At 38.6% G+C, this 115,343-nt stretch carries 109 protein-coding genes, 2 pseudogenes and 1 riboswitch (1 of these 112 running past the window's edge); of the genes and pseudogenes, 16 read left to right on the top strand and 95 right to left on the bottom strand.

Annotated features, from left to right (window positions below; genetic code table 11):
* The 7 genes and pseudogenes from pelF to ACTQ5J_RS07500 all read right to left on the bottom strand — a co-directional run.
* On the bottom strand, positions 1–1,263 hold the 5' portion of the coding sequence (pelF, locus tag ACTQ5J_RS07530) for a GT4 family glycosyltransferase PelF (protein WP_441752007.1). Its footprint begins 174 nt before the window's first position; only the first 1,263 of its 1,437 coding nucleotides appear in the window; its start codon is at positions 1,261–1,263; the stop codon falls past the left edge of the window.
* Complete coding sequence (locus tag ACTQ5J_RS07525; protein ID WP_441752005.1) at positions 1,260–3,059, bottom strand: DUF2194 domain-containing protein; 1,800 nt, start codon at positions 3,057–3,059, stop codon at positions 1,260–1,262. The genes pelF and ACTQ5J_RS07525 overlap by 4 nt, the downstream gene beginning before the upstream one ends.
* Positions 3,049–3,864: a hypothetical protein gene (locus ACTQ5J_RS07520; protein ID WP_441752003.1), complete on the bottom strand. Its 816-nt coding sequence runs from the start codon at positions 3,862–3,864 to the stop codon at positions 3,049–3,051. Before ACTQ5J_RS07520 ends, ACTQ5J_RS07525 begins: the two co-directional genes overlap by 11 nt.
* A 92-nt stretch (positions 3,865–3,956) precedes the next feature.
* Complete coding sequence (locus tag ACTQ5J_RS07515; protein ID WP_441752001.1) at positions 3,957–6,053, bottom strand: NAD-dependent epimerase/dehydratase family protein; 2,097 nt, start codon at positions 6,051–6,053, stop codon at positions 3,957–3,959.
* A 21-nt stretch (positions 6,054–6,074) separates the two neighbouring features.
* Complete coding sequence (locus ACTQ5J_RS07510; RefSeq protein ID WP_441752000.1) at positions 6,075–8,204, bottom strand: EAL domain-containing protein; 2,130 nt, start codon at positions 8,202–8,204, stop codon at positions 6,075–6,077.
* A gap of 1,159 nt (positions 8,205–9,363) precedes the next feature.
* A pseudogene (locus ACTQ5J_RS07505) lies at positions 9,364–9,689 on the bottom strand (type II toxin-antitoxin system PemK/MazF family toxin).
* Positions 9,683–9,916, bottom strand: coding sequence for an AbrB/MazE/SpoVT family DNA-binding domain-containing protein (locus ACTQ5J_RS07500; protein WP_441752284.1), 234 nt, complete (start codon positions 9,914–9,916; stop codon positions 9,683–9,685). The pseudogene ACTQ5J_RS07505 and the gene ACTQ5J_RS07500 overlap by 7 nt, the downstream one beginning before the upstream one ends.
* Before the next feature lie 356 nt (positions 9,917–10,272).
* Between ACTQ5J_RS07500 and ACTQ5J_RS07495 the strand changes: the two genes are divergently transcribed.
* Positions 10,273–11,055, top strand: coding sequence for an RtcB family protein (locus ACTQ5J_RS07495; protein ID WP_441751998.1), 783 nt, complete (start codon positions 10,273–10,275; stop codon positions 11,053–11,055).
* A 1,637-nt stretch (positions 11,056–12,692) separates the two neighbouring features.
* On the opposite strand, the gene ACTQ5J_RS07490 is transcribed toward ACTQ5J_RS07495, so the two are convergent.
* The 6 genes and pseudogenes from ACTQ5J_RS07490 to ACTQ5J_RS07465 form a co-directional block, all read right to left on the bottom strand.
* Positions 12,693–13,379: an ABC transporter permease subunit gene (locus ACTQ5J_RS07490; protein ID WP_441752282.1), complete on the bottom strand. Its 687-nt coding sequence runs from the start codon at positions 13,377–13,379 to the stop codon at positions 12,693–12,695.
* Positions 13,380–13,387: 8 nt separating this feature from the next.
* Positions 13,388–13,753 carry a hypothetical protein gene (locus ACTQ5J_RS07485; protein ID WP_441751996.1) on the bottom strand — a complete coding sequence of 122 codons (366 nt, stop codon included), beginning with the start codon at positions 13,751–13,753 and terminating at the stop codon, positions 13,388–13,390.
* A gap of 133 nt (positions 13,754–13,886) precedes the next feature.
* Positions 13,887–14,636, bottom strand: coding sequence for a 2-dehydro-3-deoxy-phosphogluconate aldolase (dagF, locus tag ACTQ5J_RS07480; protein ID WP_441751994.1), 750 nt, complete (start codon positions 14,634–14,636; stop codon positions 13,887–13,889).
* Positions 14,637–14,651: 15 nt separating this feature from the next.
* The gene (locus ACTQ5J_RS07475) at positions 14,652–15,767 is read right to left on the bottom strand and encodes a DgaE family pyridoxal phosphate-dependent ammonia lyase (protein WP_441751992.1); all 1,116 of its coding nucleotides are present in this window, start codon (positions 15,765–15,767) and stop codon (positions 14,652–14,654) included.
* Positions 15,751–16,877, bottom strand: a pseudogene (locus ACTQ5J_RS07470) (amidohydrolase/deacetylase family metallohydrolase). Before ACTQ5J_RS07470 ends, ACTQ5J_RS07475 begins: the two are co-directional and overlap by 17 nt.
* A gap of 390 nt (positions 16,878–17,267) precedes the next feature.
* Positions 17,268–17,564 (bottom strand): hypothetical protein, encoded by a 297-nt coding sequence (locus ACTQ5J_RS07465; RefSeq protein WP_441751990.1) that lies wholly within the window; start codon positions 17,562–17,564, stop codon positions 17,268–17,270.
* Positions 17,565–17,806: 242 nt separating this feature from the next.
* Between ACTQ5J_RS07465 and ACTQ5J_RS07460 the strand changes: the two genes are divergently transcribed.
* Both ACTQ5J_RS07460 and ACTQ5J_RS07455 read left to right on the top strand, forming a co-directional pair.
* Positions 17,807–18,439 carry a hypothetical protein gene (locus ACTQ5J_RS07460; RefSeq protein WP_441751987.1) on the top strand — a complete coding sequence of 211 codons (633 nt, stop codon included), beginning with the start codon at positions 17,807–17,809 and terminating at the stop codon, positions 18,437–18,439.
* Between the two features lie 97 nt (positions 18,440–18,536).
* Positions 18,537–19,715, top strand: coding sequence for an acetyl-CoA C-acetyltransferase (locus ACTQ5J_RS07455; protein ID WP_441751985.1), 1,179 nt, complete (start codon positions 18,537–18,539; stop codon positions 19,713–19,715).
* A gap of 354 nt (positions 19,716–20,069) precedes the next feature.
* Here the strand turns inward: ACTQ5J_RS07455 and ACTQ5J_RS07450 are convergent, their stop codons facing one another.
* The 35 genes from ACTQ5J_RS07450 to ACTQ5J_RS07280 form a co-directional block, all read right to left on the bottom strand.
* Positions 20,070–20,396 (bottom strand): type II toxin-antitoxin system PemK/MazF family toxin, encoded by a 327-nt coding sequence (locus ACTQ5J_RS07450; RefSeq protein ID WP_441751984.1) that lies wholly within the window; start codon positions 20,394–20,396, stop codon positions 20,070–20,072.
* Positions 20,390–20,632 carry an AbrB/MazE/SpoVT family DNA-binding domain-containing protein gene (locus ACTQ5J_RS07445; RefSeq protein WP_441751983.1) on the bottom strand — a complete coding sequence of 81 codons (243 nt, stop codon included), beginning with the start codon at positions 20,630–20,632 and terminating at the stop codon, positions 20,390–20,392. The genes ACTQ5J_RS07450 and ACTQ5J_RS07445 overlap by 7 nt, the downstream gene beginning before the upstream one ends.
* A gap of 56 nt (positions 20,633–20,688) precedes the next feature.
* Positions 20,689–20,979, bottom strand: coding sequence for a hypothetical protein (locus ACTQ5J_RS07440; protein ID WP_441751981.1), 291 nt, complete (start codon positions 20,977–20,979; stop codon positions 20,689–20,691).
* 227 nt (positions 20,980–21,206) lie between these two features.
* Entirely contained in the window at positions 21,207–21,977 is a 771-nt protein-coding gene (locus ACTQ5J_RS07435; protein ID WP_441751980.1) for a MurR/RpiR family transcriptional regulator, read from the bottom strand.
* A 17-nt stretch (positions 21,978–21,994) separates the two neighbouring features.
* Positions 21,995–23,320, bottom strand: coding sequence for a glycoside hydrolase family 30 protein (locus tag ACTQ5J_RS07430; RefSeq protein ID WP_441751978.1), 1,326 nt, complete (start codon positions 23,318–23,320; stop codon positions 21,995–21,997).
* Complete coding sequence (locus ACTQ5J_RS07425; protein WP_441751976.1) at positions 23,317–23,928, bottom strand: hypothetical protein; 612 nt, start codon at positions 23,926–23,928, stop codon at positions 23,317–23,319. The genes ACTQ5J_RS07430 and ACTQ5J_RS07425 overlap by 4 nt, the downstream gene beginning before the upstream one ends.
* Before the next feature lie 25 nt (positions 23,929–23,953).
* Positions 23,954–25,582 carry a sugar ABC transporter substrate-binding protein gene (locus tag ACTQ5J_RS07420; protein WP_441751974.1) on the bottom strand — a complete coding sequence of 543 codons (1,629 nt, stop codon included), beginning with the start codon at positions 25,580–25,582 and terminating at the stop codon, positions 23,954–23,956.
* Positions 25,583–25,605: 23 nt separating this feature from the next.
* On the bottom strand, positions 25,606–26,475 hold the full coding sequence (locus tag ACTQ5J_RS07415; protein WP_441752280.1) for a carbohydrate ABC transporter permease: 870 nt from the start codon (positions 26,473–26,475) through the stop codon (positions 25,606–25,608).
* 30 nt (positions 26,476–26,505) lie between these two features.
* Positions 26,506–27,369: an ABC transporter permease gene (locus ACTQ5J_RS07410; RefSeq protein ID WP_441752278.1), complete on the bottom strand. Its 864-nt coding sequence runs from the start codon at positions 27,367–27,369 to the stop codon at positions 26,506–26,508.
* A 115-nt stretch (positions 27,370–27,484) separates the two neighbouring features.
* Positions 27,485–28,420, bottom strand: coding sequence for an ROK family protein (locus ACTQ5J_RS07405; protein ID WP_441751972.1), 936 nt, complete (start codon positions 28,418–28,420; stop codon positions 27,485–27,487).
* Positions 28,421–28,638: 218 nt separating this feature from the next.
* Positions 28,639–30,078 carry a 6-phospho-beta-glucosidase gene (locus ACTQ5J_RS07400; protein ID WP_441751971.1) on the bottom strand — a complete coding sequence of 480 codons (1,440 nt, stop codon included), beginning with the start codon at positions 30,076–30,078 and terminating at the stop codon, positions 28,639–28,641.
* A 341-nt stretch (positions 30,079–30,419) separates the two neighbouring features.
* Positions 30,420–30,941, bottom strand: coding sequence for a YjbQ family protein (locus ACTQ5J_RS07395; protein ID WP_441751969.1), 522 nt, complete (start codon positions 30,939–30,941; stop codon positions 30,420–30,422).
* A 17-nt stretch (positions 30,942–30,958) separates the two neighbouring features.
* On the bottom strand, positions 30,959–31,654 hold the full coding sequence (locus ACTQ5J_RS07390) for a triose-phosphate isomerase (protein WP_441751967.1): 696 nt from the start codon (positions 31,652–31,654) through the stop codon (positions 30,959–30,961).
* 2 nt (positions 31,655–31,656) lie between these two features.
* Positions 31,657–32,520: a class II fructose-bisphosphate aldolase gene (locus tag ACTQ5J_RS07385; protein ID WP_441751966.1), complete on the bottom strand. Its 864-nt coding sequence runs from the start codon at positions 32,518–32,520 to the stop codon at positions 31,657–31,659.
* Positions 32,521–32,778: 258 nt separating this feature from the next.
* Positions 32,779–33,063: a PTS sugar transporter subunit IIB gene (locus tag ACTQ5J_RS07380; protein WP_441751964.1), complete on the bottom strand. Its 285-nt coding sequence runs from the start codon at positions 33,061–33,063 to the stop codon at positions 32,779–32,781.
* Between the two features lie 123 nt (positions 33,064–33,186).
* Positions 33,187–34,521, bottom strand: coding sequence for a PTS galactitol transporter subunit IIC (locus ACTQ5J_RS07375; protein WP_441751962.1), 1,335 nt, complete (start codon positions 34,519–34,521; stop codon positions 33,187–33,189).
* Between the two features lie 18 nt (positions 34,522–34,539).
* Positions 34,540–35,007 carry a PTS sugar transporter subunit IIA gene (locus tag ACTQ5J_RS07370; RefSeq protein WP_441751960.1) on the bottom strand — a complete coding sequence of 156 codons (468 nt, stop codon included), beginning with the start codon at positions 35,005–35,007 and terminating at the stop codon, positions 34,540–34,542.
* Positions 35,008–35,137: 130 nt separating this feature from the next.
* Positions 35,138–35,983: a PRD domain-containing protein gene (locus ACTQ5J_RS07365; RefSeq protein WP_441751959.1), complete on the bottom strand. Its 846-nt coding sequence runs from the start codon at positions 35,981–35,983 to the stop codon at positions 35,138–35,140.
* A 302-nt stretch (positions 35,984–36,285) separates the two neighbouring features.
* The gene (locus tag ACTQ5J_RS07360) at positions 36,286–36,966 is read right to left on the bottom strand and encodes a fructose-6-phosphate aldolase (RefSeq protein ID WP_441751957.1); all 681 of its coding nucleotides are present in this window, start codon (positions 36,964–36,966) and stop codon (positions 36,286–36,288) included.
* A gap of 17 nt (positions 36,967–36,983) precedes the next feature.
* The gene (locus tag ACTQ5J_RS07355) at positions 36,984–37,619 is read right to left on the bottom strand and encodes an HAD family hydrolase (protein WP_441751955.1); all 636 of its coding nucleotides are present in this window, start codon (positions 37,617–37,619) and stop codon (positions 36,984–36,986) included.
* Positions 37,620–38,270 (bottom strand): HAD family hydrolase, encoded by a 651-nt coding sequence (locus tag ACTQ5J_RS07350; protein WP_441751953.1) that lies wholly within the window; start codon positions 38,268–38,270, stop codon positions 37,620–37,622.
* Positions 38,271–38,424: 154 nt separating this feature from the next.
* Entirely contained in the window at positions 38,425–38,781 is a 357-nt protein-coding gene (locus ACTQ5J_RS07345) for a PTS glucitol/sorbitol transporter subunit IIA (RefSeq protein WP_441751951.1), read from the bottom strand.
* Between the two features lie 22 nt (positions 38,782–38,803).
* Complete coding sequence (srlE, locus tag ACTQ5J_RS07340; protein WP_441751949.1) at positions 38,804–39,796, bottom strand: PTS glucitol/sorbitol transporter subunit IIB; 993 nt, start codon at positions 39,794–39,796, stop codon at positions 38,804–38,806.
* 11 nt (positions 39,797–39,807) lie between these two features.
* Positions 39,808–40,362, bottom strand: coding sequence for a PTS glucitol/sorbitol transporter subunit IIC (gene srlA, locus ACTQ5J_RS07335; RefSeq protein ID WP_441751947.1), 555 nt, complete (start codon positions 40,360–40,362; stop codon positions 39,808–39,810).
* A gap of 2 nt (positions 40,363–40,364) precedes the next feature.
* Complete coding sequence (locus tag ACTQ5J_RS07330) at positions 40,365–40,847, bottom strand: transcriptional regulator GutM (protein ID WP_441751945.1); 483 nt, start codon at positions 40,845–40,847, stop codon at positions 40,365–40,367.
* Positions 40,844–42,382 (bottom strand): BglG family transcription antiterminator, encoded by a 1,539-nt coding sequence (locus tag ACTQ5J_RS07325; RefSeq protein ID WP_441752276.1) that lies wholly within the window; start codon positions 42,380–42,382, stop codon positions 40,844–40,846. The genes ACTQ5J_RS07330 and ACTQ5J_RS07325 overlap by 4 nt, the downstream gene beginning before the upstream one ends.
* A complete protein-coding gene (locus tag ACTQ5J_RS07320) occupies positions 42,360–42,710 on the bottom strand; it encodes a hypothetical protein (protein ID WP_441751943.1) in 351 nt (116 codons plus the stop codon). Before ACTQ5J_RS07320 ends, ACTQ5J_RS07325 begins: the two co-directional genes overlap by 23 nt.
* Before the next feature lie 14 nt (positions 42,711–42,724).
* Entirely contained in the window at positions 42,725–43,525 is an 801-nt protein-coding gene (locus ACTQ5J_RS07315) for an SDR family oxidoreductase (protein ID WP_441751941.1), read from the bottom strand.
* 486 nt (positions 43,526–44,011) lie between these two features.
* Positions 44,012–44,650 (bottom strand): 3-keto-L-gulonate-6-phosphate decarboxylase UlaD, encoded by a 639-nt coding sequence (locus ACTQ5J_RS07310; RefSeq protein ID WP_441751939.1) that lies wholly within the window; start codon positions 44,648–44,650, stop codon positions 44,012–44,014.
* A gap of 22 nt (positions 44,651–44,672) precedes the next feature.
* The gene (locus ACTQ5J_RS07305; RefSeq protein ID WP_441751937.1) at positions 44,673–45,581 is read right to left on the bottom strand and encodes an NADP(+)-dependent, decarboxylating phosphogluconate dehydrogenase; all 909 of its coding nucleotides are present in this window, start codon (positions 45,579–45,581) and stop codon (positions 44,673–44,675) included.
* 27 nt (positions 45,582–45,608) lie between these two features.
* Positions 45,609–46,004 (bottom strand): PTS sugar transporter subunit IIA, encoded by a 396-nt coding sequence (locus ACTQ5J_RS07300; protein WP_441751935.1) that lies wholly within the window; start codon positions 46,002–46,004, stop codon positions 45,609–45,611.
* Complete coding sequence (locus tag ACTQ5J_RS07295) at positions 46,001–46,999, bottom strand: D-isomer specific 2-hydroxyacid dehydrogenase family protein (RefSeq protein WP_441751933.1); 999 nt, start codon at positions 46,997–46,999, stop codon at positions 46,001–46,003. Before ACTQ5J_RS07295 ends, ACTQ5J_RS07300 begins: the two co-directional genes overlap by 4 nt.
* Positions 46,999–47,484 (bottom strand): PTS system mannose/fructose/N-acetylgalactosamine-transporter subunit IIB, encoded by a 486-nt coding sequence (locus ACTQ5J_RS07290; RefSeq protein ID WP_441751931.1) that lies wholly within the window; start codon positions 47,482–47,484, stop codon positions 46,999–47,001. Before ACTQ5J_RS07290 ends, ACTQ5J_RS07295 begins: the two co-directional genes overlap by 1 nt.
* Positions 47,485–47,520: 36 nt before the next feature.
* Positions 47,521–48,375 carry a PTS system mannose/fructose/sorbose family transporter subunit IID gene (locus tag ACTQ5J_RS07285; protein WP_441751929.1) on the bottom strand — a complete coding sequence of 285 codons (855 nt, stop codon included), beginning with the start codon at positions 48,373–48,375 and terminating at the stop codon, positions 47,521–47,523.
* A gap of 27 nt (positions 48,376–48,402) precedes the next feature.
* Complete coding sequence (locus tag ACTQ5J_RS07280) at positions 48,403–49,164, bottom strand: PTS mannose/fructose/sorbose/N-acetylgalactosamine transporter subunit IIC (RefSeq protein ID WP_441751927.1); 762 nt, start codon at positions 49,162–49,164, stop codon at positions 48,403–48,405.
* A gap of 357 nt (positions 49,165–49,521) precedes the next feature.
* Between ACTQ5J_RS07280 and ACTQ5J_RS07275 the strand changes: the two genes are divergently transcribed.
* Both ACTQ5J_RS07275 and araD read left to right on the top strand, forming a co-directional pair.
* A complete protein-coding gene (locus tag ACTQ5J_RS07275; RefSeq protein ID WP_441751925.1) occupies positions 49,522–50,379 on the top strand; it encodes an L-ribulose-5-phosphate 3-epimerase in 858 nt (285 codons plus the stop codon).
* The gene (araD, locus tag ACTQ5J_RS07270; RefSeq protein ID WP_441751923.1) at positions 50,369–51,082 is read left to right on the top strand and encodes an L-ribulose-5-phosphate 4-epimerase AraD; all 714 of its coding nucleotides are present in this window, start codon (positions 50,369–50,371) and stop codon (positions 51,080–51,082) included. Before ACTQ5J_RS07275 ends, araD begins: the two co-directional genes overlap by 11 nt.
* 134 nt (positions 51,083–51,216) lie before the next feature.
* Here araD and ACTQ5J_RS07265 read toward each other — a convergent pair whose 3' ends face one another.
* Positions 51,217–51,912 (bottom strand): HAD family hydrolase, encoded by a 696-nt coding sequence (locus tag ACTQ5J_RS07265; protein WP_441751921.1) that lies wholly within the window; start codon positions 51,910–51,912, stop codon positions 51,217–51,219.
* Between the two features lie 151 nt (positions 51,913–52,063).
* On the opposite strand from ACTQ5J_RS07265, the gene ACTQ5J_RS07260 reads away from it, so the two are divergent.
* Positions 52,064–52,945: a MurR/RpiR family transcriptional regulator gene (locus tag ACTQ5J_RS07260; RefSeq protein ID WP_441751919.1), complete on the top strand. Its 882-nt coding sequence runs from the start codon at positions 52,064–52,066 to the stop codon at positions 52,943–52,945.
* Between the two features lie 161 nt (positions 52,946–53,106).
* Here ACTQ5J_RS07260 and ACTQ5J_RS07255 read toward each other — a convergent pair whose 3' ends face one another.
* Positions 53,107–53,808: an SDR family oxidoreductase gene (locus ACTQ5J_RS07255; RefSeq protein ID WP_441751917.1), complete on the bottom strand. Its 702-nt coding sequence runs from the start codon at positions 53,806–53,808 to the stop codon at positions 53,107–53,109.
* A 253-nt stretch (positions 53,809–54,061) separates the two neighbouring features.
* Here ACTQ5J_RS07255 and ACTQ5J_RS07250 point away from each other — a divergent pair, with 253 nt between their 5' ends.
* On the top strand, positions 54,062–55,153 hold the full coding sequence (locus ACTQ5J_RS07250; RefSeq protein WP_441751914.1) for an RtcB family protein: 1,092 nt from the start codon (positions 54,062–54,064) through the stop codon (positions 55,151–55,153).
* Positions 55,154–55,340: 187 nt separating this feature from the next.
* Here ACTQ5J_RS07250 and ACTQ5J_RS07245 read toward each other — a convergent pair whose 3' ends face one another.
* From ACTQ5J_RS07245 to ACTQ5J_RS07175, 15 genes are all read right to left on the bottom strand, one after another.
* Positions 55,341–56,360 carry an ABC transporter permease subunit gene (locus ACTQ5J_RS07245; protein WP_441751913.1) on the bottom strand — a complete coding sequence of 340 codons (1,020 nt, stop codon included), beginning with the start codon at positions 56,358–56,360 and terminating at the stop codon, positions 55,341–55,343.
* Position 56,361: 1 nt separating this feature from the next.
* Complete coding sequence (locus ACTQ5J_RS07240) at positions 56,362–57,432, bottom strand: ABC transporter permease (protein WP_441751911.1); 1,071 nt, start codon at positions 57,430–57,432, stop codon at positions 56,362–56,364.
* The gene (locus ACTQ5J_RS07235) at positions 57,419–58,951 is read right to left on the bottom strand and encodes a sugar ABC transporter ATP-binding protein (RefSeq protein WP_441751909.1); all 1,533 of its coding nucleotides are present in this window, start codon (positions 58,949–58,951) and stop codon (positions 57,419–57,421) included. The genes ACTQ5J_RS07240 and ACTQ5J_RS07235 overlap by 14 nt, the downstream gene beginning before the upstream one ends.
* A gap of 113 nt (positions 58,952–59,064) precedes the next feature.
* Positions 59,065–60,042: an ABC transporter substrate-binding protein gene (locus ACTQ5J_RS07230; RefSeq protein WP_441751907.1), complete on the bottom strand. Its 978-nt coding sequence runs from the start codon at positions 60,040–60,042 to the stop codon at positions 59,065–59,067.
* Positions 60,043–60,183: 141 nt separating this feature from the next.
* Positions 60,184–61,632: a sensor histidine kinase gene (locus ACTQ5J_RS07225; RefSeq protein ID WP_441751905.1), complete on the bottom strand. Its 1,449-nt coding sequence runs from the start codon at positions 61,630–61,632 to the stop codon at positions 60,184–60,186.
* Positions 61,633–63,357: a response regulator transcription factor gene (locus ACTQ5J_RS07220; RefSeq protein ID WP_441751903.1), complete on the bottom strand. Its 1,725-nt coding sequence runs from the start codon at positions 63,355–63,357 to the stop codon at positions 61,633–61,635.
* A gap of 737 nt (positions 63,358–64,094) precedes the next feature.
* On the bottom strand, positions 64,095–65,441 hold the full coding sequence (mgtE, locus tag ACTQ5J_RS07215) for a magnesium transporter (RefSeq protein ID WP_441751901.1): 1,347 nt from the start codon (positions 65,439–65,441) through the stop codon (positions 64,095–64,097).
* Positions 65,442–65,618: 177 nt separating this feature from the next.
* A riboswitch (M-box (ykoK) riboswitch) is annotated at positions 65,619–65,781 on the bottom strand.
* Positions 65,782–66,475: 694 nt separating this feature from the next.
* Positions 66,476–66,793: an ABC transporter permease subunit gene (locus ACTQ5J_RS07210; protein WP_441751899.1), complete on the bottom strand. Its 318-nt coding sequence runs from the start codon at positions 66,791–66,793 to the stop codon at positions 66,476–66,478.
* 257 nt (positions 66,794–67,050) lie between these two features.
* Complete coding sequence (locus ACTQ5J_RS07205) at positions 67,051–69,357, bottom strand: FAD-dependent oxidoreductase (protein ID WP_441751897.1); 2,307 nt, start codon at positions 69,355–69,357, stop codon at positions 67,051–67,053.
* A gap of 884 nt (positions 69,358–70,241) precedes the next feature.
* The gene (locus tag ACTQ5J_RS07200; RefSeq protein WP_441751896.1) at positions 70,242–71,066 is read right to left on the bottom strand and encodes a carbohydrate ABC transporter permease; all 825 of its coding nucleotides are present in this window, start codon (positions 71,064–71,066) and stop codon (positions 70,242–70,244) included.
* Between the two features lie 11 nt (positions 71,067–71,077).
* Positions 71,078–71,977: a carbohydrate ABC transporter permease gene (locus ACTQ5J_RS07195; protein WP_441751894.1), complete on the bottom strand. Its 900-nt coding sequence runs from the start codon at positions 71,975–71,977 to the stop codon at positions 71,078–71,080.
* Positions 71,978–72,051: 74 nt separating this feature from the next.
* A complete protein-coding gene (locus ACTQ5J_RS07190; protein WP_441751892.1) occupies positions 72,052–73,398 on the bottom strand; it encodes an extracellular solute-binding protein in 1,347 nt (448 codons plus the stop codon).
* Positions 73,399–74,143: 745 nt separating this feature from the next.
* On the bottom strand, positions 74,144–75,019 hold the full coding sequence (locus ACTQ5J_RS07185; protein WP_441751890.1) for a CHAP domain-containing protein: 876 nt from the start codon (positions 75,017–75,019) through the stop codon (positions 74,144–74,146).
* A 130-nt stretch (positions 75,020–75,149) separates the two neighbouring features.
* Positions 75,150–75,359 (bottom strand): phage holin, encoded by a 210-nt coding sequence (locus tag ACTQ5J_RS07180; RefSeq protein ID WP_441751888.1) that lies wholly within the window; start codon positions 75,357–75,359, stop codon positions 75,150–75,152.
* Positions 75,349–75,633 (bottom strand): hypothetical protein, encoded by a 285-nt coding sequence (locus ACTQ5J_RS07175; protein ID WP_441751886.1) that lies wholly within the window; start codon positions 75,631–75,633, stop codon positions 75,349–75,351. Before ACTQ5J_RS07175 ends, ACTQ5J_RS07180 begins: the two co-directional genes overlap by 11 nt.
* A gap of 288 nt (positions 75,634–75,921) precedes the next feature.
* On the opposite strand from ACTQ5J_RS07175, the gene ACTQ5J_RS07170 reads away from it, so the two are divergent.
* A complete protein-coding gene (locus ACTQ5J_RS07170) occupies positions 75,922–76,569 on the top strand; it encodes a DUF937 domain-containing protein (protein ID WP_441751885.1) in 648 nt (215 codons plus the stop codon).
* Positions 76,570–76,726: 157 nt separating this feature from the next.
* Here the strand turns inward: ACTQ5J_RS07170 and ACTQ5J_RS07165 are convergent, their stop codons facing one another.
* Positions 76,727–77,251 carry a sigma-70 family RNA polymerase sigma factor gene (locus tag ACTQ5J_RS07165; RefSeq protein WP_441751883.1) on the bottom strand — a complete coding sequence of 175 codons (525 nt, stop codon included), beginning with the start codon at positions 77,249–77,251 and terminating at the stop codon, positions 76,727–76,729.
* Between the two features lie 312 nt (positions 77,252–77,563).
* A complete protein-coding gene (locus ACTQ5J_RS07160; RefSeq protein ID WP_441752274.1) occupies positions 77,564–77,797 on the bottom strand; it encodes a helix-turn-helix domain-containing protein in 234 nt (77 codons plus the stop codon).
* A 365-nt stretch (positions 77,798–78,162) separates the two neighbouring features.
* On the opposite strand from ACTQ5J_RS07160, the gene ACTQ5J_RS07155 reads away from it, so the two are divergent.
* Together ACTQ5J_RS07155 and ACTQ5J_RS07150 are read left to right on the top strand one after the other, a co-directional pair.
* A complete protein-coding gene (locus ACTQ5J_RS07155; protein WP_441751881.1) occupies positions 78,163–78,426 on the top strand; it encodes a hypothetical protein in 264 nt (87 codons plus the stop codon).
* Positions 78,427–79,367: 941 nt separating this feature from the next.
* Positions 79,368–80,747, top strand: a complete 1,380-nt coding sequence (locus ACTQ5J_RS07150; RefSeq protein ID WP_441751879.1) for an MFS transporter — start codon at positions 79,368–79,370, stop codon at positions 80,745–80,747.
* Between the two features lie 191 nt (positions 80,748–80,938).
* Here the strand turns inward: ACTQ5J_RS07150 and ACTQ5J_RS07145 are convergent, their stop codons facing one another.
* From ACTQ5J_RS07145 to ACTQ5J_RS07130, 4 genes are all read right to left on the bottom strand, one after another.
* Positions 80,939–81,382, bottom strand: coding sequence for a threonine/serine exporter family protein (locus ACTQ5J_RS07145; RefSeq protein WP_441751878.1), 444 nt, complete (start codon positions 81,380–81,382; stop codon positions 80,939–80,941).
* 13 nt (positions 81,383–81,395) lie between these two features.
* Complete coding sequence (locus ACTQ5J_RS07140) at positions 81,396–82,142, bottom strand: threonine/serine exporter family protein (RefSeq protein WP_441751876.1); 747 nt, start codon at positions 82,140–82,142, stop codon at positions 81,396–81,398.
* A gap of 169 nt (positions 82,143–82,311) precedes the next feature.
* The gene (locus ACTQ5J_RS07135; protein ID WP_441751875.1) at positions 82,312–83,664 is read right to left on the bottom strand and encodes an O-antigen ligase family protein; all 1,353 of its coding nucleotides are present in this window, start codon (positions 83,662–83,664) and stop codon (positions 82,312–82,314) included.
* Positions 83,665–83,757: 93 nt separating this feature from the next.
* Entirely contained in the window at positions 83,758–84,525 is a 768-nt protein-coding gene (locus ACTQ5J_RS07130) for a tyrosine-protein phosphatase (protein WP_441751873.1), read from the bottom strand.
* 705 nt (positions 84,526–85,230) lie between these two features.
* On the opposite strand from ACTQ5J_RS07130, the gene ACTQ5J_RS07125 reads away from it, so the two are divergent.
* The 6 genes from ACTQ5J_RS07125 (at position 85,231) to ACTQ5J_RS07100 (ending at position 89,067) form a co-directional block, all read left to right on the top strand.
* Positions 85,231–85,971 (top strand): YveK family protein, encoded by a 741-nt coding sequence (locus ACTQ5J_RS07125; protein ID WP_441751872.1) that lies wholly within the window; start codon positions 85,231–85,233, stop codon positions 85,969–85,971.
* 3 nt (positions 85,972–85,974) lie between these two features.
* Positions 85,975–86,685, top strand: coding sequence for a CpsD/CapB family tyrosine-protein kinase (locus ACTQ5J_RS07120; protein ID WP_441751870.1), 711 nt, complete (start codon positions 85,975–85,977; stop codon positions 86,683–86,685).
* A gap of 173 nt (positions 86,686–86,858) precedes the next feature.
* Positions 86,859–87,041, top strand: coding sequence for a hypothetical protein (locus tag ACTQ5J_RS07115; RefSeq protein WP_441751868.1), 183 nt, complete (start codon positions 86,859–86,861; stop codon positions 87,039–87,041).
* Positions 87,025–87,246: a DUF6076 domain-containing protein gene (locus ACTQ5J_RS07110; RefSeq protein ID WP_441751867.1), complete on the top strand. Its 222-nt coding sequence runs from the start codon at positions 87,025–87,027 to the stop codon at positions 87,244–87,246. The genes ACTQ5J_RS07115 and ACTQ5J_RS07110 overlap by 17 nt, the downstream gene beginning before the upstream one ends.
* Before the next feature lie 262 nt (positions 87,247–87,508).
* Positions 87,509–88,009 (top strand): hypothetical protein, encoded by a 501-nt coding sequence (locus tag ACTQ5J_RS07105; protein ID WP_441751865.1) that lies wholly within the window; start codon positions 87,509–87,511, stop codon positions 88,007–88,009.
* Positions 87,979–89,067, top strand: coding sequence for an IS3 family transposase (locus ACTQ5J_RS07100; RefSeq protein WP_441751863.1), 1,089 nt, complete (start codon positions 87,979–87,981; stop codon positions 89,065–89,067). Before ACTQ5J_RS07105 ends, ACTQ5J_RS07100 begins: the two co-directional genes overlap by 31 nt.
* On the opposite strand, the gene ACTQ5J_RS07095 is transcribed toward ACTQ5J_RS07100, so the two are convergent.
* The 24 genes from ACTQ5J_RS07095 to ACTQ5J_RS06980 form a co-directional block, all read right to left on the bottom strand.
* Positions 88,979–89,179: a hypothetical protein gene (locus ACTQ5J_RS07095; RefSeq protein ID WP_441752297.1), complete on the bottom strand. Its 201-nt coding sequence runs from the start codon at positions 89,177–89,179 to the stop codon at positions 88,979–88,981. The two genes, ACTQ5J_RS07100 and ACTQ5J_RS07095, sit on opposite strands and share 89 nt — an antisense overlap.
* A gap of 423 nt (positions 89,180–89,602) precedes the next feature.
* Positions 89,603–90,595, bottom strand: a complete 993-nt coding sequence (gene galE / locus ACTQ5J_RS07090) for a UDP-glucose 4-epimerase GalE (RefSeq protein WP_441751861.1) — start codon at positions 90,593–90,595, stop codon at positions 89,603–89,605.
* A 156-nt stretch (positions 90,596–90,751) separates the two neighbouring features.
* Positions 90,752–91,492 (bottom strand): ATP-binding protein, encoded by a 741-nt coding sequence (locus ACTQ5J_RS07085; protein WP_153864017.1) that lies wholly within the window; start codon positions 91,490–91,492, stop codon positions 90,752–90,754.
* The gene (istA, locus tag ACTQ5J_RS07080) at positions 91,485–93,047 is read right to left on the bottom strand and encodes an IS21 family transposase (protein ID WP_441751859.1); all 1,563 of its coding nucleotides are present in this window, start codon (positions 93,045–93,047) and stop codon (positions 91,485–91,487) included. Before istA ends, ACTQ5J_RS07085 begins: the two co-directional genes overlap by 8 nt.
* Before the next feature lie 454 nt (positions 93,048–93,501).
* Entirely contained in the window at positions 93,502–94,605 is a 1,104-nt protein-coding gene (locus tag ACTQ5J_RS07075; protein WP_441751858.1) for an IS30 family transposase, read from the bottom strand.
* Positions 94,606–94,675: 70 nt separating this feature from the next.
* Positions 94,676–96,199 (bottom strand): murein biosynthesis integral membrane protein MurJ, encoded by a 1,524-nt coding sequence (gene murJ / locus ACTQ5J_RS07070; protein ID WP_441751856.1) that lies wholly within the window; start codon positions 96,197–96,199, stop codon positions 94,676–94,678.
* A gap of 239 nt (positions 96,200–96,438) precedes the next feature.
* The gene (gene wecB / locus ACTQ5J_RS07065) at positions 96,439–97,536 is read right to left on the bottom strand and encodes a non-hydrolyzing UDP-N-acetylglucosamine 2-epimerase (RefSeq protein WP_441751854.1); all 1,098 of its coding nucleotides are present in this window, start codon (positions 97,534–97,536) and stop codon (positions 96,439–96,441) included.
* A gap of 17 nt (positions 97,537–97,553) precedes the next feature.
* Entirely contained in the window at positions 97,554–98,774 is a 1,221-nt protein-coding gene (locus tag ACTQ5J_RS07060; RefSeq protein ID WP_441751852.1) for a nucleotide sugar dehydrogenase, read from the bottom strand.
* Between the two features lie 364 nt (positions 98,775–99,138).
* Positions 99,139–99,831: a hypothetical protein gene (locus ACTQ5J_RS07055; RefSeq protein ID WP_441751850.1), complete on the bottom strand. Its 693-nt coding sequence runs from the start codon at positions 99,829–99,831 to the stop codon at positions 99,139–99,141.
* Positions 99,832–99,977: 146 nt separating this feature from the next.
* The gene (locus ACTQ5J_RS07050; RefSeq protein WP_441751848.1) at positions 99,978–101,177 is read right to left on the bottom strand and encodes an O-antigen polymerase; all 1,200 of its coding nucleotides are present in this window, start codon (positions 101,175–101,177) and stop codon (positions 99,978–99,980) included.
* Positions 101,178–101,358: 181 nt separating this feature from the next.
* Positions 101,359–102,579: a glycosyltransferase gene (locus tag ACTQ5J_RS07045; RefSeq protein ID WP_441751846.1), complete on the bottom strand. Its 1,221-nt coding sequence runs from the start codon at positions 102,577–102,579 to the stop codon at positions 101,359–101,361.
* 3 nt (positions 102,580–102,582) lie between these two features.
* Entirely contained in the window at positions 102,583–103,707 is a 1,125-nt protein-coding gene (gene wecB / locus ACTQ5J_RS07040; protein ID WP_441751844.1) for a non-hydrolyzing UDP-N-acetylglucosamine 2-epimerase, read from the bottom strand.
* Between the two features lie 30 nt (positions 103,708–103,737).
* Complete coding sequence (locus ACTQ5J_RS07035; RefSeq protein WP_441751842.1) at positions 103,738–104,664, bottom strand: hypothetical protein; 927 nt, start codon at positions 104,662–104,664, stop codon at positions 103,738–103,740.
* A 3-nt stretch (positions 104,665–104,667) separates the two neighbouring features.
* Complete coding sequence (locus tag ACTQ5J_RS07030; protein ID WP_441751840.1) at positions 104,668–105,777, bottom strand: capsular polysaccharide biosynthesis protein CapF; 1,110 nt, start codon at positions 105,775–105,777, stop codon at positions 104,668–104,670.
* The gene (locus ACTQ5J_RS07025; protein WP_441751839.1) at positions 105,777–106,796 is read right to left on the bottom strand and encodes a polysaccharide biosynthesis protein; all 1,020 of its coding nucleotides are present in this window, start codon (positions 106,794–106,796) and stop codon (positions 105,777–105,779) included. Before ACTQ5J_RS07025 ends, ACTQ5J_RS07030 begins: the two co-directional genes overlap by 1 nt.
* The gene (locus tag ACTQ5J_RS07020; protein WP_441751837.1) at positions 106,796–106,972 is read right to left on the bottom strand and encodes a hypothetical protein; all 177 of its coding nucleotides are present in this window, start codon (positions 106,970–106,972) and stop codon (positions 106,796–106,798) included. Before ACTQ5J_RS07020 ends, ACTQ5J_RS07025 begins: the two co-directional genes overlap by 1 nt.
* A gap of 279 nt (positions 106,973–107,251) precedes the next feature.
* Positions 107,252–108,397 (bottom strand): glycosyltransferase family 4 protein, encoded by a 1,146-nt coding sequence (locus ACTQ5J_RS07015; protein ID WP_441751835.1) that lies wholly within the window; start codon positions 108,395–108,397, stop codon positions 107,252–107,254.
* Positions 108,398–108,416: 19 nt separating this feature from the next.
* Positions 108,417–109,619: a glycosyltransferase family 4 protein gene (locus tag ACTQ5J_RS07010; protein WP_441751833.1), complete on the bottom strand. Its 1,203-nt coding sequence runs from the start codon at positions 109,617–109,619 to the stop codon at positions 108,417–108,419.
* Complete coding sequence (wecB, locus tag ACTQ5J_RS07005) at positions 109,600–110,748, bottom strand: non-hydrolyzing UDP-N-acetylglucosamine 2-epimerase (RefSeq protein WP_441751831.1); 1,149 nt, start codon at positions 110,746–110,748, stop codon at positions 109,600–109,602. The genes ACTQ5J_RS07010 and wecB (ACTQ5J_RS07005) overlap by 20 nt, the downstream gene beginning before the upstream one ends.
* 3 nt (positions 110,749–110,751) lie before the next feature.
* Entirely contained in the window at positions 110,752–111,861 is a 1,110-nt protein-coding gene (locus tag ACTQ5J_RS07000; RefSeq protein ID WP_441751829.1) for a capsular polysaccharide biosynthesis protein CapF, read from the bottom strand.
* Positions 111,861–112,880, bottom strand: coding sequence for a polysaccharide biosynthesis protein (locus ACTQ5J_RS06995; RefSeq protein ID WP_441751827.1), 1,020 nt, complete (start codon positions 112,878–112,880; stop codon positions 111,861–111,863). Before ACTQ5J_RS06995 ends, ACTQ5J_RS07000 begins: the two co-directional genes overlap by 1 nt.
* Entirely contained in the window at positions 112,880–114,118 is a 1,239-nt protein-coding gene (locus tag ACTQ5J_RS06990) for a glycosyltransferase family 4 protein (RefSeq protein ID WP_441751826.1), read from the bottom strand. Before ACTQ5J_RS06990 ends, ACTQ5J_RS06995 begins: the two co-directional genes overlap by 1 nt.
* Positions 114,119–114,137: 19 nt before the next feature.
* Positions 114,138–114,986 carry an NAD-dependent epimerase/dehydratase family protein gene (locus ACTQ5J_RS06985; protein ID WP_441751824.1) on the bottom strand — a complete coding sequence of 283 codons (849 nt, stop codon included), beginning with the start codon at positions 114,984–114,986 and terminating at the stop codon, positions 114,138–114,140.
* Positions 114,983–115,343: sugar transferase (locus tag ACTQ5J_RS06980; protein WP_441751822.1), on the bottom strand; the 361-nt coding region annotated here is incomplete at its 5' end. The genes ACTQ5J_RS06985 and ACTQ5J_RS06980, both read right to left, overlap by 4 nt.

Below are 115,343 nucleotides of genomic sequence, written 5' to 3'. Positions count from 1 at the left end.
GTAATCCATAATCGGTGCTAAGAGGCCACAGATACCAAGTGTATCCACAGTACTGCCTTCCAGCATCTCCCGGACACTCCCTACATTCGTGGAGACGCACGGTTTGCCGGCAGCCATCGCCTCCATCAAGGCCAGCGGTTGCGCCTCGCTCAAGGAAGAGAGGACCAGCACATCCATTTTACCGATGTAGTCGCGAACCTGCACTCTGCCGGTAAAAATCACATCTTTAGTCCCCAATTCCTCCAGTAGATCCAGACACTCTTGATAATATTCAGGCGCTTCGTCATTGGGACCCATCAGATAAAAGCAGGCCTGAGGCATATTCTGCTTGACCAAATCGAACGCATACAACATTGTCTTGATATCTTTGATCGGGCTTACCCGGATAACCGCGCCCACATTCAAAACTTGCGCATTTTCTTTTTGCGGTAAATCCAAAAAATTGGCGACATTGATGCCGTTCGCAATGTAATCGCATTTGATTGGATCCGCCCCCAATTCTATCTGAAGCGCATTGTTCATATCGAACAACGCCAGAATACGATCGGATTTCATATAAGCTGCTTTCGAAAGATTCTTAAAATAACGGATCCAAAGCTGCTTAAAATCCGCAGGCACCCAATCTGCTTTGATGATTTCCTCCTCCCGTTCGCGGGTATAGATACCGTGTTCAGTAAGCAACATTTTGCCGCCCCACTTGCGTTTGCCCAGCGCTGCGGCAATCCCCGCATAACCAGTCGACACCGCATGGTAAATATCAGCTTGTTCAGGCGGATGGTTCAAAATGTGAAAAAGGGTCAGATACATCGAACGCATCGTCCATAAAAATTCCGAATACACTGCCATTTGATGATGCTCATAATAGATGTCCTGCATAATCGCATAAAAATCTTTGCTCATCAAGAACTGGGCAACAGGCCATTGCTGCCGTAAAAAAAAGTCAAAAATCGAATCCCAATGTTCAACCTCACCCATGACCAACTTCGTAAAAGCTTCTGCTTGCCAAGGCTCCAATTTGCCTCCAGCCGCAGCTTGCATATGAGCAGGTTGTTCTTGATAGGCGTCATTCAAGAACACTTCCTGGACGAAGCTGATATTTTCAGGCAGGTCGTATTTAAAATCCCCTTTCATGGATTCATCCGTTGCAATTGCATAGACAAAAAACTCATGCTCAGGAAAGAGCTTGACCAATTGTTGCACCCAGGATGAAACGCCCCCTACAGCATAGGGATAACTACCTTCGCATAATAAACAAATTTTCATGAATACTCCTCCCACTGAATGTATCCTTTCGGAGATTTTGGATAGATAATATGCATATTACCGATACTTTTGATTTCCGCATCCTCAGAGACGGGTGTCTTCTCAGTACGAAGCAAGAAAGTCACTCCTTCAATAAACAAATCGATTTCATAAGCTAAACCTTGCGCATCTTGTGCATAGTGGACTGTCATATCTTGATACTGTTCAATCCTTTCAGCTGCCTGTGTAGGCGTTGTCTTCTCCAATCCGTATGCTTGCTCTAGTTCATAAGCGCGCTGCACATCGGTTGAGAAACTCTGAAAATCGATCGTATCAGTCAAGAGACTGTAGGAATGAAATCCAAATGAGCTGATGCCCAAAGAATGGATCGCATTCGCTGTTCCCCATTGCGCCGCGCCGGTTTCCGTAGTAATGGTATAGAGGTACTGATTCCCTTGGTTGAGGGTGGTGAAGTCCCCCAATAACTGATCCGGGTACGCGATCATGTAGCGATTGAGTACCGTTTCAACATCTGGAAACAACGTAGCGATGCGGCTCAAAGTCTCAGATCCGATGCGTCCTTGAGGCGGTATGTAGGAAGTTACGGTGTAACCTTGCTGCACATCCTCTAGATAATGCTCGGCAACCTGAATCGATTCTTGCATCCGCTGCTCATTTTTCCAGGGAATAAAATAACCGATTTCCTCCAGTTCCCCTGCTAAGCCGAGCGGATGGTTGGAATAGCCGCCGATCAGAATTTCCCCGCCACTCGCAAGAACTTGCGCAGTATACAAACGAAACTGGGATCTTTGCAACGTTTCGGGAAGTTGTTCATTAAACATTTCACTGTAATCAACGGTATAGCTCATGCTGACTTTATCGCCGTACATTTCGGAAATATCCTTGAATAATCGAAAATAACGGTTCAAGGTAAAGTCGTCCTGGTCCACACCGGTCTGCGCTAGAATAGCGCTGTTCCTGATTTCGGCAGGCACAACAAGATCTTCCAGCACGGTCGTCGATACGTTGTAGAACGGCTGAACCATCGCCTGGTCGTTTGGCTCAAACAGCCCTTGGTACAAGGCATAAGCCAATACCCCCCTACTTTCGGAAGAGGCCAAAATTTCTGAACTACTGACCAAAAAATTTCCCTCGCCGTAAGGCAACGACCACATCAAAGGCAGCCCCTCAGATGCCAGTAATAGTTCGCTGTCTTTCGCTAAGCGAACCTTTATGGACATGTCGACAGTACGCGGAATCTCATATACGGCATTCGCTTCCCCCAAAACGCCTCCTGTATCCTGTATCCGATCGATGGAGAAGTTCTCATACTGACTCTCCAGAACCCCGATTTTTCGAAGATTGCTAGAGTAACTGTTCCGATCAAAAGGCAAATAAGGAAAGTAAGCAAACTTACCGGAACGGACATATTCCATAACCGCACTCATGTACGCCCCATCATCGAAATTTGTAAGGAACACGAGCAGCATGTCATACTGTTGTAGCTCCGACACTTTGCTCGCCTCAATATATTCATACTGATAATCCAGATGGGTCAGATACTGTGCCGTCCCTTCGATTAAATAGCCCTTGTTAGGGTCTTTCCCGTCCGCTAGGATACCGATTAGCGGTGTGTCCGTTTCGACGGTCAGGGCTTCAAGCGGTTCGCCTGCTGAAACGGGCTCTTCACGCGCGATTTGGTCATCCCGCGTGTTATTCAACACGCCCATCCGCGAAAACTGGAATACAAGCACAATTGCTGTAAATAGCATCACAATCCCAAGCGTTTTGGCGAATTTTATCTCATTATCTTTCATGCCTCACCTCGTTCTGCAAAAAAAACTGCAAAATATCATAATGATAATCCGTCAGCACCAGGTCCGCTTTTCTCAATTCGGCCAAATACCTTCGGAAATCCTCGGTTCGCCGAAAAGCATAGCTCGCTTTAAGTGCTGCCACGTAGGCATCTTGGCTGCTTGTCTCTTGAACAAACCGTTCCACTAGTGCCATCGTTTTCTCCTTATATCCCAAGTGCGTCAGATAGGCCAACAACGTCGGAAACCATTCCTGCTTGTGGAGTGGATCCTCCTCTTCCCATTCATCTATAAACGCACAAAACAGTTCTTCATATTTACGGATTCGATTTTCATTAAGTGCACCACTTTCGATATAGGCTTTTATTGAAACAAGATACCGTGCGGCATTTTCATCAGAGGGATTGTTGAGAAAATCATTTTGGGTTGCCGAAAGTTTTCCTTCTAAGCGATCCTTCATCCCAACAATCGCCGCAGATGCATAATGGGACACTTCTGTATCCGAATCTCCAAGTGCAATCTGAAGCTCTTTTACGTATTGTGCGGAATCATAAGAAAACAAATCCATCACAACACTGCGCTTTTCATAGACACTGTTGATTGCCAATACGTCTTGAATCGAAATGATTTCCCGATCTTTAGCAATATCGGCGATGTACAATTTCTGGCGCTTCGCCTTCGCTTCACCACTGAAGCTATCCAATCCGACGGTCTTATGCGTATCAAAAATAGGAAACTTCAGAAATAACAGCCCTGAAAAAGGCAGGAGGAACAGAATCAGCCACTCGTAAGCGGCGCCTTTGGTCACTCCTCTTTTTAGGATGAAACTGAGAATGACTATCACGAGCAACAGAACATAATACACCAACAAGGCACATATCAGTATTTGCTCCGCCGTCCTCATAAGATACTACTCTCAATTCCCAAAGCTTCGATCCTGTCCCGCACGATAGAAACATTGTCATGATTCGCACCATATAATATGATCCCAATGTTCCCATTCTCGAGCCTACCGATTTCATCGATATTCCGCAAGTTACGACGGATCAATGTAACTTTCGCTTGGTCTTCATCACTCGCGGGAATCTCCAATACCGTGAAATTGAAGCTGGACTCCTGAGAGGCTTTCAGCGCGGTATCATAGGAAGATTGGAAAAAATTCCTTTTTAGGATGCCGGTATTTTCTTCGTAGATGATTTCCGAGATGACTTCTTGGCGATTGGCTGCTTTCTGACAAAAACTATTGATTATTTTCCCACTGATCTGGATCAGATTCAAATAATAGCGTGTGAATTTTTCAAGAGGGTAGTCCTCGATGACAGTTATGGCGACCACTTCTTCGTTGACCAACACAGGAACGATGATGCTCGGCATCTCAGTGTCCAAATATCGGTTCATATAGACTTCCCTCCTATCGATCACACGTTTAAAGCCTTCCCTGTTCACATAACGGAAAGTCGAAGGGACCTTCGTACTTGGTTTCCCTATAAAAGCAAACCTGCGTACGAATCCGGATTGTTTTTGGACAATATAGACACTGATGTTTTTTTCACCCGTCAATTGTCGCACGACTTTCGGAATATTCAGCAACACTTCGATCACGGACTTCATCTCGATCGCGTCATAAACGGTATGCAACTTGGAAATTCCATTTTCATACCCGACCAGTTTTTGTTCCTGATACTGTTTGGACACCGCCAGCTCCCCGTTGATTTCATACAAACGATTATTCTCATCGGCGAGATAGTCGATTTCTGTTTTTAAATGCACTAGCCTGCTGGTTTTTCTTTCAATGACATACCCGACAGTAAGCGCAATTGCCAGATACAAGAGATTTTCAATCAGAAATGGGTAATGCAGAATAAGCACGCTCGGACCATAACCCACTTGACCCATTTCATAAATATGATAGCCGATCGTCAACAGGCTGGCATAGATGCCATGGGAGACCCCTCCGAAAGCCGCAGCAGCTATGATAAAAATGAAAAGCGGCTCAATTCCTATATCCAACAAGCTAGCTTGCTGACCAAAGGCAACCAACGCGAACAAAATCGTATGCGCAACAAAGTTCTGAAAGTTTTTATTCTTGGCAAAAACCAGCCTGTCTTCGCTTGCGTTTTCAGTTTCCTGGAGAACCGTTTGCTTCGCCAATACTTCCAGCATATCCTGTGTATCATGATGCCGGACCCAGCCAATCTCACGCAGCGCTTTTCGGCAAGCTGGCGCGACGCCGAGCACCTTCTTCTCCGACAGCCTCCCGACCTGTGCCTCCATTTTTTCAGCGAGCCGATTATACAACTCTGCTCCCGTCATGGCTTCTGAGCCACAGATATCATAGATGCCGCGCACGTTTTCGTTTATCGCTTTCAATACGGCATCAGCCAAATCTCCTTGAGAAACAGGAACCAGTTTCTTCGCTGCAACTTCTTCGGTAAGACCCTCGCTCTGGTTGACGGCACGTAGAATATTGCTTAATTCCTCGGTCACGTTATCCGCGGACCACGTTTCCCCGACCCTGAATATGACATTCAACAACTGTTCTTCATTCCGGAAACTCATCAATAGATTTTCACAGGCAAGCATCGTTTTTCCTGCCATCGAGACCGGGTTGTATGCAGTAGCCTCATTTTCATCGGAACCCTGCTCATTCCCATATATCTCCAACGAAGAGAGGTACAAAAATTTATGGATGCCATAGGCTGCCGACCCTTGCGCCAACACGGTCATCCGGGCGATTTCTTTTCGGGCTGCTTCTTCCGTACGAATTGCGTCCGAGTGGAAATAAAGGATCATATCCGGGGCTTCATACTTCAGCACGTCAGCGATTTTTTCTTGGGATTTCGCCAGATAGACGCCATCCTTGCTCACCTTAAAACTTTCGTTATCATCAGGCTGTTCCTCTTCGTTTATAGAAACGACCCGATGCCCCGCGCGCCTGAATTTCATGGCGAACAGTTTCCCTAGACTTGTATCTGCTCTAAAAATAATTATTTTCATCTATTACACCCGCCATTCCATCTATACGTTTACTTCACTAGCCGGTTGCCCAAAAACATAACCTTGCATCAAATGGATGCCAAGTTCATGCAGTGCTTGCTTCTCTGCTTCGTTTTCAACCCCTTCGGCTATGCACCCTAGACCAAATTGCTCGCAATATTGGTGGATAGCACTTACGAATAACTTTTGCTTCTGATCTTTATCGATAGCCACGATGAACTTCCTCGGAATCTTCACGCAATTGAAATTGAAATCATACAACAGCTCGATATTGGATGATTCCGTTCCGTAATCATCTGCCACTAGCACAGCATGATGTTTCTTGGCAAAGTTCTCGCGTTCTTCTACATACTTAATGCTGCGTTCAACCAATTCCAAGTACAGGCAAAAACCTTTCGCATAGAGAAAATCAGCCACCCAGGCGATATTTTCATCAAACAACGTATCCGAGGAGATATTTATGGAATAATAATAAGCAGGAATCGTACGTTTTTCCAAAGCATCCCGCAACCGCTTAAAAATAATCCGGTCCGTTTCTCTCGTCAGCGAGAATTCTTGGATATCCTCAAAGAACGTTCCCGTATTTTTGTAGGCATCATGGTCCACACGGGTCAACACCTCAAAAAAAATTGGCTTATCTGTATACGTATCCATGATAGGTTGATAAACGGCATATATTTTTTCATGCTGGATAATGGTGGACAAGAATCGCACTCTGCGTTGTTTCTTGATGTACTCTTTGTATTCGTAATCTTTGAATGAATAGTAATGCAACAGGTTCTCTTTTTTTAGGACTGAACGGCAATACAATAGCTGCTTGAGTATTTCCTGGGCGTCATCGTAAGTTTGGATTTCATACGTATACGTATCGCGGAATCCCATCCGGTTGAAGCTACTGATCATCGTACCATCCATCTCGATCCGTGCGTTAAGCAACTGCACAATTTCGGTTTTCAGACGCTTCCCTGACTGTTCACGATCATATGGCAAGACTAAGATGTACTCACCGAAAAGAATCGAGAATACTTCCAAATCAGCAAATCGGACACGTACCGCATCTAGAATCGCCTGGTGGAATTTTGCTTCCAATTCGATATCGTATACCGAATATCCTGCCGTCCGAAGATCGGTCTCTAAAAAGATTAATAAAAAGTCTTGCTTTGCTTGTGCATGCTGCTCCTTAACCTTTTCCAGAAACTGCTCGGCAAACACCGTGCTTTTCGGAAGATTGGTCAACGTGTCTTTCTGGGTATGCACATACAGAATATCTTCTTTCGAAATGCGACCGGTGTCATCACGAATAAAACCGAAAAAGTCCTGTTTGAAAATGGCATGCTGTTCAAATCGGATGTGTCTGACGTCTCCGACACCAGGAATCAAAAAGAATCCGGTGCGAACACCTACTTGCTGGGGACGCTTGTCGTTCACGATAACTTCCTCGAGAAATAATTGCCAGTCTTTCCACGTGTACGCTCGTTCTTCTAAACCCAGAAAGCGCGCCATTCTTTTTGAGAAATAGACTCGATCCATTTTCCCGTTGTAATAGAAAGTATTCATTTCATTGAACATCTGAAAAAACAGATCCAGATACTCCCGGACATAGATCAAGCGAGTTCCCTTTCGGCTCATGAATAGAGCAAGCCCGCTGATGATCAAGATCACCGTACCTACGATAGCGACCGACCATAAAGCTCGTCCATCATAAGCAAGCTGATGTTGCGTCAACACCGCTTCAGAGAATAGAATCGGTAAGAGGGTACAAAATCCGACATATATTTTAAGCAAGCGTTGTTTCATTAAAACATCGGTAACGAGATGGACTACCGAAAACAAAACAGCCGTCAGCATAAAACCGCCACTTATCCAAGTGCCGAACAGATAGGCAAGATGCGCTGGATACAGATTCTTCCTATCCAAGGGAATCATGATCAGCAACAAGGGGGCTGCACTCATGATGACGTACCCATCATGCTCCAATCGGAATGTCGTACTCAACAAAACTAAAAAGGCAAGACAAGTTGTCCCTACCCACTTCGCGGTCTCGGAATACGCGAACAAATTATCCAATAAGATCAACAGTGCCGTAACAAACAACGTGAACCCTATACTGGTCACTACAAAAAAAAGACTTTCCAGAACAATATTTTCCATACCGCACTACTCCATTATCAGAATCAAATCCAATCATTATTTGTTGTTCTTAACTTAATGTTTCTTATTACTATTATAACAAAAAAAAAACTACACAATGATATTTCTATTCAAGATAGGCAACGCCTTTTTCAGAAAATGAATAAGCAACTAAGCAACCTTGAGGATAGGGTGGCTTAATCCTGAATTATTCATAGGTTTTCAGAAAACACCTTGAAATGTTGTTCTATCAACGTATTCTTTATGTCACTTTCACACCCAAAAGTTTTGAAAAAAGAACACCTATCTATTATGGTTAATGTACTACCAACAACCATAGTAAGGGGTTCTCTCAATGGCAAATTTACACGAAAAAACTCTAAAATTCAATCGGAAATGACGGATACAAATAGACAGCTTGCACCTTCGCCTCTTCAAAGTGGCTGGCAAGCTAGTCCGTAGCGGACAAAAGTTATTTTGGAAGACGTGTTCTTCTCGTGTCTAACAAAACCCGTTCCATCACTTATTGGACAAAATCCAGCAACTCTGTTGACAGGGCTGAAAGCCAACTGAAGTTTTAACCTTTTTCTGATTCCAAGTGGTTCGTGCGCCCAAAACCAGAAAGAATTTCTTCCCGTTTCTTAATCGCAAACCTATATTGAACCAATGGTGCGATTAGCAGTCGAAAGACAATGATAAAAAAAACAGTTTTCCGAAATTAATGAACAAAATCTAGAAGTATAAATAATTCAGGTTAGTGGCGAATTGTGGTGTTTTCGAAGATTTCATTCATGCTTCTACGGTATTAAACTATTTTGATTTTATCATACCTTCTATTCCCAAATCAATTTTAAAAAAAGCTTATACAAATATTCGCATAAGCGTTCCGTTCAGCCACTAAAATGCGTCAGGTCAGCGATTCGAATGCAAACAAAAGTATTAGGGCCAACTTACCTGGTAAAGGTTGAAGGATTGTAGAGTGTTCCGAGGTTGGTGGGTCTGATGGCGATTGGAGCTATGATGTGGATTCTTGAATTGAGTGACCTTCTCTAGGATAAACAGTCGTTTCCATCAAATTTAGGCTGATTTTGTATATTTTTGCTAGAGTTGCATTTATTAAAACTGTGTCCTAAGTAGCCTAGAGCATAAAAAAACCCCCTGCATCTCTACAGGGGGGGATTTAATTCTTTTCAAGGACTAACTTAACTTTATCCAGCAATTCAATCAAGAAATCATCACTAACAGACTCTGCATAGGTGTAGCATCTTGTGTTACAGTCAATCGCTACTACTTGGTTTAATAATACTTTTCTTCTTGTTTCAGTTTCTTCCAGCTCAACATAAAATGGATATTCTCTAGCGGTGTTACTGATAGGGCGAATACAGTGATATTAGAAGTTGTGTTAACTAATTCATGACTTAAACACATATAAGTTTTGCAACCTAGCTGTTCATGACCTGGCTTAAGATTTAGGTTAACTTTGATTATTTCACCCTGTTTTACCATAATTCATTCCCTACTGGCTCCAATTCCACTAATTCAGATTTAAATGAACCGCCTTGGTAATCTTTGAATAAATCTTGTGTTGACTGGTGTTTGGTGACTTTTTGAAGAATCAACTTATTACCCACTATCTCGAGTTCAATTAAGGTATTGTTCTCAAAACCTACTTGACGTAACGATTCTTTGGGGAATCTGATCACACTACTATTCCCCCATTTTTTATCTGTAATTCAGTCATAGCAAACAACTCTTTTTGAAATAGCTGACAAATCGAGAGCAGCCATAAACACCACCAGCATATCCACACTATTCCAAACCATTCACACCATAGTAGCCAATTATGCGATCCATTCGAAAGCCTTCAAATGCATTCGTCACATCAGACTCGCGCCTACGCGTTCGCTGTATGATAACAACACTAGCCCACAATTCGATTCTTAATCACAACTTGATCGACATTCAAATTCGTTCGCGTCATCACATTCGCCATTAGAATATCTGCGGCATCCACTTAGCCCAACTATCAACTCGTACGCCATTAACCAAACAAGAACTTAAGCGTCTAGACGAAGTCATCAAGCGTCATGTGCCACATGGAGCGGGTGTAAATCGCAAGCCAGTAAAAACGGACATTGACCTAGATGAGTTAACTTTTAAACCGAAGAATGTGAATCGCATTCGACAATCTGTCGGATCACTCGGCGGGGGGAATCACTTTATCGAAGTAAGTCAAATGAAAGAGGGATACGGCCTGATGGTCCATTCGGGGTCAAGAGGCTTAGGTTTCCAAGTCGCTAACCATCATCAACGGATTGCTGAACAAACAACCGGCCATCTAGTTCAACAAAAGGATCTCGCTTACTTAGAAGGTGACCAGCTCGATGATTACTTGAACGACATGCGCATCGCTCAACGTTATGCGAAAATTAATCGCTCGACCATGTTGGAGCAGATTGCACGCCATATGGGCTGGCAACTCGAATCCGTCGTCGATTCAGTTCATAACTATATTGGCGATGATGGCGTGCTTCGTAAAGGGGCGACCGATGCACGCGACGGCCAGCTAGTGATCATCCCAATCAATATGCGAGATGGCGCCATTCTCGGCCGCGGCCTAGGTAATTCAGATTGGAACAATAGCGCCCCACACGGTGCCGGTCGTTTAATGTCTCGTACCGCAGCCAAACATGCCATCCCACTCAAAGACTTTAAACAACAAATGGAAGGTATCTACAGCACATCCGTTAATCAGAAAACGATCGACGAAGCGCCTGATGCTTACAAACCGCTCTCACATATTATGGAGAATATTCATGAAACCATCGACGTGATCGAGATGTTGACACCCATTTATAATTTTAAAGCTTAAAGGATACTGATAAATATCATCAATCGACCTCCATGCTTAAAACACCCCCGACAAAGCCTATTATATCGGCGCTTGTGTCGGGGGTGTTATTGTAAACATATTTTAGATTCAAATCCAGTTAAAGTTAAATCTGATAATTCGGCTCCACTGATGTAGACAGTAGATTATTCCGCCAACAACCAATCAGCAATATAAACGATTGGAATCCCATCTATTTGTTCAACATCATGATAGCGACCTGTTACAACCATCTTCTTATAGTTGTCCTTGATATTTAAAAGATTATCAGTTAGATAATATGATCTTCCGATATATTCTCTTTTAGTAAGTATTCTCTATAAAGCATTAATAAGACTGATTCTCCAGAACGACGTACTCCCGTAATAACTTTTATGAAATCAGAATCTTTGAATTGTATCAGTTGATTTAGATAAAAGGGTCTTTGAAACATACTCTCACTCCTTGTAATATACATTACTATTCACTACGAATTTTACCACCATTTGAAGTTGACACACATGTTTTCTCACCAAATATGCCATAAGAAAGATAAAGGTGTCGCTCGCCAGAGCTTCCCGACGATTTACATAAGGGCAATCTTGTGCTGAATGGAGAATCTGGTCGACTCTTCACATAGAGCTGACTCGACTCTACCTTCCTAGCTACTCCCCCATACTTTCGGCCGAAGACGCCACCACCTGCCCACTTCTTACAAACAACCAGCTCGAGTTTCCCCACACAGCTCACCAACCAATTCGACAATTAAAAATAAAGGTAAGTATTCTGAAGTTTGGTAAATCATTCTTTATTTGTAAGCCCGTGATAGTGAGGTATCTATTCAACTATTTATGGACATGATAAACTAGCCTCGAAAGGGTACTTTCCAGGCAAGTTCCTGCGTAAATTGCTTTGTTTTCTGGGCTACCTGAAGGCTGACACCTTCTGAGCATTAAGAGATCCATAAGGTGTGCCGTCGGAACGCCGGCACGATTCTAAGTCTCGCTGCTTTAATCGAATCGTCGGTGACCAAAGGGAAACGACACCGCCTGTTACTTATAAGAAAAATCTCTATCTAACCGATTCTCTTGACGGATCGTTTAGATAGGATGCTAATTCAGCAAACCATTACTATGAATCGGCTAGAGGCCGATCCTCTCTAGCTGATATAAGGCAAGCTCTCGAGTTAACCGCTCTAATTACACGTCGTGTAAAAGCCACGTAACTATAGCGCGCTTACGTCTATCCAGCCGACTGAGATTTCGAATCAGCCCGATACATGTAGTGTTTGGTAAGTCCCTGATAGTGAGGTATCTATTGAACTATTTATGGATATGATAAATTAGCAGCGAAAGGGTAGTTCCCAGGCTAGTTAGTGGGTAATTTGCTTTGTTATTGGCGACAAGCTACTTGAGCTTCGTCAGACCAAGGCAGATGGCGTTCCCTATTAAAATTGAGACTATCCAGTTAATAGTTTAGTCTTTTGACGTTTTACTAGTAGACACCTCAATATCACGGGCTTACCTTTATTTTATAATCCTTGATACCAAAAAAAGACAGCCCACAATGAGCTGTCCCCAGGAGTTATATAAGCATGATCACTAAGAGCTCTACTAACTACCACGTGACCACTAAACACGCTAAATCTTCTTACGCTTGCGTTTTCTAATCGCAATCGCACTCTGTAAAACAATAAAGAAACAAAGTAATAGAGATAAGATAATTCGAACCCACCAACTCGATAGAGTTCCTTGAGTCGTTACCAAACTGGAAATTGTTCCTTTAATCAAGACTCCAAACAGAGTGCCTATCGGATTACCAATCCCACCTGATAACAAAGTCCCACCAATAACGGCTGAAGAAATCGCGTCCATCTCTAAACCTTTCGCTTGTTCTACGAAACCTGCCCCACTATTCAGACAGAATAGAAAACCACCAATCCCCGTTAAAAGACCTGATAAGGTATAGGTTAATAACTTCACTCTTTGGACACGGATTCCCATCATGAGGGCGCTCTGCTGGTTACCACCAATCGCATATAATTTACGACCGAAACTTGTATAACGTAAGACTAGAAAAATAAGCAGAACAACCAAAACCGCAATAATTACGGTTGGATAGATATAAGCAGGCAAGTAAACGCCCTTCTTATTGACCGTCCCAAATGGCAGATATATTTTATTATTGGCCCAAGACAGAAAGACTTCATTCTTGATCGCAATCATTTCTGTACTGACCTCTGCAGTCAATCCCCTGGCTAAAAACATCCCTGCTAAAGTTACAATAAAGGGTTGGATGTTTAAGTAGGCCACTAAATAACCATGCACCAACCAACCTAGCCCACCATCGACTCAAATCGACTAAGCAATTGTTTCTGCTCTTCGCCGAAGCCAACCGACACCGGTCTGGATAACAATTTAAAGGTATGTCCCTTCGCATCAAAACTAATTCTTGTCGCCATCAAGCTTGCAACCTCAACATTACTCACCGAACTCAGCGGGAACACCTCGACCGACTTCTCCTTAAATTTCATATCCATCTGGACCATCGTCAAATTCTCATCATCAATGACCACCACATAATACTTCGGCAACGGGAATTTGATTAGCTTGGCCTCTTCAAGATAACCGGCCACAGCATTCGCCGCCCCATATTTTCCTCTGACTAACTCTATATCGTCTTTTCCAATCGTTAATTTCACCACTCCACCTTCTCTCTAATTAAATTATACCGAAAGCGGAATAGACAGGTCGACTGAAAACCCTCAAGTCAAAATACGAAAAAGCAACCCGCCCTGCGATTTACCGCGGCTAGGTTGCCTTCAAATGTCTTCTTTATTTACCAGAATAATCCAAAGATCGCATCATCTCATACAAACTCCGCACATCCTCAGGACGTGTGTCACCGGTTGCCGAATCGATAATCGAGCTATAGACGTGAGGTATAATTTTATCCACACCCGCGTCTAAAGCGATTTGGACGATTTCAGAGAAGTTCTCTAAATCAATCCCACCTGTTGGCTCTAATGCGAAGTCATTGGCTGCACAAGCAGCTGCGACAGCCTGATACTCATCAAGATGAGCGAGGCCTTTCATCGGGAAGAATTTAACACTTGTGCCTCCCATATCTTTCAACATAGCAATCGCTACTTCCAGCGGCACTTCTGCCAAACCCGCTTGGCTACTCAATGGACCCGTCGCAATGTTCACGATGCCGACTTTACCTGTGGGTGAAATCAAACCATTGATGACAGAGTCGTTTTGGCCGAGCGCGCCGCGTGTTTTACCAACGCCTGTAAAGACTTGGTTAATATGTTGTGGCTGTAAAACAGCTGATAAACGAGTCACCATATCACTTTGCTTGGGGTCACCCGCTCCTAATCCAATCGATAACGCATTATCGGTCGCGGCTTGATATGCCTTCATTTCTTCAATAGCCGCTTCGTCCGTCTCAAAACTTCTAGAAAGGACGCCTAATACCACATGTCCCTCACTTGCTTGGAAACATGCCTTACCATTCTCCACAGAGTTAGCCAGAACATTCAGACAGACACGATTATTTAAATACTTAGGTGTTTTATTCATTCAGTACTTCCTTCCTTACTTGTTACTAGCTTGCGTTACGATGTGACGTAATGCGTCGACAATTTGAGACATTTCACTTTCGTCTACCGAGCGAATATCAAACTCCAGCACACCGTTATTAACTTGATGGTCGCGAAGATAAATCGCTGGCTGTCCAGCAATTAATAAATCACGTGCTGCCACACCTGATAAATTCACACCGTCTCCAAAAGTGACCTTTGCACGGTAAATGTCACGACCTGCTAAGTCTTGAACGACACTCGCATTAACCTCTGGAAGCTCATTCAACGCCTCCACGAAAGGTGCCAAACGTGACTTCATGCTTTCACCAGACTCTGAACCATGTTCGAGATAATATTCAATCGCTGCAGCTAGTCCAAGAATATTCTCTTTTCCAATCTTCATGGCACGGCCAATGCCTTTACCTTGCAGACGCACCCATTCAATGTATTCTTTTTTACCGATGACGATCCCTGAACTTGTTCCTTCTAAAGCCTTCGCTCCAGAATAGATAACTAAGTCGGCACCTTCTTCTAAATATTTGGTTAAATCTTGTTCAGCAGCCGCATCCACAATCAGTGGTAAGTCATGTTTCTTCGCAACCTCAGCTGCTTCAGAAACCGTCAACATACTCTTTTGAACCGAATGATGACTCTTGACATATAAAATCGCGACGGTGTCTTCAGTAATCATATCTTCGACTAAAGGTGGTGTACATTTATTCGCGTAACCTGCTTCAACAACACGTCCGCCGCCTAGTTCAACCATGGTTTGGATGGGGGCGCCGAAATCGACATTATGGCCTTTAGGCACAATAAACTCGCGAGCTGTTATGCGAGGGCTATAAGGATTGTAAACATGGTACTGGCTTCCTTTACCAATTAAAGCGGCAACAGATTGCGCAATCCCTGCTGAAGCTGACGACACAATTTGTGTATCCTCACAGCCTAATAGACCTGCTAAATATTTGCCGACTTGGCTATATAATTGATCCATTTCGAAGAAGCTTTTGCCACCTAAACGTTGCGCGTCAAGCGCTGCGTCAACGTATTTGGACACACCAAGCGCTGTCATTTTCCCACTTGCGTTAATGACTTGTTTTAAATCATATTTCTCATAAATTGATGTCATACTGTTTGCCTCCTACTATGGCCTTGACCGGTTGTAACCACTCATTTGCCTGACGTTCATTGCCCTGTGAATCGACTAAAGTCTGCGTACTTTCCACTCTATCAAAAATAGTTACATCCGCATCATAGCCTGCGACCAATTGTCCTTTACCTTCTAACTTGAAAACTTCTGCCGGTACAAGGGTCACTTTCTCAATAATTTCTGACCAGCTGTAACCTACAACATGTAACTTCGCTAAAGTCGTGGCGAAATTAAACACAGGCCCATCCAGACGATTGCGTGAATAAAAATATCGGTACTAATCATATGAGCTTTCATGCCTTCAGCAAAAGCTGTCTCAGACACATCAAAGTCAAAACTCGCCGTCCCATGACCAATGTCGAAGACTAAACCACGACGGTAATGTTCCCAAGCGAAGGCTTTAATTTGACCCCTTGAGCGGTCTAAAATCCCATTATCTTTTCCATTGAAACAGTGAGTCACAATATCACCTGCTGTTAATAAACTCAGCGTTTCTTCCAAGACAGGCGGTGCCGAACCGATGTGAACCATCAGTGGCAATTCCTTAAAGTGTTTGGCTTGAATATCCTTGGCCATTTCCAAGGGAATAATCCCATTGTCGCCGATGACTGTTTTACTCATACGAGCTTTGAAACCAATAATAAAGTCGCCGTATTTTGCCAAAGCTTCTTCGATTAAGTCTCTTTGAATTTTCGATAAATCTGCTAACTCATCTTGTTCAACTATACCCCATTTAGAGATATTTAAAAGAGCGAAGACATTCGTTTTAGCAGCCTTAGCTAAGTCGTGAAACTCGCCAACGTTTTCAGCGCCCGTTGTTCCGGCATCAATAACTGTCGTAACCCCCGACTCTATCCCAACTTTATCTGGGTAGTCATAGTATAAGTCCATCTTCTCAAAACAATGAACATGCCCGTCAATCCAACCGGCTGAAATATAGGAGTCACCGCCGAGGTCAAGCTCTTCTGATACGTTCGCCGCATCATAGGTCAACGTCGCACCGACTTCATGAATCTTGCCGCTTTGAACCGCAATTTCAATCCGTTTACCGTCAATCGTTTTCGCATTTTTAATTAATAAATCAATCACTTTAGTCCTTCTTTCTATCAAGTCCCTGCCCCAAATATGAATCAAAAGCCTGCTGCTTGGTCTGGCTGCTTGGTCTGCTGATTGGCAGACGTCTACCAAATCCACTGGCTAATTATCTATCTAAAATTACGCTTGCCAGCTTGCCTGCCCAAATATCTATGGAAAATATTGGGACGTCAGATACATTTCTCTCTCCCCTGCTTTACCAATATGAGGCAAAGGGCGATAGGCTAGCACGTTCACACATACCAGCCTACCCTTTATCAGATTTAGCTTATCACCTGATTGCCTGTTAATTAAATACCTTCAGGTAATGTGCCACCCATTAATAAGTATATACCGCCGACGATGATCGCACCTAAAATCGCGCCACCTACCATTGGTTTTTTTTTACTTGTAGAAAAAGAATGAGCAATCATCCCGCCGAGTTTCTTCCTCCGTATTCTCCAAATCAGAAAAGGAATAGGCAGCAATTAATTTCGGCTTATCGTCCGGTGAGAAATAATAACCAATGCCTTTTTTATTCAACAACTTCACGCCATGCTCTTTCAAAGTCTCACGCAACTGTGACAAATCATATTTAATCGTCCGTTCGCTGACCGCCCATTGGGCCATCAAAGCCTCGGTTGAACGCGGCGTGCTACTATAGAGTAGCGACTTCAACATTTCTAACTGTCTTTCTTGCACATTATCACCTATTCATCGCCCATTAATCCTGACTACAACTACAGTTTAGCACAGGAAATCAATGTAAGCGGTTATGCTATTGCACTTATGCAATGCTTTTGCCCTTACACTTTAACAACACCGCCCCTTGCCTTCAACACATCCCCATCCCCGAATAAACCAATAAACGACATAATGCTTTCTCTCCCCAACAACATCCCACCTGTGATATACTCAAGAAAACAGTCAAAGGAGCCCATCGTATGAACGACAAACACTCGCTGATCCTATTCGGTGTCACCATCCCACTCGCCGCCCTCGCCATCGCCCTCATGACCCAAACAGGCACAGGCACCTTGCCCGCCTACACACCGGCACTCGTTTTAAGCGCGGTCACCCCACTGACTTTTGGCAGCTGGACCATCCTGTTCGGCGCCCTATTGTTCCTCGTTAAAACCCTTATCAACATCAATCAGGGCAGAATAAGGCTGACTGATTTAGGGGCGATCATCCTATTAGGACTACTGATCGATTTCTGGTCTTTTTTGTTTCGCGGCCTATCGAACGCAAGCATTGGAGGCCAAGTATTTTGCCTGATACTCGCTTGCTTCTTGTTAGCCATTGTCACCATTCTACAAGGGGAACTGCAAATTTTCGTCTTACCGAGTGACGCACTAAACGACGCAATTGCCCACCGCACCATGCTCCACTTACCCAACCGATTCCAAATATTAGATATTATTTGCCTTGTATCAGGTATTATTTTATCTTTTATCTTTTTCCAGGAATTTTACGGGATTGGTATGGCAACTTTCGTGCCACCCCTCTTGGTTCCCTATTTGGTCTATGTGATTCAACAAGGGCTTTACAAGCTGGAAGACAGCGAGTTTTTCTAGTTAATTTATAACGGCAATATACTGATATAATAAAGTTGACAAGGTTTTCAAAGACGAGGATAATAGAAATATCAAACCAAAGAGGAAGGAAGATTTTGTGAGAGATGTTGTGATAGTTTCCGCGAAGCGTACTGCTATCGGCGCCTTCGGTGGCGTATTCAAAGATGTGACGGCTGTTGAACTAGGAACTCAAGTAGTAAAAAGCGTCTTGGAGGAGATTAATCTTGACCCAGCCCAAGTCAACCATTTAGTATTCGGTAACGTCTATAGTGCTGGCTTGAAAGGTAACTTAGGCCGTCAAGTCTTGATTCATTCAGGCATCCCAGAAACCGCAACCGGCGAAACAGTTAATATCCTATGTGGCTCTGGCCTGAAAGCTGTTATCAATGGCGCGCAAAGTATTATGGTTGGCGACAATGACGTTGTGGTTGTAGGAGGGGCTGAAAACATGACCCAGGCACCTTACGTCATGCCTGATTTACGTTTTGGCGCTCGCATGGGTGACGCAACTGTCATCGATACGATGTTACATGACGGTCTTATCGATGCCTTCCACGATTATCATATGGGCGTGACGGCAGAAAACATTGCCGAACAATATGGTTTTACGCGCGAACAACAAGATGATCTAGCAGCCGCTAGTCAAAACCGTGCCGAAGCTGCCATCACAAGCGGTCGGTTCAAAGACGAAATTACACCCGTCCGCGTGCCACAAAGACGTGGTGACGATTTAATTGTTGAGACAGACGAGTTTCCAAAATTTGGCTCAACCGCTGAAGGACTAAGCAAATTACGTCCCGCTTTCAAAAAAGACGGAACAGTCACAGCTGGTAATGCTTCCGGCATTAACGATGGTGCAGCTGCTTTAGTTTTGATGTCAGCCGATAAAGCAAAAGAATTAGAGCTCGAGCCTTTAGCAACTATCGCTGCTTATGGTGTTGGTGGTGTTGCACCAAGCATTATGGGAATTGGACCAATCCCAGCCTCTCAAAAAGCACTCAACAAAGCCGGCTTGAAAGCTGAAGACATCGACTTAATCGAGTCAAACGAAGCCTTCGCTGCTCAAGCGCTAAGCGTCATTGAACACTTCAACTTTGACCGCGAAATCGTCAACGTCAACGGTGGAGCCATTGCCTTAGGTCATCCAATTGGAGCAAGTGGTGCCCGTATTCTAGTGACTCTGCTTCACGAAATGAAAAAGCGCGACAGCAAAACTGGCCTAGCGACCCTATGTGTCGGCGGCGGTCAAGGTGTCGCAGTCGTCGTTAAACGCTAATTTATAACAACAACCGACCAATCAAAGCATTGAGCTTTTGACTGGTCGGTTATTGTTGTGCGATCGGTGGCTATGAGTAACCCTTAGCGAATACTACTTTAACTTAAGTCGTGCCGCTGAACGCTTCCACATCATGGCGATTGGAGCCATGATGTGGAACACGCTTCAGGATTCGTGGCTCAAGTCGCCATGATGTGGATCCATGGATTGAGTGGCTTTTCTTCGTATAAACGGTCCTTTTCCACCAAATATAGGCTGATTTAGTGTGTTTTTCTGGATTTGCATTTATTTAAACTATGTTCTAAGTACCTAGTGCATAAAAAAAGCCCCCTGCATATCACACAGGAGGTAAATTTAATTCTTTTCAAAGACTAACTTTACTTTGTCCAGCAATTCAATCAAGAAATCATCGCTAACAGACTCAATATAGGTGTAACGTCTTGCGTTATAGTCAATAGCCATTACCTGGTCTAATAACACTTTTCCTGTTGTTTCAGTTTCTTCCAGCTCAACATAGAATGGATATTCTCTCGCTGTGTTACTGATAGGGGCGAATACACCGATATTAGAAGTGGTGTTGACTAACTCATGACTTAAACAGATAAAAAGTCTGTAGCCTTGCTGTTCATGACCTTGCTTAGGATTTAAGTTAACTTTGATTATTTCACCTTGTTTTACCATAATTCATTCTCTACTGGTTCAAATTCAACTAATTCAGATTTGAATGAACCGCCTTTGTAGTCTTTGAATAAATCATGGATTGACTGGTGTTTGGTGACTTTTTGAAGGATCATCTTATTATCCACTATTTCGACTTCAATTAAGCTATTGTTCTCAAAACCTACTTGGCTTAACAATTCTTTGGGAAATCTGATAGCACTACTATTCCCCCATTTTTTTATCTGTAATTCAGTCATAGCAAACAACTCCTTTTATTTAGACTTGGTATAGTTACATTATACACCAAATGTATCTACGTTGTATATACATCATCTTGTTTTTTAATGATATAAACAACTCCATCTAGTAAGACCTCATTGTCTGCTTTCTCAGGCTCTGCACCACCTAATGGTTGAGTTTCAGATTCCTTCAATTCCTTCAATTTCTTCCATTCAGAACAAGACTTGCCTCCGTATATGTACTGGCATGCCAGCACGATTTTAAGTTTAGCTGTCTTTATAAAATCGTCGCGAACGCAGAGAGTGACACCTTTGTGTTTTGAATGCGGGCGTTTTTTTTCCCAAACAAGAATTAGCTCATTCACACTGCCTTCCTATACAGCATACTAGCTGCTTTCCCCTAGTCATGTTGAATCGAGTCACAACGAAATCACCATTCAATCCGGTGTCCACAATCAACACGCCGCCACCCACCAAACTCCCCCTACCCCAAACTCAAAAACTAGGCCACAACAGGTTTTTAATCCTACTGTGGCCTAGTACGTTAATACATATTATCTGATTCAATTTGAAGATAGTTTTTCTAAATCTCTCAATCTAAAGGTGACACTTCATCAACGTTTATGTCTTCATCCTTCGCATTTAACTGCAACAATGAATTGGATAACACTTCTAATAAATAGAGCGCTGGTATTTGACTAGTTAAATCTTCATGTTGGTTTAATCTTACAATCGGTACTTTATAACTTAACACATAGTCACTCATCAAAGCTAAATCACTGCTAGGATTAGCTGTAATCGCTAATATCTTATAATCTGGGTTGTTGCGAAAGCCATTCACAATTTGAAGCACTTCTGTTGTCATACCAGAAATAGATAATACGATAATCAGATTATCAGTGGTATTTCGAAGCTTAGCAAAAATAGGGAATGTTGGATCTGTCATTGGATAAGTGTTGTAGCCTAATAATGCAAAACGACGCGTGCCATATTCACATAACGTAGCCGATGATCCTATTCCGAAAAAGATTATACTCTCAGATTCTTGAATTTGATCGGCAATCGTTAAGATTCTCGACTCTAGGTCATCTGGGAAATTGCTATCATTGAGATAAGCATTGGATGATAAGATTTCATTTTTTTCGATTTCAGATGTCTTAAAATGCGTTCTAAACTCTGTATAACTTTCGTAACCTACTTTTCGTATAAAACGCATCACAGATGATGAAGAGGTATGAGATTCAGTAGCAATATCTCGCACACGCATAAAAGGAATCTTCTGTGAATTTGTCGACATGTAGTGATAAATCGTTCGCTCTGTTTCAGACAGATTATTAAAATCTAATTTCCCAAAAAATGACATTTCGCCATCCCTCCCTGTCATTCTAGTTTAATCGTTGCTGCGGACTTTGGCAACATCTCCACAACACCTTCTCTAAAATTAGACAGAGAAACACTCCTGACTTCTTCTGTATTATTAAACAACACAACAACAATCGACTGATCTTTATTCTCAAAAGCGACAGATTTAATTCCTTTGCTTTCGCTGCTAAATATTCTTCGAGCGCCAGGTCTTACATGCTTACTATAGTGGGCCAGCCCGTAATAATCTAATGTATAATCATACGTTTGGGTACTCTGATTAATCTTTAACAATCCTCGACACGTACTCTTACCAAAACCTGGTACCGTCGGTCCATTATTCTCATCTAATGCTAAATTCCAGAGAGTAACAGATTGCGAGCCGTTTCTCAAGATATCGATTGTAGTCCGCATCAAGTTACTAAATGCCGGTTCAAATTCTGGTATCCATTCTCCACCAGATCCTTCAGTAAAATGAATTTCCTTATCTGGATAAAAGTTTGCAACTCTTGATTGGTTGATGACATTTCCACCATACCAATGCCATGCGATTCCATCTACAGAATCTGCAGCTTTATCCAACAATTCTAAGGGATAATCCACTCGGTCCCAGTTGTGGTCATATCCAAACACTTTCGTAGATAATCCAGCATTCATTAACGCCGGCTTCAAATATTTAGAAATAAACTCAGCCGATTCATTTGCTAATAACTCCATACCAGGATAATGAACGGGAACATACAGTGGTTCATTCTGAGGTGTGACCGCATTGATCATCACACCTTCCTCATCATATGCTTCAACAAATTTCACAAAATAATCAGCATAAGCAGAATAGTATTCTTTTAATAGTTTTCCGCCAATCATACTCCCTGACGTTTTCATCCAACCTGGCGCACTCCACGGTGATGCAAACACTTTTAACGATGGATTTAACTGCTGTGCCCATTTGGTTAATGGAAGTATACTCTCACGGTCATGATCAATTGAAAATTCGGTTAAATTTGTATCTTTTTCCCCTTCAACTAAGTCATGATAACTATAGATAAACCTAGCGTAATCAGAAGCGCCCATAGGATTTCGGATGATGGATAAGCCAATGCCATCCTCTGAAGCAAATAAACGAGTCATTACATCTTCTCTATCCTTTTGAGATAAAACTTTATCCATTAGATAAGCTGCACTATCAGTAAAAGATGCGCCAAAACCATCGATTGTTTGAAACTTTTGTAAAGGATCCACTTCAATCTCAATAATATTTTTCGCTAGCTTACCAGGTTCAGTAAAATTTGCTTTGACAAACATATGGTCTTTGTCGTAACTTCGATATAATGTTTTAATCAATTTGTCGCTCCCTCTTTTATAATATGTTGGAATCTGCTGAGACAATAATCAAAGATTTTCACATGTAAGAGCATAGGTAAGCCGATTCCCAAGAAAAACCACAGAAACATTAGTTTAGGTAAGAATATCGGCACAAGATAAGAGACAACTAACGCTGCTAAACTCAAGCAGAAGAAGCCAGTATATCTCATCGTCAATACAAGTGAAAATTTCAGACACTCCAATAGGTTTAATTTAAAACGTGCTGTCACTAGTAATGTGTTCATACATACTAGTGCAACAAAAGATAAAATAAGTAAACTTAAGAATTGAAACGGTGTACCTACCGTTAAAAAGACGAGCTGAATCATGATAAAACCTATGATTAGATGAATCATGGTAAGTACTAAACCGATTTTTAAACTGGCTTTGAAACATTCTACAAAACGTTTCAAATTAATTGGCCGTGTATCCTGTTCTGAATACAATTGATATCCAGCACTTATCGCACTGCCCATGGTTATAATCGGCAAACTAAAAATGATTGTTAGAACATTGACCACCATAATCTGATAAATCACTGTTAGGAAGGAATTTAAACTACCTTCTATATCAAAAATTCTTTTCATAAATGCTGGAAATCCTTTCTATAATTTATTCAAGTCCTAATTTCTCTTTATTTTCAATAATATTCTCATTTCGAATCTCTACAATTGCATCCCATCCCGTATTTTCTAAGAATAATTCGTAATCAGCTAACACACTGTCAAACGCTTCATCTGAGCCAGCTCTAATCAAACTCACTAATGTTGTATTCCAATTAGTATTGATTGCTGATAAATTACGAGCTTCTTGTGTACCCGGTGACGGATCTATGTTTTCTAGAATAAAGTGAGGATACAATAGTCCTTCACCCCATTCACGTGGTTGAACCAATGCTGGTGTCTGCAAGCTGTTACTTGCCATTGCTTGATATTTATCATGACCGAAGAATATAAATTCACTTAAACGATAGTCAACTTTATAACGTTCCGCATCATTGTCTTTTACATCTTGAACTTCAGGTAATAATTCAATATTTCCCTCTTCATCGTAGGCAAATGTTTCACCTTCAACTCCAAAGTTAGTCAATATTCCACCGTACTCGCTTTGTAAATAGGTAAATATTTGCATTGCTTTAGCAGGATCTTCAGCATCTTTACTAATGTAATTAATCATCCAACCAGTTATTCCACTTTGATTTAACTTAGGTGTGTTCCCTTCACTATGCTGAGGGCCATCAATAGCAATATACTCAGATCCAGGGTTAGCTGCCATCCAACTTTGTAAGAAGCCACTCATTTGAGCAGTTCCGCTAGCCATAATTGTAGCGTATTGACCTGATTTAAGTTTCTCTTCAAATGCTGTACCGTCATCAGCAAAGCTATCGTCAGAGATATTCCCGTCTTCATGGACCGCTCTTAACGTTCTCAACCAAACTAAATATTCTTCGTCTAAATTACGATTCTTAAAGTTCCCATCTGCATCCACTAAATCGACGCCTAAGAAGTCTTGGAATACATCACCTAATGAACCAACACCATCACCTAATGCATTGAATCCGAAAGGCACTAACTCTGGAAATTCTTCATTAATCATTTCCATTGTTGCGATAAATTCTTCAGGGCTTCCAAACTCTGGTTCACCAAGTGCTTCATAAACGTCTTTTCGAATTAAAAAGTTTGTATTAGAAGGAATCATGCCACTTTCATAATCAGCAGCTGTGTTTGAATAGTTCGGATAGCCATAGGTGTTTCCGTCCTCTAACTTAAACCAATTTAACGTATCTTCTGCAGCAACTTCATTCCAATGTGGGTCATAAGTTTCAGCCAGTTCATTTAATGCGTATGCCCACGTATTGGCTTCTTTGGCTACTTGTGAATTCGAATCGAAAATCGTCACGATATCCGCTACATCTTCACTTGAAAACATCATATTTAGATTAGTATCGTCACCTTTGATAAAGTTAATTTTAATATTTAAGTCTTCTTCCATTTTCTTGGTAACTGTGTCTTCACCCCACGTGTCATTCCACCAATCAGCATTTACATACCAGGTTAACTCAGTCACTTCTTCCTTCGTATCTAGTTCCCATGCAGGTGTTGAAGCATCTAATTCGTAGCGCTCTGCTATATCGTCCGTTCCGCTTTGACTTCCAGCTGACTCCTCGTTACCACACGCGACTAATAAGAAAGCAGACCCTAATAACAAAATAGTTTTACCAATAGTCTTGTTGAATTTCATTTATTTTCCTTCTTTCTAATATATTATTCTTTAACAGCGCCAACCATCATTCCAGAAATAAAATGTTTTTGTAACATCGGATAAATAATTAGAATGGGGATTGTGGTCATAACAATCGTTGCTAACTGAACTCCTTTCGTTGTACTTTGAGCAAGCGCGGTTCCGATATTCTGCATCCCTTGTGTTTGCGACTGGACAATAATTTCATACAGTTTCATCTGCAAAGGGTATAAATCCTTATTAGTAATATAAATACGAGCTGTCATAAAATCATTCCACTGATTCACGCCATTAAATAAAGCAATCGTAGCTAAAGCTGGTTTAGATAAGGGTAGAATAATTTGAAGAAACACACGCCAATAACCAGCACCATCAATCATTGCCGATTCTTCTAATGAATCAGGAACATTTCTGAAAAAGTTCATCAGAATAATCACGTCATAATAGCTTAAAAGAGCAGGGATGATGTAAACCCAGAAACTATTTAGTAAGCCCAGTTCGCGAATTAATAAATAAGTCGGGATCATACCACCTGAGAAAAACATCGTAATGATTCCCATAGCAGAATATAATTTCCGGCCTTTTAAATGAGCTTTACTCATAGCAAAAGCCATCATTGCACAGAAAAACACGTGAGTCAGAACACCAATTACAGTTTTAGCGACTGATATAACAAACGCACGTATCATGGAACTATCTCTGAAAACTGCTTTATAGTTTTCCAATGATAATTCCTCCGGCCAGAAAATAAAGTTTCCTTTAGCAAGTGCTTGTCCTGAAGCAAAAGAAGATATCAACACATTCCACAGTGGAATGATGATGAGGATTGTAAACACGATTAAAATAGTGACGTTGATTAAATCAAATAGTCTTCCATCAACATCTTTTTTCATTACTTTTCTATCCACTTTATCTTTCCCTCCCTACAGAACTGACGTATTGTCATTCAGACGTTTCGTCATTTGATTAGATAAAATTAATAAGGTCACTGAAACTAAAGACACGCCTAAACCAACAGCCGTCGCATAAGAAAAATCACCTTGCGCTATACCAATTCGATAAACATAGGAATTGATGACCTCTGCTCTTGCTTGGTTCTGGCTGTTCATTAGGACCATTGTCTGGTCTAAGTTTGAACCTAACAAACCACTGATTGTTAAAATTAAATTTAAACTGATAATTCCTTTTAACATGGGGATTGTTATTTTGGTAATCTGTTGGAACCTAGTCGCTCCATCTATTTTTGCAGCCTCATAGAAAGCTGGATCTATTTTAGCCAGTGTCGCTAGGTACAGAATAGTTCCCCAACCTGTATTTTTCCAAATATCAGAGATTACCGCAATCCACCAATAATTATTGGCTGATAATAAATAGTTTTGATTTTTAATCTGAAAACCCAGACCAGTTAGAATTGTATTTAAAAGACCTGTTGTCGATAACCAATTTATCAACATTCCTCCTAGGACAATCCATGATAAAAAATAGGGCATATAAGAGATTGTCTGAACGAGTTTCTTGAAGGGTCCTTGTCTCAATTCAAATATCAAAACTGAAAAGATAATGGGTAGTATAAAACCAATGAGTAATTTCAGAAAACTAATTCCTAGAGTATTAAAGACAGCGTCCCAGAAAAAACGGTCGTTGAGAATAATATTAAAGTTTTCAAATCCAACCCATTCTGCCGTACTAAATGTGTCCATCACGGTATAACGTTGAAATGCAATGACTAAACCATAAATTGGGATGAAATTAAATATCATCATAAATAGGATTCCCGGCCACACCATTGTTTGTAATTCCCATTGCTCAAAGAAAGCTTGAAACCATTTCCTAATTCTTCTTGTATTCTTTTGTTTGCCATGTTCTATTGCCAACTTAACGTCTCCTTTCTTTCTATTCAAATTAGCTATTTAACTTAAGGGTCCTACGAATCGGATAAACTGAACCGATAATACCTGCATCATTCTTAAGTTTTGTTTGCTTAATGGGTGCAATCGTTTGACCAATTAAATAATTGACACTTGCATGTTCTTTCTCCCATCTCAATACTTCCTTTTGTAAACGGTCAAAGAAACGGTCATTCTCACTGATGCCGCCACCAATCAACACAAGTTCTGGATCAAAGCAGCTAATCAGATTGATAATGGATACCGAAAGATCTTTGAAAAATTGAGAAATTACAAGCTGAGCAAGTTCATCCGTTGCCTCGCGTTCGAAGATTAACTTTGCATCCGTTATACCTTCGAAAGATGAATTTTTTTCTCTTGAAAACTTGTTGTATCTTAAACAGAGCCCCCCTACAATTGCAGCTCTTTGATTGACAGAAGCAGACTCCATATCTTCCTCGCTCGAAAATCGATCGATAATCATCCAACCAAATTCTCCAGCCATGCCATGTTTCCCACGGTAAACATCACCGTTTATTACGATTCCACCACCGACACCTGTTCCTAATACCAAGCATAAATAGTTATCGATTCCTTTAGCATTTCCTACCCAACGCTCGGCAATTGCGACAGCATTCGCATCATTTTCAATTTGAACAGGTAAATCGACAAATTTTTGAATTTCATCTTTCAAATTTATTCCGTATAAAGCTTTAAGAGCTCCTGCCGTTGTCATCAGGCCGTTTTTTTCGATAATGCCAGGTGCACATATTCCAACCGCTTTTACATCCGGATATTGAATGCTTAAGTCTTGAATAAGTTTAATGATGTTATCAAGAAATTCGATTCTATTATGACTAGTCGCTAGCGTAGATTTATGTGTGACCACACCCTCTTCATCTACTAGACCATATTTTATACTCGTCCCTCCGACATCAATTCCAATATACATAACTCTTCACCTTCTACTTCATTTATTATGTTGAGTAGTTACTTAGACTATCAACATTTGCCATTATATATGACAAAACACCCCTTTTATGGAAACGTTTTTATTTATTCCTAAAAAATATATAAAAGGCTGAAAGTCCAGTCTAGCATGTTCTCTTCAAAAGAAGGAATCAGAATTTGCCCCTAGCAGTTAGTTAGCTTGCTCTGATTCTTCAATTATTATATTTCCTTAGCATTTGTTGAAATCAAATATTTATACCAGTCAAAAGATACTTTCTTACTACGTTTTAAACTACCATTACCTTGATTATCTTTATCAACATGAATGAAACCATAACGCTTTTCCATTTCCCCTGTCCCAAAACTCACGATATCAATAATCCCCCAAGGCGTATAACCCATTAATTCGACACCATCTTCGACGACGGCAAGCTTCATTTGTTGAATATGTTCTTGTAAATAATCAATACGGTATTGATCTTGAATCGTTCCGTCCTCTTCAATCTGATCATAAGCACCAAACCCATTTTCAACAATAAATAATGGTAAATTATAGCGTTCATAAACCAAATTTAGAATGTAGCGAAGGCCTACGGGATCAATTTGCCAGCCCCAATCACTTGCTTTAACATATGGATTTTCTAACCATTTCGCATGTGAGAAATCATCAATTGAATAACCTCCGACATTTTCAAGCGTCGTTACAGCTCCTGACATATAATAACTAAAGCCTATGTAATCAACCGTTCCTTCTCTTAGAATATCACGCTCATCGCTTGTCAAATTAATTTGATAGCCTTTAGCTTCCCATTCCTTCTCAACGTAGTTAGGAACATAACCTCGCGCATGGACATCACTGTAGAAAAAGCGTCGATTCATTACTTTTAACGCTGCCATTTGATCCTCTGGTTTACTCGAAAAAGGATACACTGGCACATAAGCCATCATGCAACCAATCTGAAAATCTGGATTAATTTCATGACCTAGCTTAACGACTTTGGCACTAGCGATTAGTTCGTTTATTGCGGCTTGATAAATTATCGCTTCGCGATTCTCCCCTTCTTCAAACAGAATAGCGGAGTTCGTCCAAGTATGTAAATCGTGTTGACCGTCTGCTTGATTGTTTATTTCGTTGAAAGTCATCCAATATTTAACCTTATTCTTGTAACGCGTCATAACTGTCCTTGCATAATTAACAAAGAAATCAATCACCTTCTTATGACGGAAACCTCCATAATTATGGTACAGTGCTAACGGTATTTCGAAATGGGACAGAGTAATAACTGGTTCGATGCCGTTTACCAACAATTCATCAAACAAATCATCATAAAACTGTAGACCTGCTTCGTTCGGTTCAAGGTCATCGCCATTTGGATAGATTCTTGTCCAATTAATCGAAGTCCTTAGTGCCTTTAGGCCCATCTCTTTAAAAAGTTGGATATCTTCTTTATATCTGTGATAAAAATCTATGGCTTCATGATTGGGATAGTACTCGTTATCCAAGATTCCTTCTGTTGTAATTTTTCTGGATACACCATTTCTTCCTGCGGTCATGACGTCAGCCGTACTAAGTCCTTTGCCACCAACATTCCATCCACCTTCAATCTGATGAGCCGCCACCGCCCCTCCCCATAGAAAGTTTTTAGGTAACTCTTTCATAAATTCCACCCCTTCATTTAACTCTTGTTATCAGTATAAGCAATAACATAACCGAAAACAGATTTCCTCGCTTAGTTGGTAACGGTACCAACACTTAGGAATAATCTCCTCATTTGGCACACAGTGTGTCAAACGTAGTTAATTTAATATGTAAAACAATATTAAATTGGTTTTTTTGAGTAAACTCCACAATGAAAAGACAAATCTTCTACTATAAACAAGAAAATGCATCCCAACTCAAAAAAACACCCTCAAACTGGCTAGGTCTAAGGGTGACTCTCTATCTATTGTATTCATTTATAAGAGATGATTGCGTTTAGCTTTATCTTGGTAATAGAACCTTACTCTCCCATCACCGTAATCGAACACGTTCTTGTTCGAGGACGTGTCGTGTCAAAGTCGACAAAGTAAATGTAACCAGTTTTACCAACGCCTAATTTACCTGCTTCAACATCAAAGGTTTCACTTGATCCAATGATGGTAGCTTTCAAGTGTGCATCGCCGTTCCACAAAGCTGAACGGTCACCGTTTGGTAAATACTCAGCCGCATTTGGCCAAGCTTCAACAGCTTGATAATGTTCTTCGCCAGGGTAGATATACGTATCTGCTGACTTATGGTAAGGAATGATTTTTTCTAAAGCATTGTTCAAGTCTTGTTGTAAAGACTCAATACCATCCTCATTCTTGTCATGCGCATACTCTTCATAGAAGACTGCACAAGTTGTATGAGGTGTTAAAACAGTGACTAAGCCATTTTCTACACCACTATCAGTGATCGCTTTACGAACTGCTTCAGTTACATCGAGATAGGTCGACATCTTACCGGTAGACGCTAATTGGATTTTCTCTTTATATAATTTCATATTGATTAAATTCTCCTTTACTCAGACTTTGAAGCACGCACAACCGCTTCAATCATATCGATTAACATTTGCTTAGGATGATCAGCTTTAGTGATACCGCTTGTACAGCCTGTTCCGTCAGCACCTAATTTAATCGTACGATAGACATCATCCGCAGTACTAATACCAGCTGCTTGCATAATCGAGATTGAGTCATCAATGTCACGAATGGCTGCATTAGTTGCTTCAATATAAGAGTCATCACTCGTTTGACCTGTTCCGATTAATTCGGTTGGCTCACATAAAATCACATCCGGACCTAAACTAGCGATGGCCTTGGCTTCTTCTAGAGAATCCGCACAGACAATTGTTAGAATGCCTAAATCTTTGGCACGGTCAACGGCTGCTACTAACTCATTCAATTGCATTGGTTGCTCGGCATGGTTCAGGAAAGTTGCTCCAACACCCGCAGACTTTAAAGACTCAGGTAAAACGTGCCCCATACCTCGCCCAGGAACGATCCCATCCATATGTTGAGCAGTTACTGTAATATGCGTAGTAGCTGCTGAAACCGTCGCTAAATCAGCAAAAGGCGCAGTCACCATTACAGAAATTTCCGGATACAAAGCCGCTTGTTCGTCCGCCACTTTAGCTAACTCTAATAACTCTTCTCCATACAAGAATGACTTTGGATTAAAAATGAAAAATGGACGTTTAATTTTCTTATTAACCATTACTATTCCCCTTTCTCTTCCATTCCTACAACTTTAACAGCTTTCGTTTCAAAAACATCAAAATAGTGAGTTAAGACAGCTCGCATACGATCTCCAGCGACAGCTTTCATCACTACATAGTCAGCTGGCGCCTCTTCTTGAATCGCCGTATAAGCACCATTGATAAAATCAGAATATATATTAATCTTCGCAATGCCACTTGTCGCACAACGTTTTAAATTAGCGTCACCTGTTGATGACCCTCCGTGTAATACCAAAGGAATTGACGTCATCGCATTGATTTCTTCTAAACGCTCAAAACTTAATTTCGGTTCACCTTTATAAACGCCGTGAGCAGTTCCAATCGATACCGCTAAAGAGTCGACGCCAGTTGCTTCCACAAACTTCACGACGTCACTCACTTCTGTATAAATCGAATCCGTTAATTGATCAGATTCAGAATGATCATTGGCTCCTACATGACCTAATTCCGCCTCAACTGTCACATCAAACTGATGTGCAAAGGCGACGACTTGTTTCGTTAAAGCCACATTATCTTCAAAACTCTCCTGAGAGGCATCAATCATCACGGACTTAAAACCTAACTCAATCGCTCGCTTAATATAGTCAAAATCTTCACCGTGATCTAAATGTAGAATCACTGGCACACTCGCACGCTTTGCAAAGTAACCACCAATCACTGCCGCTTCTTCCAGTGACATGATGTTCTGATGAGATTGTGCAAATGACAAGATGAGTGGTAAGCCACTTTCCTCAGCCGTTTCCACATAAGCACGTGCTGACTCCAAATCGATAAAGTTGGTAGATGGAACCGCAAATCCTCTTTCTTTCGCTTCAAGTAATATTTGTTTTGAATTAACTAACATAAAAATCCTCCTTTGAGAATGATCCGTTGACTAAATAGCTAAACCTATTTACGAACTACTACCAGTCCGCAAACAATTACATAGACAGACATGAAAACTCACATATTCAATATAAAAAGCACACTTACGGGTAGCACACTCTGAATTCTCTTCACCAAGAGACGCAGTGTTTCACCATAAGCATGCTTTTCTATACTTTCATTTATCAAGTCTTGCTTCTAAGGGCGACCACTCTCTTCGCCACCTAAACAAGCCAAATTACTTCGATAGTTGAGCTTTTAAATCTTCGTACATTGCATCTACGCCCATACCTGTTAATAAAGGTAGACCTGGGATGACTTTATCTTTAATTTTATCTGGTACAGCTGTTGTAGAAACCACTGCATCATAATCATCAATACGATTGACTTCCGAAGCTACTTTAGACTGAATAATGGTTACTTCTTTATCCATACCGTTAGCCTTTAACCACTCTTTTAACTTGTTAGTAACTACTGTTGACGTTGCGATACCTGAACCACACATAACTAATAACTTTTTCATCATAAAACTCTCCCTTTATACTCAATTTATTTGTCAGCAGCCTCAGCCACTGTATATCTAATCTAATCACACTCAAAGCAACGGTTAACCGTCACCTCTCAAGCAATAAAATCTGACCAATCATTACCCAGCAACCTTAGCTGCCTTCACTTTATTCACATACACCAAGCCACCTAAACACACAACAAAGATTAAACCAATTGTAATCCAAGGCATGTTTTGTCCAGCCGTAATGAATAGCCAAGTTGGCCATAATCCACCTTCAACCATTGCGGTAACACTTGAGTTACCACCTAAGTCGAAGTTAGCTGCTTGAGCTGCCATTGTAACTAATGGCGCCGCCCATGACGTAATGTATAGAATTGACGTCATATATAATGAACCAGCAACAACTGTACGAATAATGTTACCTTTGAAAACAGGTGCCATTAAACATACTGCATAAGGTATCGTTGCTAAGTCACCAAAAGGAATCGTTGTGTTACCTGGTAATAAGAAAGCTAAACCAATTGTAATGGGTACTAATAATAATGAACTAGATAAAACCGCTGGGTGACCAACAGATAAGGCTGAGTCCATCCCGATATTTAACTCGCGACCTGGGAAACGCTTCTTAACAAATTCGTTCGCTGCTTCTGAAATTGGCGTTAAACCTTCCATTAACAAAGCAACCATTCTTGGTAGCAACACCATAACTGCTGCTAAAGAAATACCTAAACCTAATATACCACCCAAGTCATAACCCGCTAATAAGCCCATGACGATACCGATGATTAAGCCCATGACTGTAGTTTCACCAAAGACACCAAATTTATCTTGGATTGTTTCTGGGTCAGCTTGTAATTTGTTGAACCCAGGAATGCGATCGAAAATCCAATTTAAAGGAATCGCCACTAAGAAACCTGGTGCTGACGTACCATGAGGGAATGTGATATTTGGATAACCGTAGAATTTTTCAACAGTTGGCGCAATAAGATCTCCCAATAAGTACATTAAAAGTAAGTAAGTCACCATTGCGAATAAACTCAACGCAAAGTTACCCGTTACCGCATTCACTAATGACGCAACGAACGCTGCATGCCAGAAGTTCCAAATATCTACCATTAACGTGTTTGTTAAACCAAAGATTAATAACAAGACGTTCACACCAATTCCTACAGGTATCGCTAAACTACCTAAAACCGTACCGTAAGAAATCGCTGACGCTGCTGGCCAACCCACGTCAATGGTCGTTAAATTTAAGCCAAAACGATCAACCATTTGTTGAGCCGCAGGCCCTAAGCTACCACCTAATAAATCGATTACTAAGTTCAAGCCAATGAAGCCGATACCAACCGTTACCCCTGCGATAAATGCCTTACGCGGTGCTGCTCCTAACACTAAACCAAATATAAAGACGATAATCGGTAAAACAATTGATGGACCTAAATCCACAAAGCCTTGTAATAAATCCGCCATAATTAAATCCTCCTTTAATTAAATAATATTATATTTTTTAAATATTTCTTTTAGAGACGCTTTACTTTCACCAGACTCATCGAAGTTTAATAACTCAGTAATCACTTCATCATTTTGCATCAATTCTATCAAGGTCTGTAACATCGTCAAATGCGTCGCTGACTCTTTTAAAGCCAACATAAAGACAATCGACACCGGTACCTCCGTCATATTATCGCCCATTTGCTTAAACACAACTGGCTCAGCCAATGTCATAATCGCAATCTGTGACTCATTGACATGCTCGCTATCCGTATGCGGTAGCGCAAAACCAATGGTTCCAACCTGTAAACCCGTCGAAAAATTCGCCTCACGCGTCAAAATTGCCTCTTTAAACGACGTCTTGACAATTCCCAAACCAGCCAAACGTTCTGAAAGATGCGTCAAAACCGCAACGTCCGACTCTAAACCTGCAACCTTAAACTCCATAACCTCACGATTTAACATATACAACCTCCGAAAATTTCTACTATCTCCAGACAGAATTGGGCCCATAATCTTATCCAAAAATAGTTAGATGACTTAATCACTCAAGTCCCCAAGCTGAAAACAAAGCGCTTCAACTTGGCTTAGACTTTTACTGATCCAACACACGGATCAAATGGATTAACAAATAAAAAGCTTCCGCATGATTAATTGCCATGCTGTGTTGTTCGTCTAAAAAGACTTTCAACTTTTGGACGATGTCACGCTGCTTAGTAAATAAGCTAGCCGATGACTGATACAATTCCATCAAATTCGACTCTTCTTCCGAAGTGATTGTCGGCGTTTGCATTTGACGAATTAAAAAATAACGTAGGTGGACAATGAAACGCGAGTAATCAACCGAAGTTTTATCTAACTCGCATTCACTTTCTCTTTCAATAATCATCACGATATCGTTCAGGATATTGCTGAGTGTCACTGTTTCTTGGAAATTTGCTGAATCCTTCAACCCGTTCACAAAGTGTAAAGTGAAGAAGGCTTTCTCTGATTCATGTAAAGCTAATTGGTATTTATCATTTAAATAGTCGACCGAACACTCAGCCAAGACATACTCTTTTGGATACAAGTATTTTATCTCGTGATGAAACGGTTGCAAGGGAATATCCTGACTCATATTGCGTTCAATACTGTACTGTAAGTGATTGGCTAGCGAAAAAACAAAAGACTCATTTAATTCATCCGTTAATTTTTCATTTGCCATCTTGCCAACTTCCTCTGCCATAATCAATACATTTTCATCGATATCTTTCAATTGTTCTAAAATTTTCTGTTCATGGATCGTTGACTTAATGCTGTAGATGGTTGTGATTTTACTCTTTTCAACCTCATCACCTTTTTTCAGACCAAAGCCAATTCCTTTGCCTAACGTAATAAACTCATGACCACTTTCATCTCGAACCAATAGTGCGTTTTGATTCAATGATTGAATGACTTTCACACGAACACCTCCATAAATAAACACAAATAAATAGACATAAATAGACTCCTGGCGGGCCAGAAATATATTTATGCCTAATTGAATAGTTACACAATCATATTTAATTTGTTCATAGCTCTTGCAAATAAATAATAACCCAAGCTCTCAAATATTGCAAGCGCTTATTAATAATATTTCGATTTTCATACATTTTCATTGCAAGTTACCTCATCTGATACCTCAACAAACAGTATGTCACTCACCTTTATGATGCGAAAAAACATTTTCTAAATGATTCAGTCTGAAAATTAGTCAAGCATTCATTAAATAATTGCTACATTCGATCCTTCACCGTGGATTGTCTCCCAGTCAGTTTGGAAGTCATCGACTGCTTTTTGAATAGATGGTAAATTGAGGGCAGTTGCAATCATATCTACTCCCATAGTTGCCGCGTGTGCGCCACATTCAAATGCATTCGTTACTTGGTTAACATTCTTAAAGCTCGCTGCTAATATCTTTGTTTTACTGCCTGATTGTTTAATCATGTTTGCAATGTCTGTGATTGCTTCTCTCGGGTCAATATTAATATTCTCCATACGATTATAGTAAGGTGCAAGATAATCTGCTCCTACATTCATCGCTAAATAAGCTTGCATTTTCGTATAGATCCCAGTCGCAGTTACATTAATATTACGTTTTTTTAGTTCTTTCATAACACGTAATCCAGTTTCTGTAGTAGGTACTTTAATATACACTTGATCATCAATCTTATCCAAGATAGCTGCTGCATCTTCTAACATCCCATCATAGTCTTGTGACACTACTTGTACATGGAATGATTTATCTAAACCAATAATCTCACGAATTGCATTCATATGTGCAAAAAAATCTACATTACCTTCTTTTTTACAAATTGATGGATTGGTAGTTACTCCCGTTAAATTTAATACTTCATGATAATGTTTAATCTCTTCTAAATTTGCTGTATCAATAATAAATTCCATTACGTTCCCTCCAAATATTAAACATTAAAATCAATTTGACTTAAATCCGTTACAATTTCATCTGTCATAGATAAGTCTTGAGTTGGATAGTCTGGATTGGCAAAGCCGAAGCAATACATGCCTGCAGCCTTAGCAGCAAGTGCACCATTCTTAGTATCTTCAATTACTATACAATTTGTTGGATCAGCTTCGATTAATTCAGCTGCTCTTAAAAAGACATCAGGATTAGGTTTAGAGCGTTCCACTTCTTCACCACTAACTAAGACTTTAAAATATTCGATTAACCCTAATTCTGTTAAATTGCGAATGATTTCTTTCTTAGGTGAAGAGGACGCTACTGCTAATTCATAGCCTTGCGAATGTAACTCCATAATCAATTTCTGAGCACATTTAATCGCTCGCACACCGTCTCTTTGGATCATCTCTTCTCGAATTCGGTTCATTTCACTAATGTAGAAAGAAATGTCTTCTGGTAAAGCCAATTCATCTTTCATCTTTTGCCACATAAATTCATAGGTCGTGCCCATAAACTGATATTGGTAGCTCAATGGTTTTTCTCGGTCAGCGTCTTTTAAAATCTGTGTTTTAGATTCTAGATACGTATACTCTGAATCAACGATCACGCCGTCCATATCAAATATAATGGTTTTCACTTAGTTCGCTCCTTCAACTGGGTCTAGTTTAATTTCAAAGAAATCAGTCACAATCTCATCGGTGGCACTTAAATCTTGCTCAGGGTATTGACTGTCACGGTAACCCACACAATACATACCGGCAGCCTTAGCGGCCAGTGAGCCGTTTTTGGAATCCTCAATCACCAGACACTCACTTGGTTCAAGCCCTAATAAGTCAGCTGCTCTTAAAAAGATATCAGGTGCTGGTTTAGAATGCTTAACTTCTTCGCCACTGACTAACTGCTTAAAGTAGTCCGCCACGTCTAAATGTTCTACCGTACGCAGAATTTCACGCTTCGGTGAAGATGACGCAACCGCTAATTGATAGCCTTTTTCAAAAGAAGCGACAATGAAGTCACGAACGTGTGGATAGGTAATTAGCCCATCTCTTTCGACAATCAACTCTCGACGCTCTAACATATCATTAATATAAGCACTTGCTTCGCCGCTTAGTTGATAATCAAGCATGATCTGTGCCCAGGTAAAGTCATGGGTCGTTCCGACAAATGAGTAAATATACTCTTCTGAAATCTCATGGCCTAAACTTTGCATCACTTCTTTAATCGCTGCGGTGTAGGCGTACTCTGAATCAATCATCACGCCATCCATATCAAAGATTATTGCTTTCATGTAAAACACCCCTATTCACTAGTCTACTGACATCTTACTGACCATTGCTTAAAGATGCCACTTTTTTTCCTCACAATCGCTCGTTAAATAAAATATCCGAATACCTTCTCACAGGCAAAAAGACCATAAGATGATACTCGGATAATTAAGTGCATTAGTTAATTGTGATAACCGTTCCTGCTGAAGCTTCTGGTAAAGCTTTAGCTTCTAAATAAAGTGTTCCTGGAAGTTCAGCTTCCGTTGACCCATCAAATTTCAAGGTAATATGACCTAAATTAGTCAGGTTTTTATCGACTACGTTACCAACCGCTGTGATCGCATACTCACTTGAGTTGAAACTTAGTGTCATGCCTACTTCAATGGCAGCCGCTAAAGGCGTCACATCAATAATATAAGCATAATCAGCTAATTCAGCTGGCGCTTCTTTCCCGAATAAGATCATCATGTTTTCTTCTTTAAACATTGCTGCATCTGAGCCTACTTCAACAATATTTGTTTTGTATAAAGTCATATCTTTCTCCTTCTAAATAGTATTAGCTATATAAACCGAAGCTTGCTAACCAAGCAACGACAACACGAGGAACTCCGTTTAAGAAACGAGAGTATAAAACCGATGGTACACCGACTTCAACCGTTTCAGTTTCTGCTTCAGCTAAACCTAAAGCAACGGGAATAAAGTCACAACCGTTTTGCGTGTTAATCGCGAATAAAGCGGGTAGTGCAAGTTGTGGCGGAATGTTTCCATTACCAATTTCCACCCCAATTAATGTTCCGATAATCTGACTGATTACTGCACCAGGTCCTAATAAAGGTGATAAGAATGGTAATGAACATAAGAAGCCGATAATTACTAAACCAAAGACGTTACCTGCTAGAGGTGCCATGATGTTGGCGATCCATGTCCCAACACCAGATCCTTGAATTAAACCGATTAAAAGGGATACGAAGGCCATAAATGGAATGACGGTATTCAACATTGTTTGAACCGCTTCACGGGCTGCTTGGTTAAAAGTTGCTACGACTTTACCAGCACCCATCCCAATACGAGCCACAAAACTTTGCTCAGCGCGTTGTTCTGTAATTTTCTTCGTAGTGTCGTAAGTTGGTTTTTTAGCTTCAGTTACTGGTGCCGCTGCTGGAGCAACTTGACCATCTGATAAAGCAATTTGTTGTAAGCCAACGTTTGATACATAAATATCTTCTGTAATGTATTGAGCTAAAGGACCGCTCTTACCTGTTGGGATAATGTTGATAGTTGGAATTCCTTTTTTAGGATAAATCCCACAACGTAACGTCCCACCACAGTCAATAATTGCTAAGGCAATTTCACTATCTGGAATCGATGTTTTGAAGCCATTAGCAGCTTCCATCCCAGTCAATTCAACAATTTTATCAACAATTTCAGGTTTTTCACCACCACCAGTGACATAAATAAATTTATTCTTTTCTGCTGTTGGCGTGATCGTTAACGGGCCACCAAAGCCGCCATTACCTTTATTAACAACAATACTCTTAAATTCTGACATGTTTTATCCCCCTAGTCCGTTACACTATTAAGTGTTTTGCTTAATGTGACACCTTGTTGTTTCGATACGAATGCAGTCGTAAAGTCAGTGACCCAGCCACCAAACGCGTTCATAACTAAACCAACGAGTAAGTAACGAATCGCTAATTCCATTTGATTTAAGCCTAAAGCTGAAATACCTTGAGCAATCCCTAACCAAACAAATAATTCACCTGGGTTGATATGTGGGAATACCCCATTACTTGTATGACAGAATTGCATTTGAGCCGCAATAAAACTTGGCTTGTAATACTCTGGTAAGAATCTTCCCATTGTCATTGACATAGGATTTCCTAACATAAACGCAGAGATAAAAGGTAAAATCATGTAACGTGACACAGGGTTACTCGCTGAGACACGAGCTAAAGCCGTCACTTTTTCTTCCCCCATCATGCTAATTAGCGCATTCATCGCTACCAATAACATTAAAACTAAAGGAACAATTGACCCCATCCAACTAATAAAAACATCTGCACCTGTTTGGAATAGATTCATAAAGCCTTCCGCAAACTTAACAACAAACTCCATACCTACACACTCCTTTTAAATTTACTCATTAATAGATTTTTGGATAGATTGACATTAAATGCCAACTGTTTGAATGGCGATGCCGCCGGCTCTTCTTTATAGTCTCCTACAGCGACTCTCAAGTAGATTTCGCGAGCATTTTCCATCGCAAATTGTGTTAATTTATTTTCTTTTTGAACGAGCGGATGATACTTATCAATATAGTGAATATCTTGTCCGACATACTTGTTCAGTGCTTTAAATTTTGAAGCAACCGTCACACCTTGCATTAAACGCGCATCAATAATCTTTCCTTCGTCTTCAATCGCAAACATCACGATCGTTCCCGAGCGAATCTTACCAGGGCGTCGACCAATCGCAACTTTCCCTTTACGGCGTAGCTCTTGATAGACTCCATTAAAGTGTCTAAGTTGTTGGAAGCCTAAAAAGATTTGAAACGCATAAGCGCTTACAGCAAAGATAATAAACACCGTTACGAAACTCATAGCGATAACCTCCTTTTCTCGATGTATTCAATAAAATCAGATTTTTCAAACATTTCATAAAGATCTTCTTTAAAATTACTCTCATTGGCCATTCTGAAGATAATGTCATACAATTCGAATAATTTTGTTTCATTCTCCTTAGTCAGTTGTTCAGGCACTGCTAATAGAATAATTAAATTGACGCGTTCGTTTTCGACCAAATAGTCTTGTGAACAGACCCCAATCGTGAGGGTAATTTGTTGACTTTGGCTATTGATCGCATGTGGAAAGGCAATGCCATTATCAAAGGTCGTGGCTTGATTTTGCTCGCGCTGAATAATCCTGTCTTTAAAGGCCTCATCTACGATGCCCTCTTGCTGCAAACCTTCAATCATCACATTCAAATTCCATAGATAGTCCTGTTGAGTATCTAAGTGATACAAGTCAAACAACATGGAATCAATCAACTTCGTATTGGTCGCTTTGACTTTCTGCAATTGATCACTCAGCCATTGATCACTAAAGATATTGGCGATACGAATAATTGGGACGGCCTCCGGCACTTCTTGTAATGGAATGGTCGTAAAGATGACGAAGAATTGCGTTAAATCCGCCTCATGGTAATTGTCCTCAGAAAACTGAGTAAAATTAGTGTCATCCCCCACAATCCGTTCGATTTGACGGCGAATAATATTGGCGGTGCCATGTCCCGTATTACTAATAATTGCGACATTCAAACTTAATTCCTGCTTCGTTCGCCTTAACGTCATTTCAAAATAGAGCGTTAAGTAATCAATTTCAGCCGTGTAAATTTTACGCTTAATATCACTTGAAATGGATTGGGCGGCGACTTTCGCGACTTCGTATGAGAAAGGATACTTCCTTTCTAACTCTCCAAAAAACATTTCATTTGGTTTGACATGATAAATCGAGCGATTAATTAAATACAGTAAATGAATCGACATTTCTGAATATAAAAACTCACGGTTGATGTCTAACATAAAAGCTTGTCGGATTCGGTCCAACATCTTATGAAAGATTTCGGGTAAATAACTCGCTTCTCCCGCCTCTAATTGATGGCTCAAGCGATTAATGTTATTTAAATTGAGTGGGAAACTTAAGAAATCTTGTTCATAATGACTCAAGGTCATATTAAACTCCGTTTCCACAAACAGAATCAGTTCATGAAATAAATCCGTCTGCTCCATATGATTCGAATAATATGCAATCGGTTCATCTAAATAGTCACCTGAGCGAATCGAACCTACGATGATATCAATGCCTTTAATTAACATCGTCATCGTATCTTTACTAATCTGATAGCGTTCCTGCAATTCATACAGTCGATCAATCGACGCATCTTCAATAAATTGATAATTAAAATAGTCCTGAACTAACTTGAAATAAACTAAGCGTTTATTAAAGACTTCACCCGTTAAACGAATTCCTTTACTGGTTAAACTCTCAATTTCTACCTGATATTCTTGTAACTGTAAGCGAGCCGTCTTCAAGTCACTATTGACGGTATTGCGGCTAACAGATAGTTCTTCCGCAATATCCGTAATGACATGATAACCAGGTTCGAGGATCAGTTTTTTTTAACAGATAAGCAATTCGCTTGGTTGAAGAATTAAAATCGCTCTCGCGTTTAAATGACCCAGACATAATGTTATCTAATTCCTGGAAATCGAAAATTTGTAAAGTATAAATATGTTTATCTTGGTGGATATGGGCAATGCCAACCATTTCTTCATTCAATAAATGAATACTATTCTTTAAAGTATGTGGCGTTAAACTAAAATTCTTTTTAAAATCTTCCGCCGTTAGTTGGTCATGTGCTAGCAACAATTTCAAAATATCATACCAACGATTTACGATTCCCACGCATATAACACTTCCTATCCTCTGGTTTTTCCTCCTGCTACGTTAATCGTCACACCCGTGATATAGCTTGAGCGCTCTGATAATAAATAACACACAGCATCTGCCACTTCGCTTAACTTACCGCTACGGCCTAGAGGAATGGTACTTGTTTTACTGTAACCTTCTCTTAATTGCTCCACTGTAATGCTACGAGTGTATGCTAAGGCTTCTTCGTAAGCTAATGTTCTTAGTCCTGTTTCTTCCATGATACCTGGTGCTAAACCAACCACACGGACATTTGACTTACCTAATTCCTTAGCCCAAGAACGTGTGAAACTATAGGTTGCAGCTTTTGTTGCAGCATAACAACTTTGTCCTTCAGATCCTTCTAAACCAGATTCTGAGCCCATGTTGATAATGACACCACGTTTGTTTTCAGCTAATACACGTCCAACTGCTTGCGCAACTAGATATAAGCCTTTTTGATTGATCGCAATCATCTTGTCGAAAATCAAATCATTCAATTCGTACTTGCTGTGACTTTCTTTTGTGTCTACTAGTAGAGCTGGGATATTAATGCCTGCGTTATTGACAACACCGTCGATTGTGCCAAACGTTTCAACCGCTTTTGCTACACCGTTTTCTACAGATTCTCTCGATGTGACGTCTACATTAACAAATAAATAATTGTCGTGAGCTATGTCGCTTTCAGAAATGTCAAAGTTTACTACTTTAACCCCTACTTCTAATAATCCTTCTACCACACTACGTCCAATTCCAGATGATCCCCCAGTGACCACTGCTACTTTTCCTTCGAGTCCTAGCCAACTTTCCATGCTATGTCCCCTCTCTTATATTTATTAACTAGAGTATACTAAGCCACTTGCATAGCGTTAAGTCAGTTATTTTTACCGGAAGTAAAATTCTACTGGTCTAAGTCTAAAAAGAAGGCATAAAGAAATAATGATTAAATAAACTAATAGATATATCTAAATTATGCTGTTTACACTATTTGAAAACAAAAAGAAACAGCGGTTTTATGCATCATAACATGCTTCACCGCTGTTTCTAGTAACTTTTAAAATTTTTAATTATTTTTCTTGGTAAACTTCGTTTTTAGTAATTCACCGAATTCAATCCAAACAAGTCAACCGAATAGCTTAATCGACTATTCGGTTTTAAATCTCGACCTGATCGACATTTAATGGATTACGTATGCTCTTACTTTTAACTAACATAGCTCATGTTTGAAGTTCATTAGATGCTAAACGCAAAAGACAGTATCCATATGAACACTGTCTTTTGCTTCTATAATTATTTATTTAACCCCATAATTCTTCAATCTTATTCTTAAAGTCATTAGCTGCTTTCACAGGGTCTGGAGCTTGTGTAATTCCTCGTCCAGTGATGAACGTATAGACATCTACGCCCTTGAATAATTCTAAGGTCTCAACATCTAAACCGCCTGTTACGGATACCTTAAAGCCCATCTCAATCAGTTTTTTAACTTTATTTAAATCTTTTTCGCCCCAACTTCCACCTGCTAATAATGCATCTCGACTTTGGTGATAAATCGCTTGGTCGATTCCTGCATCTAACCATTCTTGTGCTTGCTCATACGTCCAATCACCATAAAGTTCTACTTGAACTTGATCAATTTCTTTTGCCGCAGCTTCCATTGTTGCAACTGCTGCAGAACAAATACAAGTCATATAATCTGCACCTGCATTTTTTAAGTTTTGAGCTACGGTTCCACCAGCATCCGCACATTTTGGATCAGCTACAATTTCTTTATCGGGATATAACGCTCTAAAACATTTAACTGCTTCATCTCCTGCTTGAAGTAACAATACAGTTCCAACTTCTAAGATATCTACAATATCTCCTACAGCTTTAATATCCGATAATGCGCTTGGTAAATCATTATGATCACAAGCAATTTGTAATTTTGGTAATGACATTATTTTTTCCCCCTAATTATATTTATGATTTTGGTGAGTAACCGCCCACTCCTGCTCTAATTGCAGAAACGACTTTCCCACTAAATGATTGATCATCTTGTACACCACGATGACGCATTGCTAATGCAGAGAAGATTGCAGGTACCGGCACATCCATATCCATAGCTTCAGTAATAACCCAATTTGTAGACTTAGAGCCCTTAATATGACCACTATAGTTATCTAAATGATTATCATTAGCAAATGCATCTGCAATTATCCCAAGCACCCAGCTTCTAATAACCGATGAACTATTTAATGCGGCAGTCACTTCAGCCAAGTCGTAATCAAATTCAGATTTCTCTAATATTTCTAAACCTTCTCCATATGCTTGCTGAATTCCGTAATAAATTGCATTATGAACTAACTTTAAGAAATGTCCACTTCCTACTTTTCCAGTGTAAACATAGCCGTTTTCTTCAGAAATTGAAGCAAATAGTGGCTCAAGAGATTCGTAAACTTTTCTCTCTCCGCCGATCATTAAACTGGCACCATTTCTTGCTCCCGCAATACCTCCAGATGTTCCAACATCCATGAAGTATGCGCCTTTTTCTTTTAATAAGTCCCCATTTCGCATACTATCATGATGATTTGAGTTTCCTCCTTCAATAACAACATCGTTCTCTTCCGCTTTTTCAGCCAAACGTTTTACAGTTGCATTTGTTATATTTCCCGGAGGTAACATCAACCAGAACACACGATATTCTTCATCTCTTAACGCATCGTTCATAAAAGCATCAAAATCTGTTGTTGCTTTTATATTTAATTCTTGGCTAATTTTCGTAACATTTTCTTCACTAACATCAAAGACCGAAACCTCATGTCCGTTGTCCAACATGTTTTGAACTAATGGATAACCCATTTTTCCAATTCCAATTACGTTTAGTTTCATTTTAAAGTTGACCTCTTTCTAACATCTTTATTTTTCCCAGCCAGAAACACTTTGACTCGCAGAGTCTAATATGTGCTTATAAAGTTGGTCTAAATCCATCATCCCTCTGTTAGCTATTGCTTCTATTAATAAAGGTAGGTTCATTCCTGAAATCACTTTATATTTTTCAGAGTCAATATCTCTTGAATTTATTAAAGAGGTATTATAAGGTGATGCACCGAACATATCCACGAAAATCAATACACCTTTATCTGACATAATGCTTTCTGTAGTTGCCTTAACTTCTTCACGAAATTCTTCTATACCTTGTCCACGTTTCAATTCATTAGAAACCACATTTTCTGTATCACCAATAATCATATCAGCAGAATCAATTAGTCCTGCACTTAATTTCCCATGTGAAATAACTTGAATCCCAATCACTTTGGAACTACCCCCTTGTTAATAATCTCAATTGGTTCTTTACCAGAAACAACTAATTCAACATCTTCAACACACTTATCTCCCATTGCTTTAAGGCTTAAGTCTGTATACGCACCGATATGTGGTGTTAGAATGTTATATTCGAAATCTTTGAGAGGATTATCTGCAGTTATTGGTTCAGTTGCAAATACATCTGTAGCATAAGACCTAACTTTCCCGCTTCTAAGTGCGTCTGCTAGTTCATTTTCTACAACCAATTCTCCTCTGGCCGTATTAGCAATCATGACACCATCTTTCATTTTAGAAAACTCTTCTTTTCCTAAAATATTATATGATGATTCTGTAATGGCCGCATTTAAAGATATAACATCTGAGGTCGTTAACAATTCTTCTAGTTCAACCTTAATTGCTCCGTGCTCTTTCATCTTTTCTGCTGATACATTAGGATCATACGCAATAACTCTTGTTCCAAAGCCATTGTGAATTATCTCAGATACTCTACTGCCAATATTTCCTAATCCAATAATCCCTAACGTCTGCGCATGCAGTTCAGTTCCATAGAAATCCGCTTTTTTACTCCAATTATCTGTCTTCAAAGCACGATCAGCTGGTACCACATGTCTGATTAAAGACATAATGAACGCTACTGACAATTCTGCTACCGTGTCTCGTTCATAGTCTCCTACGATTTTCGTTACATAAACACCGTGTTCAGTAGCGGCATCGATATCAATATTGTTAAAACCTAAGCCATGTCGACTAATCATCTTTAAATTTGGTGAGTTCTCGAAAAATTCTCTAGGAAATTTAGGCGTTACACTTGGTATTAGATATTCATATTGTTTTAGTAAATTAGCTAGTTCTAGAGGTTCAATATTAGGATCAATATCTCGATAAAAATCAACGCCACCAACCGCCTCAAGTCTTTCAATTTGCTCTGGGAAATACCTTCCAAAACTCCTCGAATTAATTACAGCAATTTTATTTTGTGACATTAATATTTCACCTCATTTAATTTCTTCTTACTTGCGCTAGGCATTGTCTGGAAGAATATATCCATGTTATGCTCACTAGCTAAAGAATTTAATTTATTAAATTCATCTTCTGTCAAAGCTACTGAATCAGCAACAAATTTGTTATCAGGAGTTTTTGGTGATCCGCCTAAATTTAGTAAATCAAAAGGAACACCTGCATTACGTGTTTCGTATGCATGATTCACATCTTTGAATAACAGCATTACTTTGTCTGATCCAAATTGGTTATCATTCCATTCTTTGACAACTTCATCAACAGTATAAATTTTTATTCCAAATGAATATGTATTTTGCAAGTTTGTATAAATCATTTTCATGAAATCATCATTTGCAGTCGGGTTATCAACGATATAAATATTATTGATACCTACACTGTTTGACCAACCTGTTGCAACTTGCCCATGAATTAATCTTCCATCTACTCTTGCGAATTTAGCTTGTACCATAATTCCACTTCCTATCCTTTTTATTTAAACTGCGTTCTATAAAACGCCAATCCATGCTAAACCACCAACAATAACTGTAACCCAGCCAATTGCTTGTAATGGTTTCAATCCTTTTTTCTCAAAGTAAAAATATACACCCATGATTATTGCTAAAGGCAGCAAACCTGGAATCATACCATCTAAAATTTCTTGAATAGACCAAGAGTTCCCTTCAATTGCCACTACCCAAGATGAGCTTAATTTAACAAACGACGACCCGATAATCCCTGTCATAAACACCCCTAATAATGACAATGCATTAACGTAGGTGCTCATCATACCGCCACCAAGTAATTCAGCTGCTGCTTGACGTCCTAGGTTATATCCCATTCTGGTAAAGAACAACCCTTCAGCATAAGTGTAAGCAATAAAGATTATTCCTGGTAATACCGCACCTAGCCAATTTCCGGATAGTGCTAACGGTAAAAACAAAGAGATAAAAATGTAATGTAACGTTCCATTTGTAATTGAATCACCAATACCTGCTAGAGGGCCAAACAAAGCCACTTTAGTATTTTCAATAACATCGCCTGTAATAGTGACCTCGCCGCCGGCATCTAACTCTCTTTTTCGTTCTTCTTCTAAAGATGCTGATATACCTAATATCGATGCACACCATGAAAACTGACCATTAAAGAAGTTTAACGCTCTCTTCTTAGCCTCTAAAAATTGTTCATCATTATCCCCGTAAATTTTCTTTAAGGAAGGATACATTCCATAGAAGTAAGCTGGCCCGATTCCACGCTCATATGTTCTCATCGTTTCATGCGATAACCACCATCTAGTAAACATTTTTGTTAAATCTTTATTTGTTAACAATTTTTGATCTTTATTTTCAGTTGAAATTCCCATCTTGATTCCTCCTCGTAAATAATTAAATTATGCTTTCTTTGCTTCAGTAATGACCAATGAGTAAACTCCTGCAATTAATACACCGATAATTGCCCATGTAACTGTCGAAACCCCTAATGGTGCAAGCATAAATCTTAAGAAGTAAGCGATAAAGAAGAACCAAAGATATTCTTTTTTACCGATGATTCGTAATAATAAAGCAATACCTACAGCACCCAACGCTCCACCAACTGTTTCTAATACGTGGAAGAATGTCCCACCTTCTAACCCTTGAACATATCCCGCTACAATATCAGCGCCAAAGTAAAGTGCAATAAAAATGATTGGTGCATGAACAAGTAATGAAACGATTTGTGGAACTATAAACGTAGCAAAAGTAAGTTGTTTCTCATTTCCGCTGTTTGAAACTTTTTCTAGATATCTTAATGGGAATGAATTTCCAAATTGTTTCAATTGGTATAAATACCCTCCTAGGATCCCTACCGGAATTGCAACGGCTACTGCCGCTTCAGGTGATAATCCACTCATAATTGTTAAAGGTACTGCAATCGAAGCAGCAATGTTTGGTTCAGTTGGCATTTGTCCACCTGGTGCCACTTGCCCCATAGTAATTAATTGAATCGTCGCTCCAGTGATAACAGCAGTTGGTATATCGCCTAATACAATCCCGCAAATCAAACTCGTCATTAATGGTGAGAATCTCCAGTGCAGTGTAACTGCACCTCCCCATAAACGACCTTGGACTAGTGATACCCATACTGCAATTGCAAGTGCTTGAAATATTGTCATGTTACACACTCCTATTTTTTTTATATTAAACTAAACACGAAACCTCAAAATGATACCCCTTACATTAACATTAAAAAAAATATCTTCTACCTCTCCTACCTCTCCTACCTCTCCTACCACTTTGAATAACTCCCGACAAAGAATTAAAAAAAGTTTTTTTCTTAAATTCTTTATTAACTAATTTTTATTATAGCATTGAATTTTACCTTGTCAATGCTATAATAAAAATAAATGTTAGGAGGTGTCTTTTTAATCATTTTTATTTAAAACGCTTACTTGTTACCAAACTTATAATTATATTAACTACTTATAGTTATGATAACGCATTATTTAAAATGAAACTTAGGGGGAAAAACATTGACAACTATCGGTATTTATGAAAAAGCACTACCAAAAAATATTAGCTGGTTTGAAAGATTATCACTCGCAAAGGAGCTTGGTTTTGATTTTGTAGAGATGTCTATTGATGAAACAGATGAAAGAATCTCTAGATTAGATTGGTCATCTGAAGAAAAAAATGATGTTTATAAAGCTATTATCGAAACTGACGTAAAAATATTTTCAATTTGTTTAAGTGCACATAGACGTTTTCCATTTGGATCAAGCGATCCAAAAATAAGATCTAAAGCACTAGAGATTATGGATAAGGCCATCAATTTAGCATCCGATCTTGGTATCCGTAATATCCAATTAGCGGGATACGATGTTTATTATGAAGATAAAACTGACTTATCAAGAGAGTTCTTCATCGAAAATCTCATCAAAGCTACAAATATGGCCGCTGCTAAACAAGTCATGCTATCAATAGAAATTATGGACGACCCATTCATTAATTCGTTAACAAAATTTAAAAAAATTAAAGAACAGATTCCATCCCCATGGTTACAAGCCTATCCGGATATTGGTAATATTTCTGCTTGGCCTGAAAATAACTTAGGATATGAATTGGAGAGTGGACTAGAGAATATCGTTGCTGTTCATGTTAAAGATACTATCAATGTTAGTGCAGATTTTCCCGGTAAATTTAAAGAGGTCCCATGGGGTAAGGGAAATGTTGATTTTCTGTCAGCATTTAAAACATTGAAACGTCTAGGCTATCAAGGAGCCTTTATGATTGAAATGTGGAGCGAAACCGAAGATAATCCTAAATCTGCAATTAAGGAAGCACAAGAGTTTATTTATCCAATTTTTAAGGAGGCAGGTTATGACATTTAATAATACAATTATCAAAGAAATGAAGGACCGTGTATTTAAAGGGAATCTTCAATTACCAAAATGGGGATTAGTTACATTAACTTGGGGAAATGTCAGTGAAATAAATCGTGATTTAGGGGTTGTTGTTATCAAACCTAGCGGTGTAGATTACGATGTAATGAAAGCTGAAGATATGGTTGTAACCGATTTAAACGGAAATCTTGTTGAGGAGAATAGCTTAAAACCTTCTTCTGATTTAGCGACACACATTAAATTATATAATGAGTTCAAGGATATTGTGTCTGTGGTTCATACTCATAGTAATAACGCTGTTTCTTGGGCCCAGTCAGGTATAGATTTACCTGTCTATGGTACGACCCATGCCGATACATTTTTTGGTCCAGTTCCTAACACTAGACAACTAACTAAAAAAGAAGTCGAAGAAGCATACGAGCTAAATACTGGTAAAGTTATTGTTGAAACGTTTCGAGAACGCGAAATTGATGAAAACGCAGTACCTGGTGTGTTAGTGAATGGACATGGTCCGTTTACTTGGGGACCTACGGTTGCTAAAGCAATTGAGAACAGCTTAGTTTTAGATCAAGTATGTTTAATGGCTCGAAACACTGAATTGACTAAAAAAGACAATGAATTACCTCAGTACATTTTAGATAAACATTACTATCGTAAACATGGTGCAAATGCTTATTATGGTCAAAAGTAATAAGAATTGATTCATCTCTGAATAATCACACATTTTAATTAATAATTACACATTGCTATCAAAAATAACCAAACACTCTGAAATATACTGATTAAACTTCAGATATTTCAGAGTGTTTTTTTGATAATAACTTTCTAGTATTTATTCATTTTCGGATTAATGTTGTTAATAACCCTAACTTCATTTAAAACTTCGCTCAAATTATTTTTTATTGTCACATGTTTTTTTATCAAAAGACCATCTGCTTTCATTGGTCTATAAGGCACCAAAAATACAGGCAATTCAGCTTCAACAGCTGCCGACATCCCTGTAACACTATCTTCAATAACTACAGTTTCGTTATTATTTGAATCTAGTTCATCTAAAGTCCTAAGATATATTTCAGGATTAGGTTTAGTTTTTTCAACTTGATCACCAAACAACAAATTAGTAAAGTAGTGACTCAACTCAAGTTTCTTTAAAATCATTAATCCTTTTTCCCGATGTGTAGATGTAGCTAAATTTATCGTGATTTTTTCTTTATTTAAAAATTCAAGCAACTCTAGTGCAAAAGGCATCGTTTTTAAGTTCCCTTTCATTAACTGCTCATAGAAATATTCTTCTCGTATTTCTCTAAGTTCTAATGCAAATTTATAATCTCCAACTATTTCTGCAATTTGCTTTGTTGAGGCATTTACGCTTAACCCTCCCCAGCCTTCTATAATTTGATTACTTATATCAATGCCATATTTATCAAATGCCTTACGCCAGCCTTTTTCATAAATAACATCTGAATCTATTAAAGTTCCATCTAAATCAAATATAACGTTTTTTACTTTATCAAGTTTCATTTTATTCATCACCTTTTCATCGTCACTAATATGCATATGAGATTATCATTCACATCTAAATTAATCAAATTTCATTTATAATTTTTATAAATAAATTTTTTTTAATTACTTTTTAAATAAAACGTGTATAATAGAAAGTGGGGTGGATATTATGAAAAAAGGATTTTTAAAACTATTAATACGAAATAACCTTCATCTTTTTAGTAAAACTGATAAGAAACTTGCGGATTATTTCCTAGAATTAAACGAAGAACTTGTAAATAAAACCATTGCTAATCTATCAACCGAGACTGACATATCACAAACAACCATCTTTAACTTTGTTAAGAAGCTTGGTTTTGAAGGTTTTCAAGACTTCAAAATAACTTTAGCCACTAACATTATATCTGATGATAAAAAAGAATCAGAGAATTCCATAAACATTTATTCTGATATAACTAGCCAAGATAGCGCTAGTCAAATTGCTGATAAAATTATAAACTTCAATAAGAACTCTCTTGATACGTTAAAAGAAACTCTGGACCGTGAGAAATTAGAAAATGTAATTAATTTACTATCTGATATAGAGAATATACACTTTTATGGTTTAGGTGGTTCCTCGATTGTTGCATATGATTCCTTTCATAAATTTATGAGGTCAAAATATAATTGCGATTATATTATTGATTATCACTTGCAACTAGGCTATAGTGCTAAGCTAAAAAAGAATGACGCCGTCTTTTTATTCTCCCATTCTGGTTACTCAATTGAAGCTATAAATATAGCTAAACAAATTAACAAAAGCGAAGCAACATTAATCACATTAACCGGGAATCCAGGTAGTGAATTAGTTAGCTATGCGGATGAAAGTTTGATAGTTATATCAGAAGAATCTAAATTTAGATCAGAAAGTTTGTCTTCCAGAATCCTATATTTAACAGTAATGGATATTATAAATACAGCGATCATGTATAAAGATGAAATAGAAAACCAAGCCTCTTTTGATATGTTACGCGATGCCTTAGCAGTCACAAGAACTGATAAAATCAAATAATTGTGAAGTGTATTCAAACAAATAAAGAGCTTAGTTAAACTGAATTTCTTGTTTAACTAAGCTCTTTAATATTCTTTTGTTTATCGAAACCTTCAGCTCTCAACTTTATTCCATTACTTTATCCAAAAAAACAGACCGATGAAACCTCTTATCTAATCTTTTTAATCGACAATTCGGTTTTTAATTACAACTTGATCAACATTTAAATTAGTACGCATCATCGCATTCGCCATAATAATATCTGCCACGTCTTCTGGATCCATCAACTTCCCAATCGAATCGCGCTCATAAATGCCGTCCCAAAAATCAGTCTTCATCCCGCCCATATAAGCCCCTAATACACGGATGGTTGTATCAGCCAGTTCAACCAATAAACTTTCGGTAAATCCTCTGACTCCAAACTTACTCGCACAGTAAACTGCCTCAGTATCCTTACCTTCTAAACCTGCCGTGGAAATCACATTGATAATCGTTCCACTATTACGTTCACGCATCGATGGAATCACTTCTTGCGTACAATAAATCGTTCCCTTTAAGTTAATATCAATCATTTGATCAATCTGATCGGCTGTAATAAGTTCCGCTTTGTCAAAATAACCCACACCAGCATTATTGACTAAGAGATCGATTTGTCCATGTTCTTCTAAGATCTCACTAAACACTTCTGACACTTGACCACGCTTGGAAACATCCAAGGAATAAGTCGAATGATTGGCTAATTCATACTTGGTAATCACTTCTTTTAATGTTTCTATACGGCGACCAATCAAACAAATATGATAATCCAATGCCGCAAATCGTTTCACTAACGACGCACCTAAACCTGTTCCTGCTCCTGTAATAACGACAACTTTCTTAGTCATTTAAATCCCTCCAATTGATGTTAACAATGCTCGCATTCATTTATGTCACTAGCATACGCCAATCCCACCAAAAGAACAAATGCCATCTCCCATTTGCCTAGCTGTTTTCTATGCTCCAGATTATTACAACATGTTGTCAGTTCCCCAAATCATTGTCGGACTGGTAAAGCTACTGTCAACGCTTCATGCTTTTTCTTTTTAAGCTATAATGAATAAGAGATAGCTGGACAAATTCTGGAAAAGGAGTAAGGACATGAAAATTGAAGGTAAATATAATACTGCACGAGTGATGACCGATACACTTGAAACTGAAACCCGTGAACAAATCCGAGGTTTTCTGAACGAATCTTTTACCGAAGGTGAACAAGTAGTCATCATGCCGGATACACACGCCGGAAAAGGAGCAGTCATTGGCACCACGATGACCATCACCAATGGACAAATATGCCCGAATCTGGTCGGAGTTGATATCGGTTGTGGTATTCACTTAGCACAAATCAAAACGCGTCAGACATTAACTAAACAAGAACTCAAACGGCTAGACGAAGTCATCAAACGCCATGTGCCTCATGGTTCAGGTGTCAATCGCCAACCTGTCAAAACTGACATCGACTTAAATGAATTAACCTTTCAACCGAAAAATGCGAATCGCATCCGGCAATCCGTTGGCTCGCTTGGGGGTGGCAATCACTTTATTGAAGTCAGCCGTATGGCAGAGGGCTATGGCTTGATGGTCCATTCAGGTTCAAGAGGGTTAGGCTTCCAAGTAGCCAACCATCATCAACGAATTGCTGAGGAAACAACGGGTCACTTAGTACAACATAAAGACTTGGCCTACTTAGAAGGCGACCTCTTGGCTGATTACTTGCATGATATGAGAATAGCTCAACACTATGCAAAACTAAACCGCTCAACTATGTTAGAACGAATTGCTCGCCATATGGGCTGGCAACTCGATTCGATCGTTGATTCTGTTCATAATTATATCGGCGAAGACGGCATTCTTCGTAAAGGTGCGACCGATGCAAGAGATGGTCAATTAGTCATTATTCCTATCAATATGCGTGACGGAGCCATTCTTGGCCGGGGTCTGGGAAATGCAGACTGGAATCATAGTGCCCCGCACGGCGCCGGACGCCTGATGTCACGAACGACCGCCAAGCACAGCATTCCCCTTAAAGTATTTAAACAACAAATGGAAGGTATTTATAGTACATCAGTCAACCAAAAGACGATTGATGAAGCACCAGATGCCTACAAACCCCTGTCTCAGATTATGGAAAACCTCCATCAAACCATCGACGTTGTCGAACGATTAACGCCGATTTATAACTTTAAAGCTTGAATTATTAGTATAAATTTTCACCACAACTTATTGCCTACACAATGCGCTTATAACAATCTTGTGTAGGTTTTTTATGTCCTCAGCCAATGCGTAATCAAAAAGACAGCCCATAAGAGCTGTCCCCAGGAGAAATAAATTAAATGTGGTCATCTATACTCTACTAACCGAAAACTGACCACTAGACAAACTAACTTTTTTTACGTCGGCGTTTTCTGATCGCAATCGCGCTTTGTAAAACAATAAAGAAACAAAGTAATAGGGATAAGATAATTCGAACCCACCAACTAGATAAGGTTCCTTGAGTCGTTACTAAACTGGAAATCGTTCCTTTTATTAAGACTCCAAACATTGTCCCAATCGGATTACCGATACCTCCGGATAAAAGCGTCCCTCCAATAACTGCTGATGAGATCGCATCCATTTCTAAACCTTTCGCCTGTTCAACAAAACCTGCCCCACTGTTTAAACAGAAGAGGAAACCGCCAATCCCCGTCAAAAGACCTGACAAGGTATAGGTCAACATCTTAACCCTTTGGACACGTATTCCCATCATTAATGCACTTTGTGGATTGCCACCTATCGCATAGAGCTTACGTCCAAAACTTGTATACCGTAAGACTAAGAAAATAACAACGACGACCAGGATTGCGACAATCACAGTCGGATAGATATAAGCGGGTAAGTAGACCCCTTTCTTATTGACCGTCCCAAAAGGAAGGTAAATCTTGTTATTAGCCCAGGATAAAAAGATCTCATTCTTAATCGCAATCATTTCTGTACTGACGACTGCCGTCAGCCCTCTCGCTAAGAACATGCCGGCTAAAGTTACAATAAAGGGTTGGATCTTTAAGTAAGCCACTAAATACCCATGTAACATACCAAACAATAAACCAATCACCAAAGAACTCAAAACAGCTACATAAACACTTAAGCCGGAGACTTCCATTAAGTAAGCGGAGACCATAGAGATTAACGCCGTCACGGATCCTACCGAAATATCAATGCCACCTGTAATCATCACTAAGGTTAGGCCAGTTCCAATGACAATCAATCCAGCGTTCGAGATAAATAGGTTCAAGAACATTTGAGGTTTCGCAAAGCCTTTATCCGCAAATACGAACATCCCCATTAAATACATGACGGTAAATAATAAAATTGTAATCAGTAAGAGGAAGGTCGAATCATTGAGTTTCTTCTGCTTCTTCATCTTAAACCTCCCCCTGAACTTTACTTAATTTCTTTTGATTAGGTAACCATTGCTTTACCGATTGTTGGACCGTCTCACTTTGAGCGATGACAATTAATAAAACAACGATTGCTTTATAAACAGGTAAACGATCGGCGGAGACATTTAAAGAGTACAAGGTGGTCGTTAATGCTTGAATCGTATAGGCACCAATAATGGATCCCATCAAGCTAAATTTACCCCCACTTAGTAAGTTCCCACCTAATGCTACGGCTAGAATCGCGTCCATCTCAATATTAAGGCCAATATTATTCGCATCCGCCGAATAAATTCGACTAGAGGCAATAAAACCGGCGATTCCTGCTAGAAAACCATTTAATACAAAGGCAATGATTTTTATTCGCTGTTCGTTCAAGCCCACTAAACGGGCCGCACTGCTGTTCATGCCGACGCCTGCGATAAATAAACCTAGGGCCGTTTTCTTCAGAACAACAAACGCAATCAGCGCAACCACGGTTGAAATAATCATTGGCGTTGGAATCGGTACACCGGCGATATAGTTCCCCGCAACCTTATAAGCCTCGACACGTACATAAGTAATTTGTCCTTGCGTAATCAATTGCGCGATACCACGCCCAGCTGTATATAAAATCAAGGTGGCGACCATTGGTTGAATTCTCATCTTGGCAACTAAGAAACCATTAAAGGCACCACATAACATCCCAGCCAGCAGCCCTGCTGCCAGCGCCCAAATTATTGAATTTTGATACTCTGACACTGATACTTGGCCACCCGATAGAATTTGTGTGACAACTGCAGCTGTAACTGCCATCGTCGCCCCGACACTAATGTCTTGTCCACCAGAAGCCGCTGTTACGAGCGTCATACCTATGGCTAAAATGACTAATTCCGAAGCCCGGTTCATCACATCTATTAAGGAGCCATACAACACCCCATTATTAATCGTAATTGAGAAAAAACTTGGCGATAAGATAAAGTTAATCAGCATCATTAACAGGAGCGCCAGTATTGGTAAAAAGAGATGATGGGATGTCAGCTGTCTTAAACGAAACCCTTCTTTATGATTTACCATGTTGCTTCACCCCTCCTGCAATCGTCCAAATAATTGTTTCTTGATCTAATTGTTGATCGCTTAATTCGCCTACTTTTTCGCCATCACGCATCACTATCATCCGACTACATGTTCGAATCATTTCTTCGATTTCAGATGAGATAAAGATTATCGACATCCCTTTTGCAGCCAAATCAATCATTAACTTTTGAATTTCAGTCTTCGTTCCCACATCAATCCCACGCGTTGGTTCATCTAAAATCAGTAACTCTGGTTCAGTCAATAACCAACGACCTATAATAACTTTCTGTTGATTCCCACCTGATAATTGTTTAATCGGCGTTTCACGACTGGCCGTTTTAATTTGCAACAAGTCAATGTAACGATCCGCAAAGGCTTCTGTTTCCTTGCGACTAATTTGCTGGAAAATGCCTTGTTTCGTCTGCAAGGCAATTATGATATTCTCGCGAACTGATAAATCCTGAAAGATACCATCTTTCTTACGGTCTTCAGGTAAGTAAGCTATGCCACGCTTCATCGCATTAATCGGCGCCTTAAAGGTCAATTCCTGATTTTTCATCAACAACTTACCGCCATCTTGCGAATCCGCCCCAAAGATGGTTCGCACCAATTCACTACGCCCTGAACCTAACAAGCCAGTAATGCCAATCACTTCATGTGGATGTAAAGTTAAGTCAAATGGCTTGATTGAACCTGTACTATATAAACCCCTTGCTTCCAATAAAGTGTGGCTACTAATAACATCTTGTACGGCCTGTCCTTCTGCTTTGATTCGAGCTAGGTCATCAATGTCTTTCCCCATCATCTTCGCGACTAGTTCTGGCCTTGGTAACTCTTTCGTATCGTAAGCACCAACCAATTCACCATTTCTCAAGACAGTAATTCGGTCCGAGATTTCGTAAACTTGTTCCAAAAAGTGCGTCACAAAGACAATGCCTACTCCACGTTCTTTCAGTGCCGTCATTAAGCGAAACAACTTCTTCACTTCGTCATCATCTAAAGACGAGGTCGGCTCGTCCAATATCAAGACCTGGCACTCCATATCAACAGCCCGTGCGATAGCAATCATCTGTTGGATCCCGATTGAACAGTCACTTAACTGCTTATGCGCATCAATCTTAATGTCCAATTTCTTCAACAGTTCAGCAGCTAGTGCATTCATTTTCTTCCAATCAATCATGCCCCACTTACGAGGCTCCCTATCCAGAAATAAATTCTCCGCTACGCTTAAATTTGGCAGTAAATTGATTTCCTGGTAAACCGTTTGAATGCCACTGGTTTGCGCAGCTTTGGGGGAATCGAAAGAAACAGCCGTCGTTGCTTCGTTTAAATAGATTTCTCCTGAATCTTTTTCATAGACGCCTGTTAACACTTTGATTAGGGTTGATTTTCCAGCGCCATTCTCACCCATTAACGCATGAATTTCTCCTTTTCTTAATTCAAACTCTACGCCACTTAGCGCTTTAACCCCTGGAAAATTTTTATCAATTCCAGTCATTTTTAATACCGTTTCCTTCATAACATCCACCCACTTTTCTTGCCTCTGCTACCGACAACCGATCGATTAATAAACAAAGGAGCATCCGACGACATATCAGATACCCCAGATTTAATTGAACTTCCTATTCAGTCTTAATATTCGCGAGCGTCAATATCGTCTTGAGTAATTGTTGTCGCATCAAAGGTCATTTCTTCAACATAAGCTAACTTATCAACTTCTTCGCCAGCTTCTAACTGTTGAATCAAGGCATCTACACGCACCCCGTGAAGCGGATTACATTCCACGTTATAGTTAATTTTACCTTCTAAAGTAGCATCAAGCCCCGCACGAGTTGCATCAAAGGAGATGACCACAATATCGCCATCAACCCCAACTGTTTTACCAGCTGCTTCAATCGCATCGATCGCACCAAAAGCCATGTTGTCATTTTCTGCATACACGACATTAATATCATCATGTTGCTTCAAGATACTTTCCATTACTTCTTGACCTTTAGCTTGTGTAAATTCGCCTGTTTGTTGAGCAATAATTTCCCAACCTTCGTTAGCTTCAACACCTTCTTCTAGCCCTTCAGAACGACCAATTTGAGCAGATGATCCAATCGTTCCTTGTAAGTGAACAATCTTCAATTCTTCCGCTTGAGTTTCTTGCATCCACTCAACGGCCTTGTCACCTTCTAATTTAAAGTCAGATCCAACCCAAGCAGTAAACAGCGCGTCATCCGAGACATCAATCATACGGTCAACAATAATCACTGGAATGGCAGCATCTTGAGCTTCCTGTAAAACTGTATCCCAACCCGTTTCCGTAACCGGCGCTAGAACAATATAATCAACTTCTTGTTGAATAAAATTACGAATCGCTGTAATCTGATTCTCTTGTTTCTGTTGCGCGTCATCAAAAATCAAACGGTAACCATTCGCTTCAACGAATGTGTCTTGCATCGACTTAGTATTGGCTGTACGCCAATCTGATTCAGCCCCTACTTGAGAAAAACCAACAACGATTAGATCTTCAGCATGAACACTAGCAGGAAAGGCACCAAGAATGAATGATAAACCAAGGACGACTGAGACTAAGGTCATAAATCTTTTGACAATATTTTGCATATGAACACTCCTTGCTTTTATTGTTGAACGACTTGTTCATTTATATAATACAACTCAAACGCTTACATTAGTATGAATAATCATTGCCACAACATGACTTATTATTCTACAGTGACACACAATAGGTAAAATCTTTCGAAATTAATGACTTATCATTGGAAAACGCACCTGGACCTCAAACCACTCACCCTCAACCGAACGAAAAGACAAACCACTCCCCTGGCCAAAATAGAGCCGCAACCGTTGATGCACATTCATCAAACCTAATTGGTTCAAGCCATTCTCGCTCGTCACACTCCTAGCCAAGTCTTCCAATTGACTTTGACTAACCCCTACGCCATTATCCCAAACACGAATAACGATTTGTTCCTCTTCGTCAACTTCACCAGAAATGCGGATATGCCCTTTGCCACGCTTGAGTTTAATCCCATGATATAATGCATTCTCTACTAAGGGCTGTAAAGTCAATTTAGGAATTTGATAAGGATATAATGCTGGATCCAATTCAATGGAATACTCTAGTACATCGTTATAACGTATTGTTTGGATTTCCAAATAACTCTCAACTTGCTTCATTTCTGTTTCTAAAGTGATAATGTCTTTGCCATTACTTAAAGACGTTCGAAAGAACTCGCCTAGACTAGATACCATTTGAACGACTAATTCACTCTGCTTACTTTCAGCGAGCCAAATAATTGAGTCCAACGTATTATATAAAAAGTGCGGATTAATCTGTGCCTGCAATAATTCAAACTCCGTTTTTCTTAATAAGGCTTGCTCCTGCGTCATATCAAGCAACAGCTGTTCTAGTTGCTGGCTCATCAAATCGACCCCTTGATCCAACTCATTAAATTCCACATTATCCGTTTCAATGGGCGCACTCGAGAAATCGCCCGAACCGACTTGTTGTGTCTTATGAATCAACTGTTTAATCGGCGAGACCATCCGACTGGTAAAGCGAACGGTTGAACGAGTGAGCGCAAACATCACAAGTAAATAAGACAGAATACTCAAACCAACTAGCCAGAAGGTTCTTTGTTGGATGACTTTTTGAATATTGGCTAAAACTTGCAATTCATCCGATATATAATCATTCATATAAGTTTCAATTAAATCGGTAATAATATAAATGTTATTCTCCAATGAAATCATGCGTTCATCATAGCCTGATGTCTCAGATAATTCAATCATCACTTCATCCAAACGCGTCAACAAATTCAACATGCTTTGCAAGCGCCACTGGTTAGTCGAATCGGTGGTCGTTTCTTGCAGCCTGGCCACAATTTCAGAAGCTTGCACTATATCTTCTTGAGGGAGACTTTGATAATCTCTAGCTCCAACCACATAATAATACATTTCTAAATCAAGCTTATTCTTAAACTCGTTATTGAATTCGGCCGCTACGTTCGCATTCTGTAAAGAGGCATGATACTCACGATTGAAAAACATCATCATCACTAATAGAATAGCCATCATGACCGAAAACACTAATAGGCTCGAATAGGACCAGCGATTTAGTTGCTCTTTAAAAGACCGTCGTTTACCCTGGCGCTGAAATTTTACGCGCTTTTCTTGAAATGTTTCAGCCATTTAAATCACCCCTTTACGATAGTTACCTGGGGAGACATTATGATATCTTTTGAATAAACGACTAAAATAACTCACATCACGGTAGCCGACGGCCAAAGCAATTTCATAATGCGTTTGATTAGTCGTTCTAAGTAATATTCTTGCTTGCCCCATTCTGACTTCCGTCATAAATTCCGTCACCGTCTTACCTGTTTCTTGACTAAAAATCGTCGTAAAGTGAGCTGGGCTAATATTCACACTGTTCGCAATATCCGATAACCTTAAATCAACCTCACCATAATGTTGATAAATATAAGCACTCGCTTCCTGAATTACGTCATAATAACGACTCTTCCTATGCTGATGACGCGCTACTAATGCATCCTTCAAGGCTTCTTTTAAATAAGTAACCAATAATTCTTTCGACGGTTCGTGTTCAAAAGCTAGCGGCAATTTAATCGATTGTTCTAACGCGTCATCTAAAGTGTGATCCAATGCTTGGATAAAGACTTGCAGCGCCATATACGTACTCAAAAACATGTATTGAACGAACGCCCGGCTTTGCCATTGAGTCTCGGACACATCTTTTAAAATCCGCTCGATAAAAGCAGGAATTTCCTCAAGCCTTCCTTCCAGTAGAAACTCGCTCAGCACTTTAGAATCGGTCCATTCTAATGGTATGTTCTCAAAAGACAGATAATCTAAGTCAGTTTCCCCCCCTGCCCTTGTGTCACCTTGACCACTCACCTTAGTTTCATCTACCAAGACCGCTTGCGCTAGGCCAACGTCTTTCGTTGGCTTCTCAATTTTTAAGACCGAATTAATTCTAGGGGGATTATAAGAATAACTAATCTGCTGAGACTTGATCCGCCACCATTGTTCCAATAAGCGGTTGCGACCGATATTATAATACTCGGACACTTCGCTCAAACGGTCAAATGAATTCGTAGTCGCAATTAAAAAAACTAAATCATCATACTCTTGCTCGAAAAAACTTAGAATTTTAAACTCTGCCTCAAATGACCTTGCTTGAATTTCTTCATTGGCCGCCAACAAAAACACGGTCAATTCACTACTACTTTTATACTCAAATAAATTCGGAATCAACGTCAACGCCTCAATCATCTCTTGACGAATCCGCTCAATAATAGTCCAAGAAAAACCAGCCAATACACCCGGATCCTTCGGTTGAATCATGATTAGCACTAATTTATAATGATCTTTCAACACATCTAACTGCAAATGATTGGCCTGCTCAAGCAAAGAGAATACTTCCTTTGAACCCGTCATCAACTCCTCAAAGAATACACGTCGCTTCTGATTGAACGCTTCTTGCTGCAGTAAAGCCAGCGACGCCTCCCGTTCCACCATCTTTAATTTTTCCTCACGAATTTTCACCAACAACTCGGTCAACTGAGCCTTCGTAATCGGCTTTAACACATAATGCTCAACCCCAATATTAATCGCCTTTTGAGCATACTCAAACTCATCATAACCACTCAAGATAATAATTTTCGTATTCGGATAATGTTGCTTGATAATCCGACTCAAAGACAATCCATCCATGAAAGGCATCCGAATATCCGTAATCACTATATCAGGCTGCAAGTCCTGAATCATCGGCCAGGCCAACTCACCATCCGCCGCTTGCCCAATCACCTCAAACCCTAACTGATGCCACTCAACCAACTTCAACATCCCCTCGCGAATCAACTGCTCATCTTCTACAATAAATACTGTAAACATTCGCTTCTTCCCTTCATCTATATAAACTAATAGGCACACACTCTATCATTAATCATAAGCTTTTCACACAGTAAAAGAAAGCGTTTTAGGAAATGAACTCACCCCAGTAAAAAACACTCCTTTAGGGAAAATAAGTAACCGCTCCACCTAAACTAACCGAAATTTAACGCAGCGCCTTCCACCTCCCACACGATTAGCAGCTATACGAATGAACGGGCGGAAGATTAAGAACGCTAATAAAACAACACACACCTAACTTCTTCATTAAAGATCATCGCCTAGTTCGACTATTTATCACCTTTTGAAACGACACACAGTTTTGGATATTGGCTAAGAAAACAAACAGAAACGAAGACTCAGTAAGAGTCTTTGACTATCAAAATTTTGCTAAATCCCACCCCCACCAAAAAAAGAAGCACCCTCCAATTGTCTGGAGGGTGCTTCTTATGAAAGGTCTATTAATCATTAGGACAGGCAGAATTAGTCTTACACGGTAATCATCTATTGATGTCTTATCATTTCCACAAGACATCGAAGCCTATAAAGGGTGCGTGTGTATCTGTTTTTAAACGATAAGCTCATGATGAATGATAGGCAAACACGCTAAGACCCTGGCTTACTAATCAAGCGATTCTTGGTGAAAGCCACAGACTTTCGATTGCTAATAAAGCGACTGATGACAGATCCCACACATCTAACTAAAGATTCAATCCCTCGCCCACTACTACTCTCAAAGCTTATAATAAATGCAACAACCGAGTGGCGATACTAAAGTATATCATCAAACCAAAGGTATCGTTGATGGTCGTAATAAATGGACCTGAAGCAACGGCTGGATCGATTTTCAACTTGTTAATTAGAATCGGAATCACCGAACCCACCACTGTTGAGATACTCAACGTAAACCATAGGGAAACGCCGATAATAACAGCCAATAAACTATTGCCGTAGAAAATCGCGACAACTAAACTTAACGTCATGCCAGCTGCCGCACCTAAAATTCCTCCGACTAAGAATTCTTGCCAAACGACTTTGCCTAAACTTTCACCTTTACGATTATCACCGATGGTAATCTTACGCACAGCTACGGCTAAAGATTGCGTGCCGACATTACCGGCTGAATCCATAATAATTGGAATAAAGGCAGCTAATAAGACTACTTCATTTAACGTTTCTTCAAAAGAATTAATAAGCGTCGCACTAATCATTCCCAAGAAAATCAGAATAATTATCCAAGGTAATCGCGCTCGCGCGATACTCCAGGTCGTTTCTTCAGACGAGACAGGTTGTTTAGATTTACTAATCGCAGCAAATTCATTGAAGTCTTCCGTCGTTTCTTCAACAATAATATCCATCACATCATCGACCGTAATAATCCCCAACATCTTGCCCGCTGTATTTATAACAGGCAGTGCCACCAAGTCATAGTCTTGCAACAATTTGGTTGCTTCTTCTTGGTCTGCGCTTGAATCCACAGACACAAGGCGTGTCATCATCACTTCGCCTAGCGTTTGCTCTTGTGCATGTAAAATTAAATCACGCAAAGAGACCACTCCATTAAGCTTTCCCGCCTGGTCAATGACATAAATATAATACACCATTTCTACTTCTTGAGCGAGTCCTCGTACACGTTCTGCCGTTACCTTAATCGTATCTTCAACTTTGCCTACCAAGAAGCTTTTGTTCATCACTGAACCAGCCGTTTCCGGATCGAATGCCAATAACTCTTCTATTATATATCGCTTTTCTGCCGGCAATAAATCCAGCAGTATGTTTGAGTCTGAATCTGGCAGATAATTCAAAAGCTTCACCACATTATCGCCTTCCATATGCGACAACAATTGGCTAATATAAGACGCCGTAAAAATTTCATACAACTCGCTCTGCTCGTCCAGCGTCATCCATTCGAATAATTTAGCAAACTCACTCGGCGATAAGAAATTTTCGATTTTACGTTTGTTTTTGGGATACAGCGCATGGAATAAATCCATTTGGTCTTTTACGTGTAACCGGAAGAATAGCTCCCGGAATGTTTGACGCTCGTTATGTTTGGCTGCTTTGAAAATTGCTTCGTAATTCATCATATCAATCAATCCTTCCAGAAGGTGCATCCTGGCACCCTTCTTTTTTACTATTTAATGCTTTAAATAAACACCTTATTGAATCCGGCCTGGGGTCCATACGCCTCACCTCCTAGAATTTTCCAAACAAAAAACACGCCCCGAAGAGCGTGTTTATCTATAGACTGATCCCATAAAAAATCTGCTCCTCTTCGTCGAGTTTTAGCTCTGTATAGCATAGGGAAGCCCCAGCTGCATTAAAAACTTCCTTAATTCGAAAGTTCCTGTTAACCCATTGGCATCTTTGGATGTTTCTGGGCAGCAGCATTTCTCTATACAGTAGCCTCACCTAACAAGGCTATTTAATTAACATACTTAACCATTATACCTAAACCAGCCACTGAAGTCTAATCAACAAGATAACCCTCTTGCCTTCTCAGATAATCACTCAGGGAAAATAAGCATCATCATTACCTAAACTAAACGTAAACAAAGGCCGCAAGCCCCACCGCCCAGAGCCAATAGTCTCTAATCGAACGAAGGGGCGCACATATAACTAGCAGGACTCTAACCACTAGTTGACCAACGTTATTTTCAACCCACGGTCTCATTCTAGCTTTCAAGCTTTTATAAGTTTCTCTTTTGATTAGGCTACACTAAGTTAGACAGTAAAATTAAGGTCTAGTAGAATGAAATAAAAGAACTAATGTGTTTTATATTTGAGTTTTTTCACATCTGTGTATTATACATAGAATGACTTAGTGTTTTTATTGAATTTAAAGGCCTCAAATAAATTAACCGGTTGTCTTCTCAAATAAATTAATTGACTCGTAATGTCTTCAATCAATGAAGCGTCTAACCATTTATTCTACGACAGCAACTCAGTTAAAAACAACTGCCACCCGCATAATACGAGTCACAGTTCATCTTTTATTAGTCAGCATACAGCCACCTTCTAAGGCTTAACCTTTCGCCGCTCCACTCATCGTCAAGCCCTTGGACATATGATTTTGGGCGAAATAATATAGGATAAAGGTCGGCATCATGTTAATTACCGATTAAGCTGCCAATTGGCCATAAGCGGCATACCCGTATTTGCCAAAGAATTGATATAAAGTAACTGATGCTGGTAATTTACTAGGTGAGGATAATAAAATATAAGGCACAAAGAAATTTCCCCAGCTGCCTATATATGTAACTATTGCTACTGTAAACACGCCAAGTGTCATCAGCGGTAAGATAACCCGTCTGATTCCTTCCAATCTCGAAGCTCCGTCAATCCAGGCGGCTTCCTCCAATTCAGGCGATACGCCATCCATAAAGTTCTTCATCATCCAAATACCAAAAGGTAACTGAGACGCGGTTAAGAAAATCATCGTAGCTAGTAAAGAATCCGACAGCTAGTCAGATTCTATTTTTAACGTGTTAACTCAGCAATCCAGTTGACATGTTAAACTATCTAACGTATTAACCCACTTCTCCAGTTGGTACATTAAAATAATCGTCACCAAAAAACGAACCAACCTGCGGAATTCCTCCGACAGATTGGTTCGTTATATATTATATTACTGACCTAAACCACTAGGCTTTCAGTTTCCAGTCCTCGAAAACCAAATCTGTCCACTTGCTATCCCTACAAGCCAGCTGCTTCCATTGCGTTATTCAAGGCTTCCATAAAGGCATTAGAAGAAACACTTGCCCCAGAGACAACTTCTAATTCAGCTGTTTGGGCTTCAAGTGCCTGCTCGGCTAACTCATTCATTGCTTCAACCCCAATGCCAGCTGTTTCGGATTGTTCGGTGATTTGAATATCAACTACTTGATCACCTTCAACAGTAATTTGAACTTTCACACGTCCACCAAAGCCATCATTGGATTGTCCTTCAAAGACATTATCCGCCGCCGGCCCTTCTTCAGCATCAGCATCAGCTTCTTCCACCTCAAGCTCACTCTCATCACTAGCTAACCAAGCGTCAATTTCTGCGACTTTCTCAGAATGAGGCATGGCTGCTTGACTCAAGTTGCGTTGTGAGAAGTATTCGGCTTTATTCGTTTTAGTCAAAGTGTTGGTTTCTTGTCCCGCAAAGTCTTGATTGAGACTCGTATCCGAAGTTGCTAGTCCAGATTCATCAACCGAAACGGCAGATTTACCCGCAATATAACCACTCGTTAAGACGCGACCTAGACCGTGAACACGCATCCCACCACTCGCTTCACCTGCCGCAAATAAGTTAGGTATCGTTTGGCCATAAATATCAATCACTTGCATATTACCATCAACGCGAATACCAGCTAAGGTATCATGCATACTTGGCGTCGCCCAGAGTGCATAGAAGGGTCCTTCTTCAATTGAATGAACCAGTGTTTTTTCACGTTGCCAATCCTCATCATAACCCGCTTCAACAAAACCATTATAACGCGTCATGGTTTCTACCAAAGTTTCTGCATCCATTTCGACTTCTTCATGGTATTTATTGACCACCATCGCCGCTAATTCTTCTAGAGTATCGGCTTTAAAGGCATAACCTTCCGCATAGTCAAGAACTCCTTCGCCGTCGATATCCCAGCCATTACGCTCAACTGCTGCTTGATCCATAATCGCCCATAAAGGACCACCATAGGCTTCCGCATTGCCATCACCTTCAAGGTCAACAAACGTGCCTGATAAGGCTTGGTCAAAGAAAGGCTCACGTGCTGTATCCATTTGACCGTAAGCATATTGATCTTCGTTACCAATTCGCTCACCTAACATATTAACAATCACCAGACTGTCATAATCTGGCACAATGCCGTTCGTGCGAACGAGTGGCCAAATCACACTTTTATCTGTCCAGCCTCGTCCATAACCGTATTGCGTACCAAAACGTTGCGGAGCCGTAATATTTGCACCAACCACCGTTGTATAATTACCTAAACTGCCTAAAGCAGCCCCAATTTCCATAGCCGCATATTCACCAGATGCATCTTGATCAGAGAAAGGCATCCCAGCCAAGCCATCCATATACTCACCCAAACGCGGATCTAACATTGTCCGGAATTCAACATTACCTGTCGAGCCACCAGTACAAATAATTACCGCTTTATTGGCTTTAATATTGACAAGCTCATTGGATTCTTCAATATTGCCGTCACTCATCATGCTTTGTAAAGGCTCGGTTTCGCCTGGGAGAATCGTTGGAGAATAACTTGCTTGAATCCCCGTCACTTGGCCTTCAAAGATGCCATCACGGTATATTTTGTCCATATGGTAATTCAACAAGAATTCCGCACCTTCTTCACGAAGCGTTTGTTCTAAAGGACGGCTAATGCCAATCCCGGCGGCTTCCGTACCCGTATAGGTATTCTCCCACTCTGAGGCGTCCACGTACGTCATCCGTCCCACGCTATCGCCGTCATTACCGCCATCACGGTAGTAAGCACGAACCAGCGGCTCAACGTCCAAGGTCACAATCCCATTGTCCATCAGCCAGTCATAGGTTTCGACCATCGCATTCGCAATCGAGCGTGTGTAATCGCGATCATTATAGCGCGAGTTTACCGAATTGCCACGCGTGTGGTCATAGTAATACAAGTCAGCTGAGTCTGCGATTTCCCAAGCCTCTTGATCAACGGTCCCGCCTCCCGAGTGAAATTGTCCCTCACTGACGGCCACATGCCCGCCGACATCAAAGTTGGCTTCGACCAAAAGCACCGACGCCCCATCGTCCAATGCCTTGAGTGCCGCCGCCAAACCTGACGCGCCCGCACCAACTACCACGACATCCGCCTCGTAATCCCACACGATATCTTCGCTGGCCGGTTGATTGGCTCCAGTCGCCATAACTTCTGCCTGGGAATTCGCGAACGGGAGTGTCGATTGCCCGATGAGCACCATGACAATTAAACTGACCAACCACGAGAAGTATTTCTTGAATTGCTTGCCACTATTTCCTTTTTTCATTAAACTTTCACTTCCTTAAATTTTTTATCATTCAATTTTCAGCAACATGAAAACAATAGTTACCCCGACGACTGTGACTCCCGCTAAATTGATGACCCTATAAACAAAACCCCCACTTGTTATCTTGTTCACATGATATCGTAACAATAAGTTCTTGAATTGTCAACACAAATACGGAATGCGCTTACAACTATTGTTATAAATAACCTTTGCTGTTAGGTTCATTAGCACGATTGAATTGTGATTAAATAAACAACCAAAGCTTATTAGCACCTACCATCCAAAATATTAACAACTTAAATGTTTCTTATAAGCTTATTTACTTCGCTCAGCTTAAAAATCAGCATCACATTCTAATACCTCGACTCCCTGTTTCAGTCATGTTATTAGAGCAGTCAATGACTTAAACCAGCTAGTACATGAGAAAAAGTGCAAAATAGTAATTCCTCCTGTCCTACCGTAATCAGACTATTCACCAAGGACCTATTTCATAGTTGGCCAACATTTAAATTGACCGATCAGTCAACTGGCTTTCTGCATTGCTAAACAGTGTCACTATCCATTAAATGATTCAATCTAAAGCCAAAATCCACCATCTTTTTATAGCTTTTTTAAATCTTCCTTCTATTATATAAGCCATCTTATACAAGTAACGCTCCCGACTACAAACAGCTAAGCCACTTCCCCTTGGCATCCCCCCTAAAACCATTCTCACAGACTAATGAAACATCGTCATGATTAAAGAAAAAACAAAGCTCAATTACCCACTCTCATACAGAATATAAACGACTATTTATCTGAAAAAGAACACAAAAATACTGCCACCCGCAGCTACGAGTCGCAGTACATCATTTACTAATCAACATACATCCACCTTCTAAAGCTTAGCCCTTCGCCGCTCCACCCATCGTGAAACCCTTGGACATATGGTTTTGGGCGAAGTAATATAGAATAAAAGTCGGCATCATATAAATAACCGAGTAGGCTGCCAATTGACCATATGCGGCATAGCCGTATTGGCCAAAGAACTGATACAAAGTAACTGAAGCCGGCAACTTGCTCGGTGAGGATAATAAAATATAAGGCACAAAGAAATTGCCCCAGCTCCCTATAAATGTAAATATTGCCACTGTAAATACGCCTGGTGTCATTAGTGGTAAGATAACCCGTCTGATTCCTTCTAACCTCGAGGCTCCGTCAATCCATGCGGCTTCCTCCAATTCAGGCGACACGCCATCCATAAAGTTCTTCATCATCCAAATACCAAAAGGTAACTGAGAGGCCGTTAAGAAAAACATCGTGGCTAATAAAGAATCCGTCAGCCTAAACATAATAAATAATTGATAGACCGGTACCATGACTGCCGTCATCGGCAAGGAAGTCATAAATAGAATCCCCATCATCACCTTCTGCTTATTAGGTAATTTAAAGCGTGATAAAGGGTAAGCAGCAAGAATCGAAAGCACTACGACTAATAGTGTTTGACCTCCTGATAATAACAGACCATTTTTAAAGGCCGTCTGATTTTTTACATCACCCAACACAGACTCATAATTACCGAAAAACACGTTGGCTGGAAGTTTCAGCACTTGGGTCGCCTTCTCATCAAAAGATGCCAACAAAATCCATAATAAAGGGATGACAAAGAGCAAGCCCACTAGACTCAATATTACATAACCAATTATACGCTGATATTGCTTCTGTCTCATGTCTGTCCCCCCTAATCATTCTTAACACGCAATAAGCGAATGTAAATTAAACTTAACAGAATACCAAAGACAAGTATGACTAAAGCAATCGCCGTTCCATAACCTAATCGATAATTAACAAAAGCTTGTTCATACATAAAGACCGGTAAGGTTGATGTGCGCCCTACTGGCCCGCCACCGGTCATTGTGTACAGTAATGTAAAGACGCCTAACGTACTTAAAGTAATAATCACTAAATTAGTAAAAATCGTTCCTTTAATAACAGGCAAAGTGACGTGCAACAATCGTTTCCAAGGCCCAGCGCCATCGATTTCAGCTGCTTCATACAAGGCATCAGGAATACTATCTAAGGCCGATTGAAACATTAACATTGATAAAGCCGATCCTTGCCAAATATTGGCGATAACCACTGAAATCATTGGATACTCATATAACCAAGAAACAGGGTTAAATCCTAAACTTCCAAGCAATGCATTCACCGTTCCACCATCATGTAAAAGCGTCACAAATGAAATAGCCACAATCAATTCAGGTGTCACCCATCCAGCCATAATCGTTGCCCCCACCACTTTGCGAAAGAGTTTATTCTTACGTTGCATCAGAAAGGCCACAACGAAACCTAACAGCTGTTGCCCGATAATTCCCGAGGCTAGTAGAAAAATCCACGTGGCATTAACAGACGAAAAGAATCGGTGATCTTTAAATAAATTGGTAAAGTTATCGAAGCCCACAAAACTAACCTCTCGCGCTGTGGTACCCGTTAAAGAAAAGTCGGTAAAAGAGAAAAAAACTGTCATAATAACCGGCCCGATAAAGAACACCACTAACAAAATAAGCGATGGCGAAAGAAATAAAAGAGTCGGTAACAGAACACTCCGTTTAGTCGTTGGTTGATTTTTAACTTGTGTCACACGAACCCCTCCTAAAAGACTATTCTAAAAACAGGAGACCATTCTGTCATGGCCTCCTAGTAACTAATGAAATTTTAGCGAGTCACAATGTTTTCCTCGCCGACGATTCGAATTAAACCATCCGTATATTGTTGAACGGCTTCTTCTGGTGTAATGGTACCTGATGCCAACGCTTCAACGACTTCTTGGATATGAGTGGAAATCGTCGCATAATCATCAGCTGTTGGTCTAAAGTTAGTATATTGAAGAATTTCATTCGCTTCTTCGTAGTTGCTGATGTCTTGAGTCAAGTAACCGTCACTTTCTGCTACATCTGTTCTGACAGTCATGTCCCCAGTTTGTAAGACATAAGCGAGTTTATGTTCTTCATCAACTGCCATTTGGATAAAGGCAGTCGCTAACTCTTTATTATCTGCCTGTTCTGGAATCGCAAAAGCCCAACCTCCAGACATCGACGTAAAGCCGTCGCCATCTCCTGTTTGAGTCGGGAAAGGAATAAAGCCCCAAACATCCATCGCATGGTCATACGGTTCAGCGGTGTCACCTCGGCGCCAAGTACCAGTTACCCAGTTACCATCCATAATCATCGCGACTTCATTATTCGGCATCATCGTCTCAGCTAACATTGTCCCAATTTGACTATTAGAAGCCACACTCATCGTTGGCCCTAATCCCTCTTGGAAAACGGTATCAATAAAACCAAACGTATCTAATAAGGCTTGTTCTTCCACTACCCATTTACTTTCGTCAAAATCATAAAACTCAGAACCTGTTCCACTATATAATACTTGGAACGTACGCATCGAAGTAGCTTCACCAGTAGCTTTCGTCACATAGATAAACAAAGGCATGGCGGCATGGCCACTTTCTTTTAAAGCGCGTGCAGCATCCAATACCTCTTCCCATGACGTCGGCGCAAAATCTGTTTCTAAGCCAACCTCTTCAAAAATCTCTCGATTATACCAAAGTCCTTGGACATCCGTACTAAATGGCACGCCGTAAACTTCCCCATTTTCTGCTGAGACACCTTGTTTTACAGCCTCTTCAAAATTTCCCCAGTCTTCCCATTCATCGACCATCGCTTGCATTGAGGCTAAGTAACCTGCATTGACATCCGAATTAATGACATAGGTATCTTCTACTATAACATCTGGAGCGGTATCTGCCGATTGCATCATCATCGCTTGCTTCGTCGTCACATCATCAAATAAGGGAATTAATTCTACCGCTACTCCCTCATTGGCTTCTTCAAAATCTGCCTTTAACTCAACGAACCAATCTTCCCACCAGGATGGATAGGACACTTGTAAAACTGTATTGTCTTGCGCTGAAACGACTAGAGTATTTAGTGGACTAACGCCCACCGCGAGCATGAGTACAGAAAGGGCTAAACTCAGCCTGATCACTAATTTTTTTACCATTTTGAATTCCTCCTATTCAACTTATACAAAAAAAATGAAAAACCGCCAGACTCAATGCAACCGCTTAACTCACTTATAAGTTGTCTAGCCCTAAGGTCAAACGTAAACCTATCATTAAATGAAACTTAATATATTCTTAAGAAAACCTTTCCATCCTTGGTAATATACGTTTTAAACTCTTTACAAAATATTTTTTACACAATATTCTGATGAAACACTCTCTTCAAGCAGCTTGAAGCCCGCCGCAATAAATATACTTTTTCACAGATTGAATCCCTTCATATAATCACTTCAAACGAGGTCTTTATTCATAAAGTCTTCGCAAGTTTGCACATAAAAAGCCTCACACCATCCTATAAAAGAATGAGTGTGAGACTGGATTATTCGATTTAAATCAGCTTTGCTTTGTTTCTAGATAAACACTTATATGGGTGCACCGTCACTTGTTTATACCAATCGAAAGAAGCTTTCTTCGAACGATTAAGTGTAGCCTTTCCTCCGTTATTCTGTCTCTAGACATCATGCCTGCTGCTTAAGAAATGGCTTATAAGTTAAAAGTTAACCTTGGACAAGGCGTATACTACGTTAAGCGTCTGAGTAAAATCGCTTGAAAGCTGTCAGTCTAAACAGGACTTTCATGCGATGCTTATTTATTACACCTTCTATATACGCCACGCTGACAGTCGACCCGTCAGCCAAAAATTGAGCGGGGATGTTTGGCCTATTTTGTTGAATGCGACTTAACTCATAGGAGCTTTACATCATTCGCATGTAGCCAACCAATCAAGCCCCCCCTATAACCTACTAAATAGATCATTTCTCCACGCACCCTTTTCTGATCCAATACATCAAAGTAACTCCCCTTTACCCAAGCATCCATCACTTCTCCCGTATAGAAACGGACAGCCTTTTGAGACACTTGAACTCGCTTGACCTTAGGACTAGCATTAGACAGATGACCCTTCATCAATTCATTCACCCGCTTCTGGACTGCCAAGGCATCATAGCCAGCCGCCACTAAGGCACGCGTTCGCTCCGGATTATTTCCCCAAGTTCCCAACAGGACTTGGGACGCTAGCTCATTGACTGATTGCTTGAGTGGACGACCAGCCCCATTGCCTCCGCCTGCTCCAGCGCCTCCTGCCACACTGCCATATTTTGGACGTGCAAAACCTTTGATTCGCCAATCATTCCAAGCGAACCAATTTCTCTCGACTCGACCATTTGAATTGCCTTCAATCGTTCGAAAGCGTTCGCCTGATACTTCGCCTACATAAGCGATATGATCCGCAAAGCCACCACCATCCCAATCAAACATGACTAAATCCCCGACCACTGGTTTTACACGCCCCAGCCAAATGCCTAAGTCTCGACAGACCTTTACATGTCTTTCGACGCCACACTCGCGACCAATCAAGTGGTTCGCGCCCGCTTCATCGGCTACTGCCGTCACAAAGGCATCACACCAAGCATCATCATAAGTCATTTTATAGCCACTGGGTCTTGGTAACACTTGGTTATAACGATCAATCAGTCCTTTATGCACACTACCATATTGCTTCGCCCCGACATATTTACCAGCAATGTCAACTACCTTCTGTGCTGTTACCACCTTTCGCATCCACTCCCTATCCTTAGAGCCAACAGCTACTAAACTCTTTTATCCCCACATCCCACATCTCACATGCCTTTAGGACACCTTCTTCAACACCATCAACAACTAACTCGCTCCCACTCTCCCTCAACCACACTCATCCATTCGTTTCATCATGATAATGTCGACTTGAAACCTGCAATAAAGCCCCAAAGAAAGCCGTCAACAAATTGACCGTGGTCACATATAAGTCCACATTGGCTACACCATACAAATTTCCTAAACCACCGACTAAACCAGCAAAAGCTGGTAAGAATATTAACACGATCCACTTCAAGCGGTCGTATTGTTGATTATTAAATGACATGTTGTAACATCTCCTTTACCGAGTCCTTCAACTCCCCCAACTCACGCCGCACTTCTGCGAACAAGCCTTCAGCGGCTTGCAACTTTTTCTCTTGAGAGTGCACATTGTCAGCCAACAACTCACGCGCTTCTTCCCCTTTGACAATATCAACTGCCATCTGTTCGATTCGACTAATTAATTTCTGAATCGCCGCAATCAAACTCACTAGCTTCGATAATAGAGTCAGAATCGCCACTAAGGCTCCTGCCAGACCCCCAAACTCAATTAAAGACACTCCAATCTCCCCCTTTGCCCTAGCAATCTAACAACCTTCCCCGTTATCCAAGCACACATTCCCCACATTTAGACACTCATTCAATATCCCGTCACCCATATAAACGCATGATTTAAACAACTTGTGACATTAAAACAAGCTTCTATGCTAAAGCGTTTATTAAGCAAGCTTCCGCTTCAATTAGTCGTATCTCTTTTAGGATGCGGTCGCGTTCCAATCATATAATTTGTGAAAAAGACCGATTCATTTTACACTAGGGATAAGATCACAATAGATAGGAGAATTTAAATGAGCATATTTGATAATATTGGTGGAAACCTGTTAGACCTTTTCATGAACTATGAGCGTCGTGAGGATACCGCTTCAATGGCACAGCGAGCAGAAGTTGACGAGAAAGACTTCGGGAAAATTATTGCGCTAGGCTTACCGATTCTTTTGCAAGCCATTAACCGTAACAACAATGATACGCAAGGCTTAGCATCATTTTCGCAAGCGTTAGACCAACATCAAGACGTCAAGCAATACAACTCCTTTGGTGAATTAGTCAATAAGGTCGATACAAACGATGGAGACAGAATATTAGGACATGTTTTTGATGATCAACAAGGGATTTTCGAGCGTATCGCGACTACCCTTGGGGTCACTCCTGGCGCAGTCAAGCGTGTGTTAATGTTACTAGCCCCTATCGTTTTAAAGTATCTGGCAGATCGTAAGCAAACGAATCGTCTAGATAATGCAGGCGTTCAGAAAGAAACTGGAAACATTGCCGAACAAATGGCACGCTCCGTTCGAGAATACGGCCAGAATAGTGGCAATAACAATTCTGCTAGTGATGCATTAGGAAACATCTTCGACGGCCTCACGCAAGGTCAGTCAAACAATACGGTCGATAAAAAAGACGGTTTCCTAGATAGCATTCTAGACTTTTTCAGATAAGCCGCCCGTAGAAAAAAAATTTAAATGAACAACAAATAGGACACGGTCTAATGACACTGTGTCCTATTTGCTTATGTCTATTAACAAAAGGTCGCAAAATAAAATTCGCTACCCTACTTATCCAATCGCTCTCGCCTTTGGCAAGTAAAAGGCGTGGCTAAAGTAATAGCTCCTTCAAGTCACTCAATTTTTCGACAATTTTCTTCTTCCGTCGATAAATCGCCTTACGCTGTACCTTGTAAAAGCGCGCAATCTCCGTCACCGTCCATTCCCCATCAATCAACAATTGAAACAATTCAAACTCCGCCGCATCCAAGCGCCGACGTGCTTCTTCCATAAAGAACATAAGCTCCAAACGAGAGGACTCCACCGGCACCTCACATTCTACTGCGGCTTCAATATCATCAAAAGATACTGAGTTCAACTGCTTTTCCTTGCGCAACAAACTTACTAAAAACCAATACAAGCCTCGACCAGCGAAAGCCACAAACCGAATCCGATCCTCACCCAAGGCATTCCCATCGAAAGATGCCTCAATCTCTAACAATTTCACTCGCAACTCCTGCGCATAATCCTCATAAGACACATGTCGCGGACTAATAAACAAGCGAGCCAAGGTCTTATGCACCAAAGGGTCAAACTGCTCCAACACCCGAGATTTATACAATGATTGAAAATCCAAATTGTCCCTCCCTTTATCTAAACAATAGTTCTCCTGAATAGGCTTCTTTCTTACCTCCATCTAGCTTTATCTCATATTCGAGATAATAAAGAGATACACTTCCTGTTGCAATGGTTTAAGCCATCATGCCGTTGGCCAGTAGGATGACTTAAACGATGATGTGTTTGCACCTTTCGATTATTGGCTTTACAGCACTCATTATTTAAGCGCTTACTTTCTTGAGTATTTATAGATCTTTTCACATCGTCTCTAAAGGTGCTCTACCTTATATATAATCGGTCCTCTTAAATTGATACTGACACTGATACTTCACTATACTTGGTTTAATTCCTTGTCCGACTCTTTCCGTCTAAAAAAACAGGTAATAAATTCTTCTTCTGTCAATTCTAACGTATGAAAACAACCATCTAATACTTCATAACATGGTCTGGTTTTACCGTTCATAATATTACTAATGGTACATGGAGACACTGATATCTTTTCAGCTAGGCTTTTATTAGTTAAGCCTTTCACTGTTATCAACTGTTTAAATGCCGTTCTATTCACTTGTGGCAATTGTAATCCTCCTTTCATTGTCTATTTTTTATACGATTTGAGTATGTGAATGTATCTACAATGAAAAAGATACACTATTCATCTGAAGAAAACAATAGTTTTTTGTATAATATAAATAGATTTATATTTTTTTATTCGAAATTTCAAAAGCGATACATAATCATGTATCGCGGCCACTCGTAGTCGCTTTAAGCCATTACTTTTTCCGTTAAAATTCTCATGATTCCTCTTTTATTTTAGTAGAAAACATGCGATAATAACTCTGTAAATGAAAGCGCTTTTAGAAAGTGGGTGTACTAGCGAACAAGCAATGCTTCAGGAGGATTGACAAATTTATTAGATAAAAGGAGTCTTATATGTCTGTGATAAATGAAGAGAGAGACGATGCATTTTATGATTTAAAGGAAACCATTAAAGATTTACGCAAGGATTTGCTAGCTTATGGTAACATTGACTTTGCGGCAATCTGTGGTGTTAACGTAGAGGATGGCAGTCAAGAGATTTTAGGTTATATGCACACCCAGGACATGAAAGAAGTGGAGCTTCTTGATGATGATTATTATGAAGTCATGAGCGGATCAGAGTTATTAGCAGCGCTTGAACAACAAACAACTGACTAAATAAACACAAATAAAATCACCCTTCCAGAACAACATGGTTGGGTGATTATAGCTAGTAGAGCTTCCTCTATTATAAACACTTAATATCTCAAAGCCAATTCATTTTTATGTCTATTTAAACACATTAATGATATAAGCAACATTAAATCATATTAGTGAACAACATTGGCAAAGTTAAAACGAGTCTAGATACCTCTATGAAAGACACGTTCCCAGCCCTTAAGAATACGGCCAGCCACACGTCTCAACAGTTTGTAAGTTAGACTAACTGTTACTTCGCTAACACCTTTTACTATCATGTTAGGCTGTTGAATGTATTGAAAGATAAGCAAATTGATAATATCAGCTAAATTGCACAGCACTAGGCTCTTTAATTAGTCGAAGAATACATTTGGCTACAAATTGAAGGACACATCAAGGTATGATTGTCGACGCCAGCTATTACTTTCGCTGAATGGGGTAATATTTCAGGTTTAAATGAGTGTTAAGAAATGGCAAAAGATAGGTTATCAAGCAGAAAATCATAGAAGCATTCTCCATAAAATTAATCACTCGATACAAACTGACCTAACAGTCGGTGTATCGAGTTCTTTGTGCTGGCTCTATCCATCCTTTGTTCTTCAAAGTCCAGATTTTCCAATAAAACTCATGCAACTTATAAGAGAGTAAATTCTATAGACGAGTCACTTAAAGTATTCATTCCATTGTCACGGCGATATTAGTCAGGGTTAATAAAAGAAAAAATTTATTTAGTTCAATGAGATGCAATTGAGGATACTTATTCTTTAACGTTAGGTTAATCGTTGTCAGAATATTCCCCTTTGCTTTCTGGCTGAGTCGCTTTCATCATTTTATTCTGTCAGAGTTTTATGTAAAATGAACACAAGATATCACTGGATAAATTTATTCAATCAACCATACACTATAAAAAGGAGTCACCTATGAGCATCCATAAAATTATAAAAGGAATCAAACTGAATGAGACTGAACAGCAGATACTAGACTATCTAGAAGACAATAGTCACCATGTGTTAGATATTCGTATTCAGAAGGTAGCGGAAGATAATTTCACTTCCACTTCATCTGTTTTCAGACTTTCTAAAAAGCTTGGATTTTCAGGCTATAAAGAACTAACCTATTACCTAGCAAATAATCATCATGACAGTGCTATGGCGGCTATCGATGAAGCTGCGTCACTTCATCTTGCCAATGATATTCATTCGATGATTAACTTAAACAAAGACGCACTCCAATCATTGAAAACATCACTAGAGACCTCACCATCTATTGCGATTATCGCGAATGGTTATTCGGCCATTATTGGAGAGTATTTATATAAGAAAATGCTGACAAAAGGAATCCGTTGCATTCAACTGACTGCGTCTGATTCTAATAAAATAATCGACTATAATTTAAGTAATCTCACTCATATTATTTGTATTTCTCGTAGTGGAGAAACAGCTTCATTACTTAATCAGCTAAAAGAAATCGAAAAAAACGCCCCCCACATCACGAGAATAGGTTTTACCCAGAACTCAAATAATTCAATTGCTGTCCAACCCCATACTGCCTTTATTTATAGTAGCACACTCTTCAAAGCGCTAGGTATGCCAGGCATGGCTGTAGCAGGCATCTTTGCTGGTACCCTCGCTTGTGTCTTATTGTTTTATGTTAAAGACTTTGTAACTTCTAAGCATATCAAACCAAGCACTCATAAAAACCCCTTATATATCCTAAGTATTGCCTTGAATAGAAAACTACTTTTCTTTTCATTAATTGCGCTCGTACAACAAGGCATCCAGATGACAACCACCATGTCCTACTCAAACCAAATCATTAAAAGTATGGGTGCCAATGATTTCTTTATTGGCCTATCGTCGGTGATCTACATGAGTGCTTCTGTCTTCTTTTCTTGGCTGGCTAAACACGACTTATTACGCCAAGTCAATCGCATTAAGTCAATCATTTTCTCCCTTACTTGTTTAATTATTTATCTTGTCTTATACTCACAAGTAAATTCGGTTTTTCTAGCGTTAGTCTTACAAATTTTACCTGGCATTACTACGGGCTTGTGCTTCACCTATTTAAACAGCGAAGCAATGTCAGAAGTGGATGAAGAAAGGCAATCAACCGCAATGGGCGTTTTCCAAGCCATTTATGCCATTGGGATGAGTCTTTTCCCAATAATTGCTTCCTCAATAGCCAAGGTATCAACTATTCTTGTGAGCTATTTATACTTTGCCGCTTTTGTCATGCTAGCCATTCTTTTATTATATTGGTATCGATTTAAAACCGATAGAAAACATACCAGCCAAAAATAACTAACGATGCTAAGCAACGTGACGATTCAATACGTCTTTGACACCAAAAAAGTCAATAGCTAAGTGGGATAGGCCACCTGCTATTGACTTCCTTTCTTATCACTCTTAAATGCCAGCAAATCGTCAAAGTTGAGAAGTGACAAAGGATCGTATTAGATAACTATCGCCCACTACCCTTTTCAAAAAAATGATTAGCCTAACCTCTTCATCTGGCTGGCCTTAATCCCATTCTCAATTAATTTAACGACCATAAAACCAAGGACTATAGCTCCTGCGGTCCAGACGACATCCATCATATAGTTTGCTCCTTGAACATAATTCTCTTCAACAGCCGAACGTACCGCCATATAAGCGGCACCACCAGGTACCAATGGTACAATGGCTGGCGTATTCAATGTGATGACTGGCAGTCTTAATTTACGCGAGAGGTAAATACAGATTAAGCCGATGACAACAGAACCGATAAAGTTTGCGATGGCTAAATCTCCAACTAATCGATTCACTCCCCAGAAACTGACCCAGCCCATTGATCCGGCTAGTCCACAATAGAAGATGCCTCTTCGAGGGCTATTAAGAATAATGCCAAAGGCAATACTTGCGAAGAAACTAAAGACAATTTGTTCGATTAATTCCACTATACCCCTCCTCTTAAGAAAACCATTGCAGTGTCAAGGCAATCCCGATCCCAATGACTAATGAAATCAGTATTGCCTCAACCAGACGAACAATCCCGGTCAACAAATGACCTTCAAATAAATCTCGCATTCCCGCCGTAATTGCCAGTCCGGGTACAAGTGGCATAATCCCCCCGATAATCAAACTATCCAAATTTGTCGCAAGTCCCACTCGGTAACTGAAGACTGACAACATACTGATGATAAAAGAAGCTATTAAATCATTTATAAATTTCATCTGTGTCCGGTGATAAATACGATTCGACATAAAGTAGCCGATCGAACCAATAATAAATGCAGTGATAACATCGCCATAAGTTCCCCCTAATAGTAACATTAAAGAAAAACTCGCGACACCGGCGGCGATCATCCGGTAGTGTTTATTGAATTCAGGTGTTTGCGAATCCACTGACTGTAAGGCTTCATATAATTCGATTAAAGTAATATTGCCAGCCGCATATTCTCGTGAATAGCGATTGGTCGCATCAATCTTTTCTAAATTTATGGAGCGGTTACGCGCTTGTGTCATCTGGGAGGTTGATTCATCGTTAATACTCATGAATATCCCCGTTGCGGTGACATAACTTTCTGTATCCAACTTCTTACTGTTTTGAGCAATCCTTTGCATGGTATCTTCCACCCGATAAGCCTCTGAGCCAGATTCCATCATAATTCGACCAGCAAGTAAGCCCGTCTTTAATAAAAGATTCTTATTCTCCATTCCCATCACCTCTTTATATCGTCGTCATTATTTTTAACACATTAGCGTTCCATGCATTATAGGATACTCACTTATTTAATTCAAATCGTGAAGGCTAAAGTGACTGAAACGCCTCTTTCAAAGTGACGATAAAAAAACGCCCTTGCCTATCCGCAAGAGCCAATACAATCTATTCACTTATCTTTCCTACAAACGTTACTTCTAGCCAGTTACTTAATCGGTTCAACTGTTTCTTCAAGCCAAGATCTAAATCCGCCTGCTTACCTTCAAACTCTGTTGCACTCGCCCGGTATTCAAACCAGACAAAGACAAAGTTATGAATGAACCAGAACCAAACGAAATTAAATAAAGTGTTGGGAATAAAACCAGCGACAATAAAACCTAATAACCAAGTCGCAATCCACTTACCCATTTGACTGTTGTATTTGATACTCCAGTAATAAGACGTCAAAAACACGCGTGCATGATATAAACCATACAATAAGAAGAACGGGACACCAAACTCAACTAACATTCCCATCCACCAGTTATGCATCACCCGGTAACCACCTGTATAGTGGTAATTGAAATGTTCCATATAATATTCGGTATTCCCGGCACCTACGCCCAGGAAATTCGAACTCTTTAAATGATTCCAACCGTTCCGAATCAGATTATAACGAATGACAAACGAACCATCCTCCCAAAGTTTCGCCATAATATCCGTATATAAGGTTAGAACGGTCATTACCGCAAGAATACCAATTCCCACTATTGTCAATCTGCGAAGCAGTCGATGCTTGATATGTAAAATAAAATAGAACACAAATGAGTAGGCAGCCGCAAGTAAAATTCCGCGAGCATTCGCAAAGTAAATTAATAACACACCAGATAGTGACATCAATACCTTAAATATCATTAATACTAAAAATCTCGTCTTAGAATAATTTTCTAACGTCTTAAAGCCAATAAAGTACTTTACATCAACTTCTCGTATTTTGTCTTCCAGTGGATGCCAACACATAATAAATATCAATCCAAAAAAACAAAATAAAGCAAAGTCATTAATATTACTGAAGAAAATCATCGGATTATGTAATTGACGTTGCCAAACAAAATTCCATTTTTCAGCAGAAAAGTATTGCTGATGCGTTAATAATTCGAACCATCCCACTAAATGATGGACGAATATAACCCCTATAATTAAATTAGATAATGCTCGTCTAAAGCTTTTCTCTCGTATTAAATAGGATAAACTCAAGCCATAAATGAAGGTCACCGCTAATATACCATTACTAATAATCCAACTGGAGCGATCAGCCACCCAGACTATCGATAAAAAGGACCATATAAGCAAGGCTCCCATCATAAGTGAATACGGATGAATAAGAACATTCAACCTAATTTCCACCCTTGCAACACCCCAAATTAAGCCAATTAAAGTTAAGCCAGCCAATAGTAATTGAAGATACACTTCATACTCAAAAGAAAAGAAAGCCATTATAATTGCTCCGAACATTAAACTACCCAAATACTTCTTCATGAAGTCACCTCCTAATTCAAATGTAGTATAAAAGAAACTCATGATGATTGCGAGTAACTTAGAGACTACAATCACCATGAGTTATACAATTTATTAGAACAAGCCTAGAAACTTTTTACGTTTCTTCAGCGGTTTACGTGCCTTAACTGAATCACCATTGAAAATCGCGCGGGCATTTTCTTTAAAGTAATTGACCGTTTCTTGGCCATGAGTCTTGCCTAATATTTCAAAAGCTTTGGCTAAGTTGATTGGACGATGTTTCATATGATGGACATCTGAAGCTAGAATATGAACTAAGTTTAAATCGATCATTTGATCACAAATATCTTGTAACTTACTGCCATATAATCCGACATAAGAAGAAGAAGTGATTTGAGATACACAGCCTGCTTCAATATACTTCTGTAATAGATTCATGTCTTTAGCAAATACATGGTTCCGCTCAGGGTGTGCAATGACCGGTGTAATGCCTTGATTGATCATCTCATTGATCAGTGACCAAGCATAATCTGGAATACTTGCGGTTGGGAATTCAATCAAGTAATAACGGCCTGATTCGTCTAAGGGGAGTAAATCATCGTTATATAAGTCATCAAAGAATTGTTCATTGATGCGAATTTCTTGTGAGGCATAAACTCTCATCGGAATGCCAGCCGCTTTGTAATCTTCTCTAAGTTGTTGAACTGCAGCTAATACATCTGCTTTACGATTCAAATAGCGTCCGTTACGATGGTGCGGTGTCAGAACCATATGTTCTACCCCTTCACTAACTGCAAGACGGGCTAATTCTAAGGATTTCTCTAAATCTTCCGCGCCATCATCGACGCCTGGTATCAAGTGTGAATGTAAATCAATAATCATCGCTATTCCTCCTAGCTTACACAATTTCATTGTGCTTATTGTACCACACTTATACATAGGCGTTAATGGATATTTACTGACTATTCAAAATAATTGAATTGATAAGTAGACTTTAGGAATACGTTGTAAAAACGATGACTGCCAGACTGACCGATAAGAATGATATAAACAAATCCGTGTTGACATCTTATAGGCTTAGTTAATGTAAAATACCTGTATTTATGAGAGCTTTCTGCTTAAAAATTCTAATCATTTTCGAAAAGTCAGTCTATCACACTCATTTTATGAATGCTATTAGTTAATTTCTAAATAAGAGCCGTCGCTCGGAATACTTTCTCGAATGTCCAACTCTAAAAATGCATAGAAACATTTTTATTTTTAGCAAATATCTCTTCCTTCTTCTTGTCATGTTGGTTAGTTTATTCAACCTTTAAGTTTAGATGAATTGAGCAGCAAATTGAGCTGTATCATCTCATACAGAACATATTCACAATTAAATAGTTACTCCTCTATCTTTTAAGCTTCAACATACACCATATAGGAATAAGAAGCGTTCTATCGATAGGTAAAATAATAATCAAACTACTACAGTAATTTTTATTTACTATTAGCTGTTTTTTAATTTAAATGTCTGTTATTATAATTGTATATAAATTATTAAATAAACTTTGCGTTTAAATTTTATTACTCTTGGAGGTTATTATTATGGATTACGAAATCATTGAAGAAGATACACTAAGTTTTCACGAAATGTTTCAGTACTTTAAAAAATGGGCATGGCTTATTATCGCAGCCATGTGTTTAGGCGCAATCTTATCATTGGTTAGCTTTCATTTTCTTGAAGATGAAGAATATCAATCATCTGCCCAGTTAATTGTCAATCAAAAATCAGCGAATGAAACGATTCAGTATAGTGAGATTCAAACAAACGTTAGCTTGATCAATACATATCGTCAGATTATTCTCGGAAAATCGGTGCTAGAAAAAGTGGCGAATGATGTTAATTCTAACTTAACCGCTTCTCAGTTAAAGAATGCAATCAGTGTTAACCAAACAGAAAATGCTCAAACTTTTGATATTATCGCCGTTTTAGATTCACCAGAACTAGCACAAAGCGTTGTTCAGAGCACCATTCGCAACTTTGAAGAGACGCTCACAGAAATTTATGATACTGATATCTTAACAGTTTACGTCTTGTCTGCTCCTTCATACGAACCAAACAAAATTGCGACAAGTATTACCACACGTGCACTTATTGGTGCAATTCTAGGGGCTATGTTAACTGTTGGTATTCTTTTATTAAAAGAATTATTGGATACAACTGTTAAGGATGAAAATTTCCTTCATCAATTTGGTTTAGTCAAGTTAGGTGAGTTGGAATCACTGAGTGAGCAAGAATATGCGCAAGCGGTTTTAACTGGAGCAACAACAAAGAAAGGAAGATAATTAATGTTCCCATCAAAGAAAAAGCAACGTAATGCTCAGAAGACGACACAAAGAGCGTCTCATTTAATCTCTTTCATGAATCCCAAAGCAAATCAAGCAGAACAATTTAGAACCATTCGTACAAATATAAACTTTGCACAATTAGAAAAGAACGTTAAATCATTATTAGTAGCTTCCTCTATTCCTAATGAAGGAAAATCAACGTTAACGGCTAATTTAGCCTATGTCATGGCACAAACTGGTAAAAAGGTACTTTTAATTGACGCAGACTTAAGAAAACCTACTGTACATCGTACGTTTAAACTAAATAACACAGAAGGTTTGACAACTTTGATTGCAGACGAAGATGATTCGGTTAAGTTCAATCAAGTAGTCCAATACAGCAGAGAATTGAACTTATATTTCTTGCCAAGTGGGCCAATTCCGCCGAATCCATCTGAATTACTCGGTTCTGCTAAAATGCGTTCGATTCTAACTACCTTAGAAAATCATTTTGATTTAATTATCTTTGATGCACCTCCCGTTACGACCGTAACAGACCCACAAGTTTTAGCTACACTCGTAGATGGAGTAGTCTTTGTAATCAGACAAGGTTTTGTAGGTAAAGATAAAGTAAAAGAAGCGATACTCTCACTTCAAAACTTAAAAACAACGATTCTAGGCTATGTTTTTAATGATGTGCCAAAGAGTTCAGGTAAATATTACTATTATTAGTGTTGATGACTCTAAAAATTTATAGCTGAACTGTCAACAATAAATCAAACAAATATAATATGGTCTTTAATCGTTATTCCACAGTACTTTAATACTGTTTGTTGTATTTTAAAAGTGTTCATCAGGTTGTATTAATAATTGCATTTTCCATTGCCAAAACTTGTATTTTTAACTTGCCAAACACAGGAACTGAGCATATTCATCCTGAAGCTTTAGAAGAACTGCAAAGCATTGTAGAAAGTGTCAAACAAGGATATTTCGAAGAGATTTATGAAGAATACGAAGTAAACAGCTTTTATGAAGTCTTATTTTTAGAAGTGTATCACATGATTCTAGACCGTGTTAACGTCAAGTAGAAATCGGCACTTTGCCCATTCTAATTTAGCATTAACAGACCGGACTTTAGTGAAGAAATGTAGAAACTGCGGTAGGTATTTTGTTGTTAAAAACCTGAATGTTGAATACTGCAGTAGACTTATTGATCCAGATGAAGAATCTCTGGATAATAGAACTTGTTCAGATGTTGGCCCTAAAAGGTCTTACATGAAGAAATTAGAATAAGATTCATCTTTGAAGTTTTACGATAGAGCATACAAAACTCATTATGCAAGAATCAACTCTGGAAAGATGACAAAGCAGGAGTTTTTCCTTTGGCACCAAGAAGCAAAAGAAAAGCTTGAAATGGTTAGAGCAAATACTTATGATTTTGAAGAGTTTAAGATTTGGCTCAAAAAATAGAAAAGACCATGCCCCCTATGTGTCAGAATAGTTGTCGTACCCTACAAAATAAAGTATCCTATGAGGATAACAGGAGGACGATAATATGGCTTATACAAGAAGAATTAAGGAAACAGCAATACGAATGATGCTCCCCCCAGAAAACACACCATTGAAGAAGATCGGAGAAACGCTAGGAATTCCAGAAGGGACCTTAAAGAAATGGAAGCAGGAACTTAGAGTGAATGGACATACCCTGACTGAATCAGATCCTAAATCAGATAAGTGGAGTAGTCAGGACAAATTTCTGATTGTTACAGAAACCATGAAACTTAATGAAGCTGAGCTCTCAGAGTACTGCAAAAAAAACGGACTCTATGAAGCACAGGTCAAGCTCTGGCAGGAGAATTGCATGAATGCGAACGGGAATATTCCTGGGCAGATTGCAGAGCTGATGCAGCAGGATAAAGTAACTCAGCGAGAGCTGAGAAGACTGAAGAAAGAACTACAGCGGAAAGAATCTGCCTTGGCTGAAACAGCTGCTCTACTGGTGCTTCGAAAAAAAGCGGAAGCGATTTGGGGAGCCTCAGACGACGAGGAAGATTAACCAGTACTTCAGATCGCGAAATCATTATTCAACTGGTAGAGGAGGCTGTCGCCTCCGGAGCAAGACAATCTAAGGCCTGCCATGAACTTGGAATCTCTGCAAGGACGTTTCAGAGATGGACAAGCCCCAACGAACCTGATGAGGATCAGCGTCCTCTGGCCGTAAGACCTGAGCCTAAGAACAAGTTGTCAGAGAAAGAAAGAGAGAGCATACTGAAGACTGTAAACCAGCCAGAGTATGCCGACAGACCGCCAAGTCAGATCATTCCGGATCTTGCAGACAAAGGGATTTATATCGCATCAGAATCGACTTTCTACAGAGTCATGCACGCAGCGAATCAGATCAAGCACAGAGGTCGAAGCGAGAGGCCATCGAAAAGAACTATAACCAGTTATGTTGCTACTGCCCCCAATCAGGTCTGGACCTGGGATATCACCTATCTCTCAGGTCCTATTAAGGGACTGTATTATTATCTATACCTGATTCTCGATATCTTCAGCCGTGACATTGTAGGCTGGGAAGTATGGGAAGATGAGTCAGCTGAACATGCCAGTCACCTTATCCGGAAAGCTGTTCTTGCTCAGGGAATCAGCAGAAACCACGAACCACTCATTCTCCACTCTGACAACGGAAGTCCGATGAAGGGTGCCACCATGCTCCATACACTATACGAACTTGGAATTACACCATCGAGAAGCAGACCTCGTGTAAGCAATGATAATCCGTATTCAGAGTCCATGTTCAGAACCTGCAAGTATCGGCCTGACTATCCTGTGAACGGATTCTCTTCCCTGGAGTCATCCAGGGAGTGGTGTTTGAGTTTCGTTCGATGGTATCGCTTTGAATATCACCACAGCAAGATTGGGTTTGTGACGCCCCATCAGGCACACACAGGTATTTCGGACAAAATTCTGGAAAACAGAAAGAGGGTCTACGAGTTGGCAAAGCAAAGAAATCCACTGCGTTGGTCTAGATCAATCCGAACCTGGTCTTCACCGAAGGAAGTATGGCTAAATCCGGAGAAAGATTTCGAACAAGATTTGCGACAACTATCTTGACAAACATCGCTATATCTTCTACAACTCTGCTCAAGACATTTTTTAAGCTGCCAGGAAGTTCTTCAATCCCTTTCTGTACAAAATAATCATCCAGGTTTAATACCTTATTCATTAAATCACGCCTTTCATTTATTATTAATACAATATTCTGTAAACTCATCTTCTGAAAAAACGGACATCTCTGCTACTAAAAATGCCCGTTCTCTTTCACTGCTAATCTGAAAAGTAACCATCACTGCTTATCTGGGTGTCAAACTAATCAAGGTTATCTGTCTGGTAAATGTCATGCATATCAGGCAGGGTCACTCACTCGTCACTACCGATCTCAATGTCACTACCGATCTCAATGTCACTACCGATCTTGATACCAGCCTATTTGCCTATCTGTTTATTCTGTATAGCTGCTCATCTCTCCATCACCCTAATCAACTAATGTTGCTTCTAAGCCTCATATAAGATTCCCAAAATTTACTTATGTGGATGAAAAGTTTCTTGGGGAGTTTTGGGGAGTAGGGAATCAACTTATTCTACTGATCTACTTATTGTTCTGCTCAAACTTCCAAGCATCCCTGACCATTTCTTCAATCCCAAGCTCAGCCTTCCAGTCAAGCTCTCTTTCAGCTTTACTAGCATCGGCGAAGCAGGTCGCGATATCCCCCGGACGTCTTCCGACAATCTCATAAGGAACATCAATGTTATTGACCTTCATAAAAGCATTAACAAGTTCTAAAACAGAAGTTCCTCTGCCGGTTCCCAGGTTATAGGTGTTAACTCCATCTTTAAGATTCTCAATAGCCTTTACATGGCCTTTAGCAAGATCCACTACATGAATATAATCACGGACGCCTGTCCCATCTATTGTATCATAGTCGTTTCCGAATACACTTAACTTCTCCAATTGTCCTTTAGCAACCTTCGTCACAAAAGGCATCAAATTATTTGGCATACCATTAGGATCTTCTCCAATCAATCCACTCTCATGAGCACCTACTGGATTGAAGTATCTTAATAGACTAACAGCAAACCATTCATTAGCATGGGCTGTATCCGTTAATATTCTTTCACTCATGGCTTTGGTTTCACCGTAAGGATTGGTTGTCATCTTAAGTTCCATATCTTCTTTAAGAGGCGATGGCTGGTCGCCATACACTGTTGCAGATGAGCTGAAGACAAATTTACCCACTCCATATTTCACACACATCTTGCTAAGTACCATAGTACTTACCAAATTATTATAGTAATACTCAAGTGGCTTGGAAACAGATTCACCTACAGCTTTAAGGCCAGCGAAGTGAATCACACCATCGATTTTATGAGAAGAAAAGATTTCCTCTACTTTTGCTTCATCAGTTACATCGATCTGATAGAAAGATGGTTTGATGCCAGTTATGGTAGATAGCTTGTCCAGTACTTCAATCTTTGAGTTGATAAGATTATCAGCGATGATAACGATATGGTTATTTTTTATAAGTTCTATGGTTGTATGGCTGCCGATAAAGCCTAGGCCGCCGGTTAATAATATGTTCATTGGTTGTGTTCACCTCGCTTTCTGATTATTCCGCGCTCTCAGGTCCACCTCTCCAGCAGGACGAGTCTTTTGATAGCCATTTCGAGTCCACTAGTCCGCATATCAGGTCCATTTAAGTAGCCACGCTAACAAGTTAGCGTGGCTATGGTTCATTTGTTATTCTGTTTGAGCATTAAATTCGCGCATATTCATCTTTCCAGTATCGTACCAAAAGGCTTTATGTACAATTCGATCCATAATCGCATCGGCGTGAATACCACCACCTAATCTTTGATGCCAATCTGCTTTTCGAAATTGTGTACAATAGATTGTGGAGTGAGTATCGTGGCGTCGTTCAATTAGTTCAAAAATAAATTTGAGATCTTCGTCCAAAAGATCGTCAAGAAGCCATTCATCAAGCACTAACAGGCCGTAATTAGAATATTTATTGAGGAGTTTAGCCACTCCTTGTTCTTTGAACGATGCTTCATCTCGCTCTATTAATAAATCAGGTAACCTTATATATCGTGTGCGAATTTCTAATTTACATGCTTCTTTAGCAAGTGCACAGCTCAAGTATGTCTTACCTGAACCAGTAAAACCTTGAAAAATGACATTCATATGGTGCTTAACAAAGTTACAAGTACCTAGCTCCTGAAGCATCTCGCGATTGATATCTCGATGCTCATATTGAATCGATCTTAAATCTGCTTCTTTGATTCGTAGTTTAGCACGATGTATGATTCCTTTGATTCGATGATTATATTTCTCTTGATAGAGGTAATCTGTCGCTATCTGAAACCTGTCATCGAAGGTTAGATGGCGTGTCTCCATATCGGCTTCTTGTAACTCTAAAGCAGCAACGAGTTCTCCTAAGTCTAATTGTCTTAATTTACGTATGGTTTCTGAATTAATCATGTTGTTTACCTCCATAATAGTCTGAACCTCTAACATATCCCATGCGAGTAACGGGTGCTTCTAACTCCATCGAATTAAATAGTGATTTATTCACTGGATTTGTCAATATAGCATCCAACTGACGATATCTTGGTGAATGAACTCGCTCTAACGCAATCTGGCAAGCTTTATTTAAATGATTATCCGAATATTTCTTAGATAGATTTAAGACAGATAAAGCAGATTGATACCCTTGTTCTTTGATTTGTACACTCTCAAAAATTCGTGTAATGACTTTGCATGTAAAAGGACCGATTTTTTCTGCCCATCGTAGTAACCGTTGGTCATTCCATTCTGGTTGATTAAATTGATCTGGCAGATGTTCAGGTAAGGTAGAGAATGCATATTCTTGATAAACTGGAAACCGCTTATGTGTCGCTATTCGTTCATGTTGATAGAAGATTTCGACTAAGTGGCTCGTCACCTTCAAATCAACTGTTTTCTTCAAGTATTGATAGGGGCACGAGTAGTTATTCTTTTGGAATGTTACATGACAATCATATTTCACCTTACGTCCATAGACCCAGTCCGCAATTTCATAAGGAACCGAAGGCAGTGGACGAAGTTTATCCCGTTCAGTTTCTTCGAAGACAAGCTGACGACTCCCTTCGCGTTTTTGGAAAGGTCTCGCGTTATAAATAAGTAACTTTTCTCGAATTGCTTCTTTCAACAGCGCAAAAGAAGAAAAGGTCTCATGGCGTAGAGAAGCGATGAGAGCAGTCGCAATTTTTCCTACCGCACCTTCAACGGCTGCTTTTTGTTTGGGTTTTCGAACTTGAGCTGGCATAATGGCCATCACATAATGATTCGCTAGGGCTTCATAGTGTGCATTTAATACAATATCTCCCTCTTTAGGATGACTCACTACGCCTACTTTGAGATTGTCGCAAACTAGTCGGATCGGCGTGCCACCCAAAAATTCAAATAGATTGACATGGCATTTGAGCCACGTATGACTCTTCATATCCAATGTCGCTTCTACATAAGTATACTGACTGTATGGTAACGTTCCTACAAATAAATAGACTGGAATAACTTCTCCAGTATTTAAATCGACTAACTGCATCGTAGAGCCTCCCCAGTCCACCTGCACCGTTACCCCTGGTTTATGGGTCAGATGATTCGTCAACCGATACTTGGCAATGTGCTTTTGATAATCATCACAGAATTTTGAATACCCAACCGCGATACTTTCTTTTGTTCGACAACGGTCAACATATTCCTGCCATAGGATTTTTAAAGTGACACCAACGCGCTGAAGTTCTTTATGAATGTCATCATAATTAGGAGCGTCATACAAAATTTCCGACTGATAACGCTCTGGAAAGAAGCGACGATAAGCTTCGATATCTGTTAATGACTCAATGTCTTGGTAACATAGTTGAAGCTCCTCAGCCCGTTTAAAAACCTCACTCACTGAACTTTTTCCAACTTTCTGTGTCTTCGCAATCATATTCCGCGATAAACCTTGATCGCGATATTTCATTACCAGTTTCACAGGGATTTTTCTAGCCATAAAAATAGCCTCCTTTATATATAGTTAGAAGTAATTACACTTCCAAAGTAACTATACATAAAAGAGGCACGAAAAGCGGACTTGATCCATGGATAGGTGGACCCGATGTGCGGATTTAGTTTGGTTATTACGTGAATTTAACGGTTGGCCTGGTGGACTCGATATGGATATTGGTGGTCCTGAGAGCGCGGAATAATCACTTTCTATGTATCTTTAATTAAGCTTAATTTATTAATAGTTATTTTAATTTCTTTTTAATCAAAGATGTAATTACTTCAATCTCGAAAATTTCAAGTTTAAGTTAGCCACTTTATTTTTTAGTGTGTTACCAACTAACTTAACTTATTTTATTGCCCGTCAGTGCTTGATAACAAGCTGAGGTAGAGCAGTCCCTTGGTCGATCGTGCACTTGCCGGCTACTCAGCAATCAAGTCATGCCGAGTGAGACTCGGTATCAAGCACTAACAGATTCATTCTTCGGTTGCACTTGGCGTTCTTTGTGAAATTCTCTCACGAAACACTCATAAGGCGTTTGATAGCCTAATAGCTTGCGTGGATAATCATTCATCCAGTTTTGAATCCTTAGGCACTTTACCTCGCATAATGCTTGGAGTGGTTGTCCTTTAGGAAGAAAGCGACGAATGATTTTATGTTGATTCTCACTCGTTCCACGTTCCCAAGAAGCATAAGGGTGCGTAAAATAGACGTCGAGTGTATCCTGTAAAGCGGTATGCAGGCCCGCAAATTCCGAGCCATTATCTGATGTGATCGTTTTAAATAGTTGATTGAAAGCATCACCTGCGCGTTGACGCAGAGAATCCATCGCTTCATCCACAGCCTGAGCCGTTTTGTTCTTGAGTTTCAGAATGACTTCATAGCGCGTCTTACGTTCGACTAATGTCAACAATACAGGGTCACAGGCCGCTTGACTGCCAATCACTGTATCAATTTCCCAGTGTCCAAAGTGCTCTCTGGTTTCGATTACTTTTGGGCGATCTTCAATCGATGGTCCTAAGACACGTTTGTTTCGACGCGCTTTAGTCGTTCGTTTCTTGGTATGACGCGACAGCTTTTCTAACAAATCCAAGTTGCGAGTTTTCATCACACCGCTATCGATCCAATGGTATAACGTCGTTGTACAAGGAACAATCGCAGCGTCAAACAACTGATGTTCACGAGCAAAACCCACGACAACATCGGGGGACCATTTATCTTGAAGCATCTTTTCGTCTGCCCAGTCAATAAAGGCGTTGGAATCCGCCCATTTAGGTCGCCTACCGCAGTGAAGACGTTGACGCTCATAATTAGCTTGTCCGGCATCGGCATCATATAGTGTGTAGGTATAGTCGTAGGTTTTACCGTTTTGTTTTTGGCGTTTCAGTTGCGTGATGGTGCCTCTTTTCACTTCATTATGAATGGTTTGAGGGGATCGCCCTAATAACTTAGCAATGGCGCGGTGAGAATAGGCTTCTTTCTTGAGAATCTGAATGTGACAACGTTCTTGATAAGATAAGTGTGTCTCTTTTCGTGAGACTGTGTTAAACTGGTCTTGCGTCATATGAATTCATCCTTGTCTATTGAGAGTTAGTGGTAACTTCAATATAACATGTAATTCACGTGGCGTTTTTTTATGGATTTTTAGAGGTGGCTAACCTCATTATAAAATCCACCATTACTTCAATCTCTTGGATTTTCATAAATTGAATTAAAATAAAATATGAAACACCTCCAATCATGATTGATGCTAGTAGTGCTATTTTTAAGCTTAAAGCAGTTATCAAGTAATTAAATCCTAACTTGGTTATCACACCCATCAGTATTGAAGAAAATAAAATTTTTAAGATTGAAATTGATATTTGTTTAGCACCAAAAGGGCCTATCTTTTTTCTTAGGCTTGTTAGTAAAAGAATTACAATAAATAAAGACGAAATACTAGTTGCTAAAGCGAGTCCAGCAATCCCCATGTAGTAAGCCAAAATTAAATTCAAAATAATATTTACTATCATCCCAATCGAAGCATTTATCATAGGAGTTTTTGTATCCTGCATAGCGTAAAATGGTCTTGAGATTATGTCGCGCAAGCCAATCCCTATCATACCTATTGAATAATAGAATAATGCTTTTGAAGTCAGAATTACAGCTTTAGTATCAAAAGCACCTCTTCCAAAAAGCACTTCTATTATTGGCTCAGATAAAGTCATTGCTCCAATCATACAAGGCAAAACGAGTAGAGTGGTGCCCAAAATTGCTTCTGAAATTACTTTTTTTACAGCTTTCATGTCTCGATTTACAACCAATTTTGATATTAACGGATACATGGCAGTACCTATAGATGTGACTATTGTACCTTGAACAAATGCATTCAATCTTTGTGCATAATTTAAAGACGAAATTCCGCCTATTGAAATTCTTGAAGCTATAGTTCTATCTACAATAACATTTATGTCATTAACAGCAACACCTATAATTACTGGTAACGCCAAATATAGCATATTTTTTATCTCAGGATCTTTAAAATTCAACAATAATTTATATTTGAAATCCGTCTTCATTATAGATGGTATTAAAATAATAAATTGTGCCATTATTGAAGCTAGTATACCATAAGCCAATACCATGATATGTCCCTTTGAGCTTATAATAATCGCTACAACTACAATTAAATTCAGAGGAAACCCTGACAATGCCGGTATTAAGTAGTTTCCTTTAATTTGTAAATAGGCATTAAATACATATATTAAACCTGTGAAAAACATACCAAATAAAGTTACTTTAGTAAACCTAACAGCTAATCTCAAAGTTTCCCCTTCAAATCCTGATGCAAAGATTTGTACCAAGGGTTCAGTAAAAGCAAGGCCTAATCCAACTAAAATAACGCTTGCTATAAGGAGTATATGAACTAGATTGTTTGTATAATCATCCGCTTTTGATACTCCTATTTCAGTTTCTAGCTTCGTATACATTGGGATATAAGCATTAGAAATTCCACTTCCAACGAATGCAAAAACGACCCCAGGTATTGTAAACGCAATTATGTATGAATCACTTATACTAGAAGCACCATAATAATAAGCTAGTACTATCTCTCTTCCAAATCCAATTAATTTTGATGCAATTGTAATTATCATTAGTATCAATGCAGTCTTTTTCATTCCTGTCCCCTATATATAATTAATAATTTCTACACTTTACATAATATCTGAGCACAAACTTTAATGTTATAAATGGTCTAACTTTATTATTATTTCTCGAATCTAAATCGGCGCGACAAATATATTGATTCTAGTTAGAAAAACTTTCTTTGTCTGATTAACCTCCATAATTTTTCAAATTTATTGCTAGTGCAGGATAATCTACCGTCTATTTCTTTTATGATAATATCTAAAGAAAGTCATAATACATCCTCTAATACATCTGCAATCCTCTTGCTTGCTAATCCATCTCCATAAGGATTGCTTGCTTTACTCATTTTGTCATACTCATTTTGATCTTCTAATAATTGTTTAAAAGTATTATAGATAACCTCTTCATCCGTTCCTACTAACTTGAGTGTTCCTGCAGCAATACCTTCCGGCCTTTCTGTAGTATCTCTCATAACAAGAACTGGCTTTCCTAAACTAGGAGCTTCTTCTTGAATTCCACCACTGTCAGTTAATATGAGATGAGACCTGGATAAGAAGTTATGGAAATCTAGTACTTCAAGCGGTTCTATTATTCTTATTCTATCTGTATATCCAAGAATCTCTTGGGCAGCTTCTCTTACAACAGGATTCATATGGATAGGATAGATTGCTTTAATATCAGATGTTTCATCGATGATGCGCTTGATCGCCCTAAACATATTTTTCATAGGTTCACCAAGGTTCTCTCTTCTATGAGCCGTAATCATAATAAGTCTACTATCTGATGCCCACTCTAAATTCTCATGATTGTAATCATCACGAACTGTCGTCTTAAGTGCATCAATAGCAGTATTACCCGTCACAAAGATAGTTTCAGCACTCTTACCTTCCTTAAGAAGATTCTCTTTTGACATTTCAGTTGGTGCAAAGTTGAAATTTGATACAATGCCAACCGCTTGTCTATTGAACTCTTCTGGATATGGTGAGTAGATGTTGTAAGTTCTCAGTCCAGCTTCTATATGTCCTACAGGAATCTGCAAATAAAAGCAGGCCAACGCTGTCACAAATGTAGTTGATGTATCTCCATGAACCAATACAACATCCGGCTTAACTTCTTCAAGAACCGCTTTCATTTTCTCAAGAATATTGATTGTAACGTCAAATAGTGTCTGCTTTGCCTTCATTATAGATAGATCGTAGTCAGGTACAACATCAAATGCAGTTAGAACCTGATCGAGCATTTCCCTATGTTGACCCGTTACACAAACAACTGTATTTAGTTTCTCTCTTGTCTTCAGTTCTTTAACTAAAGGGCACATTTTTATTGCTTCTGGTCTGGTACCAAAGACCACCATAACTTTTTTCATTTCAACTCATTCCAATCTTATAGTTTATATACGCCATCAAAGTTACAGATATTCTTAGTGTCTAGAATCAGTTTGTCCTTGACTAAATCAAGGTTATTCTTAATGTGATCATGAGCTGTAATTATGACCAAAATCTCTATCTCATTTAAGAAGTCTTCGAAGTTCATAAACTGATGATCTACCATTCTTTCTTTAACAAATGGATCATACACTTTTACCCCAAAGGCTAAGTGCTCGTCCATTTTTTCAAGAAGCTGGATTGCTGGACTTTCTCTTGTGTCATCTACATTTTCTTTATATGCTAGTCCATAGATACCAATCTTGGTAATATCATTAATGTTATGTTCCCTCATTATGTCTCTAATTCTCCCAAGAACATGAGTAGGCATTGAATCGTTAATTTTCCTTGCCGTTAGAATTAGATTCGTAAGATCAGGATAGTCTCCAACTAAGAACCATGGATCCACTGAAATACAGTGACCGCCTACACCTGGTCCTGGTTGAAGAATATTGACTCTTGGGTGCTTATTTGCTATACGAATAACCTCATAAACATCCATATTATCTGTTCTGCAAATCTTTGCTAGTTCATTCGCAAAAGCAATATTGACATCCCGATAGGTATTCTCAACAATTTTTGACATTTCTGCAGATCTAATATCTGTCACAACAATTTCTGATTTGCAAAAACTTGAATAGAGCTCTTTTACTTTTTCACCTATTACAGGATCATCCGCACCAATTGTTCGTGAGTTGTTTTTAAGTTCATAAATCATATTTCCTGGAATTATTCTTTCTGGTGCATGTACCAGATGAACATCTTCACCAATTACTACTCCTCTTTGTTCAATTTTAGGTCTAATATATTTATCAATTGACCCTGGTGAAATTGTTGATTCTATTATAATCACAGCACCCTTTTCACAAACATCAAGAATTGTATTAACTGCTGAAACCACATACTTTGAGTCCAACTTCTTACTTGAATTAATATAAGGTGTCGGTACTGCAACTATGTAGATATCTGTTTTTTGATACCCAGTCGTGAATTTAATTCTGTTATCAATTGCATTTTTGAAAAGTTCTTCTAATCCATCTTCCTCAAATGTAAGTTGTCCTTTAGAAAGTGAATCTACTAATCTCTTATTTAAATCTGTTCCAACAACTTCAACACCGCTTTTTGCAAACATTAAAGCGGTGGGTAGTCCAATATAACCTAATCCTATTACATTAATCATGTTTTCACCTCATATATTTATGTATTATTAGTTTGCTAATTCTCTGATTTTTTTAATTTGTTCAGAATACTCTCTTTCTTGCAATTGAAGACTGTATTCAATATTCTGCTCTTTAAAATATTCATTGTTTACTATTATTCTTTTTAAAATTTGAGAAGCCTTCTTTAAGTCATTTCGTGGAAATAAATTTTTTTGTTTAGTACACGTTCCTTATTAGATAAATAATCCACCATAATCACCGGACAGCCACATATTTGTGCATGGATTGAACTTAATGTTGTTTCCTCAGGAAATATACATATATCAGTCGCAGAGTAATACTTATATAAATCATCAAAAGGTTTTGATTCATCAATAATAGTCCTTATATTCTTCTTAATTTTCTTTTTTTCTCTAAAAGTTTCTCGAAATATTCTTGTTCACTTCGTCCAATGAATAATAACGTAACACTATATTCTTTTATAAAAGTTTCACCTAAGTTATCTATAATATCAAAAATAATATCAGGCCTTTTATTATCATTCAATTTTACAATATATGATATTAAAACTTCATTATCATTAACCGAATAGCTATGTCTAATTGATTTTCTTGATTTATAATCATACCTCATTATTTCTGAATTGTATCCATGTTTTAAAAAATCAATTTTCTTATCTTTTAATCCTAGATGTTTAAGATATTCATACTCTTCAATTCCTAATGCATAAATAACTTTATATTTTTCAGATTCATTTATTATTCTTGAAAAGAAAATTCTAAATAAAAGATAATACAAATGTCTAAACTTATTCTTAGATGCCACCCAAGACATGTGGCAATCTCTTACTAGAATATATGATGGTTTTGAAAGCCATAATTGTAAGTCTTTTAAATCTCCTATGCCATGCATAAAAACTATATCAGGATTGAGCTTATCGATTGTTGAAAAAAGTCCCTTGAGTAATACCCGTTTAGAAATCTTTAGGACAACCTTCAATCTAATAATTTTTGACCCAGTTCTTTTTTCAAACTCATCATCAATACTTTTATCTACTTTTTTATGAAAAGAAGTCATATCATCTGATGTGATTATTATGATTTCATCTTTATATTTAGCGTTTGAAGATATTAATTCATTTATTTGATATCCAGCCGAAGGGTCAAATGATCTTCTACATGTATAATTTTCATATTTTCTCCTTTCTTCCCTATACTACTTATCTACTTGATGCTAAATCGTAATTTTTGTAAAATAAATAAAACTATGACAGGAAGCATAAATCCTATATAGAATGATAGTGAACTTAATAAATCGCCTCGCATAATAAAAAACAAAAATCCTAAAGTAAAAGGGTACACTATATCAACATAATTAATTTCTACTTTTGTATTTTCTATGGAAAATTTATATCTATGGTCTGCTTTTTTAGATATTCTTCCAAGAACAACAGCAAATAATATCACGCCAAGTATCCCAAAGTTTATATATCCTTCGCCAATATATGGGAATGATACATTCGTAAACTGCCACCCTAGATCAGATGCAATCATTAATCCACTTCCAATTGGTTTATTTGGCCAAACCGTTCTGGGAACAAAAAATAATACATTCCCTAATAGTTGTCTTCCCCAAGATATACCGTTTACGCTAGTATATATGATGCCTCTAACAAGCATAGAGTATGAATCAAAGTCCCCATAGGTAAGTAATTCTGTTACTCTTGGGATATCTATTCCAAGTAAAAGCACTTCTTGGAATGAGTTTCTGCGAAATATGTTTATTACAGGGAATACAACCAACATTCCTAATAATAAAGTAAATTTTAAAAAATGCGGATTCTTACTTTTTCCTAGTAATATAATAAATAACCCTAAATATATTGATGCCATCCAAAATCGTGCTGTTGCAGTTGGAAAATTAATTAAAATCATTAATGTAATTCCTAGTATCAAAGGGATTTTTTTATAAATATATTTGTACTTTTTTATAAAAACTAGATTAATTGCAACATAAATAACTGGAATTGCCCTTAAAGTATTAGCAATTATTAACCCTGCGCTTCTTGAATTTGTATTAATTACATAGGTAGATCTCGAAAACAAATTTTGAAATCCGACAATTGAAATAACAAATATACTCGCTATAAATGAAGCTACGAACAATGAATCAATTACTATATTAACATTTTTTATATTTCTTTGATACCCTGTATTTCTACTTGTTCTAGATTTCATAGAATAGCTAACTTGATATGTAATCAAAAATATAAAAATCGTAAAATTCGCGTGTAAAATTGCTCGGTCAACTATAAGATGTGTATCCCACCAGGGAAAATTGTCAGTAACATATTGTATCAATGGGCTCAAAAACATAAATAATAACATAAACAGATAAAACACATCTTTTAAACTATGCCCCATATGAGAACTCTTAAATAAATATTTGGATATAAATAATCCATTAATCATGAAAGTAATAATTACAATTGTTTGTTCACTTTTAATAGATAAATCGCTAAGTATAAGAAACATCAATCCTATAAATAAGCATATGAAAATGTAAGAATATATTACTTTCTTAAAGTTCTTCGAATTCATTATCTTAGTCCTTTCGTAACTTTTCTAATTTATATCTATAAAGACCTAAATATTCTTTATATCTATCGTATTTATCATACATCTGCTTAGTTCTTCCTGTTAATACGTCCTTATTAAACTCTCGTTCTTTTTTATCTAATTCATTTATTCTATCAATCAGTTGCTCAATATCACCTTGTTCAATAATTATTCCTGTATTTTTGTCAATGATTTCAGTACTTCCACCAGTTTCAAATGTGATTACTGGTGTTCCAGATGCCAAAGCCTCAATATTTGTTGTAGGAAACGTATCCTCTAGAGCAGGGTTGATGAACACATCTGACTCAGAATATATTTGAACTAACTCTTCAAGATTGTTTGTTCGAGAAATACCTACAATGTTAGATCCTAAGATCTTTTTTTGTTTTGCTGTTAGCCCAACTAATACAATTGTTTGATTTGGTTTAATTCTTTCCGCTAGCTCTAAGAAATAATTAAATCCCTTTCGTTCGCTCCAAACATTTGCTATACCTAAAATGATAAATTTATTTTGCAAATTATATTTTTCTCGAAAATTACTTTCTGTTGGCTTAAATACCGATAAATCAATTCCATTATTTATTATTTTAATAGCATAATCATTTAAGAATGAATTTTCTACTTTTGTTGCAAGCCACTCCGACGGTGTCACAATCGTCAGGTTTTTAACTCCAGTAAATACTTCTCTTTTTTTTTCATAATTCCATTCAGAATTATCTATCAAACAGCTCTTCGGATACTCTTTCTTTTGTGGACAATCTAAACATCCTATTTTCCATTTTTTACATCCAATGTAATCAAAGTGTGAACAATGACCCGTAAAACTCCAACAGTCATGCAGTGTCCAAATAACGGGTTTGTTTGCCGCTTTCAAATAGTTAAAAAGAATCTCTACATTAATATAATAGCCATGAATATTGTGCAAATGAATTATATCAGGATCCACCTCTTTAATTTTATTAATAAATTCTAGAGTCGCTTGTTTTGATCCAAACCCATGCGTATCAAAAATTCTTGTCCTTAAGACATGAGTATAATTATCAAGTTTAGTACCAATCTTAATAGTATTATCACAGTTTTGAGGCAGATCTCTTCCGTATGCAATATAACTCTCGTGCCCCTGTTTAACTAAAATATTATGAATATCAGTAGCAATCCTCCCTGTACTACCTATTCCACAAACGGAATTTATCTGCAATACTTTCATTATCTATTTCCCCCAAACAACTCTATTAACATAATCTGTATACGATAGAATAATTCGCAATACTTTATCTGACACATTACTCATACTATAATCTGCTACCAATCTTAATGTATCTTTTTCTTGAGTCTCCAATACTTCTAGGCCCTGGATAATTCTTTCTTTCTTGAGTCCTACCATCATTACAGAAGTCTCTTCCATCGCTTCAGGTCTCTCATGCGCTTGTCTAATATTGAGTGCTCTAAACCCTAATATTGATGATTCCTCACTAATTGTTCCACTATCACTCAAAACAGCTTTAGCATATTTCTGAAGCTTTACATAATCATCAAACCCAAGCGGTTTCATTGTCTTTACTAGTGGATTAAACTCAATACCTTTAGCTTCAATCATTTTTCTGGTTCGTGGATGAGTACTCACGATTAATGGCATCTGGTACCTTTCTGCAATTGCATTTAAGCTATCTATTAAATCTATAAAGTTCTGTTCGGAACTAATATTCTCTTCTCTATGAGCAGAAATAACAAAATACTTGCCTTCCTCTAACCCTAATCTTTCAAGCACATCCGACTTCTCGATATCTTCTTTTCTTAAATTAAGAACCTCAAACATCGGACTACCCGTTTTGATTACTCTATCTGCAGGAAGGCCTTCTCTTAAGAGATATTCTCTAGCAATATCGCTATAGGTTAGATTAATATCTGCTGTATGATCTACAATCTTTCGATTTGTCTCTTCCGGTACTCTTTGATCGAAGCATCTGTTTCCAGCTTCCATATGGAAAATAGGGATATGTCTTCTCTTTGCAGCTATTGCACATAAACAACTATTTGTATCTCCGAGCACTAGAAATGCATCAGGCTTTACTTCTTCAAGGATAGGATCAATCTTCACCAGAATATTTCCTATTGTTTCTACTGCTGTTCCGGTTGCAGCATTAAGGAAGTAATCCGGTTTCTTTAAGTTGAAGTCATTGAAAAATACTTCATTTAATTCATAATCATAGTTCTGACCCGTATGAACTAAAATATGGTCAACCGCCTTTGATTTATCTAATTTATTAATAACAGCTGATAGCCTAATAATCTCTGGTCTTGTGCCTACAACAGTCATGACTTTTAATTTCTTCATCAGTTATTCCTCCAACTAAAACATAGTAAGTTAATTGTTTTTCAACAGCAACTTTTTCAGTACATACATAAAAAAATTCGACCTTTTAGGTTTTGGCAAACCTAATATTTGGGGTAAATTTTTAGGTAAAATACCATATTTCTTTAGATATTTAAATACACTTATTATCCCTGTACTTTTCTCTCCTGGTAAATGCCATATTGCAACAGGATCGTAAAAATAATTCGTTGAAACTAAATACACTTTACCAGTCCAGTATCTATCAATATATGCCCCACCATCTAGCAAATTCGGAAAATTTTTTGCGGCGATTGAGATAATCATTTCGTCTCCAGATTCTTTATTAATATCATAATTATTTTCAATTATCCTTTGATAAATCGAATAACACTTATCAGAAAATGATTTGATATGAAGTTTGTTGCCACAAATAAACTCACCTCCATAATGCTGTATGTTCTTTGATTCATTATACAATCTGAAATAATCTTCATTAATACTACGTCTTACCTTGTGACTAAAATTATGATCGATATTAAATAACATAATCCCATATTCTGATTCTAACCATAAGTCCTTTAAACTTCTTACTGTTATTGTATCAGCATCAAGGAGCAGAAAATTTTCATATTCGTCTAGTTCTGTTACGTATTTTAAAGCGCACAGTTTGAAAAATGCTAGAGCCCATGGAAAGCTGGCAGGCATAATATATGTATCAAAGGTAATATTAATTATTTTTATATCGTTCTCTAAAAATAATTCTTCATAATCTTGTGGCAATGAATAATTTGTTACTAATGCAACATCATCATCGGGATTTGTGATTTTAGCTGATTTTAATGATACAAATATATTTTGTAGATAGATAGCTTTTGAGTTGTCTGTTTTTTCACTTATATTAGGCGTATCAACAAAATCATTATTAACTCCGAATGCATTAAATATTAGATTCTTCATCAGTTACACCTCCAAATAATAAGTATCGGGTTTTTCTGGATCGAACGATTCATTGGCCCACATAATTGTTACCATATCTGAATCTCCAAGATTCTCAATGTTGTGTGTATAACCCGTTGGGATATCAACGACTTCTATTTTGTCACCACTTACGAAATACTCCAGCACTTTATCTGAATCTATTTTTCTAAAACGAATAACACCTTTACCGCTGACAATCAGAAACTTCTCATTTTTCGTGTGATGCCAATGATTACCTTTTATGATTCCGGGTTTTGAAATATTCACTGAAACTTGGCCACGTTCTTGTGTTTTAAGGAATTCAGTGAATGAGCCCCTCTGATCTACGTTCATCTTTAAGTCGTAACTAAACTTGTCTTCAGGCAAATAGCTTAAATATGTACTGTAAAGCTTCCTTGTAAATGCATCCGCCATGTTAGGTACTGACCTGTTTTCTCGACTTTTCTTGAATGAATAAATGAGGTCTACTATTTCACCAAGTGTAATAGTATGTACAACAGGAACTTCACAGAATAGGTCTACTTTATTCTCATTTCCTTCTAGTGCATCAATCAGTTCATGTACTACATCATCTATATAAACAAGATTCATTACTACGTTTGAATCATTCACTTGAATAGGTAAATCATGAGCGATATTATGGCAAAAAGTAGCTACGGCACTGTTATAATTAGGTCTACACCATTTGCCAAACACATTGGGAAATCTGTAAACAAGAACTTTAGCTCCGGTTTCTACACCATAATCAAGCAGAAGGTCTTCTCCTGCCTTCTTACTTTCACCATAAGGATTGTTTAACTCAGCTTGAATAGACGATGAAATCATCACTGGGCAGGCGTTATTATGTTTCTTAAGCGAATTTAAAAGATCAGAGGTGAAACCAAAGTTACCCTCCATAAATTCAGATTGATCTTTGGGTCGGTTTACCCCTGCAAGATGAAATACAAAGTTTGCTTCTTTGCAGTATTCATCAAGTAAAGAAGGATCTGTATCTCGATCATACTCAAAAATATCAACATACTTTCTATTTCTTAGCTCTGCTATTAAGTTTTTTCCTATGAAGCCCTTTGCCCCAGTGACTAAAATCTTCATTATCTATCCCAACTTTCCAATTGTTCTCTTACATAATCAAGCTGAAGTAACTTTTCTTTAATCTGTTCAATATTAAGCCTTTCTGTATTATGAGAATTGTACTCATCTTCAGATGACAGCTTTTGATTTCCTTCAACAAAGTACTTGTCATAGTTTAAATCTCTCTTATCAGCTGGCACTCTATAGAATCCACCCATATCTTTTGCTACAACATGCTCTTCTTTTGTTAGAAGTGTCTCATAAAGTTTCTCTCCGTGACGAGTACCAATTACTTTGATTTCGTTATCTGCTTTGAAAAGCTCTTTAACTGCTTGAGCTAAGTCCCCTATAGTTGAGGCGGGTGACTTCTGAACCATAATATCACCAGCTTCAGCATTTTGAAACGCAAACACAACAAGCTCAACAGCTTCTTCAAGACTCATTAGAAACCTTGTCATATTTGGATCAGTTACTGTCAGTGGTTGTCCATTCTTGATCTGATCGATAAACAATGGAATCACAGATCCTCTAGATGCCATTACATTCCCATACCTTGTACCACAAATAAGCGTTCTGTTATGATCAACGGTCTTTGCTTTTGCAACAAATACCTTTTCCATCATCGCCTTTGAGATGCCCATTGCATTGATTGGGTAAGCTGCTTTATCTGTAGAAAGACAAATCACCTTCTTAACCCCCATCTCAATAGCACCTGTAAGTACATTATCTGTACCGAGTACATTGGTTTTAACTGCTTCAAGTGGAAAGAACTCGCATGAAGGTACCTGTTTGAGGGCAGCTGCATGAAAGATATAGTCAACTCCGTGCATTGCATTTTTTACGCTTGAAAGGTCTCTAACATCACCGATATAAAACTTTAATTTATCGTTCTTATAAAGTTTTCTCATGTCATCTTGTTTCTTCTCATCACGAGAAAAAATTCGGACCTCTTTGATATCTGTATGAAGGAATCTTTTCATAACTGCATTCCCAAAAGATCCTGTGCCACTTGTAATTAATAAAGTCTTTCCCTTAAACATTACTTTTCCTCCAATGCTTCTTTTATCATCTCAACATATTTTGAAGTAGCTTTCTCTGTTGTATATTTGTCTTCAAAAACTCGTCTTATATTCAATCCCATATCTGACCTGAGTTTTTTGTCATTCTTTAACTTTACAATTGAACTTACTAGCTTATCTACTTCTCCAACTTCCATAGCAAATCCGGCTATATTCTCTAGTAAATCTAAAGTATGCTAAGTTTAAATAATGAAATGTCTCAGAATTCAAATATACTCCATAACTTATATAATTCCCGATTATTATTGGTAAAGAAAAAGAAATAAGATAAAATGCTACCCAGTACATAGTTGCGAAATATATTCTTCTTCTATACAAAATAAGTACATATAATAGGGGAATAATTATAGTAAAAGCTATTATTACTCCATTCAATATTTGACCCCCTCAATATAAACATAAATGTAATCTAATGTTTAACGCTCATTACCGTTTGCTAAATCCCTAATTTTTACTATTTGTTTGCCATATTCTCTGTCCGACAAAGCTCTTAAATATTGATTGTTCTTGATATATTCCTTTTCATCGATTATTTTCTTTAATATTTGAGCTGCTTGGCTAAAATCACCTGGTACGAAAAGATTATTATTGTTCACTACTCTTTCCTGATTTGAAATGTGATTCTCCATAATAACAGGGCATCCACATATTTGTGCATGTATTGAACTTAGGGTAGTCTCTTTTGGGAAAATACATATATCACTTGCAGAATAGTACCTTTTCAAATCAGAATATTTCTTCGAGTCATCTACAATAATTTCTAGTTTATCTTTCATCTTGTCAAGTTTCATGTTGAATTTGTTCATATATTTATCTTCTTTGGGTCCAATAAATAATAGTTTTATCAATCTATAATCCTCTTGTAAATGCAAAAATCTTTCAACAATATCGAAAATCAAATCTGGTTCTTTGGAATCATTGAATTTCCCAATATATGAAATAACTATATCTTTATGTTTGAAGTCGTATTTATTCCGTATTTCTTTTCTTCCATCTGGATCAAAGAATATAACAGTGTCATTATAACCATGCCTTAAATAGCTAATCTTATGATCTTCTATTCCTATTAATTTTAAGTATTGATATTCTTCGTTACCAAGAGCAAATATTTTTTTGTATTTATCAGTGTTATTTATAATATTTGCAAATACTAACTTAAACAACTTATAATAAAGTTTTCGGAATCTATTTTTCGAAGCTACCCAAGACATATGGCAATCTCTTACAACTGTGTATTTTGGCTTTTTTTTCAATAATCGTAGATCTTTAAAATCACCAATACCGTGCAGATAAACTATATCTGGATTTAACTTGTTTATTGTATTAAATAGATTTTTCATTATGATTCTACTTGAATATTTGAACTTAACTTCTAAGCGAATTATCTTTGCTCCTGTTTCATTTTCAAAATAGATATCTTTTGTATTGTCTACATTTTTGTGAAAAGGCGACATGTCATTAGAAGTTATAAGTATAACGTCATCATTGCTTCTATTCTTTTTATTAGCAATTAATAGTTCATTAATTTGATACCCTGCGTTAGGATCAAAATAGTCTTCCACATGAATAATTCTCATAATCTCACCCAATCATTTTATATAATTCTATGTATTTAATAAACTTCTGAATTTTATCATATTTATTTTTTGCTCTAAAACTACAGTTTTTTCTGTAATTATATTTTGTATTACTTTTTATTTTGATAATGTGACTATAAATATCATCGCTAGTTTCAGTTAGAACTATATATCCAGTATCTATATTTACACTCTCAGGACTTCCTCCAGTATCAAAAGTAATCACTGGTGTCCCACAAGCAAGCGCCTCTAAATTAGTTGTGGGAAAATTATCTTCTAGTGTAGGATTAACAAAAACATCCGCGCTTGAGTAAAGATCAACCAATTCTTCAACATTATTAGTTCTTGTTATTCCAATTATATTTTCGGGAATCTGATTTATCTGTTTTTCTGATAATCCTACTAATACAATTACTTCATCTTCAGACACCATGTCAGCCAATTCAACAAAGTACTTTAACCCTTTTCGTCGATCCCACACACTTGCTACTCCTAAAATTATAAACTTACCATTTAAATTGAATTTATTTCTGAAATCGCCTGTATTAGGTCTAAATGTATTTAAGTCTATCCCATTATTAATAACCTTTACTGGATATTCATTAAGAAATGATTCCTGCACCAAATTAGCCAACCATTGTGATGGTGTAACTATAGTAAGATTCTTAACACCAGTAAAAATTTCCTTCTTATTAATGTAATTGTTTTTAGAATTATCAAAGATTAAACTACTAGGATATGCCTTTTTCTCAGGGCAACTATCACATCCTGTTTTCCATTTATCGCAACCTACATAATCAAAATATGCACAATGACCTGTAAAACTCCAACAGTCATGAAGAGTCCACACGACAGGTTTATTTGCTTCTTTCAAGTAATTAAAAAGAATTTCAACATTCATATAATAGCCATGAATATTGTGAAGATGGATTATATCCGGATCTAACTCCTTTACTTTACCTATGAACTCTATAGTCGCTTGCTTAGATCCAAACCCATGTTTATCAAGTACTCTTGTTTTTGCCACATGAGTGTAATTGTCAATTTTTGTTCCAATCTTTATCGCATTATCACAATTCTTTGGCAAATCTCTTCCGTATGCGATATAACTCTCATGGCCTTGTTCAATCAAGATATTATGAATATCTGTAGCAATTCGTCCTGTGCTACCTATTCCACAAACAGAATTAATCTGCAGTACTTTCATGATTTATTTCCCCCCAAACAACTCTATTCACATAATCTGTATAAGACAAGATAATCCTTAAAACCTTATCAGACACATTAGGCATACTATAATCTGTAACCAACCTTAAAGTATCTTTTTCTTGAGTCTCTAGTATCTCTAGCCCCTGGAGAATTCTATCTTTCTTAAGTCCCACCATCATAACCGATGCTTCTTCCATAGCCTCAGGTCTTTCGTGTGCCTGTCTAATGTTAAGTGCTCTAAATCCTAGAATTGATGACTCTTCACTGATTGTCCCACTATCACTTAAAACAGCTTTTGCATACTTTTGAAGTTTCACATAATCATTGAATCCAAGAGGCTTCATAGTTTTAACCAATGGATTGAACTCAACTCCTTTTGCTTCAATCATCTTTCTTGTTCTTGGGTGCGCGCTTACAATTAATGGCATCTGATATTTTTCTGCTATTGTGTTTAAGCTCTCTACTAAATCCGTGAAATTCTGTTCAGAGCTTATATTCTCTTCTCTATGAGCAGACACTACAAAATACTTCTCGGCTTCGAGTCCCAATCTTTCAAGTACATCAGATTTCTCAATATCATCTTTTCTTGAATTTAGAACTTCAAACATCGGGCTACCAGTCTTTATTACTCTATCTGCAGGAAGACCTTCCCTTAATAGATACTCTCTAGCAATATCACTATAGGTTAGGTTGATATCTGCTGTATGATCAACAATCTTCCTGTTTGTCTCTTCTGGGACTCTCTGGTCAAAGCATCTATTTCCTGCTTCCATATGGAAGATTGGAATATGTCTTCTCTTTGCTGCAATTGCACATAAACAGCTATTTGTATCTCCAAGCACTAGAAATGCATCTGGTTTCACTTCTTCTAAAATTGGATCAATCTTCACCAGAATATTGCCAATTGTCTCAACAGCAGTCCCTGTTGCAGCGTTTAGGAAGTAATCCGGTTTCTTTAAATTGAAGTCATTAAAAAACACTTCATTAAGTTCATAGTCATAGTTCTGTCCCGTATGAACAAGAACGTGGTCAATCGCTTCTGACTCATCTAATTTATTTATGACAGCTGACAGTCTAATTATTTCTGGTCTAGTCCCAACGACCGTCATAACTTTTAATTTTTTCATCAGTTATACCTCCAAATAATAAGTATCAGGCTTTTCAGGATCAAATGGCTCATTGGCCCACATAATTGTTACCATATCTGAATCTCCAAGATTCTCAATGTTGTGGGTATAACCCGTTGGTATATCAACGACTTCCATTTTGTCACCATTTACGAAATACTCCAGCACTTCATCTGAATCAATTTTTCTAAATCGAATAACACCGTTACCGCTAACTACTAAAAACTTCTCATTTTTAGTATGGTGCCAATGATTCCCTTTTGTAATTCCAGGTTTTGAGATATTAACTGATACCTGGCCACGATCAGGCGTTTTAATGAACTCTGTAAAAGATCCTCTCTGATCCACGTTCATCTTTAAGTCGTAACTAAACTGATTTTCTGGCAAGTAGCTTAGATATGTACTATAGAGCTTCTTAGTAAATGCATCCGACATGTTCGGCACTGACCTATCTTCTCTGCATTTCCTAAATGAATAAATCAAATCTACTATCTCGCCTAAAGTAATTGTATGCACCACTGGTACTTCACAGAATGAATCTACTATGTTCTCATTACCTTCTAGAGCATTAATCAACTCATTAACCACATCATCTATATAAACAAGGTTCATTACTACGCTTGAATCATTCACTTTAATAGGTATGTCATGGGCAACATTATTACAGAACGTCGCAACTGCACTGTTATAGTTTGGTCTACACCACTTTCCAAAAACATTAGGAAATCTATAAACAAGTACTTTGGACCCTGTCTCGTCACCATAAGAAAATAGAAGGTCTTCTCCTGCCTTCTTACTTTCACCGTAAGGATTATCTAACTCAGCTTGAATAGACGATGAAATCATCACAGGGCAGGTGTTATTATGATTCTTAAGAGTATTTAACAGATCAGAGGTAAAGCCAAAGTTACCTTCCATAAATTCAGATTGTTCTTTTGGTCGGTTTACTCCCGCAAGGTGAAATACAAAGTTCGCTTCTTTGCAGTATTCATCAAGTAAAGAAGGATCTGTATCCCTGTCATACTCGAAAATATCATCGTACTTTCTATTTCTCAGCTCTGTTATTAAGTTTTTTCCTATGAAGCCCTTTGCCCCAGTGACTAAAATTTTCATTATCTATCCCAACTTTCCAATTGCTCTCTGACATAATCAAGCTCCAATAATTTCTTTTTAATCTGCTCTATATTAAGCCTTTCTGTGTTATGTGAATTGTACTCATCTTCAGATGAGAGCTTTTGATCTCCTTCAACAAAGTACTTGTCATAGTTTAAATCTCTCTTATCAGCAGGCACTCTATAGAATCCACCCATGTCTTTTGCTACTACATGCTCTTCTTTTGTTAGAAGAGTTTCATAGAGTTTCTCACCGTGTCGAGTGCCGATTACCTTGATTTCATTATCTGCTTTAAAAAGCTCTTTAACTGCTTGAGCTAAGTCCCCGATGGTTGATGCCGGAGATTTCTGAACCATAATATCACCAGCTTCAGCATTCTGGAAAGCAAATACAACAAGCTCAACTGCCTCTTCAAGGCTCATTAAGAATCTTGTCATATTAGGATCTGTAACGGTTAAAGGCTGTCCACTCTTAATCTGATCTATAAACAATGGAATTACTGAGCCTCTTGAAGCCATTACATTACCATATCTAGTGCCACAGATAAGCGTTCTATCAGAATCAACCGTTTTTGCTTTTGCTACAAAAACTTTTTCCATCATCGCTTTTGAGATGCCCATTGCATTAATTGGATAAGCTGCCTTGTCAGTTGAAAGACAAATGACCTTCTTAACCCCCATTTCGATAGCTCCAGTAAGAACATTATCTGTACCAAGTACATTTGTCTTAACTGCTTCTAATGGAAAAAACTCACAGGAAGGTACTTGCTTAAGTGCAGCTGCATGAAAGATATAATCAACTCCATGCATTGCATTCTTAACACTCGAAAGATCTCTAACATCGCCTATGTAAAACTTAAGCTTGTCGTTTTTATAAAGTTTTCTCATATCATCTTGTTTCTTCTCATCACGAGAAAAAATTCGGACTTCTTTGATATCTGTATCAAGGAATCTTTTCATAACTGCGTTCCCAAAAGATCCTGTTCCACCTGTAATTAATAAAGTCTTTCCTTTAAACATTATTTATCCTCCAATGCTTCTTTTATCATCTCAACATACTTTGAAGTAGCCTTCTCTGTTGTATATTTCTCTTCAAAAACTCGTCTTATATTCAATCCCATCTCTATCCTGAGTTTTTTATCATTTTTTAGATTTACAATGGAGCTTACTAGCCTATCTACTTCTCCTACTTCCATTGCAAATCCGGCTTTATTCTCTAGTAAATCTTTGGAAATGTCTGAACGAACACCCATTATCGCAATAACTGGTTTTCCAGCCATCATGTAACTATAAGTTTTGCTAGGAACAGCTAACCCTGTTAAGCCGTCAAAAAGACTTACTAGAAAAACATCGCTGATGTTTAAAGCATCTTGAAAATCTTGTCCATGAAGAAAGTCATAAACAACTGCCTTATCTAAGTGTTCTTCCTTTACCGACTTTCGAAGTTGATCCATTTTGTTACCATGTCCAGCAAAGACAAATCTAATTTCATCGTCATTTTTCAACCTTCTTATTGCTTCAAGGATTGTATCCAAGTCTTGGCAAATCCCCATATTCCCAAAGTATGAAACAATCAAATTTTCATTTGGTTTCAAATCTGCGAACTTATTATTCAAGTAGGAATTTGATGCATCTTCTATCGGTTTAGCATCATACCAATTCGGAATAACTTCTACTTGCTGCTCTTCTAATTGTTCTCTATGCTTAAGCAGATACTCTTTCATTTCCTTTGACAGAGCCACTACTTTATTTACATTCTTATATATTCTCTTGTTGATAAATTGCATCATTCTGCTTATAAGCCCATTTTCAGAAATGCTCTTCGTAATGTGTGCCATCTCAGGATAAATGTCATAACTTACGAATATCATTTTCGTATTAAATAGCCTGCTAGCCCATGCAGCTATCAATGGTAATACTGGAGGATTCGAATAAACAATTATTAACTTGTAATTCCTTAAACTTAAAAAACGAAGAAACACCGCAAAGGTAAACGAGAAGTAATTTATCAATCTTCCAATAAAATTGCTGCGTTTAAGTTGAAGGTACTTTAATCTTTTTATCTTAATACCTTCATGTACTTCTTCCACTGGAACTTCGCCGTCTTTGTTGTATTCATTTGGATATCCACATAATGCCGAAACACTAAAACCAGCCTTTGTCAGCGCTTTCGCTGTATCATATGGGAGCGTTGCAGATGATACATATTCTGGATAAAAGTATTGACATAAAAATAAAACATCTCTTTTTTCACTCATCTAAATTGCTCCCAACTAATCATTTTTCCGTCCGTTCAATAGAATCTATAAACGAACAAGTTTCATATTCTAATTCTTCAGGTCCACCTGGCATCTTCTTATCATAAACAAATGACCCAAACACTTTTCCAAATATCTCAGATATCTTAATACCAAACGATACAAGAGGATTAAATACCTCTGTTGTTTTAAGTTCTTTACCATGAACTTTAGCAATTAACCGAACTAGCTCAGTCGTATTAACATACTCTTTGTTTTGAGGGAAGAATAGTCCACTCAACTCTTTATCTATGGCAAGTCTTACAAACTCAGACAAATTATAAATAAAAATCATGCTGCGTTCATTCTTTACCTTCGGAAATATAGGTACTTTTAAAGCCATCCCAGCAAGTCTAGGATAATTCCCTCTGCAGTCTTTACCATAAACAATAGGAGGTCTTAATGTCGTTACCTTGAAAGTGTCATCAGCTAATTCACTCAATAATCCTTCAGCCTCTAATTTAGACTCTGCATATGGTGTCTTGGGATTCGGCTTAGTCTTCTCATCTATAAATCCTCTCTCTTTACCGTAGACTCCCATTGTGCTTAAGAAAATGAACTGCTTAACGCCTTCTGCTTTAGCTTTCTTTGCGACTTCAACTGGGAGATCTTTATTCACACTAAAATACTTCTCAGTATCATTCTCTTTGACATGAACAATTGCAGCGATATGATAAATCACATCATATGAGCTGAATGGTTTATCTTTCCACTCATTCTCTCTCATATCAATGGTGTCTACTTGATACTTCTCTGGCCATTGGCTAACCCATTTCTCAAATGAAGTACCTATGTAACTCCCAGCTCCTGTAATCAATATTCTTTTCATACAGAGACACCTCTTTTACTCGAGTTTAGATCAACCAAACGTTTATCTACATATTTGTCTTCACCAAACAGTACAACACCTACGGTTCTAAAGATAATCTTGATATCAAGCCATACACTATAATGCTCCACATAGTAAACATCGTGTTTGTATCTATCCTGAAGGTTCAAATGAATATTTCCACTCACCTGAGCTAGTCCAGTCATACCAGGCCTCATATTAAGCCTCTTTGAAATCTCATCATCATACTCTTCAAGAGATGCAATTCTCTCTGGTCTTGGACCAACAAGACTCATTTCTCCTTTTAGAACATTAAGCACCTGTGGAATTTCATCTATCTTTGTTCTTCTTAAAAAC

Source organism: Fundicoccus sp. Sow4_F4 (genome assembly GCF_052116145.1).
In the GTDB taxonomy this organism is placed as follows: domain Bacteria; phylum Bacillota; class Bacilli; order Lactobacillales; family Aerococcaceae; genus Fundicoccus.
The sequence above is the reverse complement of the archived record's forward strand: the minus strand, read 5'-3'. Positions and strand labels throughout refer to the sequence as shown.

Excerpts from the sequence above, each read along its gene's own strand:
- ACTQ5J_RS07525 (WP_441752005.1), bottom strand. The coding sequence starts at position 3,059 with ATGAAAGATAATGAGATAAAATTCGCCAAAACGCTTGGGATTGTGATG.
- ACTQ5J_RS07515 (WP_441752001.1), bottom strand. The coding sequence starts at position 6,053 with ATGAAAATAATTATTTTTAGAGCAGATACAAGTCTAGGGAAACTGTTC.
- ACTQ5J_RS07510 (WP_441752000.1), bottom strand. The coding sequence starts at position 8,204 with ATGGAAAATATTGTTCTGGAAAGTCTTTTTTTTGTAGTGACCAGTATA.
- dagF (WP_441751994.1), bottom strand. The coding sequence starts at position 14,636 with ATGAATAAAACACCTAAGTATTTAAATAATCGTGTCTGTCTGAATGTT.
- ACTQ5J_RS07475 (WP_441751992.1), bottom strand. The coding sequence starts at position 15,767 with ATGACATCAATTTATGAGAAATATGATTTAAAACAAGTCATTAACGCA.
- ACTQ5J_RS07460 (WP_441751987.1), top strand. The coding sequence starts at position 17,807 with ATGAACGACAAACACTCGCTGATCCTATTCGGTGTCACCATCCCACTC.
- ACTQ5J_RS07450 (WP_441751984.1), bottom strand. The coding sequence starts at position 20,396 with ATGGTAAAACAAGGTGAAATAATCAAAGTTAACTTAAATCCTAAGCAA.
- ACTQ5J_RS07445 (WP_441751983.1), bottom strand. The coding sequence starts at position 20,632 with ATGACTGAATTACAGATAAAAAAATGGGGGAATAGTAGTGCTATCAGA.
- ACTQ5J_RS07435 (WP_441751980.1), bottom strand. The coding sequence starts at position 21,977 with ATGTCATTTTTTGGGAAATTAGATTTTAATAATCTGTCTGAAACAGAG.
- ACTQ5J_RS07425 (WP_441751976.1), bottom strand. The coding sequence starts at position 23,928 with ATGAAAAGAATTTTTGATATAGAAGGTAGTTTAAATTCCTTCCTAACA.
- ACTQ5J_RS07420 (WP_441751974.1), bottom strand. The coding sequence starts at position 25,582 with ATGAAATTCAACAAGACTATTGGTAAAACTATTTTGTTATTAGGGTCT.
- ACTQ5J_RS07415 (WP_441752280.1), bottom strand. The coding sequence starts at position 26,475 with ATGAAAAAAGATGTTGATGGAAGACTATTTGATTTAATCAACGTCACT.
- ACTQ5J_RS07410 (WP_441752278.1), bottom strand. The coding sequence starts at position 27,369 with ATGGTGTGGCCGGGAATCCTATTTATGATGATATTTAATTTCATCCCA.
- ACTQ5J_RS07405 (WP_441751972.1), bottom strand. The coding sequence starts at position 28,420 with ATGTATATTGGAATTGATGTCGGAGGGACGAGTATAAAATATGGTCTA.
- ACTQ5J_RS07400 (WP_441751971.1), bottom strand. The coding sequence starts at position 30,078 with ATGAAAGAGTTACCTAAAAACTTTCTATGGGGAGGGGCGGTGGCGGCT.
- ACTQ5J_RS07395 (WP_441751969.1), bottom strand. The coding sequence starts at position 30,941 with ATGAAATTATATAAAGAGAAAATCCAATTAGCGTCTACCGGTAAGATG.
- ACTQ5J_RS07390 (WP_441751967.1), bottom strand. The coding sequence starts at position 31,654 with ATGGTTAATAAGAAAATTAAACGTCCATTTTTCATTTTTAATCCAAAG.
- ACTQ5J_RS07385 (WP_441751966.1), bottom strand. The coding sequence starts at position 32,520 with ATGTTAGTTAATTCAAAACAAATATTACTTGAAGCGAAAGAAAGAGGA.
- ACTQ5J_RS07380 (WP_441751964.1), bottom strand. The coding sequence starts at position 33,063 with ATGAAAAAGTTATTAGTTATGTGTGGTTCAGGTATCGCAACGTCAACA.
- ACTQ5J_RS07375 (WP_441751962.1), bottom strand. The coding sequence starts at position 34,521 with ATGGCGGATTTATTACAAGGCTTTGTGGATTTAGGTCCATCAATTGTT.
- ACTQ5J_RS07370 (WP_441751960.1), bottom strand. The coding sequence starts at position 35,007 with ATGTTAAATCGTGAGGTTATGGAGTTTAAGGTTGCAGGTTTAGAGTCG.
- ACTQ5J_RS07360 (WP_441751957.1), bottom strand. The coding sequence starts at position 36,966 with ATGGAATTTATTATTGATACAGCAAATTTAGAAGAGATTAAACATTAT.
- ACTQ5J_RS07350 (WP_441751953.1), bottom strand. The coding sequence starts at position 38,270 with ATGAAAGCAATAATCTTTGATATGGATGGCGTGATGATTGATTCAGAG.
- ACTQ5J_RS07345 (WP_441751951.1), bottom strand. The coding sequence starts at position 38,781 with ATGACTTTATACAAAACAAATATTGTTGAAGTAGGCTCAGATGCAGCA.
- srlE (WP_441751949.1), bottom strand. The coding sequence starts at position 39,796 with ATGTCAGAATTTAAGAGTATTGTTGTTAATAAAGGTAATGGCGGCTTT.
- srlA (WP_441751947.1), bottom strand. The coding sequence starts at position 40,362 with ATGGAGTTTGTTGTTAAGTTTGCGGAAGGCTTTATGAATCTATTCCAA.
- ACTQ5J_RS07330 (WP_441751945.1), bottom strand. The coding sequence starts at position 40,847 with ATGAGTTTCGTAACGGTGTTTATTATCTTTGCTGTAAGCGCTTATGCG.
- ACTQ5J_RS07315 (WP_441751941.1), bottom strand. The coding sequence starts at position 43,525 with ATGGAAAGTTGGCTAGGACTCGAAGGAAAAGTAGCAGTGGTCACTGGG.
- ACTQ5J_RS07310 (WP_441751939.1), bottom strand. The coding sequence starts at position 44,650 with ATGTCATTACCAAAATTACAAATTGCTTGTGATCATAATGATTTACCA.
- ACTQ5J_RS07305 (WP_441751937.1), bottom strand. The coding sequence starts at position 45,581 with ATGAAACTAAACGTAATTGGAATTGGAAAAATGGGTTATCCATTAGTT.
- ACTQ5J_RS07295 (WP_441751933.1), bottom strand. The coding sequence starts at position 46,999 with ATGTCACAAAATAAAATTGCTGTAATTAATTCGAGGAGTTTTGGAAGG.
- ACTQ5J_RS07290 (WP_441751931.1), bottom strand. The coding sequence starts at position 47,484 with ATGGTACAAGCTAAATTCGCAAGAGTAGATGGAAGATTAATTCATGGG.
- ACTQ5J_RS07285 (WP_441751929.1), bottom strand. The coding sequence starts at position 48,375 with ATGGGAATTTCAACTGAAAATAAAGATCAAAAATTGTTAACAAATAAA.
- ACTQ5J_RS07280 (WP_441751927.1), bottom strand. The coding sequence starts at position 49,164 with ATGACAATATTTCAAGCACTTGCAATTGCAGTATGGGTATCACTAGTC.
- araD (WP_441751923.1), top strand. The coding sequence starts at position 50,369 with ATGACATTTAATAATACAATTATCAAAGAAATGAAGGACCGTGTATTT.
- ACTQ5J_RS07265 (WP_441751921.1), bottom strand. The coding sequence starts at position 51,912 with ATGAAACTTGATAAAGTAAAAAACGTTATATTTGATTTAGATGGAACT.
- ACTQ5J_RS07260 (WP_441751919.1), top strand. The coding sequence starts at position 52,064 with ATGAAAAAAGGATTTTTAAAACTATTAATACGAAATAACCTTCATCTT.
- ACTQ5J_RS07255 (WP_441751917.1), bottom strand. The coding sequence starts at position 53,808 with ATGACTAAGAAAGTTGTCGTTATTACAGGAGCAGGAACAGGTTTAGGT.
- ACTQ5J_RS07250 (WP_441751914.1), top strand. The coding sequence starts at position 54,062 with ATGAAAATTGAAGGTAAATATAATACTGCACGAGTGATGACCGATACA.
- ACTQ5J_RS07245 (WP_441751913.1), bottom strand. The coding sequence starts at position 56,360 with ATGAAGAAGCAGAAGAAACTCAATGATTCGACCTTCCTCTTACTGATT.
- ACTQ5J_RS07240 (WP_441751911.1), bottom strand. The coding sequence starts at position 57,432 with ATGGTAAATCATAAAGAAGGGTTTCGTTTAAGACAGCTGACATCCCAT.
- ACTQ5J_RS07235 (WP_441751909.1), bottom strand. The coding sequence starts at position 58,951 with ATGAAGGAAACGGTATTAAAAATGACTGGAATTGATAAAAATTTTCCA.
- ACTQ5J_RS07230 (WP_441751907.1), bottom strand. The coding sequence starts at position 60,042 with ATGCAAAATATTGTCAAAAGATTTATGACCTTAGTCTCAGTCGTCCTT.
- ACTQ5J_RS07225 (WP_441751905.1), bottom strand. The coding sequence starts at position 61,632 with ATGGCTGAAACATTTCAAGAAAAGCGCGTAAAATTTCAGCGCCAGGGT.
- ACTQ5J_RS07220 (WP_441751903.1), bottom strand. The coding sequence starts at position 63,357 with ATGTTTACAGTATTTATTGTAGAAGATGAGCAGTTGATTCGCGAGGGG.
- mgtE (WP_441751901.1), bottom strand. The coding sequence starts at position 65,441 with ATGATGAATTACGAAGCAATTTTCAAAGCAGCCAAACATAACGAGCGT.
- ACTQ5J_RS07210 (WP_441751899.1), bottom strand. The coding sequence starts at position 66,793 with ATGATTTTCTTAACCGCGTCTCAGTTACCTTTTGGTATTTGGATGATG.
- ACTQ5J_RS07205 (WP_441751897.1), bottom strand. The coding sequence starts at position 69,357 with ATGAAAAAAGGAAATAGTGGCAAGCAATTCAAGAAATACTTCTCGTGG.
- ACTQ5J_RS07200 (WP_441751896.1), bottom strand. The coding sequence starts at position 71,066 with ATGAGACAGAAGCAATATCAGCGTATAATTGGTTATGTAATATTGAGT.
- ACTQ5J_RS07190 (WP_441751892.1), bottom strand. The coding sequence starts at position 73,398 with ATGGTAAAAAAATTAGTGATCAGGCTGAGTTTAGCCCTTTCTGTACTC.
- ACTQ5J_RS07185 (WP_441751890.1), bottom strand. The coding sequence starts at position 75,019 with ATGCGAAAGGTGGTAACAGCACAGAAGGTAGTTGACATTGCTGGTAAA.
- ACTQ5J_RS07180 (WP_441751888.1), bottom strand. The coding sequence starts at position 75,359 with ATGTCATTTAATAATCAACAATACGACCGCTTGAAGTGGATCGTGTTA.
- ACTQ5J_RS07170 (WP_441751885.1), top strand. The coding sequence starts at position 75,922 with ATGAGCATATTTGATAATATTGGTGGAAACCTGTTAGACCTTTTCATG.
- ACTQ5J_RS07155 (WP_441751881.1), top strand. The coding sequence starts at position 78,163 with ATGTCTGTGATAAATGAAGAGAGAGACGATGCATTTTATGATTTAAAG.
- ACTQ5J_RS07150 (WP_441751879.1), top strand. The coding sequence starts at position 79,368 with ATGAGCATCCATAAAATTATAAAAGGAATCAAACTGAATGAGACTGAA.
- ACTQ5J_RS07140 (WP_441751876.1), bottom strand. The coding sequence starts at position 82,142 with ATGGAGAATAAGAATCTTTTATTAAAGACGGGCTTACTTGCTGGTCGA.
- ACTQ5J_RS07135 (WP_441751875.1), bottom strand. The coding sequence starts at position 83,664 with ATGAAGAAGTATTTGGGTAGTTTAATGTTCGGAGCAATTATAATGGCT.
- ACTQ5J_RS07130 (WP_441751873.1), bottom strand. The coding sequence starts at position 84,525 with ATGATTATTGATTTACATTCACACTTGATACCAGGCGTCGATGATGGC.
- ACTQ5J_RS07125 (WP_441751872.1), top strand. The coding sequence starts at position 85,231 with ATGGATTACGAAATCATTGAAGAAGATACACTAAGTTTTCACGAAATG.
- ACTQ5J_RS07120 (WP_441751870.1), top strand. The coding sequence starts at position 85,975 with ATGTTCCCATCAAAGAAAAAGCAACGTAATGCTCAGAAGACGACACAA.
- ACTQ5J_RS07105 (WP_441751865.1), top strand. The coding sequence starts at position 87,509 with ATGGCTTATACAAGAAGAATTAAGGAAACAGCAATACGAATGATGCTC.
- ACTQ5J_RS07095 (WP_441752297.1), bottom strand. The coding sequence starts at position 89,179 with ATGAATAAGGTATTAAACCTGGATGATTATTTTGTACAGAAAGGGATT.
- galE (WP_441751861.1), bottom strand. The coding sequence starts at position 90,595 with ATGAACATATTATTAACCGGCGGCCTAGGCTTTATCGGCAGCCATACA.
- ACTQ5J_RS07085 (WP_153864017.1), bottom strand. The coding sequence starts at position 91,492 with ATGATTAATTCAGAAACCATACGTAAATTAAGACAATTAGACTTAGGA.
- istA (WP_441751859.1), bottom strand. The coding sequence starts at position 93,047 with ATGGCTAGAAAAATCCCTGTGAAACTGGTAATGAAATATCGCGATCAA.
- ACTQ5J_RS07075 (WP_441751858.1), bottom strand. The coding sequence starts at position 94,605 with ATGACGCAAGACCAGTTTAACACAGTCTCACGAAAAGAGACACACTTA.
- murJ (WP_441751856.1), bottom strand. The coding sequence starts at position 96,199 with ATGAAAAAGACTGCATTGATACTAATGATAATTACAATTGCATCAAAA.
- wecB (WP_441751854.1), bottom strand. The coding sequence starts at position 97,536 with ATGAAAAAAGTTATGGTGGTCTTTGGTACCAGACCAGAAGCAATAAAA.
- ACTQ5J_RS07060 (WP_441751852.1), bottom strand. The coding sequence starts at position 98,774 with ATGATTAATGTAATAGGATTAGGTTATATTGGACTACCCACCGCTTTA.
- ACTQ5J_RS07055 (WP_441751850.1), bottom strand. The coding sequence starts at position 99,831 with ATGACTTCTTTTCATAAAAAAGTAGATAAAAGTATTGATGATGAGTTT.
- ACTQ5J_RS07050 (WP_441751848.1), bottom strand. The coding sequence starts at position 101,177 with ATGGGGCATAGTTTAAAAGATGTGTTTTATCTGTTTATGTTATTATTT.
- ACTQ5J_RS07045 (WP_441751846.1), bottom strand. The coding sequence starts at position 102,579 with ATGAAAGTATTGCAGATAAATTCCGTTTGTGGAATAGGTAGTACAGGG.
- wecB (WP_441751844.1), bottom strand. The coding sequence starts at position 103,707 with ATGAAGAAATTAAAAGTCATGACTGTTGTAGGCACAAGACCAGAGATT.
- ACTQ5J_RS07035 (WP_441751842.1), bottom strand. The coding sequence starts at position 104,664 with ATGAAGAATCTAATATTTAATGCATTCGGAGTTAATAATGATTTTGTT.
- ACTQ5J_RS07030 (WP_441751840.1), bottom strand. The coding sequence starts at position 105,777 with ATGAAGATTTTAGTCACTGGGGCAAAGGGCTTCATAGGAAAAAACTTA.
- ACTQ5J_RS07025 (WP_441751839.1), bottom strand. The coding sequence starts at position 106,796 with ATGTTTAAGGGAAAGACTTTATTAATTACAAGTGGCACAGGATCTTTT.
- ACTQ5J_RS07020 (WP_441751837.1), bottom strand. The coding sequence starts at position 106,972 with ATGGAAGTTGGAGAAGTAGATAAGCTAGTAAGTTCAATTGTAAAGTTA.
- ACTQ5J_RS07010 (WP_441751833.1), bottom strand. The coding sequence starts at position 109,619 with ATGAAAGTACTGCAGATTAATTCTGTTTGTGGAATAGGTAGCACAGGA.
- wecB (WP_441751831.1), bottom strand. The coding sequence starts at position 110,748 with ATGAAAAAATTAAAAGTTATGACGGTCGTTGGGACTAGACCAGAAATA.
- ACTQ5J_RS07000 (WP_441751829.1), bottom strand. The coding sequence starts at position 111,861 with ATGAAAATTTTAGTCACTGGGGCAAAGGGCTTCATAGGAAAAAACTTA.
- ACTQ5J_RS06995 (WP_441751827.1), bottom strand. The coding sequence starts at position 112,880 with ATGTTTAAAGGAAAGACTTTATTAATTACAGGTGGAACAGGATCTTTT.
- ACTQ5J_RS06990 (WP_441751826.1), bottom strand. The coding sequence starts at position 114,118 with ATGAGTGAAAAAAGAGATGTTTTATTTTTATGTCAATACTTTTATCCA.
- ACTQ5J_RS06985 (WP_441751824.1), bottom strand. The coding sequence starts at position 114,986 with ATGAAAAGAATATTGATTACAGGAGCTGGGAGTTACATAGGTACTTCA.